A 115,343-nucleotide genomic window follows, 5' to 3' on the forward strand; every position below is an offset into this window, starting at 1 on the left:
ACCTCAGAAACCGAACGCCAAGCCTGTTACCAGGACTTCATCGAGCACTACAATCGCAGCAGGCCACACACGGCACTCAAAGGCGCCTCCCCAGCCAGCCGCGTCACCAACCTACCGGGTTAGTACACCTAGATTGCCTCGGCCAGCTGTCCGCGGAACGCCCGGCGATAGCTCTGTGGGCTGGTCGAGAGGACCTTGGTGAAGTGGTGCCGGAGGAGCACTGAATGCCCAAAACCTGCCTCGCGGGCAATTTCGTCGATGTTCAGTTCCGTACTCTCCAAGAGTTCCTGGGCCCTTATTACCCGCTGCGAGTTCAGCCATGCGGCGGGTGTTGTTCCGGTTTCAGCACGGAATCGGCGCGCGAACGTCCGGGGGGACATGTGCAGCCGGGCCGCCAGCTCGTTGACGCTGTGCTCCTGGTCAAGGTGCTGCACCATCCAGCGGAGGAGTTCCTCCATGGGCGCTGATCCGCATTGCGGCATGGGGCGGTCGATGAACTGGGCCTGTCCGCCGTCACGGTGCGGCGGCACCACCATGTCGCGGGCTATGGCCGTTGCGACGTTGGCTCCCAGTTCGACGCGGACCAAATGCAGGCACGCGTCGATTCCTGCGGCCGTGCCTGCACTGGTGATGATGGTTCCGTCCTGGACGTAAAGGACGTTCTCGTCCACGATGATCTCCGGGTAGCGCGCTGCAAGGTCATGCGAGTAGTGCCAGTGGGTGGTGCAGCGGCGCCCGTCCAACAATCCGGCGCGGGCCAGCGCGTAGGCCCCTGAACAGATGGACATGACCCATGCTCCCCGCTCGTGTGCCGCGCGCAGGGCCTCCAGGACGGACTCGGGCAGCTCCTGGTCCCTGCCGAAGGGGGTCATGATCACAAGGTCCGCGTCCGCGGTTGCCTCAAGTCCGTTCTCCACGTGCAGGGAGAGCCCCGACTTCATCCGGATATCACCCGGTTCCGGGGCGCAGACCCGGAAGTCGAAACCCGGAACTCCGCCGTCCCTGTCAGTCCTGTCAATGCCGAAGACTTCGAAAGCCGTGCCGAATTCGAAGATCGAGAAGTTGGGAACAACGATCACCGCCACTGATTTCAACATACATCCAGTGTGGCAGAAAATTATCTAAATGGGGCATTTCTGCCACTGTTTCTTGACCTGCCACAGGAGCAGGCTGGAGGCATGGAAATCTTCGGAATCATCCTCTTCATCGTCCTCATCACCGCCGTTGCCGCTACCGTTTCAGCCCTCTTGAAGGATGGCCGCGGCCACAACCCGCCCATCAACTCCAAGGAACCGTGGAGCGCTTTCGATGCTCCGAGCAGCCCCTACTGGAATCCGCGCATCTACTGAGGAATCGCCCGGCCATGGACTAGATTCGCTTGCATGATCCAAACCTCGGCCCGGCTCCTTCAACTCTTGTCGCTGTTGCAGGTTCGCCGGGAATGGACCGGACCAGACCTGGCTGACCGCATGGGCGTCACCGAACGGACGGTGCGCCGCGACATCGACAAGCTTCGCAACCTTGGCTACCCCATTCACGCCACCCCCGGGATCGCCGGCGGCTACCAACTTGGCGCCGGCGCGCAGCTTCCGCCCCTCCTCCTTGACGATAACGAAGCTTTGGCCGTCGCCCTGGGCCTGAATTCCGTCGCGGCGGGCCCGGTGGCGGGAATCGGGGAGGCCTCCGTGCGGGCGTTGGCAAAGCTGGAACAGGTCCTGCCTTCCCGGCTTCGCCCTAAGTTCGCCATGTTGAAAGCTGCCGTGACCACCCTTCCCAGCAACGCGGCGAGCGTTGATCCGCAACAGTTAACGGTGGTTTCGGCGGCGATATCCGACAGGCGGCAGATCTCCTTCGAGTACGTCAGGTCCGACGGCGACTCCGCTCGCCGGCTGGTGGAACCCTACAGGCTGGTGGACACCGGCCGGCGCTGGTACTTGGTGGCGTGGGACCTGGAGCGGGAAGGCTGGCGGACGTTCCGGGCCGACCGCTTTGCTTCCCTGCCTTCGGAACGCAGGAAGTACACTCCACGGCCGTTGCCGGCAGAGGACCTTGCGGCGTACGTACAGCAATCAATTACGCGTTCGCCCTACAGGTTCGACGTCGTCGTGCGGCTCCGCGCGCCCCTCGCCGAGGTAGCCGCCGTCGTAAGTTCCCAGTACGCCACCCTAACGGCCGACGGCGACCAGGCCACGATCCTGCGGTCCGGATGGGACAGCCTGGCCTCAGCGGGGGCCTATCTGGCCTCGCTGGACATGAATTTCGAGATCATCGAGCCGGAGGAATTCAGGACCTTCGCCTTGGACCTTTCCCATCGCCTCCGTGCAGCGGCCGGGACTGTGTCGGAGGTCGCGGACGCCGGAACCAAGCCACAGTAGACTGGCAGCAGCCATGACACTTCATATTTCCTACCCCGCAGAGCTGCCCGTATCCGAGCGCCGCGAGGATCTGATGGCGGCCATCGCGGCCAACCAGGTAACCATCATTGCCGGCGAAACCGGCTCTGGTAAGACCACCCAGATCCCCAAGATGTGCCTCGAGTTAGGCCTTGGAGACAAGGGCCTGATCGGCCACACCCAGCCGCGCCGCCTTGCGGCGCGCACTGTTGCCGAACGCATAGCCTCCGAACTTGGCGTCGAAATCGGCCAGGAAGTGGGTTTCCAGGTCCGTTTCACCGGCGAGGTGGGCGCGTCCACCAAAATCAAGCTGATGACCGACGGCATCCTGCTTGCGGAGATCCAGCGGGACAAACTCCTGCGGAAATACAGCACGATCATCATCGATGAGGCGCACGAACGAAGCCTCAACATCGACTTCATCCTGGGCTATCTCAAGCGGATCCTTCCCCAGCGCCCGGACCTCAAGGTCATCATCACCTCCGCCACCATCGACCCCCAGCGCTTCGCCAAGCACTTCGGTACCGATGAAGATCCGGCACCGATCATTGAAGTCTCCGGGCGGACCTACCCGGTGGAAATCCGGTACCGCCCACTGTCTCAGCCGGCGGGCGGGGACGAGGACGATTCGGACGACGAGCTCGAAGAGGACCGCGATCCCCTCGATGCCGTGTGCGACGCCGTTGACGAGCTCGCCAAGGAAGCCCCGGGCGACATCCTCATCTTCTTCTCCGGCGAGCGCGAAATCCGTGACGCTGCAGAGGCCATCAATGGCCGTATCCAAACGAACCGCCGCCTTGCCGGGGCGGAAGTGCTTCCCCTCTTCGCCCGCCTCAGCCTCCAGGAACAACACAAGGTCTTCAACCCGGGCGGCAAACGGCGCATCATCCTGGCTACCAACGTGGCCGAAACATCGTTGACCGTACCGGGAATCAAGTATGTGATCGACACCGGCACGGCACGGATCTCCCGGTACTCGCACCGGACCAAGGTCCAGCGCCTTCCCATCGAACGCGTCTCCCAGGCCTCGGCCAACCAGCGCTCAGGACGTTGTGGGCGTGTGTCCGAAGGCATAGCGATCCGTCTTTACTCGGAAGAGGACTTCGAGTCGCGTCCGCAGTTCACGGACCCTGAGATCCTGCGTACGAACCTCGCGGCCGTCATCCTCCAGATGACAGCAATGGGGGTTGCGCGCGGTCCAAAGGACGTCGAGAACTTCCCCTTCGTGGAGCCTCCGGAGTCACGGGCCATCAACGACGGCGTCACTCTCCTCCGCGAACTCGGCGCCTTGCGTGCCTCCAAGCCTGCCGGCGCCGGCGGCAACGGCCGAAACGGTGGTGGCCTGACCGCCGTCGGCCATCAACTTGCCCAATTGCCGGTTGATCCCAGGCTGGGCCGCATGATTGTGGAGGCCGGCAAGCGCGGCTGCGTCCGGGAAGTCATGATCCTCGCCGCGGCTTTGACCATCCAGGACCCTCGGGAGAGGCCTACGGACAAGCAGCAGCTCGCCGCGGAGAAACACGCACGTTTCCGCGATGAGATCTCGGACTTCACAGGCTTCCTCAATCTGTGGAATTACATCCAGGAAAAGCAGCGGGAGCTCTCATCCACCCAATTCCGCAGGCTGTGCCGCAATGAGTTCATCAACTACCTGCGCGTCCGCGAGTGGCAGGATCTCTTCACACAGCTCCGGCAAATGGCCAAGCCTTTGGGCATCACCCTGAACAACAAGCGCGAAGCGGACCCTGTGGGCAACTATGAGGGCATCCACATCAGCCTGCTGTCAGGGTTGCTGAGCCACATCGGCCTCCTGGATGAGCGCAAGCGCGAATACGCCGGCGCGCGGGGCACCCGGTTCGCGATCTTCCCCGGGTCAGCGCTGTTCAAGAAGTCGCCGGCGTTTGTCATGGCCGCTGAGCTGGTGGAAACCAGCCGGCTCTGGGCCCGCGTTGCCGCGAAGTTCGACCCCCTGTGGGCCGAACAGGTGGCACCGGACCTGGTGAAGCGCTCCTATAGCGAACCGCACTGGTCCTCGCGCCAGGGCGCCGTGCTGGCCCACGAAAAAGTCACCTTGTATGGTGTGCCGATCATTCCCAACCGCAGGGTCAATTACGGGCGCATCGATCCCGAACTGTCCCGGGAACTGTTCATTCGTCACGCTTTGGTGGAAGGAGAGTGGAAGACCCACCACAAATTCTTCCACCGTAACCGTGCCCTGTTGCAGGAAATCGAAGAACTCGAAACGCGCATGCGTCGGCGCGACATCCTGGTGGATGACCAGACGCTCTTTGAGTTCTACGACGCCCGCGTAGGCAAGGACGTGGTTTCCGAACGGCACTTTGATAAGTGGTGGAAAGACGCCCGCCAATCGGACCCCGCCCTTCTGGACTTCGACCAGTCCCTGCTGATGAGTGAAGAAGCCGAGTCCTTGGATGACTCAGCGTACCCAAAGACGTGGATGCACAAGGGCTTTGAACTCCCCCTGAGCTACGAGTTCCACCCCGTGGCGCCGGGATCGGCTCCCAACCCGTCCGACGGCGTGACCGCTGAGGTTCCGGTGTTGTTCCTTAACCAGTTGGACGACGCCCCGTTCCGTTGGCAAATACCCGGCCAACGTGCAGAGCTCGTCACAGCCCTCATCAAATCCCTGCCCAAGCAGGTACGCAAGAACTTCGTTCCGGCACCGGACGTCGCCAGGCAGGCAACCGCAGCCCTTGAAGCTGACTTCGATCCCGCAACCGACGAGCTCGAGCCTTCCCTGGAGCTCGTACTGCGCCGGCTGCGAGGACATGTGATACCTCCGGGCTCATGGAACTGGGATGCCGTGCCGGCACACCTGCGCGTGAGCTTCAAGGTAGTGGACAGCAAAGGCAAGGTACTGGACGAGGGCAAGGACCTCGCTGAGCTCCAGGAGAAGCTGGCACCGGCCACCCGTCGCGCCATTGCCGAGTCGCTCGGAGCTACCCCGGCCACGACGTCCCGCGCCAAGAACGGAGCGGGAGCCGGCACACCTGGTACGACTACCGGCCAGCACACAGCGCCCGGTACTTCAGCGGCGGGTGATGGTGCGGTGGCAGAGAAGAGCGGCATCACGGAATGGGACTTTGGCACCGTGGAACGCCAGGTCACGCGGACCGTCAAGGGCCATGCCGTCACCGGTTTCCCGGCCCTGGTGGATGAGGGCAAGTCCGTGGCGCTCCGGGTCTTCCAGACCCGGGAGGAACAGGAGGCCGCCATGCGCGGTGGAGTCATCCGGCTCCTGGCATTGCGTATTCCACCCCCCGACCGTTACGTGCTGGAGCACCTGAGCAACATGGAGAAGCTCACGTTCAGCCAGAACCCGCACGGATCCGTCAGCGCCCTGATTGCGGACTGCGCCCTTGCTGCGATCGATAAGTTGACGCCGCAGGAACTTCCGTGGGACCGACAGTCCTTTGATGCACTGTATGAAGTAGTCCGGGCAGAACTGATCGACACCGTGTTCACGGTGACCGCCGTCGTCGAGCGTATCTTGTCGAGCACCCGCCGCATCCAGAAGGAACTGAAGTCCAACGCGAGCCTGCCCTTGATCAGTGCGCTCAATGACATGAAGAGCCAGCTGGAACAGTTGGTCTTCCCGGGTTTTGTGGCACGGACGGGCTACGCGCAACTGAGCCAGATGCCGCGGTACCTGCAGGCCATTGAGAAGCGCCTGGAGAAGTTGCCCGGCAACGTCCAACGCGACAGCCTCAACATGGCAGTCGTGCAAGGCCTCGAGGACGACTACGACGACGCCGTTTCCGCCCTGCTGCCCGGACGCCGGGCAGGCACCGAGTTAACCCGGGTGCGCTGGATGATCGAAGAGCTGCGGGTCAGCCTGTTCGCCGTGGAGCTCGGAACCGCCTACTCCGTGTCGGAGAAGCGCATCCGTACCGTCCTCAACCAGGCTCTTGCCCCGGCATAAACGCCAACAAGAAACCCGGCGGCGCTGATTCAGCACCGCCGGGTTAACTCTTGGAAGGGTCTCAGTCAGCCGGAACGACGTCCCCGTGCCCCGCAGACCGCAGGGCTGCACGGAGCTTCACCGCAGTAGCGTCCATGACCGCCGGATCCGGGTTGTGGTCTACGTTGTGCACTTCGAAGTCCGCGGTGGAGTAGGCCGGCCACACGTGCACGTGCAGGTGCTCCACTTCGAAGCCTTCCATCAGGACGCCCACGCGCTTGGCGTCAAAGAGCTCCTCCTGTACTTTCCCGATGCTTTGGGCAACGTCCATGACCTTGGCCAGCAGCTCCGGGCTTGCATGCGTCCACGAGTCAACCTCCTCACGCGGCACCACCAATGTGTGGCCCTGTGTAAGCGGTGCGATGGTCAGGAAGGCGACCACTTCATCGTCCTTCCAGACGAAGCGGCCGGGAATCTCCCCGTCAATGATCCTGGTGAACAGCGTGCTCATGCGTCTGCCCTTTCCGATGGTTCCTGGAGTGTTGCGGTATCCAGAACGAAACGGTACTTCACGTCGCCGGCCACCATGCGGTCGTACGCTTCGTTCAGTTGTTCGGCTCCCACGATCTCGATGTCGCTGGCGACACCGTGTTCGGCACAGAAGTCCAGCATTTCCTGTGTTTCCGCGATGCCTCCGATCAGCGAACCCGCGTAGGCGAGCCGTCGCCGGATCAACAGGGCGGGGCTGACCGGCGGCATGTCGTCGGCAGGAAGGCCCAACTGGAAGAGGGCACCGTCCAGGCGGAGCGTCCGGAAATAGGGGTTGAGGTCGTGGGGTGCAGCGACCGTGTCGATGATGACGTCGATGCTGCGGTTGGCTGCTTCCATGGCCTCGGAGTCCTTGGAAAGAACCACGTGGTCGGCTCCGAGTTCACGGGCTGCGTCGAACTTGGACTCGGAGGTAGTGAACACCGTGACTTCCGCGCCCATGGCCTTGGCGATCTTGACGGCCATGTGACCCAGTCCGCCCAAGCCCACAACACCTACGGTGTCGCCCTCTTCGACGTCGAAGTACCGCAGCGGGGAATACGTAGTGATACCGGCACACAACAGCGGTGCTGCCGCTGCGGGATCCAGGGCGTCGGGGATCCTCAGCACGAACCGGCGGTCAACCACCACCGACGTCGAGTATCCGCCTTGGGTGACAGCGTCACCGTGCCGGGGGTCCGGGGCACCATAGGTGCCGATGTTGCCCCGCTCGCAGTATTGTTCCAGGCCGTCGAGGCAGCTTTCGCATTCGCGGCACGAATCCACCATGCAACCAACGCCAACGTGGTCGCCCGGCGCGAAATCCTGCACGGCGGAGCCCACACGGGTCACCCGTCCCACGATTTCGTGCCCGGGTACCAGCGGATACGGCGGAACGCGCCATTCCCCACGCGTGGCATGGACGTCCGAATGGCAGAGCCCACAGAATTCGATCGCGATCTCCACGTCGTCTTCCGTGGGGATCCGGCGTGCCACCGTCAGGGGCACCAGCCCGCTGTCAGGCGCCGTTGCGCCGTAGGCTGCGGCCAGCGTACTGGAGCCGGCTCCGGTCCAGTCCGGATCAGGGGTGATGGTCTTGGCAAGTGGCGGGGGCACAGGGCGTCCGGGTGTCATCCTTCGACGCTACTCCCGGCAGTGGCGCTGGTGCTACTCCGACCAGCGTGACGGCCTTCACTCCCAGCCCCGGCCTCGAACGGTTCAGCTCCTACCGCCACGGGATTACCGGAGTTGTTGGACCACTGCGAGAAAGATCCCGGAAAAAGCGATGCCGTGAATCCAGCGACATGAAGAGCGGCAATCTCGTGCGACGCCGTCACGCCGGAACCGCAATAGACGGCAACGTCGCTGGAATCTTCCAGGCCCAGGGATTCAAACCGCCGGCGCAGTTGGTCTGCAGGCAGGAACGTACCGTCGGCTGCCACGTTTTCGGTGGTCGGAGCACTCACGGCCCCCGGGATATGTCCCGCCCTGGGATCGACGGGCTCCACTTCACCCCTGTAACGCTCCCCTGCCCGGGCGTCGAGCAACGTCCCGTGCTGCGGCCACCCTGCGGCTTCCGATTCGGTAATGGCCGGCATGGCACCGTCGCCCAAAGTGACGTTTCCGACGGCGGGCTGCACCGCTCCTTCTTCCACCGGGTAACCTTCCGAACGCCAAGCGGAAAGGCCGCCGTCGAGAAGGTAGACCGAGCCGAAACCGGCGTTCCGCAGCATCCACCACACGCGGGCCGCCGCCATGCTGCCGCTGTTGTCGTACGCCACCACTGTGTCACCGTCGTTAATCCCCCAGTTGCGCGCGGCCGCCTGGAAGCGTTCCGGGGAAGGCAACGGGTGGCGGCCCCGCTCGGGCAGCGCGTGGTCTGCGAGCTCTGATGGGAGGTCCACAAAAACAGCACCCGGCAGATGGGCGGCCAGGTACTCGCTGTGCCCATCGCTGCGCCCCAGAACCCAACGTACGTCCAGGAGCACAGTCCGCTCGCCCGATTCCTGGCGCTTGCGAAGCCCTGCAGCGCTGATCAGAGTGTCCATGGGTTCTCCTTCGGTCCGACGGCACGGGCACCGTTGCTGTCGGCGCCCGGATTCCAGCCTAGGCTTATCCAGTGAGCAATTCGTGTATTCAGGACAGGGCTTGGGCCAGCGAGGCCATCCGCAAAATCGAGGCGGAGAACAACCGTTCGGCTGACACCCACCTTTACGCAGTGCCGTTACCGGAGCACTGGGGTGTGCAGTTGTATTTGAAGGACGAGTCGACGCACCGGTCAGGCAGCCTCAAGCACCGTCTGGCACGCTCACTGTTCCTCTACGGCCTGGTCAACGGGTGGATCACCGAAGGCACCACCATCGTCGAAGCTTCCAGCGGCAGCACGGCGGTTTCCGAGGCGTACTTTGCGCGGCTGATCGGCCTGCCGTTCATCGCGGTCATGACCAGGACAACCAGCCCCGAAAAGATCGCGTTGATCGAAGACTTCGGCGGCACGTGCCTGTTCGTGGACCACGCGTCCGAGGTTTACGCGGTGGCCGAAGAGACCGCGAAGACGTGCGGCGGCTACTACATGGACCAGTTCACCCACGCAGAACGCGCCACCGACTGGAGGGGCAACAACAACATTGCCGAATCCATCTTTGAGCAGCTCGCCTTGGAGGAGCACCCGGTGCCCGAATGGATCGTGGTCGGAGCCGGCACCGGCGGCACCAGTGCCACGATCGGCCGCTACCTCCGCTACAACCGGTACAGCACCCGCCTTGCGGTCGTTGATCCCGAAAACTCGGCCTTCTACCCGGCCTGGCGGGACGGCGACGCATCCACAGCCACAGGATTGCCCTCCCGCATTGAAGGCATCGGCCGTCCGCGCGCCGAGCCGAGTTTCATTCCGGCGGTGATAGACCACATGATCCAGGTCCCCGATGCCGCGTCCGTAGCCGCCATGCGGCATCTCCGCAAACTCACCGGCCTGCACGCGGGACCCTCCACCGGCACCAATCTCTGGGGCGTTTGGCAACTGGTGGCAGCCATGATCGCCGAAGGACGGCAAGGCAGCATCGTTTCGCTCATGTGCGACGGCGGCGACCGCTACGCGGGCAGCTACAACGACGCCGGGTGGCTTGCCTCGCACGGCCTGGATCCCGCGCCGCATGAAGCGGTGTTGAAGCACTTCCACGACACGGGAACCTGGACCGGCTAGACCTCTACGGAGTCCCGCGGCGCCAGCGACTGGTACGTGGTCCCGTAACGGGAACCAATCCGGGTGACGTGGCCTTCAACGAGGCCCCGTCCCATATCGTTGAGCAGCGCATCATGGACCGGAAACGCTTTGGGAGCACGCACGGAGATCACGAAGTCCAGGACCTCGCCTACTTTGGACCACGGCGCATGGATGGGTACCAGGAGTGTCTTGACGTCCAGTCCGTCCGGGACCACGAAGGAATCTCCCGGGTGGAACACGTTCCCGTCCACCAGGTAACCGATGTTCGCCACGACCGGAATCTGGTGATGGATCACGGCGTGTTGGCCGCCGAAGGTCTTAATGCCAAAGCCGGCGGCCTGGAAGTCAGAGCCGGGCTCGGCGACGTGCACACGGGCAGCGATGTCGCTGTTTTCCTTGAGTGCGGTGGCGACACCGGCCGGGGCGTGGACTACCAGCGACTCGTTGCTCCGCAGGGCTGCCAGAACGGCGGGTGAGTCGATATGGTCGTTATGCTCATGCGTGATGAGTACTGCGTGCGCCCCCTTCAACGCTTCTTCGGCCTCAGAGAAGGCCCCGGGGTCGATGACAAGGACGTTTCCGTCCTTCTCCAAGCGGACACATGCGTGGGTGTACTTGGTGAGCTTCATGGGGACAGCCTAGGGGCGGCCCCTGAGAGTTTCCAAGGTTCCCTGCTGGTAAAATTGGGGTTCGCCAGGATCCCCACGGAAGTGAGTCAGTCAATGCCACACGGCACCGGTTCCACCACGACAGGCCCGGCCACGCCGGCCTCCGGCGGTGTGAAGGAGCAACGTGTCACCAAGCAACGCTTGGCTGTCAGCGCCGCTCTGGATGAATTGGACGACTTTGTCAGCACCCAGGAGCTGTACCGGCTGATGCAAAACAAGGGCATCTCGGTGTCCCTTGCCACCGCGTACCGCATCCTGCAGTCCCTGGCGGATGACGGACTGATTGATGTCCTGCGCAACGGCGAAGGAGAGGCCGTCTACCGTCGATGCGCAGTCACCGGCCACCACCACCATCTGCTGTGCCGCAACTGCGGAAAAGCGGTCGAGGTGGAGGCCCCCGCCGTCGAGACCTGGGCTGCCCGCACGGCTGCGGAACATGGCTTCACCGAGGTCGCGCACACGGTTGAGATCTTCGGGCTCTGCCCTGAGTGCACTGCGAAGAAAGCCGCGGGAAAGCTCTAGAGCGCTCCCGCAGGCTGTTCCCGCGACACCCGCCCGTTGAGGCCCCTCTTGGCGCGGACGCGTCCTATCACCCGGCACACCACGTAGATCAGGAACGACAACGTGGTGACGTAGGGGCTGATGGGGATACGGCTTCCCAGGGCCAGGAGGATGCCACCCACGGTGGCAGTCATGGCAAAGGCAACGCTGAGCACCACCACCAATTTGGGTGAGGTTGTCACTTTCAAAGCAGCCGCAGCGGGGGTAATGAGCAAGGCAAGCACCAACAGTGCGCCAACAATCTGGATGGACAGCGCCACGCTGACACCCAACAGAACCATGAAGCCAATCGCGAGACCCCGCACCGGGACACCGCGTGCCTCAGCCATTTCAGGGTCCACGCTGGCGAAGCTCAGTGGCCGCCAGATGGCCACCAACGCAAGCATCACCACGACGGCGGTCCCGGCAAGAACCTGTAGCTGAACGGTATCCACGGACACAATCTGCCCAGTCAACAGCCCGAACTTGTTGGCTGCCCGGCCCTCATACAGCGCCAGGAACAGGATCCCCAGGCCCAGGCCAAAGGGCATAATGACGCCGATAATCGAATTCTTATCCCGGGCCCGGACGCCCATGAAGCCCAGCAGAACGGCTGCGGCCACCGAACCGATCAAGGACCCGAAGATGATGTCCGCGCCAATCAGCAACGCAAAAGCCGCGCCGGCAAAGGACAGTTCCGAGATTCCGTGAACAGCGAATGCGAGATCGCGTTTCATCACGAACGTGCCAACCAAGCCGCCCAGCAGCCCCAGAACCGCCCCGGCCCAGATGGAGTTCTGGACCAGGACCAGAAGCTCGGAGTAGTTCTCAAAATTGAAGATGGTCTGAAAAACAGTAGCGAGATCCACTTAGAGCTCCTCCCCGACGCTGGCGTGCGCATCGTCATGGAAGTGCGTGGTTGCGTCGGGAAGACCGACGACGACGATCCTTCCGTTGGTATGGATGACTTCCACGTGGCTGTTGTACAGCTCCGAAAGAACTTCCGTGGTCATCACTTCCTGTGGCGTCCCCACACGGAATTGCCCACCTGCCAGGTAGAGCACGCGATCCACATAATCGATCACCGGGTTGATTTCGTGGGTCACGAAAACCACCGCACTGTCCCTCTCGTGGCATTGTTTATTGATCAGAGCACTGACGCCCTGCTGGTGATGCAGGTCCAACGAGAGCAACGGCTCGTCGCACAGGAGGACCTGCGGCTCGGAGGCCAGCGCCTGGGCCACCCTAAGCCGCTGTTGCTCACCGCCGGACAGCTGGCCCACGGGAACCTTGGCGTAATCGGAGGCCCCTACCTGCTCCAGCAAGTCATCGATCCGTTGGTTTACCGTGCGCGAGGACAACCTGATTCCCCAGCGGTGCCCGTCGATCCCCAGCCCCACCAGGTCGCGGGCACGCAGCGGGGTATCTGGCGCGAACGCCTTCTGCTGTGGAATGTAGCCGATCCGTTTACTGCCACGTTCCACGGGGTGGCCGCCCAGGGAAACGGTACCGGACTGGAGTTCCTGCAACCCGAGGAGCACCTTAAGGAAGCTCGTCTTACCGCTGCCGTTGGGCCCCAGGACGGCAAAGAACTCTCCCGGGTTGATGTCGAGGTCCAGGTCCCGCCATAGCGTCCTCTTGCCGAACTGCAGGCTGGCGCCGCGGAGGCTCACTACCGGTGTCAAAAGTTGTCCTCGATCCAAGCGCTGCTGGGAACGCAATAGTTCTGGTGCTGTTGTGCAGGGGGCAGGAAAGGCCCCGTAGCCATCCTGAACATCTTAGGACGCCAACGGGACCCTTCACCCCAGCCAGGTCCTTGGGTAAGGCTACTTCTTCAAGGCCGAGGCGATGGACTCCACGTTGTCGGCCATCCACTGGACGTAGTCTTTGCCCTCCGGCAGCGTCTCGGTGAAGTTCAGTACCGGCACGCCGGAGGCTTCTGCCGCGCGCTTGACCGCTTCGGTCTGCGGGCCCTCCGTCTGCTCGTTGTAGGCAAGGAGCCGCACCGACTTGGAACCGAGGAGGTCGGTGGTCTCTTTCAGTACCGATGCCGGCACGTCGGTCCCCTCTTCGACGGCAGCGCTGTAAGCCTCGGGTGTCTTGTTCTCCAGGCCGGCCGCTTCAAGGAGGTATAGGGGAACCGGTTCAGTGATGGCGACGGGTTGGTGCTCGTTCGCCGCCTTGAGAGTATTCAACGTGCCGGTCAGCCCAGCGAGTTTTGCTTTGAAAGCATCCGCGTTGCCAGTGAAAGTCGCAGCGGAACCGGCATCCAGGCTGACAAGCTTGGCCGCAACGGCATCAGCGAGCTTGCCCATGGCATCCAGGTTGTACCAGACGTGCTCATTGAAGCTGCCGTGATCGTGGGCGTGGGGCTCGTCGCTGTGGGCGTCCGCGCTGGGGGATTCCCCATCGGGAGCGAGGCCTGAGATATCGACAGCGCTGATCATGTTCTCGTGACCGATCTTGGTCTCATCAGCGATTTTGTGCAGGAAATCGTCGTACCCGCCGCCGTTCTCCACCACCAGCTTGGCTTTGGAAATGACCAGCTTGTCCTGGGCGCTGGCCTCGTAGGAGTGCGGGTCCTGGCTGGTCTTGGTAATGATTGCCTTGACGTCCACCTTGTCCCCGCCGATGGCCTTGACAATGTCGCCGTAGACGTTCGTCGAGGTGACGACCTCTATAGCACCCGACGGTGACTGGCTGTCAGTCGCTGCGGGGCCGGCACAGGAGGACAGCAGGAGCGCGGCAAGGCCTGCAGAGGCGGCCAGGGACAGGCGGGCGGCGGTAAGACGCACGAAGACCTCGGATCTACTCAAAATGAGAATCAAACACAATTGCGGACGGACTTCAGTGTAGCCTTAAATGGGAATGATTCCTATTTAGACAGATCTGGCGCCGACCGAAATGATCGACGCCAGACCCGGCTCACTGTCCTTTATTTGACCTACTGGCCACCATAGCGGCGGATACCCGTTGCTTGGGTAGCGTCCCGGATCTCTCCAACCAGCTGCTCGATGACGTCCTCGAGGAACAACACGCCTTGGGTGTCGCCACCGGCGCCCACCACCCGCGCCAGGTGTGATCCCGTGCGTTGCATGACAGACATGGCCTGCTCGATTTCGTCATCCGGTGCCAGGTTTGCCAACGAGCGGATGCGGCCCTCGGCAATAGGGTGCTTCCGACCTTCCTCCGGGATGGACAGGATGTCCTTCACGTGCAGGTAGCCGGCGAGTTCGCCGTCGTCGTCCACCATCGGGAACCGTGAGAAACCCGTGCGGCTGACGGCCTTCTCCAGGTCCACGGGCGTGGAAGCCGTCTTGAGCACCATGAGCTTGTCCAGCGGGACCATGATGTGGGCCGCCGTGTGCTCGGAGAACTCCAGGGCTCCACTCAACAGGCCCGCGTCATCGTCCACCAATCCGTGGCGCGTGGACTCCTGGACAATCGATTGGACCTCTTCCAGGGTGAAGGAGGAAGAGACCTCGTCCTTGGGCTCGATTTTCATCAACCGCAGGATGTGATTGGCCAGCCAGTTGAGGGTCCAAATGACTGGGTTGACCATGCGGGCAATGAACATCAGCGGCGGAGCCAACAGCAGCGCCGCCTTGTCGGCCACGGACACCGAGATGTTCTTCGGAACCATTTCGCCAAAGGTGACGTGCAGGAATGTTACGAACAGCAAGGCGATCGCGAAGGCGATGATGTCCGCCAACTCAACCGGAACACCTACAAGCTCGAGGGGTTCAGCGAGCAAATGGTGGATAGCGGGCTCGGCCACCTGGAGAATCAGGAGCGAGCAAACGGTGATGCCCAATTGGGCGCAAGCCAGCATGAGCGAGACGTTTTCCATGGCACGCAATGTTGTCTGCGCACGTTTGGAGCCCGCCTCAGCCAGTGGTTCTATCTGGCTGCGCCGTGCCGACATGACCGCGAATTCCGCACCCACGAAGAACGCGTTTCCGATCAGGAGCACGACCAGCCAGACAATTCCTACCCAGTCGCTCATAGGGCACCTGCTTCGTGATGGGCGCCTTCAGCGTCTTCGGGTGACGATTCATCCGTCTCCACGTGGTGGAAGCAGATCCTGTCAATCCTGCGGCCGTCCATCCTGGTCACCGTCAACGTGCCGCCGACCGCGTCCACGACGTCGCCTGTCTTGGCGATACGTCCCAGCTGGCTCATGACATACCCGCCCACGGTTTCATAGGCAGATTCGTCGGGGACAACCAAGTTGGGGATTTGCTCGGTTACTTCGTCGGGCCGGAGAAGGCCCGGGAAATACCAGTCCCCTGATGCGCTCTGCAGAACGCCGGGGCGGACCTTGTCGTGCTCGTCCGCCACTTCGCCTACGATCTCTTCCACGAGGTCCTCGAGGGTGGCGATGCCGGCCGTGCCACCGTATTCGTCCAGGACAACTGCCAGCTGCAGATTCCCTTCACGCAGTTCGGACAGGAGCGCATCCAAGTGGATGGTCTCCGGAACCTGGAGGACGTCGGTCATGATCGCACCGGCCTGGAGCTTCGAACGACGCTCAGCCGGTACGGCCACAGCTTTCTTGACATGGACCACCCCGCGGATATCATCCGTCGAATCGCCGATGACGGGGAACCGCGAGTAGCCGGTTCGACGGGCGGCGTCGAGGATATCGGCCACCGACTGGTCGGCGTCGATTGTTTCCATCCGGATTCGCGGCGTCATGACGTCCGCCGCCGTGCGTCCGGAGAAGTTCAGGGTTCTCGCCACGAAGTTGGCCGTGCCGGCATCCAGCGTCCCGAGTTCAGCGGAGCGCCGGACCAACGAAGCGAGTTCCGCGGGAGTCCGTGCCCCCGAGATCTCTTCCTTGGCCTCGAGGCCGAAAAGGTTCAGCACCTTGTTCGAGAAACCATTGAGAACCACAATCGCCGGTTTGAACACTGCAGTGAACATCAGCTGCGGACGGGCGAGCCGCTTGCCCAACGGAAAAGCGAGGGCGATGGCCATGTTCTTGGGAACCAACTCACCGATCAGCATGGACAGGAGCGTCGCGAAGACCATCGCAACGATCAACGCCACCGAATGCACCACCTCGGAGGGAAGGCCCAACAAGCCCAAAGGACCCAACAGCAACTGCCCAACGGAGGGCTCCATTACGAAACCGGTCAGCAGCGTGGTCAGCGTGATGCCGAGTTGGCAGCTGGAGAGCTGCGTTGAGAGCGACTTGAGGCATTTCAACAGGGGGGCCGCTGCTTGGTCTCCGTTGTCGACCGCACGCTGGACACTGGATTGGTCCAGAGCCACCAAGGAAAACTCAACTGCTACGAAAAAGCCGGTGCCAAGAATCAGGGCAAAGCCGGCAAGGAGAAGAATCCATTCCACTTAGCGCATCACCCCAAGGGTGGGCGCGTGCAATGGGGATAACGCCATCGGCCAGGGAATTCGGCCCGGCGGAGGCTGGTCGGGCGCCGCGGACGCATGGTCTGCGGCACCACCGGCAGAAAACGCCGGCGCGTGATGGGCATGTGAACGGGTGTTGCCGGCTCGACGGGCACGCTGTGCGGAGTTGCCAGTTTGGCTCCCCCGACAGTTCCCAGGCCGGCACCTAGATTTACTGTCCATAAGACTTTCAGTCTACAGTCCGCCGGCAGCGCACCCACACTCGGGTTACCGCACATTAATGGACGCCTTGGTCCACTAAGTCAGCTCCAACATGATTTAGGTCACCACTATTGGCAGTTAACCAACGATCCTAACTAGACTGTCAGGGGTCTGAGTTCGCGGGACCCGGACCCTGTCCCATCGTTGCGGAAAAGCAACCTTGGCCAGCGGGAAAACAACACTCATGGAAGAGGCGTATTTCAAGTGCCAGAGCAGCCCAGCCACCGTCTACCAGAGGAATTTGGCGGAAACGAGTGGCTCGTTGACGAACTGTACGAGCGGTACCAACAGGACAAGAATTCGGTCGACGCCAAGTGGTGGCCGCTCTTCGAATCCTTTGCCTCCGCTGACGGCACTTCTTCCAACGGAACCTCCGCAGCTCCAGCAGCTGCCAATCCCCCAACCCAAGTACTTCCCGTAGTGGCTCCGGCCGCAGCGGCCCCGGCACCGGCGCCGGCCGCTCCCGCAGCTGCCACGGAGACTGCCCCTGCAGCACCGGCTCCGGCCAAGAAAGAACCGGCCACGATTGCCCGGGACGGAGCAAAGAAGCCCGCCGGCGGCAACGCAACGCAGCCCATTCCGGCCCAGCTGCCCAAGAACACCAAGGCACCCACCGCGCCGGAAGAAGACGTCGTCTCCGTCCTGCGTGGCCCGGCCAAGGCCATCGCCACCAACATGGTCACCAGCCTGGAAGTACCCACAGCCACCAGCGTCCGGGCAGTTCCCGCCAAGCTGCTGATCGACAACCGCGTGGTGATCAACTCCAACCTTGCCCGCGCACGTGGCGGCAAGGTGTCCTTCACGCACCTCATCGGGTACGCCGTTGTCCGTGCGCTTTCCCAGTTCCCCTCGATGAACGTCTACTACGACGAGATCGACGGCAAGCCGAGCGCCGTGCAGCCCGCGCACGTCAACTTCGGCATTGCCATTGACATGCCCAAGCCCGATGGCACGCGCCTCCTGATGGTTCCGAACATCAAGAAGGCCGAGACCATGGACTTCGCTGAGTTCTGGCACACCTACGAGGACCTGATCAAGCGCGCCCGCAATGGCAAGCTCACGGCCGATGACCACGCAGGCACCACGGTTTCGCTGACCAACCCCGGCGGCATCGGCACTGTCCACTCCGTGCCGCGCCTTTCCAAGGGCCAGGCCGCCATCATCGGCGTCGGTGCCCTCGACTACCCGGCGGAGTTCCAGGGTGCCAGCGAGAAGATCATCGCCCAGAACGCCATCAGCAAGATCCTGACGCTGACCTCCACCTACGATCACCGCGTGATCCAGGGCGCAGGCAGTGGCGAGTTCCTCAAGCTGGTCCACCAGCTCCTCCTCGGCGCGCAGAACTTCTACGACGAGATCTTCGAAGCCCTGCGCATCCCGTACGAGCCCGTGCGCTGGAGCCCGGACCTGCAGGTTGATCCGGCCGACGAGATCAACAAGGTCGCCCGCATCCAGCAGCTGATCCACTCCTACCGCGTGCGCGGCCACCTCATGGCCGACACCGACCCCCTGGAGTACGTCCAGCGCAAGCACCCGGACCTCGATGTCCTGACCTACGGCCTGACGCTGTGGGACCTTGACCGTGAATGGCCCACGGGTGGTTTTGGCGGCAAGCCGATGCTGAAGTTCCGTGACATCCTTGGCGTGCTGCGCGATGCGTACTGCCGCACCACCGGTATCGAGTACATGCACATCCAGGAACCTGCAGAACGCAAGTGGTTCCAGGACCAGCTCGAGCACCCGTACTCCAAGCCGAGCCGTGAAGAGCAGCTCCGCATTGTCTCCAAGCTCAACGCGGCAGAGGCTTTCGAGACGTTCCTGCAGACCAAGTTCGTCGGCCAGAAGCGCTTCTCCCTGGAGGGTGGCGAGTCGCTGATTCCGCTGCTCGACGCCGTCATCTCAGATGCAGCCGACGACGGCCTGGATGAGGTTGCCATCGGCATGGCCCACCGTGGCCGCCTCAACGTGCTTACCAACATCGCAGGCAAGACCTACGCCCAGGTCTTCCGCGAATTCGAAGGGACCCAGGACCCGCGCTCGGTTCAGGGCTCCGGTGACGTCAAGTACCACCTCGGCACCGAAGGCACCTTCACCTCGGACAACGGCAAGCAGACCAAGGTCTACCTCGCCGCGAACCCGTCGCACCTCGAGGCAGTGGACTCCGTCCTCGAAGGCATCGTCCGCGCCAAGCAGGACCGCCTGGACCAGGGTGAGTCCTTCCCTGTCCTGCCCATCATGGTCCACGGTGACGCAGCTTTCGCGGGTCAGGGGGTTGTGGCTGAAACCCTCAACCTCTCGCAGCTGCGCGGCTACCGCACCGGTGGCACCATCCACGTGATCGTCAACAACCAGGTTGGCTTCACCACGGCCCCGTCCTCGTCGCGTTCGTCCACGTACTCCACGGATGTCGCCAAGATGATCCAGGCTCCGGTCTTCCACGTGAACGGCGACGATCCCGAGGCCGTGGTCCGCGTGGCGCAGCTCGCCTACGAGTTCCGTCAGCGTTTCCACAAGGATGTCGTTATCGACATGGTGTGCTACCGCCGTCGCGGCCACAACGAGGGCGACGACCCCTCGATGACCCAGCCGCTCATGTACAACCTGATCGAAGCCAAGCGCTCCGTCCGCAAGCTGTACACCGAGTCGCTGATCGGCCGTGGCGACATCACCGAGGAAGAAGCAGAGCAACTGCTCCGCGACTACCAGGAACGCCTTGAGCGCGTCTTCGCTGAAACCCACGCTGCCCAGACGTCGCCGATTCCGATCATCACTGCGGACTCCGCAGCTGTCTCGGACATCGAGCGCCCGATCGCACAGCAGGCCGATTTCGGGACCAACTCCCCTGCATCCACGGCAATTTCCGCTGAGACCCTTGCCCGCATCGGCAAGGCCCACCTGGAAATTCCGGAAGGCTTCACCGTCCACTCCAAGCTCAAGCAGCTGCTGGAGAAGCGTGAGCAGATGTCCCGTGAAGGCGGCATCGACTGGGGCTTCGGCGAGATCGCAGCTTTCGGCTCATTGATCATGGAGGGCGTGCCCGTTCGTTTGGCAGGCCAGGACTCCCGCCGCGGTACGTTCGTCCAGCGCCACGCCGTCTTCCATGACCGCGCCAATGGCAACGAGTGGCTCCCGCTGGGTAACCTTTCGGACGACCAGGCCAAGCTGTGGATCTACGATTCCCTGTTGTCCGAATACGCCGCAATGGGCTTTGAATACGGCTACTCGGTAGAGCGTCCCGACGCCCTGGTCCTGTGGGAAGCCCAGTTCGGTGACTTCGTCAACGGTGCGCAGACCATCATTGACGAATTCATCTCCTCGGCTGAGCAGAAGTGGGGCCAGCGTTCCTCATTGGTACTCATGCTGCCGCACGGCTACGAAGGCCAGGGTCCGGACCACTCCTCGGCACGTATTGAGCGCTTCCTGCAGATGTGCGCCGAGGACAACATGATCGTGGCGAACCCCACCACGGCCGCTTCGCACTTCCACCTGCTCCGCCGCCAGGCTTACAGCCGTCCGCGCAAGCCGTTGATCATCTTCACGCCCAAGCAGCTCCTGCGCCTCAAGGGCGCCGCTTCCGCCGTCGAGGACTTCACGAACGGCGGCTTCAGGCCGGTCATCAGCGATCCCGAGATGCAGCCATCGAACGTTGACCGCGTCATCCTGGTCTCGGGCCGTTTGTACTACGACCTCCTGTCCAACCGGCAGAAGTCCGGCGATACCTCAACAGCGATCATTCGCGTTGAGCAGCTGTACCCGCTGCCCAAGGCGGAGATTGAAGCGGAGCTCGCCAAGTACCCGAACGCTGACGTCGTCTGGGCGCAGGACGAACCTGCCAACCAGGGTCCTTGGCCGTTCATGGGCTTGAACCTGGCACCGGAGCTCGATCGTAAGCTCCGCCTGGTGTCGCGTCCGGCCTCTGCGTCCACGGCTGCAGGTTCCATGAAGCGCCACGCTGCTGAGCAGGATGCCCTGATCAAGCAGGCGTTCGAACGCAAGTAAAACCGAAACTGCCCGGCCCGAGGAGCGATAAGCGCGCCTCAGGCCGGGCAGTTCTGTTTAATGGGACAGGTACCGGTTCCCGAACCGGCTGTTGAGCCTGGACCGTGCAAGGACCGTAACGAGTGTGAAGAGGTAACCGTGGAAGACAGGAAGCTGCGCATCGCAGCTGTAGGAGATGAACTGCTGGCGGGCCTGGGGGATCCCCGCGCATTGGGTTGGCTCGGACGAGTGCTGGCCCGTACACCCCAGGACTCCGTCGTAGTGGAGAGTTTCCCGCTGCCCTGTCCCATGGAGGGTACTGAGGGGCTGGCCGCCCGTTGGCAGGATGAAGCGGGCAGGCGTTTCAGCGACACGCACGAGAACCGCCTGGTCATCGGCCTGTCGGGGCGCGACCTGGAGTTCGGCTTGTCCACGGCACGGAGCAGGTTGAACCTTGCCAACATCCTGGACGGCGCCTCGCACAGCAGCGTTGAGGTATTTGTGGTCGGCCCGCCGCCTACACTTGACCCAGCACGGAACAAGCGGCTCGCCGAACTCAACACAGCGTTTGCCGATGTCACCACCCGGCGGAACCACCACTACGTGGACACGTTTTCGCCCTTGCTCAACCACGAGCAGTGGAGGACTGACCTGGCCGCCAATGGAGGAACCCCCGGGCAGGCCGGCTACGGCTTGATCGCGTGGCTCGTCCTGCACCGCGGCTGGTTCCAGTGGTTGAACATCGCACAGCCCGAGTAGTTGCGAGGCAGCCTTGCCGGCCCTCTGATCAGGCTAACCATTGCGCCCCTCCAAATCGCGATATATCGTGAAATTATTCAACGCGATATATCGCAATCTGGAGGGGACATGTCAGAGGAGCTATGGACCGTCACCGGTCCGCAAACCATCGAAGTGGACCACGTCCGCTCGCTGAAGCTGGGAATCGTCAAGGGCCGCTTCGACGTGGTGTCCCACGACGAGGACTTTGTCCGGATCGAAATCAGCGAAATCACGGGCGACCCGCTGACCGTCACCTTGGTGGATGGCCGCTTGGAAGTCCGGCATCAGCTACAGGGTCCGCAAGGCTGGTTCCGGAACCTGATGGGCACGGTCAACAACACCAGCACCAACTCCGTGGTAGTGGGAATCGCCCTCCCCCACGGCGTCGATGTCGAAGCCGGAACGGTGAGCGGGGACGGCATGGTGTCCGGCACCGACGCCCGCACCCGGCTGAACACCGTCTCCGGCTCAGTCATGGCGGACGGAACCAGCGGCGAACTTCATGTCAACACGGTCAGCGGCGAGGTCATCGCCAGAAACCACGACGGCGTCCTGACCGCCAAAAGCGTCTCCGGCGAAGTTACTGCGTCCGGCACGTTCAAGAACGTCCGGGCGAACACTGTCAGCGGCGACCTCAGCTTCGACCTCCTGGACTACACGAACGACCTCGGGGCCAACTCCGTGTCCGGCGACCTGACCATCCGGCTGCCCCATGACGTCGGCTTGGACATCGTTGCAAAGTCCGCCAGCGGATCGGTGGTGATCGACGATCAGATCTACGCCCAGCCCGGAAACAACGTGCACACCATCGTAGGACCAGACGAGCGGCTGATGCTGGTCCGCACCAACACGGTGTCCGGCAAGACGTACATCATGCATGCCTCAGCGCCCACAACGGACCACGAGCACCCCGCCGGCGGGGAAGCAGGCCTCTGATGCCCCCGGTCTTCGCCCACGGGGCACTGCGCCTCTACCTGCTTGCCTTACTCGAGGCAGGCCCGAAACACGGCTATGAGCTGATCAAGGCCCTGGGTGACCGTTTTGGCGGTACCTACTCCCCCAGCGGCGGCACCATCTACCCCCGCCTGGGCAAGCTGGAAGAAGAAGGACTTGTTGCCACCGAAACCGAGGGCAGGCGCACCAAGTACTTCATCACCGACGCGGGCCGCGCCGAGCTGGACGGCCGGCGAGCGGAACTGGCCGATGTAGAAGACACCATCTCTGCCTCGGTCAGGCGGCTGGCCGACAACCTGCGGGAGGACATCAGGACCAACATGCGCGGCCTGCGGGCGGACCTCGCGGCAACCGCGGAGGCCGCACGCAGCAGCGCTTCGTCGGCCCCGTCCAGAAGCCACACCGGCGGCCACACACCGGAGAGCCAGCGGATCCTGAAGGAAGCTGAGCTGATGGTCCAGTCGTTCAGGGATGACATCCGGGTTGAATTGCGCCAGCACGGCGCTTCGCATCCCTTGACGCCTGTGGCCCTGGAAACTGTCCGTGCCGTGCTGGACCAAGCACGTATTTCGATCCGTAATTCGCTGCGAAACTGAGCGCCTTTTCCCTTCCCGGTCCCGCCGGTTCGCGGCCCGGCACCCGGGTGTGCGAAACTGGAGGGCAGCTTTATTGAGTATCAATCCTTGAAGGAGGCCAGCTATGAGCAAGCGTGCACGTAAGCGTCGTGACCGTAAGCGTGGCGGCGCGAACCACGGCAAGCGTCCCAACACCTAAGCCAGCGGCTTAGTGTCACATGCCTAAAAGCGAGGGCCCCGGAAACCATTCGGTTTCCGGGGCCCTCGACGCTTAATACCTTTTGCCGGGACGGATCAGGCGTCCACGGGCTTGATGGAGTGGATCCTGTCAAGAATGGAATTCTTGAGGTTCTCCGGTGCTGACTCAGTACACGAACGCTTGACCATGGTGCGGATGAGGCACTCGAGGTCATACTGCTCAGCGCATTCCCCGCACGTATCCAGGTGCTGCTTGATTTCACTGAGGTCATCACGGGTCAACGCACCGTCGAGATACTCATAAATCCGTTGCATACGTGTATCGTCGCAATCGCCCAATCCCTGGCAGTCGCTCATTTCTCTTTCTCCTGATTGTTGCTTCCGGCCGCGGCCTGATCTTCGGTATGGGCCCTGAAGCCCCGTTCGGCGGCATAGTCCGCCAGCATGTCCCGCAGCATTTTCCTGCCGCGGTGCAACCGCGACATCACCGTGCCGATGGGAGTGTTCATAATTTCTGAGATCTGCTTGTACGCATATCCCTCGACGTCCGCGAAGTAGACCGCCAACCGGAACTCCTCCGGGATGGCTTGCAACGCGTTCTTGACGTCGGAGTCCGGCAGATGGTCCAACGCCTCGGCTTCCGCGGACCGCAGCCCTGCGGAGGTGTGGGACTCTGCCTTGGCCAACTGCCAATCCTCAATCGTGTCCGAATTGGACTGCAGGGGTTCCCGCTGCCGCTTTCGGTAGAGATTGATGTAGGTGTTGGTCAGGATGCGGTACAACCATGCCTTGAGGTTGGTTCCGGGCTTGTATTGGTGGAAGGCGGAAAAGGCCTTGGTGTAGGCCTCCTGGACCAGGTCTTCCGCGTCCGAAGGGTTCCGCGCCATCCTCATCGCTGCCGAGTACAGCTGGTCCACATACTGCATGGCGTCGCGCTCGAATCGGGCACGCCGCTGCTCGGACGTCTCAGAGGAGACGTCGACGGCGGCCGTCGCCTCCGCAGTGCCCTCTGCGGACGATTCGGCTGCTTCATACATGGCCGCTGCGGCCGGTTCAATGGTGCTCATCGTTGCCAAGTCTACTGTCAGCTTGGGTGAAACCAGCTGTGAACCGTACCCCGGCTCTGACAGGACCGCCCGGTCCTTAACCAAAGTCAAAAAACCAACTCCGTTCAGCGAAGCGGCAACACCATGCCGCGGTCCGGTCTCCACCGCACCTGTTGTTCACAACGGCCGCCGCTGGGTAAATATTCCGCAAAGGTGCAAGACTAGAGCAGACTGCACCCCGTGAACACAACACTCATCCAATAGTGTGGCAAGCCATCCAGGAGGCAAGACATGTCTGTTATCCGTTTTCTCGCGCGTCCCATGCTCGCGTCCAGCTTCGTCGTCGCAGGTCTGGAAAAGCTACGGAACGCGGACGACACCGCGAAGCAACTCTCGCCTGTACTGCGCCGCGCATCGGAGTCCCTGCCCTTCAAGGCAGACGAGAAAACCCTTGCCCGTGTTATCGGCGGTGCCCAGCTGGGCGCCGGGACATTGCTCGGCCTGGGCAAGCTTTCCCGTTTCGCCGCAACCGTGCTGGTTGTGACCTCGGCCCTTAACTCCTACGTCGAGTGGCGCTCAGCAGACATCAGCACCAAGGAAGGCCGGATTGCCCGCAAGGCCCGGCTCCTCAAGAACATTTCCCTCACAGGAGGCGTCCTGCTTGCTTCCGTTGACACCGCGGGCCGGCCAAGCATCGCATGGCGGGCCGAGCACCTCGCGGCCGACGCCAGGAAGGTCACCGGCAAGCAGATCAAGCGCGCCGACAAAGCAGTTCGCAAGGCCGTAGACAACGCAGTTGGAGCATAAGGAAGCATGACAGGCACCACCCCCGCCAACACCGACCCAGCAGCTACCGAAACCGCGCTTCCGCTATGGTCCGCCCCATACGCCCGAGGCCCTGTGGATGCGACGGTGACGGTCCCGGGTTCGAAGTCGCTGACCAACCGGTACCTGGTGCTTGCAGCTTTGGCGGATGGGCCGTCACGCCTGCGGGCCCCCCTGCATTCCCGCGACTCCGCCCTCATGATCCAGGCCCTTCGGCAGCTTGGTGCCACAGTCACTGAAGAACCCGGCGACGGCGACTACGGACCCGACCTCCTGATCACGCCGCTGGATCCCCGGGCTACAAGCGCAGAAACCGCCATCGATTGCGGGCTGGCTGGAACTGTGATGCGTTTTGTTCCGCCGCTCGCGGCGTTGCGCCGCGGGGCTACCGTGTTCGACGGCGATCCGCATGCTCGCAACCGACCCATGGGCACCATCATCGAGGCCTTGGTTGCCCTGGGGGTTCCTGTCGCCGCTGAAGGCGGCAGGACGCCGTCGGCCCTTCCGTTCACGGTGGAAGGCACCGGGGAGGTGCGCGGGGGGCACCTGGTGATCGATGCCAGCGCTTCGTCGCAGTTCGTATCTGCCTTGCTGCTGGTGGGTGCGCGTTTCACCGAGGGCCTGCACCTGGAGCACGTGGGCAAGCCCGTTCCGAGCCTTGACCACATCTCGATGACGGTGGCGACCCTTCGCAGCGTCGGGGTCTCGGTGGACGATTCGGTGCCGAACCACTGGCGGGTATCCCCCGGTCCCATCAGCGCCTTTGACCAACGGATTGAGCAGGACCTCTCCAACGCCGGCCCCTTCCTGGCAGCTGCGCTGGCTACCAAGGGAACCGTCCGCATTCCCAATTGGCCCTCCGGCACCACCCAGGTGGGCGACATGTGGCGGAGTATCCTCGCCACGATGGGAGCGGAAGTCACTCTTCAGGACGGGACACTGACCGTCACCGGCGGGCAGCAGATCAAGGGCGCGGACTTCGACGAAACCAGCGAACTCGCACCCACCGTTGCCGCTCTCTGCGCACTGGCAGCCGGGCCTTCGCGCCTCACGGGCATTGCCCACCTGCGTGGCCACGAGACTGACCGTCTCGCGGCCCTGGTGGCCGAGATCAACAGGCTGGGTGGTGACGCTGAGGAAACGGCTGACGGCCTGGTCATCCGGCCGGCAGCCCTGCACGCCGGCGTGGTGCACAGCTACGCGGACCACCGCATGGCCACAGCGGGTGCCATCCTTGGGCTCGCCGTCGAAGGCGTCAGGGTCGAAGACATCGCCACGACGTCGAAGACCATGCCGGAGTTCCCGGACATGTGGGTTCGAATGCTCGGGACTGCCGGCGCGGAAGAGGCCGGCAACTGACCATGGCCCGTGACGCACGCTCCTGGGACGAGTCCGATGTCCGTATCCGTCCCAACAAAAAAGGGTCACGCCCCAGGACCAAGGACCGCCCAAGCCACGATGACGCCGTCATTGGGCGCATCATCACAGTAGACCGGGGACGGTACCGGGCAATTGTCGGGGAAGACACCGACAACGAGCGCCTGGTCATCGCAGCGCGGGCCCGTGAACTGCGGCGTAACCCCGTGGTCCCGGGTGACTTCGTCGCCCTGGTCGGAGATGTCTCCGGAGACCCGGATACCCTCGCCCGCCTGGTCCGGGTGGAGGAGCGCAGGACGCTCCTGCGCCGCAGTGCCGACGACACCGATCCGATCGAACGTGTGGTCGTGGCCAATGCCGATCAACTCGTGGTGGTGGTGGCGGCCGCGAACCCCGAGCCCCGGACCGGATTCATCGACCGTGCCCTGGTGGCCGCGTATGACGCCGGCATCGAGCCGCTGCTGCTCATCACCAAGGCGGACGTCAAGGACCCGGCGGAACTGCTGGCGAACTACCTCAGCCTGGACTTCCCCGTAATCATCAGCCGGACCGCCGATTCAGGGGCCGGCGGCATTGACGCGCGTTCCGACGACGGCCTGTCTGCCCGCCTGGACCGGGATGCCGTCGCGCAGCTCCGCTCCCACCTCGGCGGAAAAGTAACTGTCATGCTCGGCCATTCCGGTGTGGGCAAGTCCACCATGGTCAACGCCCTGACGGGTGCCGAACGCGCCACTGGCGGCGTGAACGCCGTGACGGGCCGCGGCAGGCACACCTCCTCGTCGGCCCTGGCCCTTAAACTCGATGACGCCCCCACGGGAAGCTGGATCATCGATACTCCCGGCATCCGCTCCTTCGGTTTGGCCCATGTGGACCCGGACCGGATTCTGCGCTCCTTCCCCGACTTGGAGCCCGGCACGGATGGCTGCGAACGCGGCTGCAAACACGACGCAACCGCCATCAATTGCGGACTGGATGCGTGGGTCAACGAAGGCCATGCCGGACCCTCAGGCGTCGCCCGCCTTGCCTCGCTGCGTCGCTTGCTTGGGGCCGATCCCCGGCTCGAAGCGAAAGAGGCCAAGGAATTGGGCACGGTCAACTGATCGTGGCGGCTTCACGTCCCCACTGCGGCCATTGATTCAGGATAGTTTGGTGGCATGACCCATCCCGTTTCCACCTACAACGATGACTTGCGTCTCGCCCACGTCCTCGCAGACTCAGTAGATGCCCAGACCATGGATCGCTTCAAGGCACTGGACCTGCAGATCGAAACCAAGCCGGACCTCACACCCGTCACAGATGCGGACAAGGCCGCGGAGGAAGCGATTCGCGGCCAGCTGTCCCGTTCCCGCCCCCGCGACGCCGTTCTTGGCGAGGAATTCGGCAGCAGCGGACACGGCTCGCGTCGTTGGATCATCGATCCCATCGATGGCACCAAGAACTTCGTTCGCGGTGTTCCGGTATGGGCAACGTTGATTGCGCTGGTCGATGAAGGCGAACCGGTTGTTGGCGTAGTGAGCGCCCCGGCTCTGGGCAAGCGGTGGTGGGCAGCCAAGGACATGGGTGCTTACATGGGCCGTTCGCTCGCCTCCGCCACACGCCTGAAGGTTTCCAACGTCTCCCGGTTGGCGGACGCGTCGATGTCGTACTCGAGCCTTTCCGGCTGGAAAGAACGCGGCAACCTCGACGAATTCATGGGACTCACAGAGGACATCTGGCGTACTCGCGCCTACGGGGATTTCTGGTCCTATTGCCTGGTCGCCGAAGGCGCCGTGGATATCGCCTGCGAACCTGAGCTGAATCTCTACGACATGGCCGCCCTGGTACCCATCGTCACCGAAGCCGGCGGACGCTTCACGTCCCTGGAAGGCGAAGACGGACCGTTCGGCGGTAACGCGTTGGCCACCAACTCGATACTGCATTCGGAGGTCCTCAAGCGCCTCAACCCCGGGCTGGACGACCTCCTCTAGCTCCGGTTGCGGCAAGGCCCATATCGAACCACCACGAAATTTTCGACGGCGGATGGCCCCTTTTGAGGCCGTCCGCCGTTTTATCTTCGCCCAATGACCACTTTTTCGTTCCACGTAACAATGCGCTTAACAATGTTCACCGGCTTTGGAGGGGCTGGAGGGTATGCCCTAACCTTTTTTACAGGTCACGAGTGCCAGCGCTAAACCCCGGTTTGCTGGCCGGCAACCCTCCATTCGCGGTGGGGTGCCCCGGGTGACGACCCGGCCGGTCCGGAACGGATACGGCAAGCGCGGATCCCCCATGCGGGGGTCCCTCTTAAGTGAGGTCCCATGAGCACCGTTACGTTCAACGCCAACACCATTCCGTCGTTTGCTGAGGCAAGCGCGGTGCCGGTTGCTGCAGCACGTCCACTGGCCGCTGTCACAGGCGCGGAGTTGCAGGCACCCCTGATCCAGGGCGGCCATGTCCGTTATGCCAACCTCGACTACGGCGCATCGGCACCTGCCCTGACCATCGTCTCGGCGCACCTCAACGAGGTTTTGCCTTACTACGCCAGCGTTCACCGCGGTGCAGGTTTTGCTTCGCAGATCAGCACCTCCGTCTACGAAAATTCGCGGAACATTGTGCGTGAATTCGTGGGCGGCCGGGCTGACGACTCGGTGATTTTCACCCGCAACACCACGGACTCCCTGAACCTGCTGGCCGGATGCCTCCCCGTGGTTGATGGCCAGGTCGTTGGCGAGGTTCTTTACCTGGACATCGAACACCACGCCAACCTGCTGCCTTGGCAGGGTGTGCCCCACCGAAGCGTCGTTGCAGCACCAACCCTGGCCGCCACGTTGGACAAACTCCGCGATGAGCTCGCCCAAGGCGGCGTGAGCCTGCTGGCTGTCACCGGCGCTTCCAACGTCACCGGTGAAATCCTCCCCATCGCCGAACTGGCTGCCCTTGCCCACGGGTTCGGCGCACGGATCGTGGTGGACGCCGCCCAACTTGCACCCCACCGCCGCATCAACATCGCAGAAGCGGACATCGACTACCTGGTCTTCTCCGGCCACAAGCTCTACGCTCCGTTCGGCGCTGGAGTGGTGGTGGGGCGCCCTGACTGGCTCGACGCCGGCGTCCCCCACCTGGCTGGCGGCGGAGCCGTCCGTGAAGCCCGGTTGGATTCGGTCAGCTGGGCTACCGGCCCGGCCCGCCATGAGGGCGGTTCTCCCAACGTCCTGGGAGCGGCAACCCTGGCCCGCGCCACCCAGGTACTGGCCAGCCTGGATGAGCAGGAATGGCATGCCCATGAAGCGGCCATCCGTTCCTACCTTGTTGAAGGCCTGGAAGCGATTGAGGGCGTCTCTGTCCACAAGATCTTCAGCGATTCCGTAGACACCATCGGTGTGGTCAACTTCTCCGTGGAAGGCTTCGACGCCGGTTTGGTCGCCGCCTACCTCGCGGCGGAACACGGTGTCGGCCTTCGGGATGGCCGGTTCTGCGCCCACCCGCTGCTCAAGCGCCTGGGACTCCCGTCAGGTTCGCTGCGGGCAAGCTTCGGCGTCGGCTCCCGGTTGGAGGACGCTACCAGGTTGCTGGCAGGCATCGAGGAACTCAAGCGCAACGGACTCGGCTGGGACTACGTCGTGGACGAAGGCCGCTGGGTACCTGCGAACGACCACCGCAGCTACCCCGAATGGGCACCCAATACTCCGGGCACGGCAGGCGCAGCGCCCTGCACTGTGGACTAGGAATCCGCGCACCAAAGGGTTTCACGGCTGCGGTAAATTCGTAGGGTACCTTTTGGCAACCCTGTGAAGGAGCTCCGCGTGTCCACGCCGTCCCCCGGAGCCGCGAGTCGTCCGGCGGTCATTCCCGGACCAGCAGGACCACGCGGTCCCAAGCTCCACGCCGCCCGCAGGCACGAACTGGGCCAAAGCTTCCAGGACGGCGGGGAGCACTATGACCGCGTGCGCCCCGGATACCCCATGGACTCCCTGGAATGGATCCTGCCCCAAGGGGCCCGGACAGCGGCAGACATCGGGGCTGGCACCGGCAAGTTCACGTCGCTTCTCCTCCAGCGGAACCTGGAGGTTGCCGCCGTCGATCCTTCACCGGACATGCTGGAACAACTGCGCAAAAGCTATCCGCAGGTCAACGCACTGGTGGGAACAGCCGAGGCAACAGGGCTGACGGACTCAGCATTCGACGTCGTCAGCGTTGCGCAGGCATGGCACTGGTGCGACCCCATCCCCGCCAGCACGGAGATCGCCAGGATCCTCAGGCCCGGAGGAACGATGGGCCTGGTGTGGAACCAGTTGGACACGTCCATTCCCTGGGTCCACAGGCTGTCCCGGATCATGCACGCAGGAGATGTCCACAAGCCGGGATTCCGGCCAGTTATCGGCCCGGAATTCCAAGGCCTGGAACGCCACCTGACCACATGGGAGGATCCCCTGACTCCGGAGGACATCATGGAGTTGGCGAAGTCCCGCAGTTACTACCTCCGCGCCGGCGAGGCCACCCGTGCGAAAGTCATGGATAACCTCAAGTGGTACCTCCACGAACACCTTGGACATGCTGCGGGCGAAACAGTGCCCGTGCCCTACGTGACGCAAACGTGGCGTGCACTCAAAGTCCAAGGTGCGCCGCCACGGTAGGCTTGGTGTGTGAAGACCAGTACGCCCTCCTCCTCGATCGAGGACTACGTCAAGGTCATCTACTCCTACACGGAGTGGCAGGACAAGCCGATCACGTCCTCCCAGCTCGCCCAAAGGCTGGGCGTGGCCAACTCCTCCGTCTCGGAAATGGTCCGCAAGCTCAAAGACCAAGGCTTGGTTGACCACCAGCCCTACAGCGCCATTCGACTGACCTCTGAAGGCATGCGGCTGGCCTTGGCCATGGTGCGTCGGCACCGGCTCATCGAAACCTACCTCGTGGAGGAACTGGGCTACAGCTGGGACGAGGTCCACGACGAAGCCGAGATGCTTGAGCATGCGGTGTCCGACACCTTCATCGAACGCATGTCAGCCAAGCTTGGGCACCCCGTCCGGGATCCGCACGGCGACCCCATTCCGTCGGCAGACGGAATGGTGGACTTGCCGCACGCGTACCAAATGATCGAACTTGACCAAGGCCATGCCGGGAAGATCACCCGCATCAGCGACGAAAACCCCGATCTCCTCCGTTACCTGGCCGCCCAGGACATCGCGCTGGACGCGCCTGTTGAAGTCATGGGGCGCAAGCCGTTCGGCGGGGCACTCGTTGTGAGGATCGGCAGCGGACCGGATCGCCGTGAGTTTGACCTGGCCGACGAAGTCGCATCGGCCCTGTGGGTCCAAAGCGCAGGAGTCCACCCCGGGTGCGTGCTCCCGGGGCGCTGAAGCAGCCGCACGTCCGGCTAGCTGCGCTGGCTGGCGGGACCGCCGTCGTCGGACGCCGTATCAGTAACGCTTCCAGCAGAAGCAGCCGCTTCACGCGGCGGGTTCCGGATCCCGACGGCGGACGCCAGGCCCCCGATGACGAAAAGGGCCGCTGTGACCAGCAAGGCATTATCGAGGCCCTGCCGCGTGAACACCGGTCCAACGATCACCCCGGCAAAGGCAATGGTAATCAAGCCGGCAATGCGAGCCACTGCGTTATTGACCGCCGAGCCTATACCGGCCTCCTCCGTGGGCACTGCACCCAGTATCGCCGCTGTCAGGGGAGCCACCAGAGTAGCCAAACCCACGCCGAAGACAATCTGGCCGGGAAGCACCTGCGTCCAATAGTTGAGGGGCTCCTGGACCGTCAATGACATCAGGAAGCCCACGCCGCACAACAACGGACCCGCCGTCATGAACCAACGAGGACCATACTTGCCGGCAAGGCCGCCAAAATACGACGCACACAGCATCAGGATGACGGTACCCGGAAGCAGGGCAATGCCGGCCAATGTCGCACCCATACCGCCCACCTGCTGAAGGTAGATGCCCAGGACGAAGAACCCCAGCGAAATCCCGCCGTAAATAGCCAAGGTAGCCACGTTGCCCCACGCAAAATTGCGGATGCCGAAGAGCCTTAGCGGCAGCATCGGTTGGGCAGTCCGCGCCTCGTGGGCCAGGAAAAGGACCAAAGCTACGGCTCCAACCACCAGCGGCGCCCACACCAGCGGGCTCTCCCAGCCCATCCTGCCCTGCTCGATGAAGGCATATACGGGACCACCCAGACCGACCATCGCCAGGAACGCACCGAGATAGTCGATCTTCTTGCTCTTGTCCCGTGCGGCGTCACTTGCTCGCAAGCCCGACAGCATAGGCCAGATCAGGGCTGCAGGGACAACGTTGATGAAGAAAATGACCCGCCAGGAAAGCAAATCCACAGAGACACCGCCGATAAGCGGCGCCACAATGGCAGCCGCGCTGGTCCACCCGGACCACTGGCCGATGGCCTTGGACTGGGCAGGGCCGGAGAACGAGGTAACGATCATGGCCAACGAACTCGGGACCAGGAGCGCACCGGCAATTCCCTGCAGGGCACGTGAGACTACAAGGACTTCGCCGGTCCAGGCAAGCCCGCACATCACCGAGGTCACCGCGAACCCGGCCAGACCCCATTCCAGGATCCTGGCCCTGCCAAAATGGTCGGACAATGAGCCGGCCACCAGGATGAGGGCACCCAACGTCAGCAAGTACGCATCCACCACCCACTGCTGGATGACCAGGCCACCGCCCAGTTCCCGCCCAATGGCCGGAAGTGCGAGATTCACCACAAAACCGTCAAGGATCGCAATGAACGAAGCCACGATTGCCACCACCAGCACGCGTTTTTGGAGCGGGGTGCTCGGTTCCACAGCGGCTGCGTCAGTCATGAGCACAGCCTACGCCGAAGGAGTCCCGTATCGTTGAATGGTGATTAGCAGACGTGACGCCGCCCTGGCCCTGGATATTTCGATGGAAATGGCCCAACGCCACGGCATTCCGTCCCGCCTTAGCGAGGCCGAGCTTCGCGACATGCAGGACAATCCCCCGGCCTGGCTCGTGCAGTCCCGTGCCAACCGCACCGGAAAGCGCCCAGTCTGGGTCCACCTCACATGCGCTGTGTGCGGCTACTCTGAGGCTGTCCGGCCCAAGAAGTGGTGGCCGGACTTCTCGTTCGTCTATTGCGGCACGCACCGGAACTCCGAGCTGCCCAAGCTGTTCCTCGGCGAAGTCCGCAGCGAATACGAAGGCGTTGGCAGCCGCTTCGTCGGCGTCGTGGACGTTCCGGAGAACCAGGCCTAGCCGGCTAACCCGCCTGCTGGCTCATCTCCGAAGGTACCGCGACAAGCTGGAAGGTCCGGCCCTCCCGTAGCACGGTCAGCGGGAACGGTTCGCCGATCGCCTCCTCAAAGAGCAGCTTCTGGAGGCTTTCCGCGCTGGACACCGCCCTCCCCTGGGCACGCAGCACCAGATCACCTGGCTGGAGTCCGGACCGCTCAGCAGGTGAGCCCGCGATCACCTCGACGACGCGTAAGCCTTCCTTCTGGCCTGTCCGCACCACGGCACTGGCGTCAAGGGGTATCGGGGTGCTGACCAGGCCCAGGTAGGCTCGACGCACCCGGCCATCGCGCAGCAACGAGGCAATGATCCTCTGCGTCGTCCTGTTGATGGGAACAGCCAACCCCAGCCCAAGTCCGGCGACAGCAGTGTTGATACCGACGATGCGTCCCCTCGTATCAGCCAAAGCCCCACCGGAATTTCCTGGATTCAGCGCAGCATCCGTCTGGATGACATCCTCTATCACCCGCCGGTGCTCTCCTGCCCGGACAGGGATGGAGCGGCCCAGGCCACTGACCACGCCGGCAGTCACGGACCCGGCCAAGCCGAGGGGGTTCCCCACGGCAATGACCAACTGCCCGACACGCAAAGAGTCCGCGTTGCCCAGCAGCGCCGGAGGCGGCGTGGATCTCAGCCCACGGACCACCGCAAGATCGGACAGAGGATCCGCACCCACCAACTCCACGTCGGTGTGCTTACCGTCCGCGAAGACAGCCCGGCCGGACTGAATGCCCGCCACGACGTGGGCGTTCGTCAGCAGGTACCCGTCGCCCGTAAACACGACGGCGGATCCGCTTCCCACACGCACCTGGCCACGGCGCCCTGTGCTAGTCATTTCGATGGCAGCAACATGGGGTGTTACGGACTCCGCCACCCTGACGACGAGCTGCGAATACGCGTCCAGGGCCTCGTCTTCGTCCGGTTGTTGTTCAAACTCAGGCTCGGTACTCATCACTTGCCTCCTGCCAAACGTCGGAGCGCGATCCGCACGCCCCGTCCGGCTTCGCGCTTACCCAGTACAACGACCGGGGTCAGTGGGCTAGTCCGTTTTGCGGTACGCCGTGGGTGAACGCGGCTTACGGGCAGGTAGTTTTCGGCACGAAGAAAGCCCCCGGATCGCGAGGATCCGAGGGCTTTCCGGGGTGGAGATGGGGGGAATTGAACCCCCGTCCGATGTCGTGTTGTCAGGGCTTCTCCGGGCGCAGTTTGCGTCGGATTTTCTCGGCCCCAGCCGTCCTGCAAACAGGCGGCTGATCCGGGCCCAGTCATCTAGGAGTCCCGTTTACCTCAATGACGAAGGCAAACAGCAGTGGCTATCTAAATGACGCCAGGAACCGGGGCGATAGCAACCCCGGGCTGACGGACTGTCTTACTGCTTAGGCAGCGAGAGCGAAGTCAGTGCGCTTAGATTCGGCACTTATTGGTTTGCAGACAGCGTTTACGAGATAATTCTGCATCCTCGGCCCGCTTCACCTGTCGCGACTAACATCGTCGAAACCGATCATCCCCGTATTTTGTTACCAAACCGTCGGACTGTGGAAGCTCCGCCGGACTACTTATCATAGCGCATTAATCGGAAGTTTCATTCCCGGACACGCGCCTTGGCCGGCTAGCGTCGGTTGCGTTCACGCAGTTCACGCAGGGACTCACGCTTATCCTGCTGCTCGCGGAGGGTCTGCCGCTTGTCGTAATCCTTCTTGCCGCGGGCAAGGGCGATTTCCACCTTGGCACGTCCGTCGAGGAAATACAGCTGGAGCGGGACCACGGTGAAGCCGGACTCGCGGATCTTCTGCGAAATCTTGTCCAGTTCCTCGCGATGCAACAAGAGCTTACGACGCCGGCGCGCGGCATGGTTGGTCCAGCTCCCCTGGTTGTACTCAGGGATGTGGATACCCTCCATCCACAGCTCGTCGTTGTAGAAGGTGCAGAAGCCATCCACCATGGACGCATGGCCCTCGCGGAGGGACTTCACCTCGGTTCCCATGAGGGCAATGCCTGCCTCATAGGTATCAAGAATGAGGTAGTTGTGCCGGGCCTTCCGATTGGTGGCCACTACCTTACGGCCACTTTCCTTGGGCACGGTAGAACTCCTTGTTAGATGCGGATTTCAACTAGTGTACGCCAGCCCCGGCGGGCCCCCGCACCTTAGAGAAGGGTCATGGGGTCCACTGCCGAGCCGTTGAGCCAGGTTTCGAAGTGCGCATGGCAACCAGTGGAGTTACCTGTGCTGCCCGAGTAGGCAATGAGCTGCCCTGCCGAAACCTGCTGACCATTGGCAACCACAATGCTGCTGTTGTGATAGTAGATGGTGGTCAGCGAGTTGCCCTGGACAACGCCGTGGGAAATCTTGACCCGCCAGCCACCCCCGTCTGCTGAGTTCCAGCCGGAGTTGAACACCTGGCCCGCGGCGGCCGCATAGACGGGGGTACCGCAGGCCGCACCGAAGTCGATGCCGGTGTGCATGTAACCACCCGTGCCGTAGAAGTCGATGGTGCCCGGCGGCGTTGCACGCCAACCGAACCCCGATGTGATGGGCACAGCGCTGGCGAACGGGTGCCGCAAACCGAATGCCGAAGGCGATCCCGCAGCGGGCGGAACATAAGGCTGCTCCGGGGGTGCCGGCCTACCCTGTGCTGCCGCAGCCGCGGCTGCAGCAGCAGCGGCCTCCGCAGCGATACGCCGTTGCTCCGCTTCCCACGCTTCCCGCAATTTGCGGTCCCGCTCCACAATCTCAGCTGCAACGCTGTCCTGTTCGGACTTCACCCGAGCGAGGTTTGCTTCGATTCCGGGTTTGGCCGCTTGCAATTGTCCGTTCAAGCGGGTGGTGTCTTCGATCAGCTTGTCGACTTCGGCTTTCTTGCTCGCAGCCTCATCCCGGGCCGCTTTCTCCCGCTCCAGCGCGGCATCAGCCTTGGCCTTGAGGTCCTGAATTTCTTCCTCGACCGCAACCAGCCGCGCTTGTGAGTTCACGTTCGTGGCGTTTTGCTGCGTCAATTTGGTCATCGCTGCGTTTTGGCTGCGCATCGCCTGGTCGGCCAAATCCATGGACTCGGTCAGGCTTCCTGTTTCACTGGAGCCGAACAAGAGGGCGATGTTGGTAGGCACGCCACCCGATTTGTACGCCTGGGAAGCAATCTGCCCGATCAGCTTTTTGGTGTCAGTGATTTTTTGCTTATCACTTTCCAGCTGCTCGGTAATCTTCGCTTTGTTCTGCTGGGCAAGCTCCACCCGGGCAGCCAACGCTTCGACTTCCTTGACTGCGCCGGCAACCCGGCCCTGAGCTTCAAGCAGCGCCTGCTGGGCTCCCGGAAGGCGGCCTTGGTAGATCACCAGGTCACCGGCAGCCTTCGCGATATTCGCGTCCACGAATTCCAGGGAGGCCTGCACCCTGGCCGACTCTGCTTCCAGGGCGGCCTGCTGGTCATCCAGGTTGTCTGCCTGCGCGGTTGGGGCACCTGACAGGAGGCTGACAGCCAGACCCACGGCAAGGGCAGCACCCAGAATCCGAACGTGGCCGGACGCAAGGCGCCGACGCAGGGAGGTCGGGTCCAACGTGGTCATCAGGAGTCCTTTTCGCTTGTCAGCACGGTTGTTCGGTGAAACGGGAGGGTCACGGCTAAACCTTCAGGTAACGCCGCAAGGTCAATAGCGACGATATACCAGCGAGCCCGGCACCCAGCGCAATGAGGACCGGGGCGATCACCAGGACCTGCGCTGATGAGATGAACGGCGTGTTAAGGAACTGTCTGGAGAGGTCGCCATTGAGCCAGAAATGAGCCATCAGCCACAGGGTGACCGAGGCCAACAAGGCTCCAACGACGGCGGCTATGACGCCTTCGAGGATGAAGGGCAGTTGGATGACCATCTTGGAGGCGCCCACGAGCCGCATAATGCCTGTTTCGCGACGCCTGCTGAAGGCGGAAAGGCGGATGGTTGTCGTGATCAGCAGCACCGCACAGAAAATCATCACCGCAGCAACGCCAATAGCAGCCACGGAGGCCCCGTTCATCCACGAGAAGATGCGTTCAAGGACCTGTCTTTGGTCACTCACGGTCTCGACGCCGGGCTGGGAGGAGAACGTCTCGCTGATGATCTGGTATTTCTCGGGGTTCTTCATGTTGATGCGGAACGAGGCCGGCAGCTGGTCCTCGGACACCGAGTCCACGATCGGTGAGTTGGAGAACTGTTCCTTGAAGTGCGTGTAGGCCTCGGCCTGGGATTCGAACTGGAAGTCGTTGATGTATTGCTTGACGGCGGGTGACTCCAGCATTGCCTTCAGGTTGTCCTGCTGCTCCTGCGTGGCCGGACCGGATGCGCAGCCAACCGCCGTCGAACCGTCGTTGCAGAGGAAGACCGCCACCTGGACTTTGTCGTACCAGTAGCCCTTCATCTGATTGATCTGCATCTGCAGCATCCCCGCAGCGCCGACGAACGTCAGGGAAACAAAAGTCACCAATACTACGGAAATCACCATCGACAGGTTGCGGCGCAAGCCACTGCCGATTTCCCCGAGGATAAACAGGAGCCTCACAGCTGTGCCCCCTGAGCCCGGTCGAGTTCCTCGCCACTGGCATCGCGCAGACGGCGCGACTCCCCCACCACAGGAATCATCGATGTGTACAGGGCCTTGGCTTCGTCGCGGATGACCTTACCGTTCTTAAGTTCCACCACGCGCCGGCGCATCTCGTTGACGATGTCGTCGTCGTGGGTGGCCATGACCACCGTGGTGCCGTTCTGGTTGATTTTGTCCAGGACTCCCATGATTCCCATCGAAGTGATGGGGTCCAGGTTTCCGGTCGGCTCGTCTGCCAGCAGGATGCCGGGGCGATTGACGACGGCGCGGGCGATCGCCACGCGCTGCTGCTCACCACCGGAGAGTTCATGCGGCATTCGCCGCTCCTTGCCTTCCAGACCCACTGTTTTCAGGACCTCGGGCACTGTCTCGCGGATGATCGAGCGGCTCTTGCCGATGACCTGCATCGCGAAGGCCACATTGGCAAAGACGTTTTTCTGGGGCAGAAGGCGGAAATCCTGGAAGACAACGCCAATTCCGCGCCTGAGCTTGGGGACCCGCCAGCTTGAAATGTTGGCGACGTTCTGGCCCGCGACGTAAACGGACCCGGAGGACGCTTTGTCTTCCTTCAGGATCAGCCGCAGGAACGTGGACTTGCCTGAGCCCGAGGCGCCGACGAGGAACGTAAATTCGCCGCGGTTGATCTCAAGGCTGACAGAGTCGAGCGCCGGTCGGGCATTCTGCTCGTAGACCTTGGTGACATTCTCAAATCTGATCATGGCCCTTTAGAACCCCGCCGGACATGACGTAGTCGCCCAGTCCAACAGCCGGAGCGCGGGCTTTCGATGGGGGAAGTGAGAGCACCGGCCACTTGACTATACGCACGGGCGGGGAGCTAAACCGGACCTTTAAGGGGCGTGTCGCCGAATCCGGACCGACTCTCACAGCCTTCGACAGCCTGCGGGATCTGCTGACTGCTGCGCGCCCTAGCTGGCAGCGGCGTTGCGGTTGCCAGTGCGCCAGCGGATGCCAGCGTCAATGAAGTCGTCAATATCGCCGTCCAGCACTGCCGACGTGTTGCCCACTTCATGTTCCGTGCGCAGGTCCTTGACCATCTGGTAAGGATTCAGCACATAAGAACGCATCTGGTCGCCCCACGACGCTTTGACGTCACCGGCCAGTGCTTTCTTCTCCGCGTCTTCTTGTTCTTTCTTGACCAACAAGAGGCGGGACTGAAGGACCCGCATGGCCGCCGCGCGGTTTTGGAGCTGTGATTTTTCGTTCTGCATGGAGACGACAATTCCAGTGGGAATGTGCGTCAACCGTACTGCGGAGTCGGTGGTGTTGACCGACTGGCCACCCGGTCCCGAGGACCTGAAGACGTCCACCCTGATTTCGTTGTCCGGAATCTCGATCGAGTCCGTCTGTTCAATCAGGGGGATGACCTCCACGGCCGCAAAGGATGTCTGCCGCCGGCCCTGGTTATCGAAGGGGCTGATGCGGACCAGGCGGTGGGTGCCCGCCTCCACGCTCAGCGTGCCGAACGCATATGGCGCCTTGACCTCGAAAGTGGCGGACTTCAAACCCGCTTCTTCCGCATAGGAGGTGTCCATGACCGTGGTCGGATAACCATGGCGTTCGGCCCAGCGCAAGTACATCCTCATCAGCATTTCGGCGAAATCGGCGGCATCAACGCCACCTGCCCCCGCCCTGATGGTGACAACTGCTTCCCGCTCGTCGTATTCACCCGAGAGCAGGGTAACGACTTCGAGTTCCTCCAATGCCTTGCGGATGGAGGCCAATTCCTTCGCGGCTTCGGCCATGGAAGCTTCGTCGCCTTCGTCCTGGCCCAACTCCACCAGCACCTCGAGGTCATCGATGCGGGAAGCAAGCTTCGACAGTCGCTCAACTTCCGACTGCCGATGCGATAGCCGGGACGTGATCACCTGGGCTGCTGCGGGGTCGTCCCAAAGGTCCGGCGCACCGGCTTGCTCGCTCAGTTCAGCGATCTCAGCTTTGAGGGCATCAACATCCGTGACGTTCTCGATGGAGCTGTAAGTTGCGCGAAGGGCGCGGATTTCTGCGGGAAAATCAATGTCAGCCATGGTTATCCCAGCGTACGCTATTCATCGGACTCCCCCGTCGGGGCCGGATACTTTGGCCCGGATCATTACTGCGTTAGCCTCGACCGTGCAGTGGATTTGGCCTCAACGGCTATACCGTCGGGAAGCAGGAAACTGATCACTGGCGGATGGGCAATGGACGCCAGGACCACAACAGCGGTATCCCCCGGGCCCCGACCTGTTTCAGCCTCCACGGTCAAATGGTCATGGCTAACGAAAGCATGGCTTTTGTCCAGGTAGGAGCCTGCCGCGGCAAGCACCCTGCTGTCCGCCAACGTGGTCGATGGCGAGCTTCCCCCGCCTATCTCCCCCGCAACGTACGCGTCCGCGGCAGCGAGCGCTGCTCCGTCAGCCAGGGAGAGCAGCTTCTTGTGTTCCAGGTACACAGCGGATGCGGCCATCACCGCTGTTGCCAGCAAGAGGGACAACGCCACAAACCCGATGATAAGAACTGTCATTTGGCCGTCCTCCGAGGCTGTCCTGCTGCATCTGCAACCCGTCATCTGTATCGCCCCACAACCTGTGTTGCTGTCGCACTCACCCTGCTTGCCATCAGTTGGCCGGCGTCCGCAAACGGCATCATGGGCAAGGGAACATCCAAGCGCACAACGACGGAAACCGTGGCACCCGCCGATGAGCAGTCTGATCTGTCGCACGAGACCTCAAAGCTGGCCTGCTCCGGAGAGTAGCCATAGTCCTTCAGTGCAACGAGGACAGTTTGCTCCGCCGCCCTTTGGGCGCCCGCCGGGTTTGATTGGGCAACGAAGACCTTCGCGGCTTGGTCCGCCGCCCCCACCACGGCGAAGGAACCGCCCTGCAGTTGGCCGACAGTCACGACGAAATAGACCACCGGGACCATCAAAAGCAGGGCCAGGAAGATGAACTCGACCACCGCGCTTCCCTCCTGCGCCCCGCTGGGGATCGCATGACGTATGCGGCCCGCCCCGACTTCTGTCCGCACGCCCAGGGCATCAGCTGGCCTTCGCCGCATAGCCGTCCACAGCCGACCCCCAAGGTCAGCCCGAAAGAACCGCATGTCCTTTCACCTCCATCAGTCCGACGGGCCCGATCAACCCCACCATCGGAAAAGGCGCCCTGACAGTCACCTCCAAGGTGCGAAGGCCGTCGATCGTAGCCTCGGCTGCCGTAACCTCACGTGGGAAGTCGGCACTCAGGGCAGAGCCGATCAGCTCAGAAGCACGCTCTTTGGCGTCGGTCGGTGTCCTGTCCGCCAACGATCCGTAGCGTGCACCGGAGGCCGCAGCATCGATGAGCGTATTCCGGACATGCAAGACCAAGGTGAACTGGATGATCGACAGGAACAGCAGGGTCAGCAACGTCCCGACCAGAACGAAATCGACGACGGCTGACCCCTGCTCGTCAGGAGCTGCCGAGCCCGCCGATCCACCCCAATGACCCAAGGTACGGACCCTTCCGCGCCGGGGCCTATTTGGCAACCTGATGGATCGCCTGGTTAAAGAGGTCCTTTAAGGCCGGTGCAGCGAGGGCCAACAGCCCCGCCACCAGGACAGCTGACATCAGTGTGATCATGACCCAACCCGGTACGTCCCCCCGTTCATGGTCGTCAGCGGCAGGCATTGTCCGCCCCAGTCCGGCCGTGAACAAGGAGCCGGCACCAAGGACCACGACCCAGGCTGCAGTTGTGCTTTGCGCTATTTTCTTCATGATTTCCCCACTATGTGTCGAGCTGGTGTTGAAGCAGCTTGTTGGTGAACAGGATGATGAGATGGACCTGGCCAGCCTCCTAGAGGCTGATTTCCAAGGCTGCAATGGCTGGGAAGGCCGCAAAAACCACCGTGAGTGGAAGTACACCGAAAACGAGCGGCACCATCATGGCGATCTCTTTCCGGCCGGCTGATTCCATCAACTCCCGTTTGGCGGCGTCACGGACGTCGGCGGCCTGCGCCCTGAGTACGCCGGCCAGTGGAGTGCCACGTTCCACGGCAACCACCAGCCCGTCAAAGAACCTGACCAGGGGTGGCAGCTCCGCCCTTGAGGAAAAGCCTCGAAGGGCCTCTGGCAGCGGTTTTCCGGAGCGGGCATCCGCGATGACCATGGCGAATTCGGCAGCAAGCTCGCCGCTGGAGCTGCGGGTCACCCTGTCCATGGCGACCATCGCGCTCTCCCCTGCAGCAACGGCCAAGGCCATGAGCTCGGCAAGACCTGGAAATTCGGACAGCATTTTGGACTCACGCCGCTTGATGTGTTGGCCAAGAACGTAGTCACGCAACAGATAACCCGCCAATGCACTTCCGATGACCGCGACCACCAGTAGTGCCGGGCTGAACTGTCCGGTCGCTGCCCTGACCGCAACCACCAAAACGGCAAGCACGAAGCCAGCACCGGCCCACAGCAATTGTTCGGCCCTGTAATCAAGAGTCGACTTCCGCAAACCCGCCCGCGCCAACCGCTTGGCCAGGGCGGTCGAACCGACATTGAACCGGGAAAGGTGCCTCATTGCGTCACGAATCACTGGACGGAGTATCCGTTCCAGTGGTCCGAATGGCGTCAGGTTCTGCGTAGGAGGGCGCAGAAGGCGCGATTCGAGGTTCCTGGACTTCAGCTGCGGTTCGATTCGTTCGGCCAGAGTAATGCCGCGCAGGAAAGGCAGGCGAACAATCGTCATCCACACCCCTGCCCCAAGCAGGAGCCCACACAGGACCGCGAGCGCTGTTGTTGAACTCATGCAAGGATCCGTTCGTCCTCAGGCAACGCGCCTATCCGAAGCATGACCGCGTAGCAGATCACGGAGACCACGAGGCCTCCCAGCAGCACCATGGCGCCAAGGGTTGAGCTGTAGGCCCGCATCGCCTCCGGCCGGCTGGCCATCACCACCAGGATGATCCACGGGGCCGCGACGGCGAGGCGGGCGGCGTTGATCGTCCAGGATTGCCGGGCCTCAAGCTCGCTGCGTGTCCGGGCACTGTCCCGCAGGAACTCAGCGAGGGTGCCAAGCATCCGGCCAAGGTCGGATCCGCCCACCTCCCGGGTCATCCGAAGTGCTTCGATAATCCGGTCTGCCACTGGATCAGCCAGTCGCTCCTTCAGCCTGTTCAAGGCAGCATCGAATTGTCCACCGGACCTGTAATCGGCCCCGAAGTCGAGGAAGAGTGCACGCAGTTCATCCGGCCCGTTGTGACCCAGCTGAATCAGTGCCTCCGGCAAAGCAAGGCCTGCCCGGATGGCGGAGCGCAGGTGATCCACCACATCCGGCCACAGGACGCGGAGCGCCGCGCGGCGCTTCTTCGCCTTCCAACGAACCATGCCGAAGGGCACCCATGAACCGAACATCCCGAAGCACACAGCAATGGGTAGCGAAGCCGTCAGCACAAAGAAGACGAGAAGTGCCAGTAGGCCACATCCCGCGCAGGTCGCAAGGAGCCCGCCAGCCGTTACCTTTTCTATCCCCGCCGATACCAGCAAGAGGTCCAGTCGCCGCGGTTTGGCCTTCTTCTTTTCGGCGGGCTGCTCCCATGCTGACCACCACACCAGAAATACGCCAAGGCCACAGAGAATCCCGAGAAGCGGTGCCATCAGTTCAACTCCAGGAGGGCTGCTACATCAAAACCTGCCCGGGCAAACTTCTCGACCGCGGGCATGGAGTTGGCTCTGGGCTGCAACTGGCCGGCAACCATGCCAAAGACTTGAGACGACTCGATGATCCCGTTCTCCACGCGGCGCCCCAGGGAGAGCACCTCGGTCACCTGCCTGCGCCCGGTGGAGTGGCGACCGCAGTGCACCACGAGGTCTATGCATGAAGCGACCGTGGGTAGGACGAAGGCACTGGAGATGTTGGCCCCTGCCAGCAGTGGCAGGGTACAGATCTTCGTTACGGCGTCGTGAGCGGAGTTGGCGTGCACGGTACACATACCGGGAAGGCCCGAATTGAGTGCGATCAGCATGTCCAGGCTTTCGGCTTCACGGACTTCTCCCACGATCAGCCGGTCGGGCCGCATACGCAGTGCTTCCTTCACCAGGCGACGCAGCGGGATTTCGCCCTCACCCTCCAGGTTGGGCTGCCTGCACTGCAGGCCCACGACATCGCGTAGCGGCAGTTGAAGCTCGAAGATTTCTTCTACCGTTATTACCCTTTCGCGGGAACCGACGTTCGCCGCCAGGCAGTTCAGCATGGTGGTCTTTCCCGCTTGGGTGGCCCCGGACACCAGAATGTTGAGGCCACTGGCCACGGCAGCGCCCAGGAATCTGGCTGCTTGGGGTGTGATGCTTCCCAGCTCGACGAGGTGCTCCAGGCGGCTCGCCCTGGCAATGAATTTCCGGATATTCACTGCCCAGTGCTTCCGTGTGATGTCGGGGATGGCTACGTGCAGCCGTGAGCCGTCCGGTAACGCAGCATCCACGAACGGTGATGACAGGTCCAGCCGCCGGCCCGAGCTTTTGAGCATCCTTTCGACAAGGTTCCGGACCTGCTGCTCCGTGAGGCTCAGGGCAGTCAGTTCAGATTCCCCATTACGGGCTACATAGATTTCATGGGGAGCATTGATCCAGATCTCCTCGATGGAGGGGTCATCCAGAAGTGGCTGCAAGGGGCCGAAGCCGGCGACGGCATCAAAGACGTGACGTCGCGCCGCCTCAAGATGTCCCAATGGTGGAAGGGGCGCGAGGAGCGCCCGCTCGTCATAATCGCTGACCGCGGCCTCCACGAGTCGCCGCACGTCCGCGGTTTGCTCCAAGGGATCCAAACCCCTCCGGCGGATGAGTTCGCGGACCTCGCCCTCGACTATTTTTACAGCGTCCACATCTCCCCCAATGGTCACGGATAGGTCAACCGAGAGGCGCATCTCGAGTGACTCACGCTAGGCGAGCGCCAAGACCCCCTCAAGTCACTTGGAGGGACATGTGGATAAGTAAGAATCAGGAGTCACTGCAGTAACCTCAATCCCACTAGTCACTCCAGTTCCAGAATGTTAGGGTAAGGCCGTTAGGAGCTGGCCTTTGGTCCCATGCGCAGGCGCCCGCCCCGGAGCTTGTCCGCAAGCCACCCCATGCGCCGCTGAGCCGCGGCACAGGGCCGGAATGCAAATGAAGAAACCTTCCCTCAACGTGCCCCGACGGTTGACGTGGACCCACGCAGGCCTTGCCCTTGCCACCGCCCTCGTGGCGGGCAGTTGCCTCGGAGCTCCGGCGCAAGCTGTCACAATGGCACCCCAACCGGCTCCGTCTGCCACGTCACAACCGTCACCACCTCAGGGTCCGCAGCCTGCTCCGACAGGCACTGGCACTGTCGGGCCCCAGAAGGATGCCCAACCGTATGTGCCCCCGACCGCACCCGCGGAACCCAAGCCGGGAACCGCCGTCGGACCTTCCAGCCTGCCGACGCAGCCGCCCACCGAACCATTGAACGAGGCGGCGCAGGCACCGGATCCAAAGTCGCTGCCAGGCAGCGGGCAAGACGCGGCGGCAAAGAACGCGGCGATGAGATCAGCTATCCCGGCCGGCGGAGCCGAAATGGGACAGCGGTCTCCGCGGGTCACTGCCGCGGCCCAAGGAAAGGGTTCCCCGGCACCTGCCGACGCCCAGACTCTGGAGCAAGCCCCGGTTCAGCCGACGGAGACCGACACAGGACACTGGCGTCCCACCATCGGCATCGCGGGCCAGGACGTCAGCGCCCACCAGCCCAACATCAACTGGCAAAGCCAGTGGAACCTCGGCTCCCGCTGGGCATACGTCAAGGCGACCGAGGGCAACTACTACCTCAACGAGCAGTACGCGCAGCAATACAATGGGTCCCGAAGTGTCGGGATGGTGCGTGGGGCCTACCACTTCGCGATACCCAACTGGTCCTCCGGCGCTGACCAGGCCCGGTATTTCGTAGCCAATGGCGGAGGCTGGACCGCGGACGGATACACCCTTCCGCCCGTCCTCGACATTGAATACAACCCCTATGCCGGACGTACCATCAACGGCTTCCCCTTCGGGGACACGTGCTACAGCATGTCCAAAGCCCAACTTGGCCAATGGGCGGCAGATTTCGGTAACACCGTCAAGGCGCTGACGGGTCGGTTCCCCGTCATCTACAGCACCACGGACTGGTGGAATACGTGCGTGGGAAACTCCACCTTCGGCAGCTATCCCTTGTGGCTCGCTTCCTACTGGTACAACCCCACCAACACGCCCGGAACCTTGCCCGTGAGCTGGGGCAACTACTCCATGTGGCAATACAGCAGCACCGGACCGTTCGAGGGTGACTCCAACATCTTCAACGGCACGTATGACCAGCTGCGGACCTTCGCCCGCGGCGCCGACACCCCTTCATCCCCCTCCATCAGGTCCGGGGCCGACGTCCTGGCCACCAGTTCATCCGGTCGGCTGGACAATTTCCCGGCAGATGGCCAGGGCCGCATCACAGGTCCAGTCGCGATTGGCTCCGGATGGGGCAACGCCAAAGCCATCTACGTTGTCGACTGGAACCAGGACGGGGTCCAGGACATCCTGTCCCAATGGCCCGACGGCAGCCTTCAGGTATACCCGGGAGCCCCCCGCGGCGGCTTCCTGGCCCCAATTCAGGTTGGGTCAGGCTGGCAGGAAATGTCCCTCACAGTGGGTTGGTGGAACTCCAAAGACGCCTACCCCGGGGTCATCGGGCTGGATGGGGACGGCAATCTCTTCCGCTACCAAAACGCCTCCGGTCGGGGCTTGGGCGGAGGCGTCCTCATTGGGACGGGCTTCGGCGGTCACCAGATCAACCAACTCGACTTCGACGACGACGGCAGCCAGGACATCGTTTCCAGGACGTCCGACGGAACCATGCGGCTCTACCGGTCGAACGGGCTCGGATCGTTCGTTCCCGAAGCAAGCAGTGTGATCGGTAACGGCTGGTCAGCCATGACCTCGGTCAGCTCCTCATCCGGGTTCAACGGGTCCGGTTCGCAGGGCCTGCAGGCACGCGCCGCAAACGGTGACTTGTTCTACTACCCCGCGGAATCGGGATCGTGGGGCAACCGTTTCCTGACCGGCATCGGTTGGAATGACGCCGCCCTGATCAGCGGAGCCCCGGTAGACGTGGCTTCGACACTCGGCGTCGACGACTCAGACGTCCTGGCCGTACGGACGGACGGCAACCTCTACCGCTACGCTGCAACAGGATCCACGTCGCTTCTCGGCGCGGAACGCATCGGCACGCAGTGGACTGGGCTGAAGGCCGGTTTCCTCACCGATTGGAATGGGGATGGTGCCCTGGACATCCTCGCGCAGTGGTCCGACGGCCGCCTGAATGTCTATCCAGGCCTGAAGGGCAGTGGCTTTGGGTCCCCGATCAGCCTCGGGACGGGTTGGAAGGACTGGACGTTGACAGTCGGTTCATGGAAGAAGTCCGATGCCCTGCCAGGCATCACAGGCTACGACCCTTCGGGCCGCATGTTCTACATCAGCAACCCCAACGGCAACGGACTGGGCCCCCGCGTGCAGATTGGCACGGGTTGGGGTGGCCTTGAGATCCTGCAAATGGACTTCGATAAGGATTCGAACGCCGATCTTCTGGCCAAGGGCAGCAACGGCGACCTGAGGCTATACCGGTCCAACGGCAGTGGTTTCTTTATCCAGGAATCGCCAAGTGTCGTCGGGGTCGGCTGGGACGCCATCTCCAGTTTCGGAGCCATCAAGGGATTCGCGGGAACCGGCACCTCGGGAATCATCGCCCGGACCACCACTGGCGATCTCCGCTACTACCCCGTGGGCCAGAACCGGGCATGGGGCCAGCCCAGTGCCGTGGGCACCGGGTGGAATGGTTTGACCATTTTCAGGCCCGCTTCCAGATAGAACCATGCATGACGGGCCGGCACGCTCCTGAATGGAGTGTGCCGGCCCATTTTGTTTAACCAAATACCCGAAGAGAAAACGATAAATATTCGGTGCATCTGACACGCCGGATTCCGCGCACCGCGTGATCTAATGAAGGTGGTCTCACGTATTGGCTGTTAAGCGCTACCGGGAAACGGGCTTTGTTTGGGGGCAAACGAAGGTCACCATTGCGCACAATCAAGGAGTGATCTTTCATGGCGTTTACCGTTTCGACGGCCCAAGTCAGCATTTCGCCATCGCTTGACGTCAATCCGTATATGGCCGGGTACGGAACGCTCGACGGCGGCCGTGAGGCCACCAGCAGCGACCCCTACGAATCATTGTGGGCCCGGGCCATCGTCCTGTGGGAGAACGGCTCCCCCAACCTGATCATGAGCGTCGACATCCTGGCGCTGCCCAGGTCCATCCATCAAAGGGCCCGCCAACGCATCCTGGCCCTGGCAGACTGGTCCAACAGCGACATCCTGATCCAGTCCACGCACACCCACAACGGCCCAGTGGTGATCGATACGCTCCACCCATTCATGTGTTACGGCTTATCGGACCTTTCGATGGTCGAGACCTACAGCCAGCAACTCGAAGATGATCTGGTGGAGGCAGCCCAGACTGCCCTGAATGCCGCGCAGACGTCAGTGACGCTCGACTACAAGGTCACTACGGCGAGCATCGCGTACAACCGAGCAGGTCTTTCCTATCTTGAGAACACTGTGCCCGTCATTGTGATGCGCAAGGGAAACGGCGCGCCCCGTGCGGTCATCTTCAACTACGCCTGCCATCCTGTCGCAGCGGGCATGCGGACGCTGTTCGACGGCGATTTTCCTGCGGGGGCGTGCAACTACATCGAAAACAACAACCCGGGGTGTTTCGCGTTGTTCCTCCAAGGTGCGGCCGGAGATCAAAACCCCATGGGCGTGCCCAGCTGGGAACTGCGGGATGAATACGCCACAACACTCGGCTCAGCGGTTTCGACGGCGATGCAGAGCGCCGGTCGCACAATCGGCAGCCCCCTGCAAACCAGTTACAAGGAAATCCAAATTCCCTTGGACATCACTCCGACCGCAGGAAACATGGCAGCCGTTCGGGCGGCGTACGCCTCGCGGCTGCCGAACCTCGACGGAAACCCTGCATGGTACGGACGTCATGCCCAAGTCATGATCGGCCGGATCGACAGTGGCAGCTACGCGACATCCGTGGCCTGCCCGTTCCAGGTGTGGAAGTTTGGCGGCAGCCCCCAATTGAGGATCGGGATCGTCGGGGGTGAGCTCGTCAGCGGTTACGCTGCGTACTTCCGTGGAAGGTACGGCGGAGCGAACGGCGTGATCGTCGGTGGCTACGGAAATGAGTCGTGCTACTACCTGCCCAGTGCGCAGTTCCTCCCGCCCTACTCGGCCGGGGGCAGCTACGAGGGGGGCTGGGATCCCGATTACCCGGGCATCGCAGGTGGGGCGATGACGGTGTATGGGCACATTGCACATTTCAAGGGCGGCACCACCGGCGTTGAGGCCACCATCATCAACACCCTGGACGGCATGTTGGCCTAAAGCCTCGCCCGGGCCCTGCTCCCTTGATCAGGGACCCGGGTTGATTCGTAGTGGTATCGATACTCAGATCGCCCACATATCCGTTGACCAGCGTCTTTTGCCGGGCAACCATGGAGTTGGAGGTCACCATGAGAGCGTTGTACCCACTGGCGGCAGCTTTGCTGCTCCTCGTTTCCGGTTGCTCCACGGCCGCTCCTCCACAGCCCACGGCCAGTTCGACGCCATCAGCAACATCCTCGCCAACACCAACGCCCTCCGGCACGGCAGCGGGCCCCACCACGGACCCGGGCAGCGGCCAAGGAGCGGGCAGCGGCCAAGGAGCGGGCGCACCCGATGACTCCGGCCGATTCTCCTACCTCTGTTCAAGCCTCGACGGCGTACCCGACGTGACGCTGTCCAGCCTCGCCGAAGTCTGGTCTTCCACGGGATATCTTCGGCTGGCTTCCTGCCAGGCACGGTACGAAGGACCGGACCCGTATGAACCTACGGAAGACGAAGCAAGAATCATCTCCATAGCCCAGCCCGGAGTGAACCCCTCCGATGGCCTGGACGCCTACCTTGCCGCTTTGGGGCTGTGCACCCGTGTCAGCGATGATGCCGCGTCCGAACTCTTTGGCCAGAGCCCGCGACCCCTGCTGCGGGCGGCCAGCGAACTGTGCCCTCGCGGTCCGCAGGGAAAGATCATTGCACTCTGGGCGTCAGGGGCAAGGGCAGCCGACGGCACCTACCCGGTGTCGGCTGATGGATTGACGCCGGGCAGGTTCCATCTGCGCAAAGCCCCTCCCGAGGGATGTGCATGGTCCGTTGCCGGGGTGGACGGCAAAGTGAAGTCGACGGGCGGCGCAGCGGAAGGACAGTCCGGAATCACGCTGGCAGAAAAAGACGTCCTGACTAGTGACAAATGCGGAATTTGGGAGAAGATAGAGTAATGCAGCCGGCAACGGCTGGGGCGAAAATCCAACTGCATGCGGAGCTGGGGAGCATCCGAATGAAGTGGGGATCCCTCGGTGGACATGCCAAGACGCGCTATCGTCCAGCTTGGCCTAGTCGGTCTCGTTCTTACGGGCTGCTCGGTCAAGGTCGTTGAAAATGTTGAGCCATTCAAGCTCGGCGTAACTAATGTCGGCGATGCCGTCAAACCACGCGTTGAAAGACCCGAACCCGTAAAGCGCTATCAATTCGAGTGCCGTGGGCCAAACGGACTTCCGCTGATCATTCTGTCCAGCCTCGAAGAAGTATGGGCAAACACCCAATACAAGAAATTCTCGGATGTCGTGGTGACATTCGTCGGCCCTCAGCCGTGGGTCCTGACCGCAGAAGAAAATGCAGCGGTCAATGTTGCCGTCGCGGCCGGCGCCACGGGGTCGCGCAACGACATCCTCCTGGCAATCATCAAGGCATGCACCCGAAGCAACCCGCCAACCATCAGTACAGCACTTTTTGGCTTGGGCGGCGTACCGATCGTCAAGGGCGCCCTGACCCTGGCACCCATGGCGCCGCAATCGGCAGTCCTGACAAAGTGGCTGAAGGAAGTGGCGTGATGATCAGGCAGATGAAGAACGACGGCGGACTGGGGCGTCGGGCGCACAGGGTCACCACTTTCTGGGCTGCTTCGATCCTGGCCGTAGCCGGAATGACCGCAGTGGTTTCCAGCACTCCCGCCCACGCGGACCAGCAACGGCAGGTCATTGGGACCGGGCTGACCAAGTCCGCGGGGTCCGTACTGGACCCCCTCGGCCACGTTTGGGTGTCGGACAGCGTTGCCGGCTTCTGCCGGATGTCTGAGCCCTCCAACGGCCAGCCGGGCACGATTGATAAGAGCACATGCTTGGGCGGGAGCTCGCAAGGCGGCAGCAAAGGCCCAGTGTTGCCCGGAGTCGCAGTCGTCCTGGATCCGACCCCTTCCTCAGTCGGAAGCGGCGACGAGACCGCGTTCATCCCGGACGCCGCGGCCGGGAGTTCGCGCCTGGTCAGGGCGGTTTGGGATCCGCCGTCGGACCTTTTCGAGTACAGCAGTACCCTGTCCATCCTTGATGGCGATGTTCGCCCAAACGCTGTCAGCGATGGCCCCGACGGCAACATCTACCTGTCATTTGCGAACGCACGATCGATCATCAAGATCGTCGATCCCACCATCATGCACCCCAGCATCGAGACCATCGCATCGGTGACCACAAAGTCCCTGGGCCTGGTAGCCGCGGGACGGGACAGCAACGGCCACGTCAGCGTCTATGTCCTGGAAACCACCGGGATGAAGGCCTTCTCAGCCCCCGATGATGGGGATATGACGAACTATGTGCCCGCGGCTTCCTACAACGTGGGAATTGCGTCGTCCATCCATTATGACTACGACGCCAACGTTATCTATGCCGGTACCGGAACGGCGGCCACGGCTGCTGACGCCGGAAAGGACAAGGTATCGAAACTTGACCTGACAACCGGCGTCGTCGACAACTCGTGGGCCTTGGGCTTCAGCAAAATCGGCGGACTCGGCATGCGGGGCGGCCAGCTCCTGGTCATGGATGACCCCGGTCAGTTGAACGCGGCACCGGCCACCGGCCAAGGACGCCTCAGTATTCTTGGCGGCGTAACAGCAAAGATCACGTCCGGGCCTACCCAGGCGAATGGAACACAAGCGCCCAACCCTGACTTCACGAATGACACCACACCAACATTCGGAGTGAGTTCCGATCCCGCCGGCAGCGCCTTGGAATGCTCCATGGGCGGCGCGTGGACGGACTGCACCAGCGGTACGTACACGGCGGCAACCCTGACCAACGGATCCCAGACCTTCTCTGTCCGGCCCGCCCCCGGAGGAGTTCCGGTGTCACGGACCTTCAAGGTGGACACAGTCGCCCCGGCGCCTCCGGTCTTCACGGCGCCAAACAGCGGGCAAGTGGTCAACGGCAAGCCTGTGCTGGGCGCAACCTTCGAAACTGGCACAACCCTGGCCTGCTCGGTCGATTCAACTGCGGATAGTGCTTTCAAGACCTGCGTACCCGGAGACACCTTCAGCCTGACAACCGAGGGTGCTCACACCTTGCGGATCCGCAGCACAGACCCGGCAGGTAACGTCAGCCCTGCTACATCGATAAATGTCACAGCGGACCTGACGGCACCACAAGTGGCCATCACCGCTCCGGCAAGTGGAGCCACCGTAGGAGCCGGGTACCAATTCATGTTCTCGTCGAACTCCACGGACGTCGCAGGATTCCGCTGCCGTTTGGGCACCAACGCCTTCACGGAGTGCACTTCACCCAAGGTCTACGCTGATATCGCCAACGGTGCCAACCGGTTCGAGGTAGAAGCCAGGGATGCTGCAGGCAATACGACAGTCGCCGGCGTCAACTTCACTGTCTTCATTGCTGATACCACTCCACCCACGGTTTCAGCCGATCCCGCGGCCGGAACATATGGTCCGGGCACCAAGATAACGTTGACGGCCAACGAAGCGGGCGCCAAGATCTACTACACGGAAAACGGCACCACGCCGACAACAGCCAGCACCCTATATGCAGGTCCGATTGCGATGGGTACCAAGACGGTCAGTTTCATCGCCGTTGACGCATCCAACAATGCCTCGGCACCTCAGTCCCGAGCCTACGTACTGGACAGCACTGCTCCTGTTGTCACTCCCAGTCCGCTGGGTGGAAACATTTCGCTCGGACAGAAGATCACGTTGACCACGGAAACCGGGGCCAAGATCTACTACTCGACGGACAATTCCACCCCGACCCTGACAAGCCCGAGCGGTATCACGACTGTGACCCTGACTCCAACCGCAACCACAACAGTGAAGTACTTCGCAGTTGACGCGGCAGGCAACCAATCTGCCGTAGCGTCGCAGACCTACACAGTGCCCGCAGCACCGGCGAACACGTGGAAGGACTTCAACGCGGACAGCAAGAATGACGTCCTTGCCCGGGACAGCGCCGGCACGCTGTGGCTGTACCCCGGAAACGGAACTGGCGGCTGGCTGACCAGGGTCAACACCGGCACAGGCTGGAACAACTACAACCTGCTGGTTCCAACCCGGGACTTCAGCGGAGACGGCCGCAGCGATGTCCTGGCCCGTGACTCCGCAGGCCAGCTCTGGCTCTTCAAAGGCAATGGCCTGGGTGGCTGGCAGCCTGCAGTTGCGGTTGGCTCCGGGTGGACCGGCATGACGTCGATCGTGGCCCCTGGCGACTTCAGCGGCGACGGAAAAGCCGATGTCCTCGCCAGGGATGCATCAGGCATTCTGTGGCTCTACAAGGGCGATGGCCTGGGTCAGTTCAGCTCCGGCCGGACCCAAGTGGGTTCAGGGTGGAACACCATGAACGCGATCTTCAGCACTGGAGATTTCAACGGAGACGGGAAGACAGACATACTGGCCCGCGACACCGGGGGCGCCCTGTGGCTATACCCGGGCAACGGCTCCGCTGGCTGGGGTACCCGCTCGCAAATCGGCAGCGGCTGGGGTGGCATGACTGCACTCCTTGGCCCCGGCGACTTCAACGGCAACGGCAAGGCTGATGTCATGGCCCGCGATGCCAGCGGCAACCTTTGGCTCTATCCCGGCAACGGCAGTGGAGGCTGGCTGGCTTGGAGCCAGATAGGCACAGGATGGCAGGGTTTCACTTCCCTCCCATAAAGCCGAAACAGGGGTAGCTTGCCCTTTGGAAGGGTGCACCGGAGAATATCCGGTGCACCCTTTTGGTTTGCGCAGTGGCTGTCCCGGTGTCCTCAATGCGCCAAAAGTGGCCTCCGGTCCACAGAAGGCATACTGCGATGAACTAGACTGAGGGTTTGCAAGGACCTCGTGACGCCAGCGTTGCGGGCTGTGGCTGGCGTATAAGAATCTCGTCGGCACGAACTACCGAGGAGAGTCTTGACTTTCGACCAGGCAGGCCAACCGGACCTCTCCGTTGTGATCCCGGTCTACAACGGAGAACGGATATTGGCGGCAACAATGGCCCGTCTCACCGGCTATTTGACCAGTGGCACCTCCGAGATCATCATCGTGGAAAACGGATCCACGGACAAAACACTTGAGGTTGCACGTCAGCACGCTGTTGACACTCCCCACGTCACCTTCCACGTACTCCAAAGCCAGAAGGGGATGGGCAACGCCCTCAGGACAGGCATCGAAGCCAGTTCGGGCCGCCGGGTGCTTCTCACTGCGGACGACCTCCCTTTCGGAACCGACGACCTCGACGAAGACAAGAAGCTGGACCCAAAGCCCCATATCGTCATCGGTTCCAAGGCGCACAAAGACTCCAACATCCAGCGCAGTCCTCTGCGGGGACTCACCACTTTCGGTTTCAAGACCCTGCGCCAGGTCATCCTTGCGTCCAGAGTTGGCGATTCACAGGGAACGTTGATTGTCGACGGCGACTGGTTGCGGAGCATGGTCGTCCGCTTCGACGATCCGGGCTTCCTTTTCAGCACGCAGGTTGTCTACGCAGCGGAGAAACAGGGTTTCACAATCGTCGAGGTGCCCGTCACCCTGGCGCCCGACGACGATCCCAGCGAAACCACCATCCGCATTGCCGACGTCGTCAAGATGTTCAAGGGATTGCTGGCCATGCGCCGCCGTCGTCGTGAATTTGCAGCCGCGCCCAACACAGGAACCCACGCGTCATGACAGGATCAATTGCCGAGACGCCCTCGAACGATAACGACCTGAACCAGGAACAGCCACCGGCGAAGAGCGCCAAGTCCAAGCTGGTCGACTTCGCCCGGCGGGCCTTGGTCGTCCTCGTATTCGCGGCAGCTGTCTACTTCATCGCCACCCAGTGGCCGCAGGTGCAGGCCACAGTATTCGCCCTGCAGTGGTGGCAGATCCTTCTGTCCCTCCTCGCTCTCATCCCGGGAGTCCTGCTCGGCATGTACATGTGGCGGGTCGTGATGAGCAGTCTCCTGAAGTCCGTGGACATCGAACCCCCGGGACTGGTCCTCAACCAGATCTACCTGGTGGGACAGATCGGCAAGTACCTTCCTGGATCTGTCTGGGCCTTCGTCCTGCAGATGGAATTGGGCCGTAAGAACGGGATTGCACGAGCCCAGGTCTTTGTGGCCTCACTGGTCAGCACCGGAATCACCATTGGTGCGGCCCTGGTAGTCGGCGCGTCGTCGCTTCCCATCCTTGTCCAGCGGGAACCCAACCTGCAGTGGCTGTACGTGATCCTTCCGGTGGTCATCCTGGCCATGAACCCCAATGTCGTAACCTTCCTCGTCAACACTGTCCTTAGGGTCTTCCGGCGCCCGCCTCTCCCCGAGCGGATTCAAGCCAACACCATGGTGAAGGCTTTCATTCTCGGTGTCCTCATGTACCTCTGCTTCGGGCTCCATCTGTGGATCCTGGTGGGCCATGAGGCCACGCTGGACCTTGCCACGTTCCTTGTACTCACCGGTGCCCTGGCCTTGGGCATGACCCTTGGGGTGCTCGCCTTCCTGCTTCCGGCTGGTGTGGGGGCCAGGGAAGCGATCCTCATCCTGGCACTGGCCGGAATGATGAGCGCAGGCGCGGCTACGGCCATCGCAGCCCTCTCCCGGATCATGTTCACGGTGGCCGACCTGCTGTGTGTGGGCATCGCCTACATCCATTTCCGCTGGCGGCACCCATCTCTTGCCAAGGCCCCTGCCGAGCAAACGGACAACAACGCCAACTAGCGGCCGGTTCCGCAATGGCAACCAGCCCTCAAGGACGCAAGCCCCGCAGACCGCCCAAGGCAGTCAGCCAACTTTCATACACATGCCGTGCTAAGGAGCAAGGTACCACCATGACCGCAGGAACCTCGGGGGCAACTGCCCAGCGCCGACCGCGAACCAGCCGGCGCTACTTTATGCAGCACGATTGGCATTGGGGCATCGTCACCGCCGCGATAGCGGCCGTTGCCTCCATCATTCCCAGGCTCTTCAATCCCACGTTCTACTACTGGGATGACATGATGCAGTCCTTCCTCCCCCTGTGGCGCCACATGGGCGAGGAGATCCGCTCCGGCCGTTTCCCCTTGATGGAACCCGGTGGATGGGTAGGCGGCAACATCGTGGCCGAAGTCGGCTACGGCATCTTCAACCCGGTGAACATCGTCAACTCGGTCATCGTTTCGAACTTCGAAAACCTGTCCCTGGCGAGCTACTTCATCATCATCCAGTTCATCGCACTGCTGGCCTTTGGCACCTACATGCTCGCCCGTGACTACGGCTCGAACCGGCCCTTGGCACTGGCCGCCGGCGTTGCAATCCCCTTCAGTGGATTCACGCTCTTCTATGAGGCTGCCCGCTGGCCCGGAGGCCTGATGGCGTTCGCATGGATCACCGTGTTCTGGTGGTCGGTTCGCCGCTACGCACGCCGCAACACCTCCCCCTTCCTGCCCTTCCTTCTGGGCTTCCTCACCATGACTGCCGGCAACCCCTACGGCGCGATCGGCGTCATCCTGGTCCTCGGTGCCGTGGCCGTCGAGCTGATGCTGATGCGCCACTGGCGCAGGCTCATCCCTATCGTTATCGTGGGCGCCCTGGTAGGACTGACAGCGGTCCTCGTGTACTTCCCGCTGCCTTTGAGCTCCGCTGTTACCGTGCGGCAGCAGAACGAAATCCTGAACGACCTCTTCCTGTCACCGGATATGTCGTCGCTGCTGACCATGAGCACGTCCTCAATGACTCCCCGTATCAACAATTTCTGGGCGCCTATCGACAACGTACCGTCCAGCTACCTGGCCTGGTTTGTCCTTCCGCTGCTTCCATGGCTCGATTTCCGGAGCTTCCGCGGCCGGTCCCGCCAGATCTTCAGCATCTACGTCATCACCGGTATCTACTTCCTGCTGACCTTTGCACCTTCACAGGTGCTGGTCTTCCGCTGGCCGATCCGCCTGATCGAATACGTCTACCTCGGTGTCATCGTCCTTGTTGCAGTGGTCGCCTCTGCCGGACTGAAGACCACTGCCTGGAAAAAGCGGCTTTTCATCACCGTGGCGATCCTCGCTTTCGGCACGTATCGGGCGTGGTCCATGGTTCCCGGTGGCGGCAAGTGGCAGATCTTCACGCTGGCTGTCACGCTGGGCCTGGTCTGCGTGGCCATCTTTGGCTGGCGGCGCTTTGGATACAAGGGCCTGGCGGCCGTATTGGTTATTGGAACCATTGCAACGCTTGGAATGCAGTCCAGGCAGTTTGTCCCCAATAACGCTGTGGCAGGAATTGGATCGCCGGTCGATGCAGAGACGCTTCGGGATGCCACCAGCGACTACAAGGGCAATACCATCCAGATCTTCAACACCATGAAGATCACTGGAAAGGAATTTACCGGGGGCCAGTTGCTTTATGGCAACCAGATCCTCAACGCTGACGTCAACAACAGCATGGGCCGCTACAGCGGAATCAGCTTCACCACGTACGTCAACGCCCTGTGCATGAACTACCGTGGCGAGACGTGCCCGCTCGCCTATACGGAGCTGTTCAAACCGGCCTCCGACAAAATCGACGCCACACTTGCAGACGTCCTGCAAGTTGAAACGGTCGCGGTGCAGAAGACCCTCATAGCACCTGATCAACTTAAGGTTGCACCGGGATGGTCGATCGTTTCCTCTGACGACTCCCGGACCATCCTGCGACGGGACAAGCCCCTCCCCTACCCTGGAACGGTTTCCTGGGCATCTGAGGGCGTATCCGTGCAGGACTCCGTCCGGAATGGGACTGATGAGAAGGTCACCCTGTCCGGCTCTGGCAGCGCCGGTCAACTCACGCTCGCCCGACTCGCGTGGCCCGGCTACTCAGTCAAGGTTGACGGCCAGCCGCAGACGCTGACCCAGGGACCCGCAGGCGTCATACTGGTCGACGTTCCAGCCGGAGCCAAGTCAGTCGACATCACATTCACGACGCCGGGACTCACCATAGGACTCGCCGCGCAGGCTCTCGCCTGGTTCGGGATTCTGCTCTTTACCGTCATCCATTATGTTCGCCGACGCCGGAACACCACAGCAGCTGAGACCACAGCACCGAAGACCGCACAGAAGGTGACTGTCTAGGACCCAAAGTACGACGATTCCAGTCAGCCCAGGAGCGTCCGTCCCGTCACGGGATGGACGCTCCTTTTCTCGCTGGTGACGGCTCACTTGGGTATCCCGCATGTCCCGGAACACGGAGAAGGCCACCCTTCCACGTGGAGATGGGTGGCCTTCCTGTCCAGTACCCGGTAACGGGCTACATCACATTCGATACGTCAGCGGTCACGCAGCCAGGCTACGGCTTCCTGGGCTGGACCCTCGAACTGCACGGTTCCGTCCGAAAGGACCACCCCGCGATCGCAGATGCGGGCAATCATGTCCAGGTCGTGGCTAACCACAACCAGGGTACGGCCTTCATCAGAGAGTTGCTTGATTTTGGCCAGACACTTCTTCTGGAAGGGTTCGTCGCCGACTGCCAGAATTTCGTCCACCAGGAAGATGTCAGGCTGGGTATGGACAGCCACTGCGAAGGCCAGCCGAAGGAACATACCCGATGAATAGAACTTCACTTCGGTGTCAATGAACTGCTCAATCTCGGAGAAAGCCACGATGTCATCGAACTTATCGTTGATCTCCTGCTCCGTCATACCCAGGATTGCAGCATTGAGATATACATTTTCACGCCCGGACAAGTCCGGGTGGAATCCCGCGCCAACCTCGATGAGACCGGCAACCCGGCCCTTGGTCCGGACCGTTCCCTTATCGGGAAGAATAACGCCCGAGATGAGCTTCAACAGCGTGGACTTGCCTGAACCGTTGAAGCCCAGCAAAGCGACGGTCTCCCCCGGCTGGATTTCGAAGCTGACATCGTGCAGGGCATCGAACTTCCTGGTCAGGTCCCCCTTGCGGCCCTTCACGAGCCAAACAAGGGTCTCTTTCAGCGAGTGCGAGTGCCGAAGATTGAAGGTTTTCTTCAACCCTTTGACGATTACTGCGGCGCCCAACTAAACCTCCTGCGCAAAATGGCCCTCGAGCCGACGGAACACGAGCTGGCCGATGACCAGGAACAGTGCTGCCATGCCCAAACCAACGAACCCCGTGATCAGAAGATGCGGTGGCAATTCCACCGGCCGGTCCACAGTGGGGTACCAGAACGCCCAGTGGAACAGTTCCACAGCCACCGTAATCGGGTTCAACTGATAGACGAACAGGACCCACGGTGCTGCCAATCGGCGGATCATGGTCCAGTCATAAAGCACCGGCGAAGTCCAGGTAATGACCATCATCAGCATGTCAACGATGTTCTCCGCATCGCGGAAGAAGACGTTGATGGCTCCAGCCAGCAGACCCAGTCCAGTGGCCGTGACCGCAACAATGACGAATCCCAGGAGGGCACCGAAAAGCTGCATAACGTCAGGATGCCATCCGTTCAGCAATGCAGCAGCAAGCAGCACCACCAATTGCGGCAGGAAGTGGACTGCGGCCACCCACACGGACGCCACGGGGAAGAGCTCGCGTGGAAGGTATATCTTCTTGACCAGTGCTGCATTCGACACAATCGAACGCGTTGCGTTGGAGAAGGCTTCGGTGAAGAAGTTGATGACAATAACGCCCGAGAACATGTAGAGCGCATAGTTGGGGATCTGGTCCCCGACCCTCAACACAATTCCCAAAGCGAAGAACAGCACGACGTACTGGACCAATGGCTTGACGTAGGACCAAGCCAAGCCAAGGACGGACCCGCGGTACCGGACCCGAAGTTCCTTGCGGACGATCAGCTTCAGAAGGAAACGCCGGCGGTAGACATCCAGAAGCCCGGCGCCTACCCCCGGAACAGCATATGTATCAGTGGAATTGGCCATCGCTACTTGCTGGGCTCCGACGCTTCAAAGGTTTCCCGCCATGATTCCATGGAAGTGATCTCCGGAAGGGCTTCGCGGTATTGAGCCCGGAGCGTTTCCCAGTTCGAGAAAAGCTGTGCGTGCAACTTGGCGGATTCGACCACAAGTTGGCGGGCCAATTTCGGATCGCGAAGGTGCCATGATGCACCGGTACCGTCGGCGTTGGAGACGACTGCACTGTCCAAGTGCGCCAAGCTCCACCATTTGCCATCCTGGTGGGCAACCTGGGCTTCGGGGTTTTCCTTCGCGGACTCTCGGACGGGAGCCAGGGTCTGCTTCAGGACCGTCTTCACGGCCCAAGGAAGCAAGCCAAGGGCACCGGGCTGCTTGTAGGACTGCGGCTTCTTCGGCGGACGCTTGCGGAACACCTCGGGGAACGCACCCGGGTCAGTCTTGACCTGTGAGTCCGGGAACTCCTCGCGCATGGCACGCAGCTTAGGCATTGTGGTCGGCAACTGCTGATGCAGGTTGCCGGGCCCCGCCAGGACATCCTTGAGCGCCATGATGCGAGCCTGCTCAGGGTAGTACTGCATCGAGACCAAGTGCTTAACGTCGGCATTCAGGCTTTCGCGAAGAATGCGACCACCCTTCGGGAACGGCGAATGCAGCAACGTGGCAATGAGGCGGTTGCGCTCGTGATAGTAGGCCTGCCAGTCTACGGAGTCGTCCTTGTCGGCCCAAGAGACATGCCAAACGGCAGCACCCGGCAAGGTCACGGTCGGGAACCCGGCAGCGCGACCACGAAGGGAGTATTCGGCGTCGTCCCACTTGATGAAGACCGGCAGCGACAGGCCGATTGTCTCCACAACGGTCTTGGGGATCAAGCACATCCACCAACCGTTGTAGTCCGCGTCCCAACGCCGGTGGAGCTGGGGTGTGGACCGCAACCCGGCGGCGGAGAAGTCGTGGTTGCCCAGTCCTTCCACGGGACCCCAGAGGAAACGGTAGAAGTTCACGACTTCGGAGTAGGCGTGCAGCACGGACTTGTTGTACATGTCGAACATGTGGCCACCCACGATCGTGGGCTTCCGGCAAAGGTCGGCGAAGGCCACCGCGCGCATAACGCCTTCGGTTTCCAGCTCAATGTCGTCATCGAGCAGCATGACGTAATCGCTCTTGTCTGAGACGACCATCTCGTACATGTTGCGGGCGAAGCCACCTGAACCACCGAGGTTTCCCTGGTTGATGATCCGCAGCTGTTCGCCCATGGACTCTGCAACGGCGTCGAATCCGGCTTCGTCGGCAACCTTCTTGTTGCCTTGGTCCACAATGATCAGTTCAGCGAGGATTTCACGCAGGCCCGCATCGGCGTCGATCGACTTGATGGTTTCAAGGCAGTAGTCGGCGCGGTTGAAGGTGGTCACGCCGAGCGTGACCCGGCCCTGCGGGCGGCCTTCATCCGGCACGGCCCAGTGCGCGGTCTTCAGCGTCATGCCGTCCCCACCGGCAATCAGGTCGAACCAGTACCAGCCGCCGTCTCCGAAGGGTGCCAGCGTCAATTCGAAATCGTTGCTGGCCGAACCCTCAACAAGCACCGAGTCCACGCGCTGAGAGGCTCCGCGGGCGTTGGAGCGGTAAACGATGACCGTTCCTTCGCCCTCGGTCTCGAGGTGAAGGACGGTCTTCGTGGCAATGGTCCATTTCCTCCAGTAGCTGGCAGGAAAGGCGTTGAAGTAGGAACCGAAGGACAGACGCTCGCCACGGCGCACCTGCACCGAGCCACGATCAAGGATGTCTTCCGGGTGCAGCTTTCGGGCCATTCCGACCGCCTGCACGACGGCGCTGCTGCCGCCGTCGTCCTTCTGCACCTTGCTGGTGTCGGGGTCGACATAAAGGGGCAGCGTGTCGAGGTCGCGGTTGGCGGGGAAAATCACCCGCTGAACGATGCGCAGGCTCTCCTGGGTTGAGGCTTCCGAGGCATTTTCAGCCGTCATGGCAGTCTCCTGGCTTTCGTTGGTAGTAGCGGTCATGCGTCCACTCCTCCGCTTTCAAGCTTGGCGCCACCCGTGAAGTGCGGCTTGATCTTGTTATCGAACATGGACAGTGCCGAGCCGATGGCCATATGCATGTCGAGGTACTTGTAGGTTCCGAGCCGGCCACCAAACAGGACCGACTTCTCGCCCCGGGCCAGGTCGCGGTAGGCCAGGAGCTTCTGGCGGTCATCGGAGGTGTTCACCGGGTAGTACGGCTCGTCGCCCTTTTCTGCAAAGCGGGAGAATTCGCGCATGATGACAGTGGCATCCTTGGTGTAGTCCCGCTCCGGGTGGAAATGCCGGAACTCATGGATGCGGGTGAAGGCGGCATCGGCGTCGGGGTAGTTCATGACAGCGCAACCCTGGAAGTCCTCGATCGGGAGCACTTCTTCTTCAAGGTCGATGGTGCGCCACGACAGGTCGCCTTCTGCGTAGTCAAAGTAGCGGTCAACCGGGCCGGTGTAGATAACCGGAACCTGGCCCAGCACCGCAGACCGGCCGTACTCGCCGTCGTCGAAGAAGTCCGCGTTCAGGATGACTTCAATATTGGGGTGGTCCGCCATGCGTTCGATCCAAGCGGTGTAGCCGTCAACCGGGAGGCCCTCATACGTGTCGTTGAAGTACCGGTTGTCGTAGTTGTAGCGCACGGGAAGCCGCGAGATGATCTCTGCCGGCAGGTCCTTGGGATCCGTCTGCCACTGCTTGCCGGTGTAGTGCTTGATGAAAGCTTCATACAGGGGACGGCCGATCAGCTGGATGCCCTTGTCGTTCAGGTTCTGGGGATCCGTGCCCGCGAGTTCGCCGGCCTGCTCTGCGATCAGCGCCTTCGCCTCCGAGGGGCTCAACGCAGAACGGAAGAACTGGTTGATGGTGCCCAGGTTGATGGGCATCGGGTACACCTCACCCTTGTGGTTGGTGTAAACCTTGTGCTGGTAGCTGGTGAACTTCGTAAAGCGGTTCACATACTCCCAGACGCGTTCGTTCGAAGTGTGGAAGAGGTGCGCGCCGTAGCGGTGAACCTCGATTCCAGTCTTCTCTTCGTTTTCGCTGTAGGCGTTTCCTCCAATATGGTGGCGGCGATCAAGAACCGCGACCTTCAGCCCCAACTCGGTAGCGGCGCGTTCTGCAATGGTCAGGCCAAAGAAACCCGAGCCGACGACGACGAGATCAGCGTTCACAAACTCTCCTGTGTATTGGCGTGCGGGCACAGAAATGCCCACGTCTACTGGTCAAGGCTACCCGACGTTCCGATTGTTCCCCGATTCGGGGGCCGGCCGCGCAAGCCCTTCCCATGGGTCGAAAAAGCAAACGGGAGGCCTGGCACTGGGCCAGCCTCCCGTCCATCCTTGCGTGAAACTTGGTACTAAAGCGCGATCACGGAGCCTGAATCGGCCGATTCAAGTACGGCCTCTGCAACCCGGAGCGTCTCAAGGCCTTCGGCCATTGTGACAATGTTCATCGACTTTCCGAGGACAGCGTCCCGGAAAGCCTCGTGCTCCATCTTCAACGGCTCACGCTTGGCCAATGCGAAACGCGTGGATGAACCTTCCGAGACCCCACGGAATGCCGCGACAGAGTCCCAGTCCGTCTGGAACGTTCCGTTCTCGATGAATGTCAGGTCAGCAGAAATCGTGTCGGCGATATAAGCACCACGCTCACCCAGGACAACCGTGGTCCGTTCCTTCATGGGAGACAGCCAGTTCACGATGTGGTTGGTGACAACCCCGCTCTTCAGGTGGCCAATGGCCGTGACCATGTCCTCGTGCTGCCGACCGCTCCTGGACGTGGTGTGCGCCATGACGTTGACGAAGTTGCTTTGCGCAAGCCATGCCGTGAGGTCGATGTCATGCGTGGCCAGGTCCTTAACCACCCCCACATCTGCAATGCGCGAGGGGAACGGCCCCTGGCGCCGAGTGGAAATCTGGTAAACCTCGCCGAGGTCTCCGTTGCCCAACCTGTCGCGAAGGCTTTGCAGTGACGGGTTGAACCGCTCGATGTGACCAACCGCGCCAATCAAGCCACGGGAGTCGAAGGCTTCGGCGATCCTGCGGCCGGAAACGGAGTCATTCGCGATGGGCTTTTCGACGAGGCAGTGCACGCCGGCCTCGGCGAGCTTCAGTGCCACTTCCTCGTGAAGAACCGTTGGCACAGCAGCAACAGCCATGTCAATGCCCTGCTCAATCAGTTCATCCACGGAGCCGCAGACGGTCAATCCATTGGCAACGTTGTGCGGGTCCCCGAAGGAATCCGCTACGGCCACCAGGTCCACGCCTTCGAGTTCACGGATGACGCGGGCGTGGTGGCGCCCCATCATTCCCAATCCGATGAGGCCTGCGCGGAGATTCGCCACTAGCTGCCTGCCTTTGCAACGGCGTTGACCGCGGCAACGATCCGGTCAAGGTCGTCCTGGCTCAACGACGGGTGAACCGGGAGCGAAAGCACGCTTGCCGCCGCTTCCTCGGTAACCGGCAGGTCATCGGAGGTCTGGAACGGAGCGAGCCGGTGGTTGGGGATGGGGTAATAGACGCCACAGCCCACGTTGTACTCCTCGCGGAGTGCCTTCGCGAAGCCGTCGCGGTCCTCTGCGATGCGGATGGTGTACTGGTGGTAGACGTGCTCGTAGCCGTCCGCAACCTTGGGAGTGACGACGCCCTCAATGTTGGCGTCGAAGAAGGCTGCGTTTTCCTGGCGTGTCTTCGTCCAGGCTTCGACCTTGGTCAACTGCACGCGACCAATTGCAGCATGGATATTGGTCATCCGGCAGTTGAAGCCGACCAGTTCGTTCTCGTACTGCCGTTCCATGCCCTGGTTACGCAGCAGCCGAAGCCGGCGCTCGACGTCGGCCAGGCCCGTGCTCACCATGCCGCCTTCGCCGGACGTCATGTTCTTGGTGGGGTAAAGGCTGAACATTGCGAAGTCGCCGAACGTACCGACCTTGCGTCCGTTGACGGCCGCGCCGTGGGCCTGTGCAGCGTCCTCGAAGACCTTGACGCCGTGCTTTGCCGCGAGTGCGCCAATGCCGTCAACATCGAAAGGGTGTCCGTAGAGGTGGACAGGCATGATGGCAGCCGTACGATCCGTGATCTTCGACTCGACCGAAGCGGGGTCCAGCGTGTAGTAGTCCGGGTCGACGTCGGCGAAGACGGGCGTCGCGCCGGTCAATGCCACGGAGTTCGCGGTGGCAGCAAAGGTAAAGGACGGAACGATGACTTCGTCCCCGGCACCGATACCGGCAGCCAGGAGGCCCAGGTGCAAACCGGAGGTGCCGGAGTTAACCGCCACCGCTGCCCTGCCGTCGAGGAGGACCTGCGAGAACTCCTGCTCGAAGGTTGCCACCTCCGACCCCTGGGCGAGCTGGCCGGAAGCCAGCACGGCGTCTACGGCCTTCCGCTCGTCTTCGCCAATGATGGGCTTTGCGGGGGGAATGAATTCGGGGCTCATGCCTCTACCTCTCGAAGAATCTCGTTCTGTTCAACATACGTTGCGCCGGTTTCGGGGCACACCCAGTTCTCTCCGCTGCGCTTCAGCGGGAATCCGGCCTTGCCAACCCAACCATGGCGCTTGGCCGGAACTCCGACCATCAACGCAAAGTCCGGGACGTCTTTGGCTACTACCGCTCCGGCAGCCACGGTGGCCCATCGTCCAATGGTCACCGGGGCGACGCACACGGCGCGGGCGCCAATGGACGCACCTTCGCGAATCGTGACGCCCACAGGTTCCCAATCATGGGCACTCTTCTGGCTCCCATCCGGGCCAACGGCACGGGGGTAGGTGTCGTTCGTCAACACCACGGCCGGGCCGATGAAAACGCCGGCTTCCAGTTCCGCGGGCTCATAGACAAGTGCATAGTTCTGAACTTTGCAGTTGTCCCCCATCTTGACCCCGGTGCCAATGTAGGCACCCCGTCCTACGATGCAATTGACGCCAAGTTCGGCCTGCTCGCGGACTTGGGCCAGATGCCAAATCTTTGATCCATCACCAATTACAGCCTTGTCTGAAACATCGGCGCTCTCCGCAACCACTATCACCGGTGAAGGTCCTTCCTCATTGAGCACACGCGACAACGAAACTCATCTTAGCTGAGACACCATGCCACGGCGTCAAGTCACCGGCATGGAGAACAGGCTTGGCCCTGTTGTCCACATAGGCCATGAGGGGTCCTGACCTCCCATCGCCGAGTGCCTATCGTCGGTGGTGAAGCAGTCCATTGCGAAAGGAAACACAATGCCCCTGGAGTGCACACTGGTCCGCAGCCCCGGTGCGGAGCGGAATGCCGAGCCCACGGAATTATCCATCGCAGTGCCTGCTGGAACGTCCGGTGTCGACGTTCAATCCCTCATTGCTGAAGCCCATGGCACTGCTCTTCTTACTGTTCAGGGACAGGAATTAACTGCTCTCACCGTGGGAATTCCCCCGTTGGTTTCCGGCGCCATCCTGGTGGACGGCCCTCCGCTGCAGCCCCGGAGTCGGGAGGGCGGATCGGTCCCGTTGGTGCTTCTGGCCCACTCCGGCCCGGCCGCCGGCTCGGTTTTCCGGCTCCGCCGCGGGCGGTTCATGATCGGACGCGGCCAGGTCGATATCCAGATCCCGGATTCGGCGATGTCACGGGAGCACGCCGTATTGGAGGTTAGCGGCACGGCAGTAGTGGTGAGCCAGATGGAAGGAGCTGCACCCCTGTATGTCTGCGGGAAGGCAACGCGGCGAAGCCCCATCAACTCGGAATCCTCGATCCGCTGCGGCAACTCGACTTTCAGCATCTCCTCTGACATAGGTGCCGTATCGCAGTTATCTACTTTCGCTGGATGCTCGGTTGAAGAGCCCCTGGACGTGGTGCACGCATCACCCACAACCCGCCGCCTGCCCTTGGCGTTGGCAGCAGGACTGCCGCTGATAGCCGGCGTAGCCCTGGTCGCTGTCACTGGCACATGGATGTATCTCGGATTTACTGCACTTTCCGCAGTCAGCCTGCTGGTCCCGCTTCTCACTGGCCGAAAAGAGCGGAAGGACCGGCTTCAGGCCCTTTCCCGCGCCGTGCAGGAAGATATTGCCCGACGCCGGCGGTGCTCTCCCTCGGCCGCCGATATCGTCATGGCAAAGTACCGTCCACCCCTGGCCATGGGAGCGGACAGCCAGGAACTTCAGTATCCGGCTGGGCCTTGCCAGCCAGAAAAGAGTCCGACGGCGGACGGGGAGCCGACGTCGGGCGACGGCACCTGGGTGCGGATCGGCACCATGATGAAGTCCACGGCGAATGTTCGCATGGTGCCTCACGATCCCCGTTTCCGTCCGCCTGCCATCGGGACGGCCGCTGTGACATTGGATCCGAAGATCCCGCTGGTGAGGCTTCGTGGACACCAGGACCATGTGGACGCCTTGCTCCGATTTGTGCTGATGCAGTTAGGCAGTTTCCAAGGCTCGTCCCAGACACCCATCATCCTGCTGGGACCGATCAGAAGACTGCCCTGGCCCGCCCGTTTCCTCAGCACCGTCACCCTGGCAGCCAGTAACCTGACAGCCATCACTGCCCTTAACCGCCATGGCATTCCGCCTGGCAGGCTTTTTGTCATCGATGATCCCGGCGGAAGCGGTACTGAATCCATAGCATCGGTGCTGACAGCCGCACGCCGGGTTGGCTGGCAGGTCATTGACTGCTCCGGCTCGGCGCCGCAACTGCTGCCAACTGTTGAATTGGGGTCATCCGGTACCGCTGGCGTCCTTCGGGTGGAAGGCTCCCACCAGGACTTCATCCCCGACCTCATCCCCGTGGACGTCTTTGACGCTTATTGCCGGTTCTTGGCGTTGGAGACATGGAACAAGGGGACCGGTGACGGCGACGCCATTCCCGACAGCTGCTCGTTTACTGATTTGCATCAGGGCGGACCGCGCAGGCTGCTGCGACGCTGGGCCGACCCCATAAGCCGAACCGGTCTTACTGCCGTGCTGGGCCAGGGCGGCGCTGGCCCCATGACCTTCGATTTCAAGATCGACGGCCCACACCTTTTGGTTGCCGGGACCACGGGCTCCGGGAAGTCGGAACTGCTGCGAACCTTGGTAGCATCCATAGCCGTAAACCACTCCCCGGACTACGCAACGTTCTTGTTCATCGATTTCAAGGGTGGTTCGGGTTTGGGTCCGCTCGCGAGCCTCCCGCATTGCGTAGGGATGCTGACCGACCTCGCCAAGCATCATCTCGACCGCGCACTCGTCTCACTCCGTGCCGAAATCAGCCGCAGGGAACAAGCGCTTGCAGAGGCGGGAGTGTCAGACCTGAGTCAGTACCACCGTTCGGATCGGCAGTCCTCCCCCATACCGCACCTGCTTCTGGTCATTGATGAGTTCCGCATGCTCGTGGACCAAGCGCCCGGCGCTCTTCAAGAACTCATGCGCATTGCAGCCATCGGGCGTTCCTTGGGAATTCATTTGGTGATGGCAACGCAAAGACCCCACGGAGCCCTCACGGCCGACATCCGGGCCAACGTCACCTCCAGCATTGCGCTGAGGGTGCAATCCGACGCAGAGTCTTTGGACATCATTAACAACAAGGCTGCGGCTTCCATCCACGTCGGGAGTCCGGGACGCGCGTTTCTGGCCAGGGCCTCAGGTGACGCCGAAGAATTCCAGACAGCATCACTGGACGTGCCTTCCGCAACGGCGTCTTCCGGATCCGGGTCCGCCTACGGGCAGGTCCTCGTCAAGCCCGCTGCCCAGGCCATATTGCAACGCGCTGCCGCCGACGCCGGGCCCGATGAGCGCAGCGACCAGGCGAGCGCCGGGACGGCCACCATAGCGTCCACTCTCCCTGAACTCTGGCAGGCCATGGGCGGACTGCATCCGCGCTCTCCTATAGCCGACCCGCTGCCCGATTCCATAGCCTGGAACCACAGTCTCCCCGCCCCCGGACAGGCCCAAGGCGAAGACTCCACAACAGTCTCATCATGGCGCGTTGGACCCTTCGCGCTGGTGGATGTGCCGGCCCAGCAAGTCGTCGAACCCTTGATATGGATTCCTGCCCAACATGGACATCTGGCTATGATCGGCAGCACATCCAGTGGCGTGATGACCTCCTTCAGGGCAGTGGCCGCCATGCTGGCCACAGCCCATCCACAACCTCACCTCTACGTCCTTGACGCCATCGGTCTGTTGGAAGACGTGGCCCAACAGCAACTCCTCGGGGGCCGGGCGGGGCTGCATCAATTGTCCCTCGCGGCGCGAATCGTCAAGCGCCTTGCAGCGGAGTTGGATGTTCGACGCGACCCCCGGAATGCCTCACGATCCGGCACTCCACTTGTACTGATCGTGACGGGGTGGTGCTCGTGGTCCAACGCCATGCGGAACGGGATTTTTGGATGGGTAGAGGCGGCATTGCACGACATCGTCCGCGACGGCACGCCCCTCGGCATCTCTGTGCTGATCTCAGGTGAGAGAGAGCTCGTCAGTTCGCGCTTCTTCGCCGCAGTCCCCAATCGGGCGTACTTTCCCAGCGGGTCCACGGAGGAAGCGCGTTTCCATTGGCCGCGGCTTCCCGAGATCGAAGACGTCGCTGGTCGGGCTGTGGTCACCGGTAATTTCATTGACGGCCACTCCAACGTTGCACAGTTCCGGGAAGCTCCAGGGTCCGGCGCATGGCCCTTCAAGGACCTGGAGAATTCCGAACCGCCTTTTCGGATCAGGCCACTTCCTGACACGCTGAGCGCCGAGGAGTTCTTTCGGTGCCTGGAAGAAGTGCGGCAAAGAGCTGTTGTGCCCGCAGCCTGCACCACGGCTCCGCTCCCCCGGGGCTCGGATCAGTTCTCCCCAGATGGAGATGCACGAGCCCCCCTGTGGTTGGGCGTTGGGGGCGATGAGGCCATTCCCGTTGCCCTCCCTCTTCCGGAACGGGGCGTCAGCGCCATTTTGGGTGGGCGCTGCTCCGGCAAGAGCTCCGCGCTGGCGGGCCTCCGGCAACTTAACCCACTGGCGCCGTGGGTATACCCTGACGGAGCCGGCGATACAGGTTCGTTTTGGGCTTCCATCGCCGACCAGGCAGAAGCCGGCGCCTTGGATCCCAACAGCATCCTGCTGGTGGACGACGCGGACGCCATGAATGCCGAGGGCCGCCATGCGCTCACCGCACTGACAGGTAGAGTCCGGGGAATCGTGCTTACAGCCACGACGGGACCGGCACTCGTGCATCACTTGCCTCTGGCCGGCGACGTGCGGTCCTTTGGCACCGGAGTGGTCTTGGCCCCGTCAACACCGCATGACGGTGAACTCTTTGGAGTAAGGCTCGACGATGTTGGCGCCGCACGCCCAGGCAGGGGTTTCGTTATCAAGGGAAAAGAGGTGACTCCATATCAAGGAGCCCTGGCAGCCCATTGACGTCTGATGACGAGGACGGAGCGGCCTAAAGTGCCGCTGAAGTGCCGCCGGTCCGTGATGCGTAGGCGATGACGTCCTTCTGGAACAAGAACACTATCGCCGCGAGTGCGGGGATGATCATCGCCAAACCTGGCAGCACCAAACCGCCGGTCATGGTGGGGAATCCGATGGTGAGGACGAACAACTGTGCCACCAACGCGGCCGCACGGGTCCACCGGTAACCCCGGAACAGGAAGTGGCCTACGGCAAACAGCCACGCAGAAAAAGCCAAGAGCAACCCCAGGGTAAAAATCGCGCCCCAGAACGTCAGCACAGGCGCTCCGGTGAGCAGCTCGAACGCGTACCAGGCAGCGGCGCCCAGGAGAGCAAGTGCTTCCAGTACGACAACCAAGGAAATGACTGCGACGCCGAGCGGCCGCGGAGTGCGTCCGGGTGCCCCGGCTGTGCCGGGCGTTGATGCGCCGGGCCCGTCTTTTCCGTCGGGTTCGGGCGTGGATTGGCTGGGGTTAACTGGAGGTCTTGACACACTGGCACACTACCGGACATAGTCATCTAGCAGTGAGGGCACCGGCCGCTGATGTGATGCATCGCTCACGGATTCCGGGCATTTCGTCCGCTAACACCCCTTGTTTACAAGGCGTTAACATGAAACGCTTGACTCAGACGACCAAGGGGGCCCATGCGGGCCCCTTTCCTTTGGAGCCTCTCGTGAATGTTTTCACAAAAGGGGCCCTACTAGTTCTCACGAATGGAGTGACTGATCAGCATGGATTGGCGTAATCGCGCAGCCTGCCTCGACAAGGACCCGGAGCTCTTCTTCCCAGTCGGCAATACCGGACCAGCACTTCTCCAGATAGAAGAAGCCAAAAGCGTTTGCCGTCGTTGCCCGGTGGTTGATACCTGCCTGCAGTGGGCCTTGGAATCCGGACAGGACGCCGGCGTCTGGGGCGGCATGAGCGAAGACGAGCGCCGCGCACTCAAGCGCCGGGCAGCTCGCGCACGTCGCGCTTCCTAGGCATAGAACCCAGCAAGAAGGCCGCAGACCCCAAGGGTCCGCGGCCTTCTGTTTTAACGCGCTGCGACTTTAACGCGCTGCGACGCTTTCAGCCCAGCTGGGCCGCTACGTCTCCCCCGGGTCCGGGTTACTCAAGCCCGGGTTTACTCGGGTTGGTGCCCTCCGGACCCTAGGACCGGGCAAGGTTCAGGACGATTTCGACGGCGGTCCCGCCGCCGTCACGCGGTCTCCACTGGATCGATCCCCCGAGCTCACTGGTCACCAGCGTGCGGACAATCTGAAGGCCCAGGCCTTCTGTGTACTGCCCGTCCGGCAATCCAACGCCATCATCTGCGATGGTGACCGTCAGGAATTCGTCGTTCCCGTCCCCGTCGGCCCTGTCCGCCAACAACCATACGGTTCCAGTCCGCCCCTCGAGCCCGTGCTCCACGGCATTGGTGACGAGTTCGTTGATGACCAAAGCCAACGGAGTGGCGAAGTCGCTGGGCAATTCACCGAACAGCCCGGAACGCTCTGTGCGTACCTGCTGGGAGGGGGAGGCAACCTCGGCCGACAACCGGAACTGCCGTCCAATGAGCTCATCGAAGTCGACGCTCTGCGTCAAACCCTGCGAAAGTGTCTCGTGGACCAGTGCAATGGTGGCTACGCGCCGCATGGCCTGTTCCAGGCCCTGCTTGGCTTCGTCACTGACCATACGGCGGGACTGCATGCGCAGCAGCGCAGCCACAGTCTGCAGGTTGTTCTTCACCCGGTGGTGTATCTCCCGGATGGTGGCATCCTTGGTAACGAGTTCCATCTCCCGCCGGCGAAGTTCGGAAACGTCACGGCAGAGAACGAGGGCACCGAATCGATGCTGCTCGTCGCGCAAGGGAATGGCCCGAAGAGACAGGCTCACGCCCCGGGACTCGATTTCACTGCGCCAGGGCATCCTGCCCGTAACCACCAATGGCAGGGTTTCGTCCACCATGCGGCGATCTTTCAGCAGACCGGCAGTCACTTCGGCGAGCGAGCGTCCCTCCAGCGATTCGACTTCGCCGAGACGGCGGAAGGCGGACACTCCGTTGGGACTGGCATACTGCACGACTCCGTCGGCATCGAGACGGATAAGCCCGTCACCAACACGGGGCGCCCCTCGGCGGGATCCCGTCGGTGAGGCAAAGTCGGGCCATAACCCGAGCGTTCCCATCCGTAGGAGGTCGTACGCGCACTGGCGATAAGTCAGTTCCAGCCGGGACGGCATCCGCGAACTGGACAGGTCCATGTGCGAAGTGACAACGGCCAGTGTGCGGCCGTTGCGCACCATGGGAACGGCTTCCACGCGCAAAGCCATCTCGCTGCTCCAGCTGGTTTCACTGGACCGTTCGATCGATCGGCTGTTCCACGCCTTGTCCACCAATGGGCGGAGGTCGGAGCGGATGCCCTCACCCACGAAGTCCGCATGGAACACCGTATGCGATGTCGACGGACGCACGTGGGCGAGGGCGATATAGCCGAGCTCCGGGTGCGGGAACCACAACGCAAGGTCCGCGAAAGCCAGGTCGGCGACCATCTGCCAGTCACCGACGAGGAGGTGCAGCCATTCGGCATCTCCAGGCCCGAAATCAGCGTGTTCCCTGATGGGGTCTGTAAAGATTGCCACTGCACCTCCATTTGCGACGCCGGGACTTGCTCCTAGCGTCGAACGATTGACCTCAAGAGCCTTAATGCTACCGACAGTGACGCCATGTCGTCGGCTTCGAGTGCGTTGACCTCATCGAACATGGTCTTGGCCCGGCCGAGCTGCTCGGCATTCTGCCCCTCCCATGCCCTCAGGCGATCCTCCGCCGAGGTGCCGGACTCAGTCGACTCAAGTACCGACGTCGTCATGTCTGCCACCGTCGAATAAAGGTCATCCCTCAGTGCAGCACGGGCCAACGCCTGCCAGCGGTCGTCACGTGGAAGCGAACTGATTCGCTCCAGCAATGAATCGACGTGGAAGCGGTTGAACACCGTGTAGTAGACGTGGGCGACGTCCTCGACCGTGTCGTTTCCGGTCCGGGCGATCCGGGCAATATCCAGAAGGGCATAGCTTTCAAACAGCTCCGCCCACCTGTGTGCCAGATGATCCGGCAGTTCCCAACTGCGTGCCTTCTCCAACCAGCCGGTGATGCGGACCTTATCCTCGCCCCGCAGGTAGTCCAGCAGCTTTGCACGCAGCGGAGCCAGCATCGGCTTGAACGATTCCACGACCTCGGAAATCGGCTGGGACGCCATGCCCTGACCCAACACCCACCGCACTGCGCGGTCGAGCAACCTGCGGATGTCCAGGTGTACTTCGCTCCAGTGTTCTGTAGGGAAGGACGCCGGAAGCGCATTCAGTTCATCGACCATGGGGTCGAGGTCGTAGATTTCGCGCAGGGCGACGAAAGCCTTGGCGACTGCGACTTCATTGGCCGACGTCTCTTCCATGGCCCGGAACGCGAAGGTGATGCCGCCGAGGTTGATGATGTCATTGGCGACCACAGTGGCGATAATCTCGCGCCGCAGCGGATGGGTGTCCAATTCGGCGTCGAACTTCTCGCGCAATTGCTTGGGGAAGTAGTTGCGGATGGTGTCCGCAAACCACGGATCATCGGCAAGGTTGCTGTCGCGGAGCGCTGCGCCGAGCTCGATCTTCGCGTAGGCCGCCAGGACAGCCAGTTCCGGAGACGTCAGGCCCTGGCCCTGTTCCAACCTCGCACGCAGGGTGTCAGTAGTCGGCAGAGCTTCAAGGTCGCGCTTGAGGTCTGCGGACTTCTCCAGCCAATCCATCAGGCGCTCGTAGCTCGGGCTCCAATCGGCAACCCGGGTCCTGTCGTTGAGGAGCAGGATGTTCTGGTCGATGTTGTCCTGCAGGACCAGCCGTCCCACTTCGTCAGTCATATCGGCCAGGAACGACGCCCGGTCCGCGGCTTCCAGCTTGCCTGCCGCAACCATCCTGTCAACGAAGATCTTGATGTTGACCTCGTGGTCGGAGCAGTCCACGCCGGCCGAGTTGTCGATCGCATCCGTATTAAGGATGACCCCCTGCAGGGCAGCCTCGATGCGTCCACGCTGGGTCAGGCCCAGGTTTCCACCCTCGCCCACCACCTTGACCCGCAGGTCGCGGCCATCGACGCGAATGGCATCGTTTGCCTTGTCCCCCACCGCGGCATGCGTCTCGGTACTGGCCTTGACGTAGGTACCAATGACGCCGTTGTAGAGAAGGTCGGCCGGCGCCAGCAGGATCGCGCGGAGGAGTTCCGGCGGGCTGAGCTGGGTTGTGCCGTCGGGCAGTCCCAGCGCCTTGCGGACCTGGTCCGAGACCGGAATGGTCTTTGCCTGGCGCGCGTACACGCCACCGCCTTCGCTGATGACGGAGCGGTCATAGTCATCCCAGGAAGACCTGGGCAGTTCGAACAACCGCTGCCTTTCGGCGAAGGACGCCGCCGCATCGGGAGTCGGATCCAGGAAGATGTGGCGGTGGTCAAAGGCTGCCAGCAGCCTGATGTGCCGGGAAAGCAGCATGCCATTGCCAAAGACATCGCCTGACATGTCGCCCACGCCGACAACCGTGAATTCTTCGGATTGGGTGTCGAGATCCAACTCGCTGAAGTGCCTCTTGACGGATTCCCAGGCTCCGCGTGCCGTGATGCCCATGGCCTTGTGGTCGTAACCGACCGAACCGCCTGAGGCAAAGGCGTCGCCGAGCCAGAACCCGTATTCGGCAGCCAGCCCGTTGGCGGTATCCGAGAACGTTGCGGTGCCCTTGTCAGCTGCCACTACCAAGTAGGAGTCGTCGCCGTCGTGCCGGACAACGTCCGACGGCGGCACCAGCCTCTCGCCGTCCGCTGAGGTGACGAGGTTGTCGGTGATGTCCAGCAATCCCCGGATAAAGGTCTTGTAGCTCTCAATTCCTTCGGCCATCCAGGCGGCCCGGTCGACGGCAGGGTTAGGCAGCTTTTTGGCAAAGAAGCCGCCCTTGGCTCCCGTGGGAACGATCACCGCGTTCTTTACCGTCTGGGCCTTAACAAGGCCCAGGATCTCAGTGCGGAAATCCTCCCGCCGATCCGACCAGCGAAGACCCCCTCTGGCCACCTTTCCAAAGCGGAGGTGTACACCTTCCACCCTCGGGGAGTAAACCCAGATCTCGAACATGGGGCGCGGGAAAGGAAGCCCATCAATCGAGGTCGGATCCAGCTTGAAGCTGACGTAGTCCTTGTTTTGGAAGTAGTTGGTCCGCAGCGTCGACTCGATGAGGTTCACGAAAGTCCGCAGCACCCGGTCGGCATCCAACGTGGCTACTTGCTCAATGGATTCCGCGAGTGCATCCCTGGCAGCAGCCTGTCGGTCAGCCCGAAGGTCCTCGGGCACCGCGGGATCGAAGCGCGCCGAGAAGAGTTCGTTGAGACCTCGGGCAACGTCGGGGTTCCCGAGGAGTGTGTCAGCTATGAAACCGAAGGAGTTGGTGTTGCCCATTTGCCGCATGTACTTGGCGTACGCGCGCAGCACCACAACCTGCCGCCAGTGCATGCCTTCACGGAGGACCAATTTGTCGAAGTTGTCCGACTCCACAGCCCCGGTCACCGCTGCCCCAAACGAATCGCCCAGCAGGTCACCCGTGGTCAGGGGATCAACCCCGGCAGGGTACTTAAGCCCGAGGTCGTAGAGGAAGAAGTCCCGGTTGTCTGCGGTTTCAATCTCAAAGGGGCGCTCGTCCAGGACTTCGAGGCCGAGGTTATGGAAGTAGGGAAGGATCTGGCTGAGGCTCTTGGGTTCCATCAGGTAGAGCTTGACGCGTGCGTCCTCTTCCAACGCCTCACCCGCGCCCTCCGGAAGGTATACATGCACCCCCGGCTTGACCTGCTGGGTGGATGCCCCCGCCCTTTCCGCTTGGGCACCGTACTTCTCGAAGCGCTCGATATCTTCCAGGGCATCTTCGACTTCGTAATCCACGCGGTAACCGGCCGGGAATGCCTCAGCCCACAGAGCCGACAGGACATCGGCTTCGGCTGTTGGACGGTTCTCCCGCAGGACTTCGGCGATACCTTCGCTCCACGACCTCGATGCCCGCATCAGGCGGTGTTCGAGCTCTTCTACATTAACCTCGGCAAGTTCCGCGGCCCGGGGCAACCGGATCCGGAAGAAGACACGGGCCAAAGCCGACTCGGTAATCCGGGCCTCGTAGTCAATACTCTCGGCCTGGAAGGTCTCACGGAGTTCCTGCTCGATCCGGAGCCGGACGCTGGTGGTGTAGCGATCGCGGGGCAAGTAGACCACAGCTGACATGAATCGGCCGTAAATGTCGGGCCTCAGGAACAGCTTGGTGCGCCGGCGTTCCTGCAGGCGCTGAATACCCGTGGCCGTGGCAGCCAGGTCAGCTACCTCGATCTGGAACAGCTCATCGCGGGGATACGTCTCGAGGATGCCGAGCAGGTCCTTGCCGGAGTGGGAGTCGATCGGGAATCCGGCATTACGCAGGACTGCATCCACTTTATCCCGCACAATCGGTATGCTGCGCACGGATCCGGTGTAGGCACTGGTGGCGAAAAGCCCGATGAAGCGCCGTTCACCGTTGACATTGCCCATGGCATCAAAGCTTTTGACACCGATGTAGTCGAGGTAGGCAGGCCGGTGCACGGTAGAGCGCGAGTTGGCCTTGGTAATGACCAGGGCACGCTTCTCCCTGGCACGCTTTCGACCGGCATCCGTCAGGTGCTGGACCTGGCGGGTGGAGTCTCCGGCACGGAGCAAGCCGAGGCCGCTGTCTTCCCGCAGTTGCAGGACGTCTTCGCCCTCTTCATTGACGAGGTCGTACTCCCGGTACCCCAGGAAAGTGAAGTTTCCGTTATCCAACCATCGCAGGAGGTCTTGGGCCTGCCGAAGTTCGGCAACCTGTTCCGGGTGGGAGACGCCTCCCAGCGCTTCAGCCAGTTCGAGTGCCTTGCTGCGCATTTTCGGCCAGTCTTCAACGGCTGCCCTGACGTCGCCCAGCACGCGTTGCAGGCCGGCGACGAGCTCTTCGCGGACTTCATCGCTCACGCGGTCGATCTCGACAGCAATCCACGATTCCATGTGTGACGCGTTGTCACCGTCACCGAGGAGATGAGCCACGCTTGGCAGTGCTGCTGTATCACCGCTGGAGATACCCACATTGGACGGCACCCTGGAGATCTTGGCCAGTTCCCCGGACGTCCGATCGCGCGACACCACGAACAGAGGGTGCATTACGAGTCGGATGGCGCAGTTTTGGCGAACGAGCTCAGCATTGACCGAGTCAACGAGGAAGGGCATGTCGTCGGTGACGATGTAGACGACGCTTCGGTCGGATTCGGCGGAGACTTCGACTACGGCATTGCCCGGTCGGCGGGACTGGGCAACAGTCCTGTGATGGGAAGCCCGCGACATCAACAGCTCAGGCGAGTATGCGCGGGAATCCTCCTCTGCGAGATGCTCATAGTAGTCACCGAAGAACCCTTCACGGACAACTGCTGCATCGGACCGATCCTCCACGCTGGATCCTGACGACATCGACAAACGCCTCCATCACAAGTTGATTGCTGCGACTCTGCAGCCCACATGGTGAGCCTATCGTTTATAAAAGCGAAGGGCTCTGGTTGATCGACCCAAAGAATTGCGGTTTTGCTGGCCAGGCGCACAAACGAGTTGGGCTATGGCATGTCGGAGTGGTGAGTCCGGGGCAGCTTCGAGCAAGACCGCACCAGTCAGCAGGGCCAACTCGCAGGCAGCAGGATCTGACGGAAGGTACGCGTCGATGCCCCGGCCGGGTCCGAACCGTTCCCACGCCTCCTCCAGTTGCCGCCTGGGCGAATGACCCACGGTGGATCGCATGACCTTGTTCAGCACCACACGGGGCGATGCCTGCGGAACGACTGATGCAAGATCAGCCAAGCCGCGAATCAGGCGCGGTATCCCTATGGGATCCGCCGCTCCCACAGCAAGCACCAGGTCAGCCATTTCCAGGCTGCGGAGGGTTGCCGCGTTGCGCCTCGGAGTCATGGTGTCAAAGCTGAGTTCCTCATCCGACTCAAGACAGAATCCCGTGTCCACCACCACAAATTCCGCCGCGTGACGGGCGAGCTCAAGAACCGTGGACAGCGCCGCTGCCCGGAGCTCAGTCCAACGGTCCGCACGCGTGGTTCCGGTGAGAACGCGGAAAGCGCCTCCTTTGGTAAATACGAAGGAAGCCGCTGACTCCAAAGCCCTGTCATCGAGCGAGCCCTGATCGGCCAGCCTGCACGCCTGCGCCAGACCTGCCGACTCTTCCAGCAGGCCAAGAACTGCTGAAACGCTGGCACCATAGCTGTCAGCGTCGACCAGGATCACTGATTTGCCGTCTGCCGCGAGTTCCGCCGCGATGTTGACCGCTACCAGGGTCCTGCCGGGTGCACCTGTCGGACCCCAGACGGCGATAATCTCACCTTGTCCGCGCGGCCCTTCCTCCACATCTGCCGGCGCCGGAACCCTTGTCAATTCTGCGGCCGGATCTGAGAATGCGCTGCCGTATCCGGAATGGTCTCCAGCAATTGACGCAACACGTCCTACTGCTTCAGAGATATGGTCGGCGAGGGCGGACGGATTGATTCCGTGTGCGGCGGCGACAACGCCGATGGACTGGAGTCGTCGGGATTCCTCGGGATCGTCAGTGAGGGCTACTACCGAGACCCCCACCGCACCAAGGCGGTCGACGAGGGTTGCGGTCAGCTCCCGGCAGCCTTCGGCAACGACGGCGGCCATAGCCAGCCCGCTTTGGCACGCGGCAATCAGTTCTGCAAGCTCGGAGCAGCGCCGGACAACCGTTACCGGTCCGTGCAGGCGCTCAAGCCCACCCACGACGTCTTCTTCAGCTGTGCCGACGGTTACGACGGGAATACTCACCGGGCCAAGCCCGCCGGGTTCCACACAACGGACACCTTGGCATCATTGGCCTGCGCACCCAACAGCTTGGGCGTTTGTTCATCGGTCACCAGCACCAGTACAACTTTTGTCCTCGAAGCCCCCAAGGTAGTGGCACCTTCGGACACCTGTGCGATTTCCGCGCCCGGCAACAGCAATTCAGGTTCTTCGAATGACCTGTCGGTTCCGGGCATGGCAACCCACACATCCACCCGCGCCCCAGGTACGGCCTGCTCGGGCAGTTCTTCATCCACCGATATGGCAACCGGTTTACGATTCAGGAGGTCGGCCGTACCCAGGCTGTCCTGCGGAATCAATTGATTCTTCGCTACCCTCTGTACCGCGACCTTATCCGAAGGTAAACCGCTTTCGACGGTAACGTAGCTCGATTCGACGGCATCCAAACGCACGTTGACGATGGAAAAGTCGGCTTCGGTAATCCGCTGGCCAACTGCGATATCCTCCCGGGCGGCATATACCTGAGTCGTCTTGTCAGCCGCGCCCACGAGCGCGACAACGCCGGCAATAGAGAGGAGTACCAGAAGAATCCCGACAAGCAGTCGAGGGTCCTTCCACGAGGGCTTCCTCAAGCGCGCGGACGCCGCAGCTGCATTTGGACCCATTTTCCAGCTCCCCCTACGAGTTTGGGCATGTCCTATGGACTTGCCTCCCATTCTTGCCCGGGGCGGGCGGCGGCCCCAAAGCGAACGACCCCAAATGGTCCAAAACTGTGGATAACTACCCCAAACAGCACCACCGATGGCAAAATGGAGCCATGCCCCGATTTCTGACTCTGGCGGATGTCGCCGAACAACTCCAAATAAACTCCCCCCAGGCTTACGCGTTAGTGCGCAGCGGGGAACTGAAGGCCATACAGGTGGGAGGGCGCGGACAATGGCGCATTGAGGAAGCGATGCTGGAGCAGTACATCCAGGACCGATATGCAGAAGCCAGCCGAATGATCGAAGAGTCCAGGTCCAAAACCGCCCAGCGTTAGAGCCCTTGGGCACCGGGAGAGCTAATGGCCGTGAACGCGACAAAGGGAACGGTCACAACCGCCGCAACGCTTCCGGCGCGCCTTTCCTCACCCTGCAGCACGACTGCCAAGTCAAAGTGGTCGCTCCCCACCCTGTCGATAACCCCATCGAGCTTATGGCCGCCGCTATTCCGGACAGCCAGGTGGACCACGAGGGGGATGCGGCCCCTGGACAGGGCCCGCAACGCCGAAGCAATTCCCAATGAACGTTGAACCCGGGATGCTTCTTTGACTGCCAGCCTCCCAAGCCCTTGGTAGGACAGCACGGATCCATGAGGGATCAACCATTGCCGCGCCCCCTCAGTCAGCACAATCCACTCACTGCCGACGTGGCTTAGCCCACCTTGGAGCACGCTGCCATCCATCAGCATGACCTTGATGCCTGAGCCAACCACGCCGCGGAGCCGGTCACTGAGTTCGATGCCACCGAGTTCAACCCTGGCCCGTTCCGTTATCTCCGATTCATCACGGAGCGCGCGTTCGGCCGAAAATTGTGCTTCCAAATCGCTGAAAAGAGAGTCCCATCTCATGTGGCCAGACTAGGCTGCACTAGGAAGGCAGGACAATTCACGGCTTTCTGATGGCCAGGATTGGACAATCGTCGACAAAACCCATCAGAATGGGTCAAAGACGATCAAACGACATCAAACTAGGCTTTGGGGGCTTGGAATGGCGCGAACACTACGCAGGGACCTGGTCCTTGCCGCTTCGTTACTCGGGCTTGGTTTGCTTTTGGCGTTCACCGGCACCGTCCTGATGGGCCAATGGTTGGCGGCCGAACACCATCATCAGCAGTCCTCCCTTGACCACGTTTTGGAAGCCTCCGCCAGCATCGTTGGCAGCTCCATTGCGACGTGGTGGACCGCGTCATGTTTCCTTGCCTTCCTGGCCACCGCAATGCAGCGCAAAGGCCGGACAAAAGCCGCCCGCTCCATTTCCAAGTTCAGCCCCGGTTTTATGCTGCGCCTTGCTGCAGCCGTACTCGGCCTGAACCTGCTGGGCTCCGGCGCCGCGCAAGCAGCAACACAACCCGAACCTGGGTGGCACGCCACGGACACGGTGACCACCGATTCCACCGGTGCATCGTGGACCCCGACATCGCACAGCACGCCGAAGGTCGGCGCTCCAGCGCCTGTCGAAACAGGTTCTTCAAGGGTCGAGGCCTTTAGCCCCGGGTGGAAACCCCAACACCCCGTTGTTGATCCCGGGCTCCTCAGCCGACCCGCGTCCCGGCAGGCCACGTACCCCGGGAAAGCAGATGTCATCGTGCAACCCGGAGACTCGCTGTGGTCCATCGCGGCTTCACGGCTGGGGCCTTTCGCCACCGACGTAGACATCGCCCTGTCCTGGCCCAAATGGTACGACGCGAATCGCTCCACGATTGGTGCCGATCCGACCCTGCTGCAGCCAGGCCAGGTCCTCCAGCCTCCACCCCCCGGCTAGCCCGAAAATCCGCGGTCCCGAAGGTCCGCCTGCGAGCCCGCTCAGGGGCTCCAGTAGCATCCCGACTCCCATCCATCGTCATCCCAGCAGAAGCCACCCAGGCAACGGCGACCCCACGCCCGAGCCCATGTTGTGAATGCATGAGGTATGACCATGGCCGTTACGACTCCGAGCAGGCCGGCAAGCCGTCAAGGCGGAAGAGGGACCGGCGTCGTCCGCAGCTCCAACAGCGCGGACGTCGACGTTCGACTCGTTGCGAGGAGCATTGCGCAGGCAGCTTTGGAGGTTCTCGCAGGGACGCGGCCCCTCCAGCAACTCTCACGTTCCCTTGATGCCGAGTGTTACCTCTCCTTGCAGCACCGGGCTGCCCTCACCAGAAAACATGCCGCCAGGGTCCGCGGCAGCCAGCAGCCCCACAGCAGTCCGATGGTCCGATCCGTTCGGACATGCTCCATCTCCGAGTCCATCTGTGAGGCCAGCATCGTGGTGGCGGAAGAGCAACGCTGCCGCGCGGTAGCCATGAGGCTGGAACGCCTGGATGGGGTATGGCAGGTTACTGCGCTCGAAATTGGCTGACAGCGAACCCATCGCAAGGCGGGACCAATGAATAAAGGCGAACCCCGGACCTTAGGTCCGGGGTTCGCCCTTTAGACTCGCAGCTACCGAGGGTCAGCGGCGCTTCTTCTTCGCAGATTTGCGTGGCTCCTGGCCAGCCGCCTTGGCGGGATTGCCGGAACGGCCTGACGCGCGGCCCTCCACCCGGGTCTGGGTTGCTCCGTCCTCGCCGGGTGCGGTGTACTGCAACTGCGCCGGCTTCTCCGGTGCCTGCAGGCCTGCTGCCCGGATTTGCGGATCGTGGTGCTCTGTATGCGTGCCAGTGGCAGTATCGTCGGCGACCACTACGTCCTCGGCGGGCGTTACTTCGACTTCAAGGTTGTACAGGAACCCGATGCTCTCTTCGCGAATGGCTTCCATCATGCTTTGGAACATGACGAAGCCTTCCCGTTGGTACTCGACCAGGGGATCGCGCTGGGCCATGGCCCGGAGCCCGATTCCTTCCTTGAGGTAATCCATCTCGTAGAGGTGTTCCTGCCACTTTCGTCCCAGGACCGAAAGGACCACACGGCGTTCAAGCTCGCGCATGCTCTCCGATCCGATGGCTTCTTCGCGGGCCTGGTACACGAGCCGGGCGTCCGAAAGGATCTCATTTTTCAGGAACTCTGCCGTGACGCGTGACTTGCCGCCGGCCTCCTCGATGATGTCTTCAGGAGTAACCGTGGCCGGGTAGAGCGTCTTCAGGTTCGTCCACAACTGGTTGAAGTCCCAATCGTCGCCGGTTCCTTCGGCGGTTGCTGCCTCGATCAGTGCATTGATGGTGTCCTCGAGGAAGTACTGGACCTTTTCGTGAAGGTCGTCGCCTTCGAGGATCCGGCGACGGTCACCATAGATGGCTTCGCGCTGGCGGTTGAGGACATCATCGTATTTGAGGACGTTCTTGCGCTGTTCCGCGTTGCGAGCCTCAACCTGGCCCTGGGCCGAGGCAATTGCGCGGGACACCAGCTTGGACTCGAGCGCTACGTCATCAGGTACTGAACTGTTCATCAGCCGTTCGGCGGCGCCGGAGTTGAACAACCTCATGAGGTCATCAGTCAGCGAAAGGTAGAAACGGGATTCGCCGGGGTCGCCCTGACGGCCTGAACGTCCGCGCAACTGGTTATCGATACGGCGTGATTCGTGGCGTTCGGTACCCAGGACGTACAAGCCACCGAGGTTCAGGACTTCTTCGTGCTCGTCCTTGACGGCCTGCTTGGCTGCGGCCAGCGCTTCGGGCCACGCGGCTTCGTATTCTTCGGAGTTCTCTTCGGGATCGAGACCACGCTTGGCCAGTTCGGCGATGGCGGTAAACTCTGCATTGCCACCGAGCATGATGTCAGTACCACGGCCAGCCATGTTGGTGGCAACGGTTACCGCACCCTTACGGCCCGCTTGGGCCACGATGGAGGCTTCGCGTGCGTGGTTTTTCGCGTTGAGGACTTCGTGGCGGATGCCTTCCTTTGCCAGCAGCTTCGAGAGGTATTCGCTCTTTTCAACGCTGGTGGTACCAACGAGTACCGGCTGTCCGTTTTCGTGGCGTTCGGCAATGTCAGCTACCACTGCATCAAACTTGACGACCTCGTTCTTGTATACGAGGTCTGACTGGTCAATACGTTGCATATCCCGGTTGGTGGGAATGGGAACGACGCCAAGCTTGTAGGTGCTCATGAATTCCGCGGCCTCGGTTTCGGCCGTACCGGTCATGCCGGAAAGCTTGGAATACATGCGGAAGTAGTTCTGCAAGGTCACCGTGGCGAGAGTCTGGTTCTCGGCCTTGATCTCGACATTTTCCTTGGCTTCAATGGCCTGGTGCATGCCTTCGTTGTAACGGCGTCCAGCCAGGATGCGCCCGGTGTGCTCGTCGACAATCAGGACCTCACCGTCGAGGATGACGTAGTCCTTATCCCGCTTGAACAATTCCTTCGCCTTGATGGCGTTGTTGAGGAAACCAATGAGGGGCGTGTTGGCAGATTCGTACAGGTTTTGGATTCCGAGATAGTCCTCAACCTTTTCGATGCCGGCTTCCAGCACGCCGACGGTCCGCTTCTTCTCGTCCACTTCGTAGTCGACCTCAGGCTGAAGCCGCGTAACAACCTTCGCGAATTCGCTGTACCACCGGTTGGTGTCGCCCTGCGCCGGTCCCGAGATGATCAAGGGCGTCCTCGCCTCATCAATGAGGATGGAGTCAACCTCATCAACGATCGCGAAGTTGTGGCCGCGCTGCACGAGTTCACTGGCATCCCAGGCCATGTTGTCGCGCAGGTAGTCAAAGCCGAACTCGTTGTTGGTGCCGTAAGTAATGTCGGCAGCGTACTGTTCACGGCGCACGGCCGGGTCCTGGTTGGACAGGATGCAACCACTGGTGAGGCCAAGGAACCTGTAGACGCGGCCCATGAGTTCGGATTGGTATTCGGCAAGGTAATCGTTCACCGTGACCACGTGGACGCCTTTGCCGGTCAGGGCGTTGAGGTAGGCCGGTGCGGTGGCAACAAGGGTTTTACCTTCACCGGTTTTCATTTCGGCGATGTTGCCCAAATGCAAGGCGGCCCCGCCCATCAGCTGCACATCGAAGTGCCGCATTCCCAGGGTCCGTGATGACGCCTCGCGAACGGCGGCAAAGGCTTCGGGCAGCAGTGCCTCAAGGGTCTCGCCGTCTTGGTGGCGGGCGCGGAGGCGATCCGTTTCCTCACGGAGTTCAGCGTCCGTGAAGGACTTGAAAGAGTCTTCCAGGGCATTGATGGAATCGGCATAGTTCCGCAGTTGCTTGAGTGTCTTTTTGTCACCCGTGCGGAGAAGTTTTTCGATTAGTGATGCCACGTGAAATTGCTCCCAGTCTCATGCTGCCGAATTCTGGCTGTTTCAGTCTACGGGAGAGACCAACGCCACGTTGCCGGGTTCACCTGTGAGCGGACTGCTCGGCTGGGCCGGGCCGGCACTATCGACACTGAGGACTGCCACCTCACTGGCCAGGCTGGCTGCAAGGTCACCAACGGGCCAAACCACCACTTCGTCCAAGCCGAGCCATCGGGCCATCAGGCAGAGCTCTGCGGCAAGTTCGACGGCGGTATCCGCAGGGGCGTGGGTCTCACCGAACGCCGAGCGCACCAGCAACTGGCCGGAGGCCCTGTCCGCCTTCAGGTCCGCCCGCGCCACAATGCGTTCCCCCAGGAGGAACGGCAGAACGTAGTAGCCGAAACGTCGTTTGGCGGCCGGGGTGTAGATCTCAATCCGATAGTGGAAGCCGAAGAGCTCTTCCAGGCGTCGACGTTCAAAGACCAAAGAGTCAAAAGGACTGAGCAAAGCGCGCCCCTCCGCTTTTCGCGGCAACTTTGCCTCGACGTGCTTGAACGTTTCCCGGTCCCAGCCGCGGACGGAGACAGGTTCCAGCCGCCCTGATTTCACTAAACGCCGGACCGATTCCGCTCCCGCCTTCACCGGTGTACGGAAATAGTCCGAGAAGCACCGCACCGTGCCAATGCCATGGGCTTGGGCTGCCGCGTCCATCAATCGGTCCAGGGATGCTTCGGGATCAAGAACCGGCGGAGCCAGATCCGGAACGACCCGGGTGGTGAGGGTGTATTTCCGCTCGAATTGTTGTGTCCTCGTAGCCGTGGAAACCCTTCCTTCTTCAAAGAGGTGCTCAAGCACGCGTTTGACCATGTTCCAGTTCCAACCCCATTGATCCCGCGAAGCGTCGTGGACATGCCCGAGCTTCGCAGTCAGTTCTGACGCGGTCATTGGACGCCCTGAGGCGAGGGCCGAGAGAATGCGGTCTTCCATACCCTGACGTTCCAAGGGATCCAGGTTGTGCGCGCCCACCCAAGCGCGCTTTTGCCACAGCAGGAGGTCGTGGAAGTGCTCCGGCCGGATAAAGCTTGCCTCGTGCGCCCAATACTCCATCATCTTGCGCGGCTTCCGGCCAGCCATGACATGCAGGATGTCGGGGTCGTAGTTACCCAACCGGGAAAAGAACGGAAGGTAGTGGCTGCGTGACACTACGTTCACTGAATCGATCTGGACCAACTGGAGCCGGGCAAAGGTCCGGCCCACCGCCCGTGCTGTGACGGGGCCGGTGGGCCGGACCTTTGCCAAACCCTGAGCCGCCAACGCGATCCGCCGTGCCTGTGAGAGGCTCAGCGAAGCGGTCATTGAAGTCCCTTCATGCAGGAGTTGACGACTTACTTTGCCGTAGCGGCCTGGTCATCGGAGCGATAGGCGTGGATCTTCTCTTCCACTGCCTCTTCCCCCGGTTCGCAGGTGGAATCAAGGGTAATCACACCATAGGTCCAGCCACTGCGCCGGTAAACGACAGAGGGCGCGTTGGTTTCCTTGTCCAGGAACAGATAGAAGTTGTGTCCCACCAGTTCCATGCTGTCCACGGCGTCGTCGAGTGTCAGCGACGCTGCGGGGAACACCTTGCGGCGGATGAGGACGGGTGAATCGCCCGCCGGGATGTCGTTCTCAATCTCGTAGGGAGAACGCTCATCGGTTTGTGGCTCGGAGTCCTGGTGATTGCTTGCCTCGACGTAGAGCGGCTCGCTGGTGCTGGCCGGCTCCAACGTTGCCGTGGCCTCCCTGACGGCCTTGGGCGTGTGGCGGCCGTGGTGGACCTTCTTGCGGTCCTTGGCACGGCGGAGCCGTTCCAGCAGCTTGTTGTACGCAAGATCGAAGGCAGCGAATTTGTCAGCGGCTGTGGCCTCGGCACGGATAACGGGGCCTCGGCCCAGGACTGTCACTTCGACGGTGAGCTGGCCCGGCGTCTGCCGGGGATTGGTTTCCTTGGAAACCTTGGCGTCTACTCGCTGGACCTTGTCCCCCAGCGATTCAATCTTCGAGATTTTTTCGCCGGCGTATTCGCGAAAGCGGTCAGAAACTGTCAGATTTCGTCCGCTGATCATGAACTCCATGGTGCCCTCCAAATAACTCGGTGACACGACAACGACTCTGTTGGGGGCTGGTCTGACGGACAGTCGAGCCCCTTTCCGAGCCGCTATCGACAGGTACATCTGTTCTTGGTACCCACAACCGACGTTAGTTCATCGTCACGTGTTATTCATCCTTTGGCCGTTTATTTTTTGATTTTGTCTTATCAACTGGCATTGGGTCGTCTGCGACCACTACGGAGGCGTAGGCTGGTGGCCTCGTGGCCGCGAGAACAACAGCGCCGCAAACCACGCCCCCGGCAGCGGTGACGGCCCGCGCAGCCTCGGCCAAGGTGGCGCCCGTTGTGAGCACGTCGTCGATCAGTATGCATCGGGCTCCATTGAGCTCCTTGCGCCAGCGGCTCCGCACACGCATGGAGCCGCGGACCCTGCTGGCCCTCCCGCCCCGCCCCAGCCCTTTCTGCCCGCCCCGATCCTCGCCGGCGTCGCCACCCAGCACGGACTTGGCAAGCCAAATGGCAAGATCGCGGGGTGCGAATTGGCCCAGCCCGTGGCGGAACGGACGGGCTGTCTTCACCAGCGCATCCAATGCACGGCCTTGCGGGTGCGTCCTCCGAAGCCGCATCCAGAAGAGCAGGAGGTGCACAGGGCTGAATCCGCGCTTCGCGAACGCCGTTGTACTGGTCGGTACCGGGACGAGGCGATAGCCCTCCAGGCCACCGGTGGCAGAGTCCACGGCCTTGCCCAGGCAGCTCGCCAGCACTCCGGCCAACTTCCATTGGCCATGGTGTTTGAACGAGAGCAGGCATTGCGCCAGTTCATCGCGGTAGGGCCCCGCAGCCACCACACCGATCTTCGCCGTACCGTCGAACTCGACCAGGGCGGGCGCCTCCTGCTCCGCCCGAAAGGGCTGCCTGCAGAGTTGTCGGACCCGCTTCGCGCAAGTTCGACACAGGACGGTGTCTTCCGCATTGCAGCAGACACATTCAACAGGGATCAGCAAGGCCAGCAATTCAGCCGCGGTTCTTTGGAGCGCGGAAAGGATCCTGCCCATGGGTTGCCTGTCCGGACCGCGACGCCGTGCGAAACCGCTGGCTGGTGCTTCCAGATCAGGGTCCTCGCGGCGACGGCGGCGGGCTGCTTTTGGGGCGGGAGGAAAAGAAGTCATTCCATCAGCCTGTGCCAGCGCCCTACTGCAGGGAAGGACTTGGTCGGCCTATGTGGACAGAGGCCCTATGTGAACAAAGGGCCGTGATACCGGCCCGGCGAAGACGTCAGCCGGGAAACGCGGGCTCCGTAGGTCCTTTGAGCTGGAGTTCCCAGCCGTTGCCGACCCGCTGGAAAATCCCCGCCTCTGACTGACCATAGATCTGCTCGGATCCGTTGCCGGCACTGAGGCTGGTCAGTCCGTCCCAGGGTGCGAGCTGCTGGGGTTCACCTGAGGCCAAACTTAGCAACTCCGGAACAACCGTGGACGTCGCTGAACCGGACATCACGGCTACCGTTGACCCGTTAATCCACACACCCTGGTTTGCATTGCCGGTGCTAAGGAGTGTGACCGGAGTTGTGAGGTCCTTGGGCACCCCGTCAGGAGTACGGACTATTCCCGTGATCTGGACCGCGGATTTGCCGTTGGCCTCCGAAATGACCAGGGCCCGGGTCCCTTCCCTGGACACCCGGAAGTCCTTCACGGTCCGGCCCGAGAGCCAGGACGGGGTGATCGTGACAGCAGGCACGGTGGTGCCCGGTGGAACTCCGGTGGGTTTGTACGCCACCACTTCGGCAGCGCCGTTGGCACCGGGCCCCGCGGTCCAAACCCAATCCTGTGGGCTGAACGATGGCCCGGCCAGTGTGCTCCTGGTGGTGAGTTGTCGCGCAGGCTGTCCTGGTTCGATGGAGTACAGGGTGGTCCTGTCACCGTTGAGGAAGGCGGCCGTCTGGGACACTGGCGACTCCGCGGGAGCGTGCGGCCCCAAGCCCGCAACGGATTGGATGTCCGGGAGCGGGGAAACCCTGTTGTTCTCGTACCGCACCAGGTCACCATTGTTCACGGCGATCTGGCGTGCAGGAACATTCTTGTCCAGCACGGGCGGCAGCACCGTTCCGTTGTCCTCGACCCGGACCAGGTCCTGGTCCGCCCGAAGTTGGACGTTGATGACATCAGGCTGGCTCCTGAAGGTCAGGGCCAGTTGGTTTTGCATCCTCTGGCGATCCTCCGCGGAGGCATCAAACAGTTCCTTCGCCGACAGGTCCACCTGCGCAGCACCTGAGACCACGGGCACGGATTCGCGGGCAAGTTTCATCCCCGATGGGAAAGCACTGACCACAGCGCCCCGAAGGTAGGGTGCCGGGCCGGCCAACACGGCGCTGGTCATCGATTTGACGGTGTTCTTCTTGATAAACCACCGATAGTCAGGGACCGCGTAGGTGAAGGTCGGGTCGTAGAAGTAGATGGGGTTTGCCCCGTAAATGACCTTGAACGTTTCTTCCGGAATGGCCGTGCCATCCGGGACCTTTGAAATGCGCCACTCCCCCTCTACCTGCTCCAGGGTCAGGGGGATGGTCTCCTTGGTTCCCGGTGGGAACTGGGTGGCAACGCCGTCAGCGTCCACGGAGTAGGCAAGATCAAGTTCGTACACGTATTCGTTTTCCGCGGCAGCCTTGACCACGTGCGCCGCACGGAAAACGAGGGCCTTCTTGTCAGGCTTCCAGGTCACCGACTGCGCCTGCGTCAGGTACTGGCGGGCAACAGGGTAATCGTCCTCATAGCCGCTGCCGGCCATGTAGAAGTCCTCAATGATGGTTTCCGGGCTTGAACCGGACCGCGGAGCGGCAGGAAAGAAGACCGGCGCATTCGGATTGCCTGCACCTTCATCCTTGCTCTTGCCAACTGGTCCTGATCGGGGGATTTGCGCGCAGGAGGTGAGCAGGAGCATCAGCACGGCCAGAATAACGGCTGCGGCCTTGGAGCGGGCAAAACGCGTTCTCGTCACGGGGCTTCTCCCGTTCCGCTGCCTGTTTGCGGATTCCGGTCAGCATCTGAAGCGGTCTGCCCGGGATTGCCCGTGGATCCCGTGCCAAGCACCAGCATGTGGCGTTCGTTTGCCGATCCGGGGAATTCGATGTCCGCAGGTTCCAGAAGCAACGGCGACTTTACGATGGTGCCGCCTTGGCGCAGCGGCAGCGTCAGGCGGAAATTGGATCCCGATCCCTTACGGCCCCAGGCCTGCAGCCATCCGTTGTGCAATTTGGTGTCCTCGGCAGCGATTGACAGGCCAAGGCCGCTCCCTCCCGTGGTTCGGGCACGGGCCGGATCTGCCCGCCAAAAACGGTCGAATACCCTCGCTGCCTCTGCCTGGCTCATGCCGATGCCGTGATCCCTGACGGACACGGCCACAGCATCATGGTTTGCTGCCACCGAAACATGGATGGGCCTGCCTTCACCATGTTCGAGTGCATTGAGCAGCAAGTTGCGCAGGATCCGATCGATTCTCCTGGAGTCCATTTCCACCACAATGCTCTTCTGGCGGGCGCTCAGCCGGACTTCCGAGCCATACTCCTCGGCCACGGGCGCCGCACCGTCAATGACGTGGGAGATCACCTGGAAGATGTCCTGGGGCTCGGCGTCGAGGACAGCGGCGCCGGCGTCGAACCGGGAAATCTCAAGCAGGTCCGACAGCAACGACTGGAAACGCTCAACCTGGTGATAGAGCAGCTCCGCAGACCTTTTGTTCATGGGATCGAACTCGTCACGGGCATCGAAAAGGACCTCCGCGGCCATGCGCACGGTGGTCAGCGGGGTGCGGAGCTCGTGGGAGACATCGGAGACGAAGCGCTGCTGCATCTGGGACAGCGTCGCCAGCTGGGTGATCTGTTCCTGGAGGCTTGCAGCCATGTGGTTGAACGAGGCACCCAATCGTGCCACCTCGTCTTCGCCCTTGACTACCATGCGTTCCTGGAGCTGCCCGGCGGCAAGCTTTTCCGAGACCACTGCAGCGTGGCTCACGGGACTGACGACATTTCGGGTGACATACCAGGCAATGGCCCCAATCATGAGAACCAGTGCTGCGCCACCGGCCCAAAGGACGTTCTGGATCTCATTGAGGGTCTGCTGGGCCGTGTTGAGGTCATAGATCAGGTACAGCTCATAGGCCGTGCCGTTGAACGTCACCAGGTTTCCGACCGCGATGCCGGGCCGGTCCTCGTTGCCCACAGGGAACTGCGTGGAGGCCCAGAACTGCTGCTTCCCGCCTTCCTGGACGGCCTTGCGCAACTCCGGCGGAATGACCCGGACTGTCAATTGGTCCGAGGCCCTCGACTCGACCCAGCGGTTTCGCGGCTTGGTCTGTTCGGGTTTGGCTTCGAAGACGTATCGCCGTTGAATGACCGATCCGCGGCCTTCCACCGCAGTGAGGGTGTCGTAAACCAAGGTGATGACGCTCGACTGGTCGGTGACCTGGGCGCCGTCGAACGTGTCCTGGACCTGTTTGACGTTGTAGCGGGACTCGGACTCCGCTTGGGCGAGTCGTTCCTGGAACAGGTTGTTGGCGATTTGGTTGGAAAGGTACGCACCCACGATGGCGAACGATGTCACGGCCAGGAGCAACGTGGTGAGGACTGTTCGGAATTCCAGTGAACGGCGCCAGCGGCGCAGTAGGGACTTCCACAGGAAGCGCAGGCCAGGCCGGATGTGCCTGATGCCGGTGACGACCAGCCGCGACACCCGCAGGACAAGGATCAGGGCCCGGCGCGTCCAGATCCGGGTTCGGGTCAGGAACCACGAGAGGTCCCGTGCCGGAGGCGGGGACGATTCTGCGGGCTTTGGGGTGGCCGAAGTATCCGGCGTCGGTTGTTCGACGCCGGCTGTTTCTGAAACCTCGGGGGCAGCATCCCCTTTTGCCGCGCCAGCATCGCCGGCTGCGGACTCAGGAACCTGCTTTATATCCGACACCACGCACCGTCAAGACAACCTCTGGCGCTTCCGGGTCGCGTTCAATCTTTGAGCGCAAACGCTGGACATGGACGTTGACCAACCGCGTGTCCGCGGCATGCCGATACCCCCACACCTGCTCAAGGAGGAGCTCGCGCGTAAAGACCTGCCACGGCTTCCGGGCCAGGGCCACAAGAAGGTCGAATTCGAGGGGCGTCAGCGAAATGCGCTCCCCGCCACGGGTCACCAGGTGCCCTGCGACGTCGATCGTGACGTCCGCAATTCGCAGCGTTTCGGGGGCCTTCTGGTCGCCCGGACGCAGGCGCGCACGAACACGCGCCACCAGTTCGGCAGGCTTGAAGGGCTTGGGCACGTAGTCGTCGGCACCGGACTCGAGGCCACGAACCACATCGGACGTATCGGACTTCGCCGTGAGCATCACGATGGGGACATCTGACTCGCCACGGATCTGGCGGCACACTTCAATGCCGTCCGAGCCCGGGAGCATGAGGTCCAGCAGCACGAGGTCGGGCTTCGAGGAACGGAAGATTTCCAAGGCCTGTCCACCATCCGCGCAGAAAACGGGCTCGAAGCCGTCATTGCGCAAGACGATGCCAATCATCTCGGCGAGTGCTTCGTCGTCGTCCACTACCAGAATGCGTGCCTTCATAGTTATATATTCCCTTATCGCCAAGTCTTTGTCCCGTTGGGCACGGCGCACGGCATGGCGCCCCCAGGGCAATTCCACCGTAACGCACCACGGCGCGGCCATGCTTGTCGACGGCGGCACCGCGGCAGGCTAGGAGCGACGACGGCGGGACTATAGGCTGGGTGCGAGGGTCCGTATGGGGGACGTCGGACGTCGACGGAGCGGGCCTTATGGGGAGGATATCGTGTCACAACCACAGCACGGCCAGGATGGGGTGCCAGGCAACCAACCCGCGTGGGGCAACCAGCCACAGTGGGGCGGCCCTCCAGCGTGGGCAGTTCCGCAGGCCGGTAGCCAAGGCGTCCCAGGACAGCCTGCGCCAGGGTGGCCACCCGGAGCTCCCTACGGCCAGCCCCTCTACGTTGCGCCCCCAAAACCCGGCGTCATTCCATTGCGTCCGTTGCAGTTCGGCGAGATTCTCGACGGCTCCTTCCAGACCATCCGCCGCAATGCCGCGGCGATGTTTGGCTCGGCCCTGATCGTGCAGGCCATCGGGGCGATCCTGATCGGGGCAGTCACGGTGGGGATGGTCCAGATGACCTCATCCCTTGAAACCGTCAACTCCGAGGAGGAGTTCCTCCAAGCGATGGGCCCGGTCTTTGCCGTCATGGCAGGGGCCATGGGTATTTCGGTCTTGATCGGTTTCCTGGGCTCGGTCCTCCAGGGAGTGCTGGTGGTCCCGGTGGCGCGGTCGGTCCTTAACCGACGGACCGGCTTCAAGCAGATGTGGACGCTCGCAGGACGCAGGATCTGGCCGCTGCTTGGCGTAGCCGCCTTGCTGACGGTGGGCGGGTTGCTCGCTGTTGCTGCCGTAGCGGGAATCGCTGTACTGCTGTTTACGGCAATGGGGCCCATGGCCTTGTTCATTGTCTTCCCGGTGGGGCTGGGCTCAGTCGTCCTTATTGTGTGGATCGGCCTGAAGCTCATGCTCGCCCCGGCGGCCATCGTCGTGGAACGCAAGGGCGTCTATGACGGCCTCCTTCGGTCCTGGCAGCTGACGAAGAACAACTGGTGGCGTATTTTCGGGATCACCCTCGTAGTGGCGATCATGGTGGGAATCATTGCCCAGATCGTCCAGATTCCGGCCTCTCTGGCTGCCACTGCCATCGGCGGAGTGGTCTCACCCCATCCCGACCAGGACACAGTCGCTTCCACCGTGGTGGTCAGTACGGTTATTTCCTCCGCCATCGGAGCTTTGGTGGGCTCGTTAACTTTCGCCTTCCAGGCGTCAGTACTGGCGTTGCTCTACATGGACCTGCGCATGCGCCGTGATGGCCTTGATGTGGAGTTGATGCGGTTGATGGAAACAGGAGCGGACCCTGACGGCATCCCGGGCACCCCTTCGGCCCTACCCGGCAACGGGCAGCCACCCGCCGGTGGACAGTTTCCATACGTCCCGCCTGGTCAGCGTCCTCCCGCATGAGGTTTCCCGGCTGGAACGTACCGGTGGCCTCAGAGCCCCCAGTGACACCTGGTCGCGACGAGGCGCGCCAATGGGCCGCCGAAGAACTCGCAAAAGCCCAGTACCCGGACGCACGTCCAGGCTGGGTTGACCAGCTGTGGCGGGATTTCCTGGACTGGCTCTCGTCCTTCGACGGGGAGCTGTCCGGTCCCGGCCCCGACCTCGCCGTGCCCATCATCCTTGCTGTGGCCGTAGCGGTCATTATTGTGGCCATCTTTGTTGTCCGGCCACGGTTGAACGCACGGCGAAAAGCAGCGGACACGGACATTTATGGTGACGAACGCATTATGGATGCGGACGGGTACCGTTCGCGTGCCGCAGCTGCGGCCGACGACGGCGACTGGCCGGCCGCCGTCGTCGACTTGTTCCGCGCCCTGGTCAGGTCCGCCGAAGAGCGGGACGTCATTGATGTCCGGGCCGGCAGGACCGCAGACGAAGCTGCAGCCCAACTGGGAAGTGTTTTTGGCGCCGCACAAAGCAGGCTCATTGCCGCTGCCCGCGTGTTCGACGCAATACGCTACGGCGAGGCGGGGGCTACGAAAGCCGATTACGGTTCCCTGCGCCAGTTGGATACCGATGTCCTTGCCATGAAGCCCGACTATGCAGGGCAGGCAGCTGCCGGCTTCGCGGTGCCGCGATGACGACAACTTTGCAGGAACGCTCCCACGGCTCGGATGAGGCGGCACCCACCAACGGCTCCACCCGGCGCGGCTTCCCTGACTGGTTCCGAAAAAACCTGGCGTGGATCGCGATCGGTGCGTTGCTCGCCGGCCTGGTGGCCTTTCTCGCTGTTTCCACTCTCACTGGCAACAGCGACAAGCGCCCCCTGTCCGCCCGGAATCCCGCCCCGGATGGCGCCATGGCCGCGGCAGAAATCCTGGGGCAGCACGGCGTTTCCGTCACTCCGACCGGCACGTTGGAGGAGACCCGGGCCGCGTTGACGGAAAAGCCCCACGCCACAGTGCTTGTCTATGATCCCCGTGGCTTCCTCAATCAGGACCAAGTACAGGACGTTGCGGCGATGGCCGACCGGTTGGTGCTGGTCAAGCCAAAGTTGCGGAGCCTCGGTGGACTGGGGCCGGACTTCCATCCCGGTGGCGTCGTTCCTGAAGCAACCACCGCGATAGAGCCGGGTTGCGAGCAGGAGGACGCTACGTCGGCCGGCAAAATCTCCGCGCAGGGACCTGTTTTCCGGGGTCCCGTAGTCTGCTACCCCATCCGGGACGGTGGACCGGGCGTGTACGCCGCATCAGCCGACCGGAGATTGGTGGTCATCGGCAGCTCCGAGGTGCTGGACAACGAACACCTCGCATCTGAGGGAAACGCCGCCCTGGCGCTGCGAACCCTTGGGAACAACCCGGACCTTGTCTGGTACCTGCCCGGCATCGAAGATGTTGCGGCATCGGATTCGACACCTACCCTGAACGAGCTGGCACCCCGATGGCTGGCATTCGCAGGCCCCTGGCTTGGCTTGGTGGCCGTCCTTGCCATTGCCTGGCGGGGCAGGCGCATGGGGCCGCTGGTCTTCGAACCGCTTCCCGTGGTTGTCAAGGCAGCAGAGACAGCGGAGGGAAGGGCCCGGCTGTACCAGGACTCCCGGGCCATAGACCGCGCAGCGGACAATCTTCGGGCAGGAACCCTCACCCGCTTGGCCCGTCATTTCAACCTCGGGGCCGACGCCACCGCCGAAGCCATCGTGGACGCCTGTTCCAACCGCTTGGGGAGGCCGGCACCGGAAGTACGGTCAGTCCTGATCGACGCCATACCCGCAACCGAAGGCCAACTGGTGCAGTGGGCCCAACAGATCGAACGAATCGAAGAGGAGGCAACCGCCCGATGAGCAGCCAGCCGAACAGCTACACGGACAGCAACAGCCAACACGCAGGCGGCGCCGCCCCACAGCAGGCACCGGAGCGGCCGGCCGGAGAAGACCCTGCACGACGGTCGCTGCTCAACGTCCGGGCGGAAGTGGGCAAGGCTGTCGTTGGCCAGGATGCCACCGTGACTGGAATGCTGATCGCCCTGCTGTGTGGCGGCCATGTGCTCCTGGAGGGTGTGCCCGGGGTGGCGAAGACACTCCTGGTGCGGGCGTTGTCCACCGCTCTCAGCCTGGACACCAAGCGGGTGCAATTCACCCCCGACCTGATGCCAGGCGATGTGACGGGCTCCCTGGTGTACGACTCCCACTCGTCCGAATTCACTTTCCGCGAAGGCCCGGTCTTCACGAACATCATGCTCGCGGATGAAATCAACCGGACACCGCCGAAGACCCAGGCTTCGCTGTTGGAAGCCATGGAGGAGCGCCAGGTCTCGGTCGATGGGCTGTCCCGTCCGTTGCCGGTTCCTTTTATCGTGGCGGCCACGCAGAATCCTGTGGAGTATGAAGGCACCTATCCGTTGCCTGAGGCCCAGCTCGACCGTTTCCTCCTCCAGCTGACCATGCCGTTGCCGGGAAGGACCGAGGAAATTGAGGTCATCCGGCGCCATGCCGTCGGCTTTGATCCACGCAACCTCGCAGCCGCCGGCGTGCGGCCGGTCGCTGGCGCCGTCGAGCTGTCCGCCGCCCAGGTGGCAGTAGCGGATGTAACCGTTGCACCCGAAATTCTTGCGTACATCGTGGACGTGGTGCGGGCCACCAGGTCCGCACCTTCTTTCCAGCTCGGGGTCTCCCCCAGGGGTGCCACCGCATTGCTCAATACGTCCAAAGCGTGGGCGTGGTTGTCGGGCAGGTCCTTCGTGACACCGGACGATGTCAAAGCGTTGTCCTTGCCCTGCCTGAGGCACCGTGTGGGCCTCCGGCCGGAAGCCCAAATGGACGGCATCCAGGTGGACGATGTCCTGGGCAGTATCCTGGCATCCGTCCCGGTGCCACGATGACTCCGGGATTTCCCAAGGACCGGGCGGCCTAAATGGCAATTACCGGGCGTTTCGTGCTCCTGGCCGTGCTGGGCCTGGTTCCCTTGGTGCTGTTCCCCGCGTGGAGCACCGTTCTCTTTGTCGGCATCGGACTCCTGCTCCTGTTGGTCCTTGACCTCGTGGTGGCGGTGTCTCCGGCCAAACTGGGCTTGGAACGACGACAACCCGGCAACGTCACGCTTGAAGGCCAAGCGGATTCGGTGGTGATGGTATCCAATCCCACCGGCCGTCAACTGCGGGCCCGTATCCGTGATGCATGGCAGCCTTCGGCGGGAGCCATCAGCCCTGTCCAACCCCTCACGATCCCGGCCGGTGAGCGGCGCCGCCTGAGCGTGGCCCTGCTCCCCCGGCGTCGCGGGGACCTGGAAAGCCCCCACGTGACCATCCGCTCAATGGGTCCCCTGGGTCTGGCCGCCCGGCAGCGCACGCGCGTGCTCCCCGGCCGGCTGCGGGTGCTGCCACCTTTCCACTCCAGGCGGCATCTGCCCTCCAAGCTAAGGAAGCTCAGGGAACTGGACGGAAAGGCGGCCGTGCAGATCCGCGGCGCCGGAACGGAGTTCGATTCCCTGCGGGACTACGTCCGCGGAGACGATGTCCGGTCCATCGATTGGCGCGCCACGGCACGCCGGACCTCTGTGGTGGTGCGGACGTGGCGTCCGGAGCGGGACCGCCGCGTCGTCATCGTCCTCGATACATCCCGCACAGCCGCGGCCAGGATCAACGATGAACCCCGCCTCGATACAGGCATCGAAGCCGCCTTGTTGCTGGCTGTGCTCGCCGAGAGGGGTGGAGACCGGGTGGACTTCCTCGCCTACGACAGGAGGCTGCGCGCCCGGGTCGAATCGGCGTCGAAGGGCAATCTGCTCGGGCAGTTGGTCCAGGCCATGGCCCCCTTGGAAGCGGAACTAATCGAACTTGACTGGCAACAGATACCGGGCCAAGTGCGGGCCGTCTCGGCGCACCGCTCGCTGGTGGTTTTGTTGACGGCGCTCGACGGCGGCGCCCCCGAAGAAGGGTTACTCCCCGCCGTCGCGCAGTTGTCGCGTCAACACGCGGTAGTAGTTGCCTCGGTCCGCGATCCCCTGCTCACCGGGATGAAGGAACAACGGACCACGGCCAGCCAGGTGTTCCGTGCAGCCGCCGCTGAACGCGCACTGTTGGAGCGGGCCGCTGTTACAGCCCAGCTGCGACAACTCGGAGCCGAGGTGGTGGACGCTGATCCCCTCGACGTTCCGCCTCTGCTCGCAGACACCTATATACGGCTCAAAGCCGCCGGACGGCTCTAGGAAGGACGCCCATGAACAGCCCCATCTATGAACTCGCCCTCGGAGAGGACTTCAAGAGACTGACCCCGGAACTCCAGGAGTATTTTTCGCTTTCCGCGGGTTCAGGCACCTATGGCATAGGCGAGGGGATCTTTGATGTTGTGGGTTGCCGGCAGAAGTGGCTGCGGCCCCTCCTCGCATTGACCGGAAGTGAGGAGGCCTTCTTCCCCGAATATGGTGAAGGCATACCGTTCCGCATAGAAAACCACGCCCATGTCGACCCCTTCGGGCGACCAGCGCTCACAGCCCGCCGCGAGATCTACTTCCCGTCCGGAACACGGCTTTTCCATGACACGACCAGTGCGATTCCGACGTCCGGCGGGCAACCGGCACCTGGGGTGGAAGCCCGACTGGTGGACCATGTGGGCCGGTACCGCCGGTTGGTCACGGACCTGGATGTCAGCGTCACCCCAGAGGGCCGGCTGCGTGGAGTGTCGAAAGCAAGCCGGCTCCTGCTGGGGCCGTTGCGGATTCCGTTGCCTGAAGCCCTGGACGCCCGCGCCTACGCCGAGCAGTGGTGGGACGGCGTCGAGGGCAAGCACCGGATCCAGGTCAAGGTCATCCAACCGCAGATCGGCCTGGTCCTGGTGTATGCCGGGCGGTTCGATTACCGCCTGGCACCCCACCTGCCGGGCACGGCACCCGGCACAACACTCCCACGGTACGCGGAACCGGACCGCTGGGAGGAACGGATTTAGCCCTGGATGAGTTGGTCCAGACCGTCAGCGACCTTCGTCAGCTTCGAAAGGACGGCTTTGGCGGACGACGGTGTGAAGTGTTCCAAACCAGTGGACGGGGTGACCCGAACCCCGGCAAGCTGCGATGCCGGCAAGCCGAGTTGGCGCCACGGTTTCCAGATGCACTCCACCACGTCGGCAGTCCGGGGCAGCAGGGACTGGGGATCTCCCGTCGGCAGGGCACCTGCCCACAAGCGTTTGCCGTTTTCCACGGCCTCTGCAAGCTGTTCCCATTGCCGGGTCGTCAGGGCCTTGAGGGGCACGGCGACACCGTCAGCCCCGGCAGCGATCACACGGTCAATGGGTGCTTCTATTTCGGGAACCGAAACAACGGTTTCCACCACACCCGCAGCCTTGAGCGCCTTGATGACCAACTGCCAAGCGCCTGTCACTTCCTCCCCCGGGATGGACCTCAGCGTTCGGTAACCACTCGCCGTCGGGATGGTCCCTGCCATGATCGACGCGATGTCCGGTTCGTCCACCTGGACCACGATCCCGGCGCCCGGCACCGCGGCTGAGATCCTGCGGACATAGTCGCCAACGCCCGCAGCAAGGGACTCCGCAACATCCCGCCTGGCGCCATAGTCCAGGAGGGCCCGCTCCCCGTTGTGCAGGTAAAGGCTGGCAGCGAGGCTCATCGGGCCCAGCAACTGGACTTTCAGGGCCGTGGCCGAAATATCCTCGGCGCCGGCGATGTCGGCCAGGATGTTGATGTCGGTAGACAGGGCTGAACGAGCGCGTTGGGCGTCCTTGCCGGGCCTGTCCACCAGACGCCAACCATGGGGCTGGACATCGATGGCCAGGTCCACCAGCAGGGAACCCGTTCGGCCAACGGGGTCCGATCCCACACCCCTGTCCGGCAACGACGGCAGGAACGGAAGATGCGGGTCGCCCAACTCGCCGCGGATAATCCGGTTTGCTTCTGCCGGGTCGCTGCCTGGCCACGGCCCCAGCGCCGTGGCACCGGCACGCAGGTCATTCACTGAGGACATGGATCAGGCCTGCTGGCTGGAGATTTGGTGATCCTCGGCAATAGCCTCATGGTGTCGGATCACTTCGCTGATGATGAAGTTCAGGAACTTCTCCGCGAAGGCGGGATCAAGGTGCGCGTCCTCAGCGAGCCTCCGCAGCCGCGCGATCTGGGCAGCTTCACGCCCCGGGTCACCAGCAGGAAGCTTGTGCGTGGCCTTGAGCACCCCTACTTTCTGGGTGGCCTTGAAGCGTTCCGCGAGGAGGAAAACCAGGGTCGCGTCAATGTTGTCGATACTGGACCGAATGGACAGCAGCTCATCCATGACGGCGCGGTCCACCTGGCCGGCCAGGGAACTCGCAGCCGGGTTGAAGGAATCGGCGTCATCGGGAAGGGCATTGTTGTACTCGGTCATGCACCCCAGTCTAGGGTGTGGGGACGTGACGGCGCCGTTGTTACCTGCCCTCCGCAAGCAGGGCATGCACCACGCCTGGCGAGCCGGTGTGGGCAGTGTTCCTGCCACCGGAAACGGAGCAGAATGGCACCATCACCGCAGCCTAAGCAAAGGAGCTCCCATGAAAATCGCTGTGCTGGGTACGGGAATGGTAGGGCACGCGCTCGCCGGAAAACTCGTCACCCTGGGTCATGAAGTAACCATGGGTTCCCGCGAGGCAGGTAATCCCAAAGGCATGGAATGGGCCCGAAGCGCCGGCGCAGGGGCAAGCGCCAGCTCCTTCGCGGAGGCCTGTGCACGGTCCAGCCTGATCATCAACGCAACCCCCGGCACCGTGAGCCTGTCAGTCCTGGCCGAGGCAGGTGACAGCACGCTGGACGGCAAGATCCTGTTGGACGTCTCCAACCCCTTGGATTCATCGAAGGGATTCCCTCCCCCGCTCACGGTCTGCAATACGGACAGCATCGCCGAAACCATCCAAAGAGCCCATCCGGGAGCCAGGGTGGTGAAGTCGCTGAACACCGTCACCGCACCGGTCATGGTGGATCCCGGCCGGCTCCCGGCGCCGCATGACATCTTCATGGCCGGCAACGACGCTGACGCCAAGGCCGTAGTGTCGGGCCTGCTCCAGAAATTTGGGTGGACGCCCGCGCACATCCGGGATCTGGGCGGGCTGGACGCTGCGCGCGCAATGGAGATGTGGCTCCCCCTCTGGTTGCGGATTTTCATGCAACAGCCCCAAGGAAAGATGTTCAATATCGGCATCGTTTCCGAATAGAACCAACTACGGCAAAGGCACGCCCCCATGCAGGGGGCGTGCCTTTGCTGTGGCTCACGCGCCGGGATAAATGCCGGGCTAGCCGCCCAGCAGTGCCCGGTGCGCTTCCCGCCGTCGTGCTTGTTCGTCCGGGTCCGGCACCGGCAGCGAGGCAATAAGCCGCTTGGTGTAGTCATGCTGGGGCGAACCCATCACATGGTTGCCGATCCCCTGCTCCACCAGCTGGCCTTTGTAAAGCACGCCCACCCAATGCGACAACATGTCCACCACTGCGAGATCGTGGCTGATGAAGAGCGCCGCGAAGCCGAACTGCTCCTGGATGTCTTTGAAGAGGTCCAGCACCTTGGCCTGCACCGACACATCCAGGGCCGACGTGGGTTCGTCGGCGATCAGAAGCCGCGGGTTCAGCGCCAGCGCCCTCGCCAGCGAGGCCCGTTGCCGCTGCCCACCCGATAGCTCGTGGGGGTAGCGCTGAGCATACGACGCCGGTAACTGGACTGATTCGAGCAGCTCACCGACCTTTTTCCTCGCTTCGGCGGCGCTCGGTTTCGTGTGGATGACCAGCGGCTCCGCCACGCACTCACCAATGGTCAGGTGCGGGTTGAAGGACGCCGCCGGGTCCTGGAAGACGAACCCGATCTCTTTCCGCAGTGGACGGAACGATCGTTCCTTGAAGTCCAGCATCTCGTAGCCGAGCACCTTCAAGCTGCCCCCGGTTGTCCGGTTCAGGCCTGCGATGGCGCGACCAATCGTGGACTTTCCGGAGCCGGATTCACCCACCAGGCCAAAGACCTCGTTCTCTGACACCGTGAAGCTGACGTTGTCCACTGCCTTGAACCCGTGCCGTCCGAACCGGCCCGGGTACTCAATTGTCAGGTTCTTGGCCTCAACCAGTACCTTGCCGTCCTGGTGGAGGCGGCTCCGGGCACCTTCAGAGGCCGAGTGCCGGCCAAGATGGGGAACCGCGGCGAGGAGGTTGCGGGTGTACTCCTGGCGGGGTTCGGCGAAGAGGACGCGGGACGGCGCCTCCTCCACCACGTCGCCCTGATACATGACAACCACGCGGTCAGCGAGGTCAGCCACAACGCCCATGTTGTGCGTGATGAGCACAATGGAGGTGCCGTAGTTGTCCCTGAGGTCGCGCAGCAGCTGCAGGATTTCGGCCTGGACGGTGACGTCCAACGCCGTGGTGGGTTCGTCGGCCACGATCAGCCCGGGGTTCAACGCGAGCGCCGCGGCGATGACGACACGTTGTTTTTGGCCCCCGGAGAACTGGTGCGGATAGTAGTCGACCCTGGTTTCAGGGTCCGGGATGCCTACTTTCCGCAGCGCCTCCGTGGCCCTTTTCTTGGCTTCCTTGGCGGAAACACGCTTGCCGTCCGTTGCGTGCGCCCGGATACCCTCGGCGATCTGCCAGCCGACGGTAAAGACAGGATTCAGCGCCGTGGAGGGTTCCTGGAAGACCATGGCAACATCCCTGCCACGGATTTTCCTGAGTGTGGATTTGCTGACACTGATCACGTTGTTGCCATTGATCACCACGGCACCGGAGCTGATGGCCGTTTCGGGAAGCAAGCCCAGGATCGTTTTCGCGGTGACGGTCTTTCCCGATCCCGACTCGCCCACGATGGCCACTACTTCACCGGCCTTCACCTCCAGGCTGACGTCCTTGACGGCGTGAACGTCTCCGCCATCGGTGGCGAAAGTGACTTGGAGACGGTCAATGGTGAGCACGGGCTCACCAGCAACGGACTGGTCTGAGACATTTCCAAGGTTGGTGGTCATGGCTTTCCTGCCTCTGCCGGGGTTTCCGACGTTCCTGTTTCCGGGGTTGCGGACAGCACCGGGGTCCTACCGGCGCGCTTGCGTCCGCGGATGCGGGGGTCGTTGAGGTCGTTGATGCTCTCGCCGACCAACGTCAGGCCCAGCACAGTCAGGACGATCGCAATGCCCGGGAAGACACCCGTCCACCAAATTCCCGACGAGGTGTCAGCCAGAGCCTTGTTGAGGTCGAAACCCCACTCGGCTGCTGACGTTGGTTCGATGCCGAAGCCCAGGAAGCCCAGGCCGGCCAGGGTGAGAATGGCCTCCGATGCGTTGAGGGTAAACATCAGCGGCAGGGTCCTGGTGGCGTTCTTGAAGATGTGCCGTCCGATGATGCGCAGGCTCGAGGCGCCCAGGACCTTGGCCGATTCGACGAATGGTTCGGCTTTGAGGCGGATGGTTTCGGCGCGTATCACGCGGAAATACTGTGGGACGAACACCACGGTGATCGAGAACGCGCAGGAGAAGATCCCGCCCCAGAAACTGGACTGACCCCGGCTGATGACAATGGAGATGACGATTGCCAGGAGCAGCGTCGGGAAGGCGTAGATGGCGTCCGCGACCACCACGAGGATCCGGTCAAGCCAGCCCCCGAAGTACCCGCTGAGCAATCCCAGGGCGACGCCGAGGAACAGGGACATTGCAACGGACACGATGATGACCGTCACGGCCGTCTGCGATCCCCAGATAACCCGCGACAGGACGTCGTAGCCGCCCACGGTGGTTCCCAACAGGTGATTTCCACCGGGAGCCTGCTGGGTGGGGAAGGAACCGGAGGCATCGCTGAGCTGGGAATATCCATAGGGTGCCAGCAGCGGTGCGAAAATGCTCGTCAGGATGAACAGCCCGCTCAGGACTACCCCCACGATGAGCATGCCGCGTTGGAGCCCTACGCTCTTCTTGAGGTGGGACACTACCGGAAGCCTCGAGAACAGGGGCTGCCGGGGCGGTGTGAGCGTTGGTGTGCTCATGGTCAGTACCTCACTCGGGGGTCGATGAGCGCGGCGATGATGTCCACGATGAAGTTGGTGACGGCCACGATGATGGCCAGCAGCACCACGATGCCTTGTACTGCCACGAAGTCGCGGGCATTGAGGTACTGCACCAGTTGGTACCCAAGGCCCTTCCACTCGAACGTGGTTTCCGTCAGGATGGCACCGCCCAGCATCAACGCGATCTGCAGGCCCATGACGGTGATGACCGGGATCAATGCCGGTTTGTAGGCGTGCTTGGTCACCAGCCTGTACTCGCTGACGCCCCGGGACCGGCCGGCCTCGACGTAGTCCTTGCCGAGGGTACCGATCACGTTGGTGCGCACCAAGCGCAAGAACACCCCGGCGGTCAACAAGCCCAACGCGATGGCAGGGAGAACCGCATGGGCTGCGACATCGCCCAGTGCCGTGAAGTTGCCGCTGCGAATCGCGTCCAGCCAATAGATGCCCGACGGCGCCGCGAGTCCGCCCATGGTCAGTTCCGTCCGGGTTGAAGCACGGCCCGCGACGGGAAACCAACCCAGCCAGACGGAGAAGGTGAGCTTCAGCAGCAGTCCCGAGAAGAAGACGGGTGTCGCGTAGCAAAGGATCGCAAAGAACCGCAGCACGGCGTCGGACGTCTTGTCCCGGTGTTGCGCGGCGATAAGTCCGAACGGAATTCCCACTGCGAGCGCAACGATCAGTGCGTTGATGGACAACTCCAGGGTTGCCGCACCAAAGGTAGTGAGCACCTCGACGACGGGACGCCGGTCCGTGATCGTGGTACCGAAGTTCCCGGTCAGGAGTTGGCCGAGGTATTCGAAGTACTGGACGAGAACGGGCCGGTCGTAGCCGGCGTCATGGATGCGCTGGGCCAAGACGTCCGGAGGAAGCCGGCCTCCTTGTGCCGCGGTGATGGGGTCGCCAATGACCCGCATCAGGAAGAAGACGAGTGTCACGAGGATAAAAACTGTGGGGATGATCAGGAAGAACCTAACCACGATGTATCTGCCAAGCCCTCCTCCGGACCTGGACTTGCTCTTTGGAGCAACGATCCCTGGCTCTGCCTCGGGGACCTCAATAAGTGTTGTCATTGTTACCTGTATTTCCTGCCCGTGGATTGCGCGGGATTTGGCTCATGCGTGCTGCCCACCTTGGTGTTCAGCAAGGAGGCGGGACGTCTGGTGGACGTCCCGCCTTCCTTCCATGGAGAGGCTCGGTTACTTGGAGACAGTTCCGAGGCGGAACTTGAAGGACGGATCCAATGTCTTGTCGACACCGTTCACGCCACTGCCGACAACTGCCACCTGGGCGCCCTGGAGCAGGGGCAGGGTGGAGATGTCCTTAGCCAGTGCGTTCTGGACATCCTTGATGTCGGATTCGCGCTTGGTCTTGTCCGCTTCGGTGAGCTGCTTGGCGATGAGGTCGTTGACCGTGGCGTTGTTGTAGTGGTTCTTGAGGAAGCCGCCCTCCGGGAAGAACGGGGTGAGGTAGTTGTCCGCGTCGCTGAAGTCCGGGAACCAACCGAACTGGAACAGCGGGTACTCGTCGGCGCGGCTGGCCTTGCTGTAGGTCACCCACTCGGTGGATTGCAGGTTGACCTTGAACAGGCCGGACTTCTCCAGCTGTTCCTTCACCATGGCGTATTCGTCGCCGGAGGATCCACCGTAGTGGTCCGGGTTGTACTGGAGGTTCAGTGAGACGGGTTCAGTGATCCCGGCATCTGTCAGGACCTTCTTGGCCTTGTCCAGGCTCGGCTTGCCGGCGTCGCCATAGGCGTCCTTAAAGGACTCGTTGGCTCCCATGAATCCGTTGGGGACGTTCGAGTACAGGGGCAGGTAGGTGCCCTTGTAAACCTGGTCGGCGATGGCCTGGCGGTCAACAAGGTTGGCGATTGCCTGCCGCACGGCAAGTGCTTTGGCGGGATCAGCATCGGTGGCCTTGGTTCCGAACGGCATGGTGTCGAAGTTGAAAGTGATGTAGCGGATTTCGCCACCGGGGCCTGTGAGGACCTTGACTTTGGAATCCTTGCGGAGATCGTCGATGTCCGTCGCGCTGAGGCTGCGGAAGGCAACGTCAATGGCACCTTGCTGGATTTCCAGTTTCAGGTTGGTGGGGCTGGCGTAGTACTTGATAGTGGCGGCGTCGTTCGCCGGCTTGCCAAGGACACCCTTGTAATCGGCAAATGCCTTGAAACTGACCAGCTCGTTCTTTTTGTAGCTGTCGATGGTGTACTGGCCATAGAAGGCGTTGGCCTTGATGATTTCGTCGTCCGAGAGGATCTTGTCTGCCGGGAAGACTTCATCGTCCACGATCGGCGCGGCAGGGCTGCTGAGAATCTGGCTGAACGTTTGGTCATTGGCATTCTTGAGCTTGAACACCACGGTGGTGGCATCCGGTGCGCTCACGCTTTGGATGTTGGTAAGCAAGGACGCCGGACCGGCGGGGTCGTTGATGGCTACCTGGCGATCGAACGAGAATTTGACGTCCTTGGAGTCCAAGGTGTGACCGTTGGCCCACTTGAGCCCCGACTTGAGCTTGACCGTGTACTCGGAAGGGGACGTGAACGACGCCGATTCGGCGAGGTCGGGTACGGGCTCTGCGCTGCCCGGCTTGGAATTGAGGAGGAAGGAGTAGACCTGGTTCATCACCATGAATGAACCGTTGTCGTAGGAGCCTGCCGGGTCAAGGGAGGTGACCTTGTCCGTGGTGCCGTAGGCGATGGGGCCGCCGGCAGCCGGAGCGGATGATGAACCGCCTCCGGAGGGCCCGGTGCATGCCGTCAAGGCGAATGCGGAGATGCCCGCCAGCGCGATAACGCCGTGCAGGGCCTTCTTGTTCAGTGCCATCTGGTGAACCTTCTGTTCGATGGATTGGGCGCGCCGCCGTGGAAAATTTGTGACGGCGGACACTCTTGATCCCACGATTCAACCAGACTTCCTGAGCGGAGAACCCCGGATTTTGTGATTCGAGACATAAAATTTACCTTCCAGTAGCTTTCTTCTTCGTCCGGCAGCCATTGCCCGGCCGCGGAGGCGGGAATATGGTGGTCCCGGGGATCAGTCAAGGGGCGACGGCTTGGACAAGCACATGGATAAGGCAGCACTCTGCGTAGGTATCAATCAGTTCGCCTCCCTGCCGCAGTCGAGCTGGCTACAGGGCTGCGTGAACGATGCCAAGGACCTGGCCGCCGTCCTGGCAGACTCCTACGGCTTCGATGCTTCGGCCATCACTGTTCTCTGCGACGCCCAGGCCACGAAGAAGGCAGTCATGGCGGAGCTGAACAAACTGGTGGACGCGGCGGTCGCCGGCAAAGCCACACACCTCGTTTTCACCTTTTCCAGCCACGGCACCCAAATCCCTGATACTAACGGGGACGAGGACGACAGCCTGGATGAGGCTTTCGCCTGCCATGACATCAACAGCAGCGGGGACGCGTGGGACCCGGACACCGTGATCTCGGATGATGAACTCTCAGCCGTTTTTGCCCGCCTGCCCGAAGGTGTCCTCATGGACGTCGTCCTGGACACCTGCCACAGCGGCACGGGGCTTAAGTCCCTGGACTTGCTACCTGGCAGGCGGCCACGTTTCCTCCCCGCACCGACGCCGGAAGCTGCCATAGCGAACGAAGACAAGGAGCTCCGAAGCCTGCGCGACCTGGTCAAAGCCGCCAAGCTATCAACTCCCGTCCTGATGGCGGCCTGTCGATCCGACCAAACGGCCGCCGACGCGTTGATCGAGGGCCGCTATAACGGCGCCTTCACCTACAACTTCCTGAAGACACTCCGATCCGACGGGGGGTTGGGGCGGGCCGAAATCCTCAAGCTGGTCAGCAAAGGCCTGAAGGCCGGCGGCTTTGACCAAGTGGCGCAACTGGAAGCCCCCAAAGCAGCCCGCAAGGCCGCATGGGGAAAGTGAGAGTTCGGGCATGAATCGCCTAGTCACCGGTGCCGTGAAACCTGTTTCGCACGCCCGCTGAGGCGGCCAGCTCGGCGTCGTGCTGTTGGTCGGAACCGAACAACTTGCCTTGGCGCTCCCGGTCCATAACGGGCTTCAGCGCGGCATACACAAGCCGCCCACCGGCGTCGAACCGCAAAAGTCCTCCACCCCGAATGTCTACGTAGTCCCTTGTGGTCCTCAACCCGAGGCGGACGTTCGCTTCCCGCCGGCTCATCCGCACCGTCTGGATGAACGAAGCCCCAATTTCGGAAATGACGAACCCGTCCGGGGACACGCGCTCCGATGTCCGGACGCGCGTGGAGCTCAGTGGAGTCCGTCGTTCCAGCCGTGCCGCGTCAAGGAGCCTCGGGTTTTCCCAGACGAAGCGCTGCACTTCCTGGGGGTCCGAGCCCAGGGCCGATAGGCGGATGGGATAGCGGAGCCCCTGGTAGTTCTCAACGCCGCTGATGTTGTCCCTGGACACCCTCCGGATGCCGATTGCGGAGAATTCCGCTTGAAGAGCGTCGCGGTACCCGTGGATGTCCTCCGGGACCATGTCCAGGTCGGCTGCGATGATGCCCCGCAGGAGATCACGCCAGGACACATCAACCGGCGGCATGTAGGACAGTCCCCGGATAACCATCCGCAGGACCCGGGTTGCCACGATGGAGCCGGATTCGGCTTTTTGCCGGAGGCTTTGCCCGTCTCCCAGTCTGGCATTCCTTTCGACCCAGAGCCGCTGGACGGCGCGGAGCACGGCGCCCACCACCACGGCACCGCGTGCATGAGGTTCGCACAGCTCCTGCCAGTGGTCGGGGACGACGCCCACGAACGGCTCACGCAGCGGCCCCCGGGCGAACAGGTCGCGGGCGAAATCGAAAAGCGATCGCATCATGACCACGTCGTCGACCACCTGCCCGGCTCCGAAACCGGCTCGAGCTGCTTCAAGCTGGCGGTAGACGACGTCCCGCGAAGAAAAGACCGAAAGGATAGCCACGAGGTCAGCCAGGGCCTCGTGCATCGCCAGCTGCTCCATGGTGGCCAGCTCATCGGCCCAGGCGGGACGGAACCCGTCCAGGATCGCGTGCGTCACCTCGTGGGCCACGATGTCCCTGTAGAGGGCCGTCGGAACCTTGTATCCCATCCGGTCCACCGAGCCGAAGCGGATGATGTTGCTTCCACGCTGATATCCGGTATCCGTGGCTGTGACCAGGTCGCGGGCTTTGAGGACCACGCGCCCCTCCGGGTTCCAAGGCATACGCCGTCCCAGGGTGCTTTCAAAGATGTCCAGGGTGCTCATCGCCACCCCGTACACATGTTGGGCCAGGAAGCGGGTGTCATCCAGCAGCTCCCGCAGACCGTGCGGCGGCGGCTCGTCGACCAACTGCCAGGGGTCTCCCTGCCTGGTAAGCGTCACCGGGGATACGTTGGTACCGCGCCACTTCCGGATGTGGATCGCGTAGCGGTGCCCGGTGGGTCCGCGCCTCAGCCGTTCCACAGGGATCCGTACCTGCGCCGTCTCCGGGGCAGTACCGTCCGCTCCAATTGGCCCCTCAGCCAGGACGGTCACCGTGACCATTTGCCCGGCTTTGATATCTCCCGGGCCCTTCTTTGGAAATGCCACAGTCATCGCCATCCCGGATGCGGACCCCACATACCGCAGCGGAAACGCTGCTTAGCCCAGTATGGAGGCCGGCCAATCCGGTGGCAATGGCCCTTTAGAGTGCCGCGCGCTGGAGGGAGCGGGCGGCGTCGATGGTTGCCTGGCCCAGTACCCTGCTCCCCTGGTAGAGCACGACTGTCTGGCCCGGCGCAACCCCACGCAAGGGATCCGTCAGGGTAACCACGAGCTCAGCCCGCTCAATGCCGGAGTCGTCGGTCACTGCTTCCACGCGTGCAACTGCCGGCACGGGATCACCGTGGGCGCGGACCTGGGCGTAGCAATCGAACTCCGCACCGGTAGCAACCTCGGAAATGGGCAGGCCCGCCCACGAAACCTTGATGCCGCGAATCTCATCGATGGCCAGGAGCGCTTCGGGACCAACCACCACTTTGTTTTCCTTGGGACGGATCTCCAGGACAAACCGGGGCTTGCCATCGGCAGCGGGAGTCCCGAGCTTCAGGCCACGACGCTGGCCCACCGTGAAGGCATTGGCACCGGGATGCTCCCCGACTTTGGCGCCGGTTTCATCGACGATATCGCCGGTGGTCATCTCGATCTTTTCGGCCAACCAGCCACGCGTGTCGCCGTCGGAAATGAAGCAGATGTCGTGGCTGTCCGGCTTGTTTGCCACGGACAGGCCCCGGCGTTCAGCTTCGGCGCGGACCTCCGCCTTGGACGGCGTATCAGCGAGCGGGAACATGGAGTGCTTGAGCTGCTCGTGGGTCAGGACACCCAGAACGTAGCTCTGGTCCTTTGCCCAGTCAGCGGCACGATGGAGTTCGCGGTTACCGTCGGCGTCTTCGATGACCTTGGCATAGTGGCCGGTGCACACAGCATCAAAACCCAGAGCAATGGCCTTCTCCAGCAATGCGGCGAACTTGATGCGCTCGTTGCAGCGCATGCACGGATTGGGCGTGCGCCCGGCGGCGTACTCATCGATGAAGTCCTGGACCACATCTTCCTTGAAACGCTCCGAGAAGTCCCACACGTAGTACGGGATGCCCAGGACGTCGCAAGCACGCCAAGCGTCACGGGAATCCTCGATGGTGCAGCAACCGCGGCTTCCGGTGCGGAGGGTCCCCGGCATGCGCGACAACGCGAGGTGGACCCCGACGACGTCGTGACCCGCTTCGACGGCGCGGGCGGCTGCCACGGCGGAGTCGACTCCGCCGCTCATTGCTGCAAGTACTCGCATGCTGGCTTTCTGTGTGTTTGGGGCTGCCCTGTGTCCGGCCCGGAACGGCCAGTGTGCCCGTCCATTCTAGCTCGCGGTAGCCGGAGTGTGCTAAATGCCTTGACCACTCCTACTCGTAATTCTAAAATGAGAACAACTGATTTTAGAATCGAGCTGACATGGCTACAGGACGAATGGTCATATCCGGCGGCGGCCTTGCCGGTGCCACTGCCGCAAGGACCCTGCGGGACGAAGGTTTCGATGGTCCCATCACACTGCTCGGCGCCGAGAACCGTATCCCCTACCTCCGCCCTCCCCTCTCCAAGGAGTTCCTCCTCGGAAAGGCGGGCGAAGATTCCGTGCCGGTGGTTCCCGCCGGCTGGTACCAGGAGAACGGCGTCGAACTCCTGCTTGGCAGCGCCGCGGTGGAGCTCGATCCGTCCAACCGTCGGATAGAGCTGCAAGGTGGCCGCAATCTGGAATACGCCAAACTGCTCATCGCCACCGGCGCCCGCCCCAGGACCCTCCCCCTGCCCGGCTCGGACCTGGCGGGCGTCATGACCTTCCGGACCTTCGAGGACAGCCTGCGGCTGCAAAGCCTTCTCAGAGACGGCGGCAGGAAAGTGGTCATGATCGGATCCGGCTGGATCGGCATGGAATTGGCGGCGGCAGCCCGCACGTACGGCAATGACGTCACGCTCCTCGGGCTGGAGGATATTCCGCTGAGTGCCGCCATTGGACCGGAATTGGGTCGCTACTTCCATCGCCTTCACCAGGATCACGGTGTGACCTTCAGGCTTCCGGCGAGCGCGGCGGGAATCGAGGGACGCGACGGAACAGTGGAAGCAGTGGTCACGGACAGCGGCGAAAGGCTCCCGGCCGACGTCGTCATCGTTGCCGTCGGCGTCGTCCCGGATACCGCGCTCGCCGAGACAGCCGGCCTGGCCGTCCGCAACGGGGTCCTGGTGGACAGCGCCCTCCGCACCAGTGCCCCGGACGTCCTCGCCGCAGGAGATGTGGCCAACGCCCTCCATCCGTTCACCGGCGAACACCACCGCAGCGAACACTGGTCCAACGCACTCAACGGCGGCAAGACCGCGGCGAGGTCGATGCTTGGCCAGGACGCCACGTTTGATGCTGTGCCCTACTTCTATACCGACCAGTTCGAGGCGAGCATGGAATACTCAGGCTTCCCTTCACTGGCATCCGGCCTTTCTCCCGTCATTCGCGGCACCGTGGCTGACGGCAGCTTCATCGCTTTCTGGGTCAACGACGGATGCGTGGTTGCAGGCATGAGCCTCAACCAACGCCGTGTCCAGAAGGCGATCAAGGCCCTCATTACGGGCAGGGTACGCGTTGGCCTGGATCGGCTGACCGATCCGGCAGTCCCCCTCGAGGAACTTCTGCCCACCCCGTAACGGGGCGGAACTGCCCACGCCTTGGCGGCGCGCAACAGCTCAGGCCTGGTGTTGCCTGGCTACCGTCGCCGCCGTTTGAATGCTGGACTCGTGACCGGCCATCCCGGCCTGACGTGCCCGTGCACAGGCCTCCGGCAGGGCCTTGAGGAGTGCGTCGACGTCGGCATCCGTAGAGCTGTGGCCCAGGGTAAACCGCTGTGCCCCGCGGGCCGTGTCCTCATCCAAACCCATGGCAAGGAGGACATGCGAAGGACGCGGCACTCCCGCGGTGCATGCCGATCCCGTGGACGACTCCACGCCGGCCAGGTCAAGGAGGAAGAGCAGCGAATCCCCTTCACATCCCGGGAACGTGAAGTGGGCGTTGCCGGGCAAGCGGCCAGCGCCCGGCGCTCCCCGCAGTACGGCATCGGGAACCGCCGCCAGGACGCCGTCGATCAGGCGGTCGCGCAGGCCAGCCAGCCGCTCCTGCTCTTGGGCCAAATGGGCGGTGACTGCTTCGGCGGCCGCAGCGAACGCAGCGATGGCCGGCGTGTCCAGGGTTCCCGAACGTACGTCCCGCTCCTGGCCGCCACCATGCTGAACCGGAGTCAAGGTCACGGCCCTGCCCAGGAACAACGCGCCCACGCCCACTGGTCCGCCGAGCTTGTGACCTGAGACGGACATTGCAGACAGGCCCGATCCCCGGAAGTCGACGGGAACAGAACCGAATGCCTGGACGGCGTCCGAATGCACCGGGATTCCGTGGGGCTTTGCCAGCCCCACCACCTCAGCTACCGGCTGGATGGTCCCGACCTCATTGTTGGCCCACATCACGGTAATCAAGGCGATCGAATCAGGGTCACGTTCGATCTCGCGCTGGAGAACATCCAACCGGACGGCGCCTTCACTGTCCACGGGAAGCCATACGACATCGGCCGCCTCGTGGCGCTCAAGCCACTCAACAGTGTCCATGACGGCGTGATGTTCGACGGCGGAGCAGAGGATGCGGGTCCGGCGCGGATTTTCGTCACGGCGGGCCCAGAACAGGCCTTTGACAGCCAGGTTGTCCGCTTCAGTTCCACCCGAAGTGAAGATCACTTCCGATGGATGGGCGCCGGCTGCGGCAGCCAACGTCTCGCGGGCATCCTCCACCGCGCGGCGTGCACGACGGCCCGCGCCGTGAAGCGAGGACGGATTGCCTGTTCGCGCCAGCTCACGCGTCATGACGGCGAGCGCTTCAGCCGAAAGGGGCGTGGTGGCAGCGTGATCGAGGTATACAGGCACCTTGCAATTCTACCGGGCCGCGTCGTGGCCGGAGTCGTCAATGTGGCGGGTGATCCTGGCGCAGCAATGTCCGGGCCCTGTGTCTCCCACCACCGTTGACGGGTCGGCACCGGACGTCACCGCCACACCCCGCAGGAAGGCCCCGTTCATGGGGCAAACCACCTCTGAGTGGTCCCGGGAGAGTCGATGGAAGGGGCAGTTGAGCAGCCGGTACCCGCCGGCGTCGTCGGGCGTTGGCTGGTAGCCGCAGTCGGCGAGTGCGCCAATGAAGTCACCCGATCGACCGGCCTCCCTGCCGGAGGCATCGGCCACATCGAGAAGGGCATGTGAGACCGGAACTCCCTCCGCCGCGGAGTGGGCAATCGCGGAAGCCATGAGGTGGCCGGCAAGGTCGTAGCTCCGCTGCGGAACCGAGGCGCCGACTTCATCGAGTGTGGGCCTGTAGAGCTTGGCGGGCCGCCCGGACCCGGGACCGGTTTTACCTCCCGGCCTTTTGAACTCTGCGCGAAGAAGCCCGTCGTCCACCAGCCGGTCCAGATGGAAGGACGCCGTGCTTCGCGATAGTCCAAGGGCCGTGGCAGCCTGGTCCCGGCCAACGGCTTCACCCGATGCCAGCACGTACTGGTACAGCGCCCGGCGGTTCTCCTCCCCCAAGGAGGCTACGGCGGCGATTTTTCGGATCCAGGGGAAGTCGGTTGCGCCCATGGGAACAGCTTATCTCTAAAAGTAGATTCATTGATTTAAGAATCCTGCGGTTCTAAAATCAAGGTATCTATTTTTAGAAAGGATGAGTCATGGAAACCTCAACAACAGCAATGCCGCGGGCCACATTTCGCCGCAATCCCGACCGGCAGGCGTT

98 protein-coding genes, 1 other RNA gene and 1 riboswitch (1 of these 100 running past the window's edge) are annotated in these 115,343 nt (G+C 62.4%); of the genes, 42 read left to right on the forward strand and 57 right to left on the reverse strand.

The genetic code is table 11. The features are described 5' to 3' along the window. The coding region (locus LRQ04_RS20760; RefSeq protein WP_374198948.1) for an integrase core domain-containing protein at positions 1 to 123 on the forward strand (123 nt) is incomplete at its 5' end. Between the two features lie 5 nt (positions 124 to 128). Here the strand turns inward: LRQ04_RS20760 and LRQ04_RS12900 are convergent. After that, complete coding sequence (locus LRQ04_RS12900) at positions 129 to 1,097, reverse strand: GlxA family transcriptional regulator (RefSeq protein ID WP_235520550.1); 969 nt, start codon at positions 1,095 to 1,097, stop codon at positions 129 to 131. 81 nt (positions 1,098 to 1,178) lie between these two features. On the opposite strand from LRQ04_RS12900, the gene LRQ04_RS12905 reads away from it, so the two are divergent. Genes LRQ04_RS12905 through hrpA form a run of 3 tightly spaced genes read left to right on the forward strand, consistent with a single transcriptional unit; the run spans position 1,179 to position 6,336 of the window. Continuing rightward, positions 1,179 to 1,349 carry a hypothetical protein gene (locus tag LRQ04_RS12905; protein WP_014922190.1) on the forward strand — a complete coding sequence of 57 codons (171 nt, stop codon included), beginning with the start codon at positions 1,179 to 1,181 and terminating at the stop codon, positions 1,347 to 1,349. A 33-nt stretch (positions 1,350 to 1,382) separates the two neighbouring features. Next, the gene (locus LRQ04_RS12910) at positions 1,383 to 2,375 is read left to right on the forward strand and encodes a YafY family protein (protein ID WP_235520551.1); all 993 of its coding nucleotides are present in this window, start codon (positions 1,383 to 1,385) and stop codon (positions 2,373 to 2,375) included. Between the two features lie 13 nt (positions 2,376 to 2,388). Further along, on the forward strand, positions 2,389 to 6,336 hold the full coding sequence (hrpA, locus tag LRQ04_RS12915) for an ATP-dependent RNA helicase HrpA (RefSeq protein WP_235520552.1): 3,948 nt from the start codon (positions 2,389 to 2,391) through the stop codon (positions 6,334 to 6,336). A gap of 61 nt (positions 6,337 to 6,397) precedes the next feature. Here the strand turns inward: hrpA and LRQ04_RS12920 are convergent, their stop codons facing one another. The 3 genes from LRQ04_RS12920 to LRQ04_RS12930 are packed head-to-tail and all read right to left on the reverse strand — an operon-like array spanning position 6,398 to position 8,891. Further along, positions 6,398 to 6,826 (reverse strand): HIT family protein, encoded by a 429-nt coding sequence (locus tag LRQ04_RS12920; protein WP_235520553.1) that lies wholly within the window; start codon positions 6,824 to 6,826, stop codon positions 6,398 to 6,400. Then, positions 6,823 to 7,977: an NAD(P)-dependent alcohol dehydrogenase gene (locus LRQ04_RS12925; protein WP_235520554.1), complete on the reverse strand. Its 1,155-nt coding sequence runs from the start codon at positions 7,975 to 7,977 to the stop codon at positions 6,823 to 6,825. The genes LRQ04_RS12920 and LRQ04_RS12925 overlap by 4 nt, the downstream gene beginning before the upstream one ends. Further along, entirely contained in the window at positions 7,974 to 8,891 is a 918-nt protein-coding gene (locus tag LRQ04_RS12930; protein WP_235520555.1) for a sulfurtransferase, read from the reverse strand. The genes LRQ04_RS12925 and LRQ04_RS12930 overlap by 4 nt, the downstream gene beginning before the upstream one ends. 71 nt (positions 8,892 to 8,962) lie before the next feature. Here LRQ04_RS12930 and LRQ04_RS12935 point away from each other — a divergent pair, with 71 nt between their 5' ends. Beyond that, positions 8,963 to 10,045 (forward strand): PLP-dependent cysteine synthase family protein, encoded by a 1,083-nt coding sequence (locus LRQ04_RS12935; RefSeq protein ID WP_235520556.1) that lies wholly within the window; start codon positions 8,963 to 8,965, stop codon positions 10,043 to 10,045. Here the strand turns inward: LRQ04_RS12935 and LRQ04_RS12940 are convergent. Continuing rightward, complete coding sequence (locus LRQ04_RS12940; protein WP_235520557.1) at positions 10,042 to 10,695, reverse strand: MBL fold metallo-hydrolase; 654 nt, start codon at positions 10,693 to 10,695, stop codon at positions 10,042 to 10,044. The genes LRQ04_RS12935 and LRQ04_RS12940 overlap by 4 nt on opposite strands. Before the next feature lie 93 nt (positions 10,696 to 10,788). Here LRQ04_RS12940 and LRQ04_RS12945 point away from each other — a divergent pair, with 93 nt between their 5' ends. Beyond that, a complete protein-coding gene (locus LRQ04_RS12945; RefSeq protein WP_235520689.1) occupies positions 10,789 to 11,256 on the forward strand; it encodes a Fur family transcriptional regulator in 468 nt (155 codons plus the stop codon). Here the strand turns inward: LRQ04_RS12945 and LRQ04_RS12950 are convergent. From LRQ04_RS12950 to LRQ04_RS12970, 5 genes are all read right to left on the reverse strand, one after another. Further along, a complete protein-coding gene (locus tag LRQ04_RS12950; protein ID WP_235520558.1) occupies positions 11,253 to 12,143 on the reverse strand; it encodes a metal ABC transporter permease in 891 nt (296 codons plus the stop codon). The genes LRQ04_RS12945 and LRQ04_RS12950 overlap by 4 nt on opposite strands. Continuing rightward, positions 12,144 to 12,959: a metal ABC transporter ATP-binding protein gene (locus tag LRQ04_RS12955; RefSeq protein WP_235520559.1), complete on the reverse strand. Its 816-nt coding sequence runs from the start codon at positions 12,957 to 12,959 to the stop codon at positions 12,144 to 12,146. A gap of 141 nt (positions 12,960 to 13,100) precedes the next feature. Next, complete coding sequence (locus LRQ04_RS12960; protein ID WP_235520560.1) at positions 13,101 to 14,102, reverse strand: metal ABC transporter solute-binding protein, Zn/Mn family; 1,002 nt, start codon at positions 14,100 to 14,102, stop codon at positions 13,101 to 13,103. 116 nt (positions 14,103 to 14,218) lie between these two features. Continuing rightward, positions 14,219 to 15,280, reverse strand: a complete 1,062-nt coding sequence (locus tag LRQ04_RS12965; RefSeq protein ID WP_235520561.1) for a hemolysin family protein — start codon at positions 15,278 to 15,280, stop codon at positions 14,219 to 14,221. After that, positions 15,277 to 16,629 carry a hemolysin family protein gene (locus tag LRQ04_RS12970; protein WP_235520562.1) on the reverse strand — a complete coding sequence of 451 codons (1,353 nt, stop codon included), beginning with the start codon at positions 16,627 to 16,629 and terminating at the stop codon, positions 15,277 to 15,279. The genes LRQ04_RS12965 and LRQ04_RS12970 overlap by 4 nt, the downstream gene beginning before the upstream one ends. A gap of 483 nt (positions 16,630 to 17,112) precedes the next feature. Between LRQ04_RS12970 and LRQ04_RS12975 the strand changes: the two genes are divergently transcribed. The 5 genes from LRQ04_RS12975 to LRQ04_RS20765 all read left to right on the forward strand — a co-directional run bounded on the left by LRQ04_RS12975 (position 17,113) and on the right by LRQ04_RS20765 (position 23,394). Beyond that, positions 17,113 to 20,907 (forward strand): multifunctional oxoglutarate decarboxylase/oxoglutarate dehydrogenase thiamine pyrophosphate-binding subunit/dihydrolipoyllysine-residue succinyltransferase subunit, encoded by a 3,795-nt coding sequence (locus LRQ04_RS12975; RefSeq protein WP_235520563.1) that lies wholly within the window; start codon positions 17,113 to 17,115, stop codon positions 20,905 to 20,907. 138 nt (positions 20,908 to 21,045) lie between these two features. Beyond that, positions 21,046 to 21,645 (forward strand): GDSL-type esterase/lipase family protein, encoded by a 600-nt coding sequence (locus LRQ04_RS12980; RefSeq protein WP_014922202.1) that lies wholly within the window; start codon positions 21,046 to 21,048, stop codon positions 21,643 to 21,645. 108 nt (positions 21,646 to 21,753) lie between these two features. Continuing rightward, positions 21,754 to 22,602, forward strand: a complete 849-nt coding sequence (locus tag LRQ04_RS12985; RefSeq protein ID WP_235520564.1) for a DUF4097 family beta strand repeat-containing protein — start codon at positions 21,754 to 21,756, stop codon at positions 22,600 to 22,602. Then, a complete protein-coding gene (locus LRQ04_RS12990) occupies positions 22,602 to 23,216 on the forward strand; it encodes a PadR family transcriptional regulator (RefSeq protein WP_235520565.1) in 615 nt (204 codons plus the stop codon). Before LRQ04_RS12985 ends, LRQ04_RS12990 begins: the two co-directional genes overlap by 1 nt. A 103-nt stretch (positions 23,217 to 23,319) precedes the next feature. After that, positions 23,320 to 23,394: a 50S ribosomal protein bL37 gene (locus tag LRQ04_RS20765; protein ID WP_369299106.1), complete on the forward strand. Its 75-nt coding sequence runs from the start codon at positions 23,320 to 23,322 to the stop codon at positions 23,392 to 23,394. A 95-nt stretch (positions 23,395 to 23,489) separates the two neighbouring features. Here LRQ04_RS20765 and rsrA read toward each other — a convergent pair whose 3' ends face one another. After that, positions 23,490 to 23,750, reverse strand: a complete 261-nt coding sequence (gene rsrA, locus LRQ04_RS12995) for a mycothiol system anti-sigma-R factor (RefSeq protein WP_235520566.1) — start codon at positions 23,748 to 23,750, stop codon at positions 23,490 to 23,492. Continuing rightward, complete coding sequence (locus tag LRQ04_RS13000; protein ID WP_235520567.1) at positions 23,747 to 24,550, reverse strand: sigma-70 family RNA polymerase sigma factor; 804 nt, start codon at positions 24,548 to 24,550, stop codon at positions 23,747 to 23,749. The genes rsrA and LRQ04_RS13000 overlap by 4 nt, the downstream gene beginning before the upstream one ends. 180 nt (positions 24,551 to 24,730) lie before the next feature. Between LRQ04_RS13000 and LRQ04_RS13005 the strand changes: the two genes are divergently transcribed. The 7 genes from LRQ04_RS13005 to LRQ04_RS13035 all read left to right on the forward strand — a co-directional run bounded on the left by LRQ04_RS13005 (position 24,731) and on the right by LRQ04_RS13035 (position 31,977). After that, positions 24,731 to 25,246 (forward strand): DoxX family membrane protein, encoded by a 516-nt coding sequence (locus LRQ04_RS13005; RefSeq protein WP_235520568.1) that lies wholly within the window; start codon positions 24,731 to 24,733, stop codon positions 25,244 to 25,246. Positions 25,247 to 25,252: 6 nt separating this feature from the next. Further along, positions 25,253 to 26,623: a 3-phosphoshikimate 1-carboxyvinyltransferase gene (aroA, locus tag LRQ04_RS13010; RefSeq protein ID WP_235520569.1), complete on the forward strand. Its 1,371-nt coding sequence runs from the start codon at positions 25,253 to 25,255 to the stop codon at positions 26,621 to 26,623. A 2-nt stretch (positions 26,624 to 26,625) separates the two neighbouring features. Beyond that, entirely contained in the window at positions 26,626 to 27,741 is a 1,116-nt protein-coding gene (locus LRQ04_RS13015; RefSeq protein WP_235520570.1) for a ribosome small subunit-dependent GTPase A, read from the forward strand. 54 nt (positions 27,742 to 27,795) lie between these two features. Beyond that, complete coding sequence (gene hisN / locus LRQ04_RS13020) at positions 27,796 to 28,608, forward strand: histidinol-phosphatase (RefSeq protein WP_211711505.1); 813 nt, start codon at positions 27,796 to 27,798, stop codon at positions 28,606 to 28,608. A gap of 183 nt (positions 28,609 to 28,791) precedes the next feature. Further along, positions 28,792 to 28,905, forward strand: a riboswitch (SAM riboswitch). Between the two features lie 33 nt (positions 28,906 to 28,938). Next, complete coding sequence (locus LRQ04_RS13025; RefSeq protein WP_235520571.1) at positions 28,939 to 30,345, forward strand: aminotransferase class V-fold PLP-dependent enzyme; 1,407 nt, start codon at positions 28,939 to 28,941, stop codon at positions 30,343 to 30,345. Between the two features lie 120 nt (positions 30,346 to 30,465). After that, positions 30,466 to 31,254: a class I SAM-dependent methyltransferase gene (locus LRQ04_RS13030; protein WP_235520690.1), complete on the forward strand. Its 789-nt coding sequence runs from the start codon at positions 30,466 to 30,468 to the stop codon at positions 31,252 to 31,254. A gap of 9 nt (positions 31,255 to 31,263) precedes the next feature. Further along, positions 31,264 to 31,977 carry a metal-dependent transcriptional regulator gene (locus tag LRQ04_RS13035; RefSeq protein WP_235520572.1) on the forward strand — a complete coding sequence of 238 codons (714 nt, stop codon included), beginning with the start codon at positions 31,264 to 31,266 and terminating at the stop codon, positions 31,975 to 31,977. Between the two features lie 17 nt (positions 31,978 to 31,994). On the opposite strand, the gene LRQ04_RS13040 is transcribed toward LRQ04_RS13035, so the two are convergent. Continuing rightward, positions 31,995 to 33,443, reverse strand: a complete 1,449-nt coding sequence (locus tag LRQ04_RS13040) for an MFS transporter (protein ID WP_235520573.1) — start codon at positions 33,441 to 33,443, stop codon at positions 31,995 to 31,997. Between the two features lie 37 nt (positions 33,444 to 33,480). Between LRQ04_RS13040 and LRQ04_RS13045 the strand changes: the two genes are divergently transcribed. Beyond that, positions 33,481 to 33,855, forward strand: a complete 375-nt coding sequence (locus LRQ04_RS13045; RefSeq protein WP_235520574.1) for a hypothetical protein — start codon at positions 33,481 to 33,483, stop codon at positions 33,853 to 33,855. 4 nt (positions 33,856 to 33,859) lie between these two features. On the opposite strand, the gene LRQ04_RS13050 is transcribed toward LRQ04_RS13045, so the two are convergent. The 14 genes from LRQ04_RS13050 to LRQ04_RS13115 all read right to left on the reverse strand — a co-directional run bounded on the left by LRQ04_RS13050 (position 33,860) and on the right by LRQ04_RS13115 (position 45,305). Beyond that, positions 33,860 to 34,843, reverse strand: a complete 984-nt coding sequence (locus LRQ04_RS13050; RefSeq protein WP_235520575.1) for a S1C family serine protease — start codon at positions 34,841 to 34,843, stop codon at positions 33,860 to 33,862. 188 nt (positions 34,844 to 35,031) lie between these two features. Next, positions 35,032 to 35,400: a transfer-messenger RNA gene (gene ssrA, locus LRQ04_RS13055) on the reverse strand. A 100-nt stretch (positions 35,401 to 35,500) separates the two neighbouring features. Beyond that, the gene (gene smpB / locus LRQ04_RS13060; RefSeq protein WP_235520576.1) at positions 35,501 to 35,971 is read right to left on the reverse strand and encodes an SsrA-binding protein SmpB; all 471 of its coding nucleotides are present in this window, start codon (positions 35,969 to 35,971) and stop codon (positions 35,501 to 35,503) included. Positions 35,972 to 36,036: 65 nt separating this feature from the next. Further along, positions 36,037 to 37,452, reverse strand: coding sequence for a M23 family metallopeptidase (locus LRQ04_RS13065; RefSeq protein WP_235520577.1), 1,416 nt, complete (start codon positions 37,450 to 37,452; stop codon positions 36,037 to 36,039). Positions 37,453 to 37,507: 55 nt separating this feature from the next. Then, positions 37,508 to 38,422: a permease-like cell division protein FtsX gene (ftsX, locus tag LRQ04_RS13070; protein ID WP_211711497.1), complete on the reverse strand. Its 915-nt coding sequence runs from the start codon at positions 38,420 to 38,422 to the stop codon at positions 37,508 to 37,510. After that, on the reverse strand, positions 38,419 to 39,183 hold the full coding sequence (ftsE, locus tag LRQ04_RS13075) for a cell division ATP-binding protein FtsE (RefSeq protein ID WP_026540084.1): 765 nt from the start codon (positions 39,181 to 39,183) through the stop codon (positions 38,419 to 38,421). The genes ftsX and ftsE overlap by 4 nt, the downstream gene beginning before the upstream one ends. A gap of 207 nt (positions 39,184 to 39,390) precedes the next feature. After that, positions 39,391 to 40,509, reverse strand: a complete 1,119-nt coding sequence (prfB, locus tag LRQ04_RS13080; protein ID WP_235520578.1) for a peptide chain release factor 2 — start codon at positions 40,507 to 40,509, stop codon at positions 39,391 to 39,393. Between the two features lie 65 nt (positions 40,510 to 40,574). Further along, positions 40,575 to 40,985: a pilus assembly protein TadG-related protein gene (locus LRQ04_RS13085; protein ID WP_235520579.1), complete on the reverse strand. Its 411-nt coding sequence runs from the start codon at positions 40,983 to 40,985 to the stop codon at positions 40,575 to 40,577. A 41-nt stretch (positions 40,986 to 41,026) separates the two neighbouring features. Beyond that, positions 41,027 to 41,419, reverse strand: a complete 393-nt coding sequence (locus LRQ04_RS13090) for a hypothetical protein (RefSeq protein WP_308194934.1) — start codon at positions 41,417 to 41,419, stop codon at positions 41,027 to 41,029. 124 nt (positions 41,420 to 41,543) lie between these two features. After that, positions 41,544 to 41,948: a TadE/TadG family type IV pilus assembly protein gene (locus LRQ04_RS13095; RefSeq protein ID WP_235520580.1), complete on the reverse strand. Its 405-nt coding sequence runs from the start codon at positions 41,946 to 41,948 to the stop codon at positions 41,544 to 41,546. 25 nt (positions 41,949 to 41,973) lie between these two features. Then, positions 41,974 to 42,213: a hypothetical protein gene (locus LRQ04_RS13100; protein WP_235520581.1), complete on the reverse strand. Its 240-nt coding sequence runs from the start codon at positions 42,211 to 42,213 to the stop codon at positions 41,974 to 41,976. Between the two features lie 79 nt (positions 42,214 to 42,292). Next, positions 42,293 to 43,234, reverse strand: a complete 942-nt coding sequence (locus LRQ04_RS13105; protein WP_235520582.1) for a type II secretion system F family protein — start codon at positions 43,232 to 43,234, stop codon at positions 42,293 to 42,295. Next, positions 43,231 to 44,082 carry a type II secretion system F family protein gene (locus LRQ04_RS13110; protein WP_235520583.1) on the reverse strand — a complete coding sequence of 284 codons (852 nt, stop codon included), beginning with the start codon at positions 44,080 to 44,082 and terminating at the stop codon, positions 43,231 to 43,233. The genes LRQ04_RS13105 and LRQ04_RS13110 overlap by 4 nt, the downstream gene beginning before the upstream one ends. Continuing rightward, on the reverse strand, positions 44,082 to 45,305 hold the full coding sequence (locus LRQ04_RS13115) for a CpaF family protein (RefSeq protein WP_235520692.1): 1,224 nt from the start codon (positions 45,303 to 45,305) through the stop codon (positions 44,082 to 44,084). Before LRQ04_RS13115 ends, LRQ04_RS13110 begins: the two co-directional genes overlap by 1 nt. Positions 45,306 to 45,819: 514 nt before the next feature. Between LRQ04_RS13115 and LRQ04_RS13120 the strand changes: the two genes are divergently transcribed. From LRQ04_RS13120 to LRQ04_RS13155, 8 genes are all read left to right on the forward strand, one after another. Next, positions 45,820 to 48,324: a GH25 family lysozyme gene (locus LRQ04_RS13120; RefSeq protein WP_308194935.1), complete on the forward strand. Its 2,505-nt coding sequence runs from the start codon at positions 45,820 to 45,822 to the stop codon at positions 48,322 to 48,324. A 236-nt stretch (positions 48,325 to 48,560) separates the two neighbouring features. Beyond that, the gene (locus tag LRQ04_RS13125; protein ID WP_235520585.1) at positions 48,561 to 49,907 is read left to right on the forward strand and encodes a hypothetical protein; all 1,347 of its coding nucleotides are present in this window, start codon (positions 48,561 to 48,563) and stop codon (positions 49,905 to 49,907) included. Between the two features lie 128 nt (positions 49,908 to 50,035). Next, positions 50,036 to 50,836, forward strand: coding sequence for a hypothetical protein (locus tag LRQ04_RS13130; RefSeq protein WP_235520586.1), 801 nt, complete (start codon positions 50,036 to 50,038; stop codon positions 50,834 to 50,836). Positions 50,837 to 50,920: 84 nt separating this feature from the next. Beyond that, positions 50,921 to 51,448 (forward strand): hypothetical protein, encoded by a 528-nt coding sequence (locus LRQ04_RS13135; protein ID WP_235520587.1) that lies wholly within the window; start codon positions 50,921 to 50,923, stop codon positions 51,446 to 51,448. Then, on the forward strand, positions 51,448 to 54,540 hold the full coding sequence (locus tag LRQ04_RS13140; protein WP_235520693.1) for a chitobiase/beta-hexosaminidase C-terminal domain-containing protein: 3,093 nt from the start codon (positions 51,448 to 51,450) through the stop codon (positions 54,538 to 54,540). Before LRQ04_RS13135 ends, LRQ04_RS13140 begins: the two co-directional genes overlap by 1 nt. A 237-nt stretch (positions 54,541 to 54,777) precedes the next feature. Further along, entirely contained in the window at positions 54,778 to 55,533 is a 756-nt protein-coding gene (locus LRQ04_RS13145; protein WP_235520588.1) for a glycosyltransferase, read from the forward strand. After that, the gene (locus LRQ04_RS13150) at positions 55,530 to 56,561 is read left to right on the forward strand and encodes a lysylphosphatidylglycerol synthase domain-containing protein (RefSeq protein WP_235520589.1); all 1,032 of its coding nucleotides are present in this window, start codon (positions 55,530 to 55,532) and stop codon (positions 56,559 to 56,561) included. Before LRQ04_RS13145 ends, LRQ04_RS13150 begins: the two co-directional genes overlap by 4 nt. Positions 56,562 to 56,671: 110 nt before the next feature. Continuing rightward, positions 56,672 to 58,915: a hypothetical protein gene (locus tag LRQ04_RS13155; protein ID WP_235520590.1), complete on the forward strand. Its 2,244-nt coding sequence runs from the start codon at positions 56,672 to 56,674 to the stop codon at positions 58,913 to 58,915. A gap of 194 nt (positions 58,916 to 59,109) precedes the next feature. Here LRQ04_RS13155 and LRQ04_RS13160 read toward each other — a convergent pair whose 3' ends face one another. From LRQ04_RS13160 to LRQ04_RS13190, 7 genes are all read right to left on the reverse strand, one after another. Continuing rightward, on the reverse strand, positions 59,110 to 59,838 hold the full coding sequence (locus tag LRQ04_RS13160) for an ABC transporter ATP-binding protein (protein ID WP_235520591.1): 729 nt from the start codon (positions 59,836 to 59,838) through the stop codon (positions 59,110 to 59,112). Further along, positions 59,839 to 60,696 (reverse strand): ABC transporter permease, encoded by an 858-nt coding sequence (locus tag LRQ04_RS13165; RefSeq protein WP_235520592.1) that lies wholly within the window; start codon positions 60,694 to 60,696, stop codon positions 59,839 to 59,841. A 2-nt stretch (positions 60,697 to 60,698) separates the two neighbouring features. Continuing rightward, positions 60,699 to 62,705, reverse strand: a complete 2,007-nt coding sequence (locus LRQ04_RS13170) for a glycosyltransferase (RefSeq protein ID WP_235520593.1) — start codon at positions 62,703 to 62,705, stop codon at positions 60,699 to 60,701. Further along, complete coding sequence (glf, locus tag LRQ04_RS13175) at positions 62,702 to 63,886, reverse strand: UDP-galactopyranose mutase (RefSeq protein ID WP_235520594.1); 1,185 nt, start codon at positions 63,884 to 63,886, stop codon at positions 62,702 to 62,704. Before glf ends, LRQ04_RS13170 begins: the two co-directional genes overlap by 4 nt. 185 nt (positions 63,887 to 64,071) lie before the next feature. Further along, a complete protein-coding gene (locus LRQ04_RS13180; RefSeq protein WP_235520595.1) occupies positions 64,072 to 65,058 on the reverse strand; it encodes a Gfo/Idh/MocA family protein in 987 nt (328 codons plus the stop codon). After that, positions 65,058 to 66,149: a DegT/DnrJ/EryC1/StrS aminotransferase family protein gene (locus tag LRQ04_RS13185; protein ID WP_235520596.1), complete on the reverse strand. Its 1,092-nt coding sequence runs from the start codon at positions 66,147 to 66,149 to the stop codon at positions 65,058 to 65,060. Before LRQ04_RS13185 ends, LRQ04_RS13180 begins: the two co-directional genes overlap by 1 nt. Beyond that, the gene (locus LRQ04_RS13190; protein ID WP_211714185.1) at positions 66,146 to 66,763 is read right to left on the reverse strand and encodes an acyltransferase; all 618 of its coding nucleotides are present in this window, start codon (positions 66,761 to 66,763) and stop codon (positions 66,146 to 66,148) included. Before LRQ04_RS13190 ends, LRQ04_RS13185 begins: the two co-directional genes overlap by 4 nt. Before the next feature lie 169 nt (positions 66,764 to 66,932). On the opposite strand from LRQ04_RS13190, the gene LRQ04_RS13195 reads away from it, so the two are divergent. Beyond that, a complete protein-coding gene (locus LRQ04_RS13195; protein WP_235520598.1) occupies positions 66,933 to 71,066 on the forward strand; it encodes an FtsK/SpoIIIE domain-containing protein in 4,134 nt (1,377 codons plus the stop codon). 25 nt (positions 71,067 to 71,091) lie between these two features. On the opposite strand, the gene LRQ04_RS13200 is transcribed toward LRQ04_RS13195, so the two are convergent. After that, positions 71,092 to 71,592 carry a hypothetical protein gene (locus LRQ04_RS13200; protein WP_235520599.1) on the reverse strand — a complete coding sequence of 167 codons (501 nt, stop codon included), beginning with the start codon at positions 71,590 to 71,592 and terminating at the stop codon, positions 71,092 to 71,094. 240 nt (positions 71,593 to 71,832) lie between these two features. On the opposite strand from LRQ04_RS13200, the gene LRQ04_RS13205 reads away from it, so the two are divergent. Continuing rightward, entirely contained in the window at positions 71,833 to 72,081 is a 249-nt protein-coding gene (locus LRQ04_RS13205) for a WhiB family transcriptional regulator (protein ID WP_003804966.1), read from the forward strand. A 169-nt stretch (positions 72,082 to 72,250) separates the two neighbouring features. Here the strand turns inward: LRQ04_RS13205 and LRQ04_RS13210 are convergent, their stop codons facing one another. From LRQ04_RS13210 to LRQ04_RS13225, 4 genes are read right to left on the reverse strand one after another with little or no spacing between them, the layout of a single operon-like run. Then, complete coding sequence (locus tag LRQ04_RS13210; RefSeq protein ID WP_235520600.1) at positions 72,251 to 73,720, reverse strand: sensor histidine kinase; 1,470 nt, start codon at positions 73,718 to 73,720, stop codon at positions 72,251 to 72,253. Between the two features lie 32 nt (positions 73,721 to 73,752). Beyond that, the gene (locus LRQ04_RS13215) at positions 73,753 to 78,609 is read right to left on the reverse strand and encodes an NAD-glutamate dehydrogenase (protein WP_235520601.1); all 4,857 of its coding nucleotides are present in this window, start codon (positions 78,607 to 78,609) and stop codon (positions 73,753 to 73,755) included. Between the two features lie 57 nt (positions 78,610 to 78,666). Beyond that, complete coding sequence (locus LRQ04_RS13220; protein ID WP_235520602.1) at positions 78,667 to 79,977, reverse strand: P-loop NTPase; 1,311 nt, start codon at positions 79,975 to 79,977, stop codon at positions 78,667 to 78,669. Further along, positions 79,974 to 80,618, reverse strand: a complete 645-nt coding sequence (locus tag LRQ04_RS13225; protein WP_235520603.1) for an SAF domain-containing protein — start codon at positions 80,616 to 80,618, stop codon at positions 79,974 to 79,976. The genes LRQ04_RS13220 and LRQ04_RS13225 overlap by 4 nt, the downstream gene beginning before the upstream one ends. A 152-nt stretch (positions 80,619 to 80,770) precedes the next feature. Between LRQ04_RS13225 and LRQ04_RS13230 the strand changes: the two genes are divergently transcribed. Then, on the forward strand, positions 80,771 to 80,992 hold the full coding sequence (locus LRQ04_RS13230; RefSeq protein WP_235520604.1) for a helix-turn-helix domain-containing protein: 222 nt from the start codon (positions 80,771 to 80,773) through the stop codon (positions 80,990 to 80,992). Here the strand turns inward: LRQ04_RS13230 and LRQ04_RS13235 are convergent. Next, complete coding sequence (locus LRQ04_RS13235; protein ID WP_235520605.1) at positions 80,989 to 81,561, reverse strand: hypothetical protein; 573 nt, start codon at positions 81,559 to 81,561, stop codon at positions 80,989 to 80,991. The two genes, LRQ04_RS13230 and LRQ04_RS13235, sit on opposite strands and share 4 nt — an antisense overlap. Positions 81,562 to 81,700: 139 nt before the next feature. Between LRQ04_RS13235 and LRQ04_RS13240 the strand changes: the two genes are divergently transcribed. Next, entirely contained in the window at positions 81,701 to 82,474 is a 774-nt protein-coding gene (locus LRQ04_RS13240; RefSeq protein ID WP_235520606.1) for a LysM peptidoglycan-binding domain-containing protein, read from the forward strand. Positions 82,475 to 82,627: 153 nt separating this feature from the next. Then, on the forward strand, positions 82,628 to 83,050 hold the full coding sequence (locus LRQ04_RS13245) for an Rv3235 family protein (RefSeq protein ID WP_235520607.1): 423 nt from the start codon (positions 82,628 to 82,630) through the stop codon (positions 83,048 to 83,050). Between the two features lie 93 nt (positions 83,051 to 83,143). Here LRQ04_RS13245 and secA read toward each other — a convergent pair whose 3' ends face one another. The 7 genes from secA to mtrA form a co-directional block, all read right to left on the reverse strand. Continuing rightward, positions 83,144 to 85,885 carry a preprotein translocase subunit SecA gene (secA, locus tag LRQ04_RS13250; RefSeq protein WP_235520608.1) on the reverse strand — a complete coding sequence of 914 codons (2,742 nt, stop codon included), beginning with the start codon at positions 85,883 to 85,885 and terminating at the stop codon, positions 83,144 to 83,146. A gap of 42 nt (positions 85,886 to 85,927) precedes the next feature. After that, positions 85,928 to 87,217 carry a winged helix-turn-helix domain-containing protein gene (locus LRQ04_RS13255; RefSeq protein WP_235520609.1) on the reverse strand — a complete coding sequence of 430 codons (1,290 nt, stop codon included), beginning with the start codon at positions 87,215 to 87,217 and terminating at the stop codon, positions 85,928 to 85,930. Between the two features lie 29 nt (positions 87,218 to 87,246). Then, positions 87,247 to 87,975, reverse strand: a complete 729-nt coding sequence (gene hpf, locus LRQ04_RS13260) for a ribosome hibernation-promoting factor, HPF/YfiA family (RefSeq protein WP_235520694.1) — start codon at positions 87,973 to 87,975, stop codon at positions 87,247 to 87,249. A gap of 142 nt (positions 87,976 to 88,117) precedes the next feature. Further along, positions 88,118 to 89,119 carry a ComF family protein gene (locus tag LRQ04_RS13265; protein WP_235520610.1) on the reverse strand — a complete coding sequence of 334 codons (1,002 nt, stop codon included), beginning with the start codon at positions 89,117 to 89,119 and terminating at the stop codon, positions 88,118 to 88,120. Between the two features lie 106 nt (positions 89,120 to 89,225). Then, positions 89,226 to 90,944: an LpqB family beta-propeller domain-containing protein gene (locus tag LRQ04_RS13270; RefSeq protein WP_308194937.1), complete on the reverse strand. Its 1,719-nt coding sequence runs from the start codon at positions 90,942 to 90,944 to the stop codon at positions 89,226 to 89,228. Next, entirely contained in the window at positions 90,941 to 92,725 is a 1,785-nt protein-coding gene (gene mtrB, locus LRQ04_RS13275) for an MtrAB system histidine kinase MtrB (protein ID WP_255774221.1), read from the reverse strand. Before mtrB ends, LRQ04_RS13270 begins: the two co-directional genes overlap by 4 nt. A gap of 151 nt (positions 92,726 to 92,876) precedes the next feature. Continuing rightward, positions 92,877 to 93,551, reverse strand: a complete 675-nt coding sequence (gene mtrA / locus LRQ04_RS13280) for an MtrAB system response regulator MtrA (protein WP_090818324.1) — start codon at positions 93,549 to 93,551, stop codon at positions 92,877 to 92,879. Between the two features lie 223 nt (positions 93,552 to 93,774). Here mtrA and LRQ04_RS13285 point away from each other — a divergent pair, with 223 nt between their 5' ends. From LRQ04_RS13285 to LRQ04_RS13310, 6 genes are read left to right on the forward strand one after another with little or no spacing between them, the layout of a single operon-like run. Then, positions 93,775 to 95,013, forward strand: coding sequence for a hypothetical protein (locus tag LRQ04_RS13285; RefSeq protein ID WP_235520612.1), 1,239 nt, complete (start codon positions 93,775 to 93,777; stop codon positions 95,011 to 95,013). A 41-nt stretch (positions 95,014 to 95,054) separates the two neighbouring features. Next, the gene (locus tag LRQ04_RS13290) at positions 95,055 to 95,693 is read left to right on the forward strand and encodes a DUF4129 domain-containing protein (protein WP_235520613.1); all 639 of its coding nucleotides are present in this window, start codon (positions 95,055 to 95,057) and stop codon (positions 95,691 to 95,693) included. Next, the gene (locus tag LRQ04_RS13295; RefSeq protein ID WP_235520614.1) at positions 95,690 to 96,892 is read left to right on the forward strand and encodes a DUF4350 domain-containing protein; all 1,203 of its coding nucleotides are present in this window, start codon (positions 95,690 to 95,692) and stop codon (positions 96,890 to 96,892) included. Before LRQ04_RS13290 ends, LRQ04_RS13295 begins: the two co-directional genes overlap by 4 nt. Beyond that, on the forward strand, positions 96,889 to 97,929 hold the full coding sequence (locus LRQ04_RS13300) for a MoxR family ATPase (protein WP_235520615.1): 1,041 nt from the start codon (positions 96,889 to 96,891) through the stop codon (positions 97,927 to 97,929). The genes LRQ04_RS13295 and LRQ04_RS13300 overlap by 4 nt, the downstream gene beginning before the upstream one ends. A gap of 32 nt (positions 97,930 to 97,961) precedes the next feature. Then, positions 97,962 to 99,254, forward strand: a complete 1,293-nt coding sequence (locus tag LRQ04_RS13305; RefSeq protein WP_235520616.1) for a DUF58 domain-containing protein — start codon at positions 97,962 to 97,964, stop codon at positions 99,252 to 99,254. An 11-nt stretch (positions 99,255 to 99,265) separates the two neighbouring features. Continuing rightward, positions 99,266 to 99,991, forward strand: a complete 726-nt coding sequence (locus LRQ04_RS13310; protein ID WP_235520617.1) for a DUF4166 domain-containing protein — start codon at positions 99,266 to 99,268, stop codon at positions 99,989 to 99,991. Here the strand turns inward: LRQ04_RS13310 and LRQ04_RS13315 are convergent. Continuing rightward, positions 99,988 to 101,022, reverse strand: a complete 1,035-nt coding sequence (locus LRQ04_RS13315; protein WP_235520618.1) for a hypothetical protein — start codon at positions 101,020 to 101,022, stop codon at positions 99,988 to 99,990. The genes LRQ04_RS13310 and LRQ04_RS13315 overlap by 4 nt on opposite strands. A gap of 3 nt (positions 101,023 to 101,025) precedes the next feature. Further along, positions 101,026 to 101,415, reverse strand: a complete 390-nt coding sequence (locus tag LRQ04_RS13320) for a chorismate mutase (RefSeq protein WP_235520619.1) — start codon at positions 101,413 to 101,415, stop codon at positions 101,026 to 101,028. Between the two features lie 160 nt (positions 101,416 to 101,575). Here LRQ04_RS13320 and LRQ04_RS13325 point away from each other — a divergent pair, with 160 nt between their 5' ends. Further along, entirely contained in the window at positions 101,576 to 102,232 is a 657-nt protein-coding gene (locus tag LRQ04_RS13325) for an NADPH-dependent F420 reductase (protein WP_235520620.1), read from the forward strand. A gap of 78 nt (positions 102,233 to 102,310) precedes the next feature. Here the strand turns inward: LRQ04_RS13325 and LRQ04_RS13330 are convergent, their stop codons facing one another. The 4 genes from LRQ04_RS13330 to LRQ04_RS13345 form a co-directional block, all read right to left on the reverse strand. After that, complete coding sequence (locus tag LRQ04_RS13330) at positions 102,311 to 104,017, reverse strand: ABC transporter ATP-binding protein (RefSeq protein WP_235520621.1); 1,707 nt, start codon at positions 104,015 to 104,017, stop codon at positions 102,311 to 102,313. Next, complete coding sequence (locus LRQ04_RS13335; RefSeq protein ID WP_235520622.1) at positions 104,014 to 105,027, reverse strand: ABC transporter permease; 1,014 nt, start codon at positions 105,025 to 105,027, stop codon at positions 104,014 to 104,016. Before LRQ04_RS13335 ends, LRQ04_RS13330 begins: the two co-directional genes overlap by 4 nt. Positions 105,028 to 105,029: 2 nt before the next feature. After that, on the reverse strand, positions 105,030 to 106,121 hold the full coding sequence (locus tag LRQ04_RS13340; protein ID WP_235520623.1) for an ABC transporter permease: 1,092 nt from the start codon (positions 106,119 to 106,121) through the stop codon (positions 105,030 to 105,032). 126 nt (positions 106,122 to 106,247) lie between these two features. Beyond that, complete coding sequence (locus LRQ04_RS13345; protein ID WP_235520624.1) at positions 106,248 to 107,876, reverse strand: ABC transporter substrate-binding protein; 1,629 nt, start codon at positions 107,874 to 107,876, stop codon at positions 106,248 to 106,250. 241 nt (positions 107,877 to 108,117) lie between these two features. Between LRQ04_RS13345 and LRQ04_RS13350 the strand changes: the two genes are divergently transcribed. Continuing rightward, a complete protein-coding gene (locus LRQ04_RS13350; RefSeq protein ID WP_235520625.1) occupies positions 108,118 to 108,945 on the forward strand; it encodes a caspase family protein in 828 nt (275 codons plus the stop codon). A gap of 19 nt (positions 108,946 to 108,964) precedes the next feature. Here the strand turns inward: LRQ04_RS13350 and LRQ04_RS13355 are convergent, their stop codons facing one another. Then, complete coding sequence (locus tag LRQ04_RS13355; RefSeq protein ID WP_235520626.1) at positions 108,965 to 110,590, reverse strand: hypothetical protein; 1,626 nt, start codon at positions 110,588 to 110,590, stop codon at positions 108,965 to 108,967. A 94-nt stretch (positions 110,591 to 110,684) separates the two neighbouring features. Then, positions 110,685 to 111,806 (reverse strand): tRNA 2-thiouridine(34) synthase MnmA, encoded by a 1,122-nt coding sequence (gene mnmA / locus LRQ04_RS13360; RefSeq protein WP_235520696.1) that lies wholly within the window; start codon positions 111,804 to 111,806, stop codon positions 110,685 to 110,687. A 176-nt stretch (positions 111,807 to 111,982) separates the two neighbouring features. Between mnmA and LRQ04_RS13365 the strand changes: the two genes are divergently transcribed. Next, positions 111,983 to 113,221, forward strand: a complete 1,239-nt coding sequence (locus LRQ04_RS13365) for an NAD(P)/FAD-dependent oxidoreductase (protein WP_235520627.1) — start codon at positions 111,983 to 111,985, stop codon at positions 113,219 to 113,221. A gap of 39 nt (positions 113,222 to 113,260) precedes the next feature. On the opposite strand, the gene LRQ04_RS13370 is transcribed toward LRQ04_RS13365, so the two are convergent. Together LRQ04_RS13370 and LRQ04_RS13375 are read right to left on the reverse strand one after the other, a co-directional pair. Next, complete coding sequence (locus LRQ04_RS13370) at positions 113,261 to 114,484, reverse strand: cysteine desulfurase family protein (RefSeq protein WP_235520628.1); 1,224 nt, start codon at positions 114,482 to 114,484, stop codon at positions 113,261 to 113,263. Positions 114,485 to 114,493: 9 nt separating this feature from the next. Beyond that, positions 114,494 to 115,189: a metalloregulator ArsR/SmtB family transcription factor gene (locus LRQ04_RS13375; RefSeq protein ID WP_235520629.1), complete on the reverse strand. Its 696-nt coding sequence runs from the start codon at positions 115,187 to 115,189 to the stop codon at positions 114,494 to 114,496. An 89-nt stretch (positions 115,190 to 115,278) separates the two neighbouring features. Here LRQ04_RS13375 and LRQ04_RS13380 point away from each other — a divergent pair, with 89 nt between their 5' ends. Then, a protein-coding gene (locus LRQ04_RS13380; RefSeq protein WP_235520630.1) for a hypothetical protein crosses the window boundary here: on the forward strand, positions 115,279 to 115,343 show its 5' portion. 352 nt of this gene lie beyond the right edge of the window; the window shows 65 of its 417 coding nt (coding positions 1–65); its start codon is at positions 115,279 to 115,281; its stop codon lies off the right edge, out of view.

The sequence above is a fragment of the Paenarthrobacter sp. AR 02 genome (assembly GCF_021538675.1).
Taxonomy (GTDB): Bacteria; Actinomycetota; Actinomycetes; order Actinomycetales; family Micrococcaceae; genus Arthrobacter.

What these genes read in the sequence shown, in the direction of transcription:
- LRQ04_RS13365 (WP_235520627.1), top strand. Translation starts at nt 111,983, where the DNA reads ATGGCTACAGGACGAATGGTCATATCCGGCGGCGGCCTTGCCGGTGCC.
- LRQ04_RS13350 (WP_235520625.1), top strand. Translation starts at nt 108,118, where the DNA reads ATGGATAAGGCAGCACTCTGCGTAGGTATCAATCAGTTCGCCTCCCTG.
- mnmA (WP_235520696.1), bottom strand. Translation starts at nt 111,806, where the DNA reads ATGAGCGGCGGAGTCGACTCCGCCGTGGCAGCCGCCCGCGCCGTCGAA.
- LRQ04_RS13205 (WP_003804966.1), top strand. Translation starts at nt 71,833, where the DNA reads ATGGATTGGCGTAATCGCGCAGCCTGCCTCGACAAGGACCCGGAGCTC.
- LRQ04_RS13310 (WP_235520617.1), top strand. Translation starts at nt 99,266, where the DNA reads ATGAACAGCCCCATCTATGAACTCGCCCTCGGAGAGGACTTCAAGAGA.
- LRQ04_RS12965 (WP_235520561.1), bottom strand. Translation starts at nt 15,280, where the DNA reads ATGAGCGACTGGGTAGGAATTGTCTGGCTGGTCGTGCTCCTGATCGGA.
- LRQ04_RS13315 (WP_235520618.1), bottom strand. Translation starts at nt 101,022, where the DNA reads ATGTCCTCAGTGAATGACCTGCGTGCCGGTGCCACGGCGCTGGGGCCG.
- LRQ04_RS12940 (WP_235520557.1), bottom strand. Translation starts at nt 10,695, where the DNA reads ATGAAGCTCACCAAGTACACCCACGCATGTGTCCGCTTGGAGAAGGAC.
- LRQ04_RS13320 (WP_235520619.1), bottom strand. Translation starts at nt 101,415, where the DNA reads ATGACCGAGTACAACAATGCCCTTCCCGATGACGCCGATTCCTTCAAC.
- hpf (WP_235520694.1), bottom strand. Translation starts at nt 87,975, where the DNA reads ATGGAGTTCATGATCAGCGGACGAAATCTGACAGTTTCTGACCGCTTT.
- LRQ04_RS13335 (WP_235520622.1), bottom strand. Translation starts at nt 105,027, where the DNA reads ATGAGCACACCAACGCTCACACCGCCCCGGCAGCCCCTGTTCTCGAGG.
- LRQ04_RS13150 (WP_235520589.1), top strand. Translation starts at nt 55,530, where the DNA reads ATGACAGGATCAATTGCCGAGACGCCCTCGAACGATAACGACCTGAAC.
- LRQ04_RS13295 (WP_235520614.1), top strand. Translation starts at nt 95,690, where the DNA reads ATGACGACAACTTTGCAGGAACGCTCCCACGGCTCGGATGAGGCGGCA.
- LRQ04_RS12920 (WP_235520553.1), bottom strand. Translation starts at nt 6,826, where the DNA reads ATGAGCACGCTGTTCACCAGGATCATTGACGGGGAGATTCCCGGCCGC.
- prfB (WP_235520578.1), bottom strand. Translation starts at nt 40,509, where the DNA reads ATGGCTGACATTGATTTTCCCGCAGAAATCCGCGCCCTTCGCGCAACT.
- LRQ04_RS13235 (WP_235520605.1), bottom strand. Translation starts at nt 81,561, where the DNA reads ATGAGATGGGACTCTCTTTTCAGCGATTTGGAAGCACAATTTTCGGCC.
- LRQ04_RS12900 (WP_235520550.1), bottom strand. Translation starts at nt 1,097, where the DNA reads ATGTTGAAATCAGTGGCGGTGATCGTTGTTCCCAACTTCTCGATCTTC.
- LRQ04_RS13375 (WP_235520629.1), bottom strand. Translation starts at nt 115,189, where the DNA reads ATGGGCGCAACCGACTTCCCCTGGATCCGAAAAATCGCCGCCGTAGCC.
- LRQ04_RS12945 (WP_235520689.1), top strand. Translation starts at nt 10,789, where the DNA reads ATGCCACACGGCACCGGTTCCACCACGACAGGCCCGGCCACGCCGGCC.
- LRQ04_RS13230 (WP_235520604.1), top strand. Translation starts at nt 80,771, where the DNA reads ATGCCCCGATTTCTGACTCTGGCGGATGTCGCCGAACAACTCCAAATA.
- LRQ04_RS12925 (WP_235520554.1), bottom strand. Translation starts at nt 7,977, where the DNA reads ATGACACCCGGACGCCCTGTGCCCCCGCCACTTGCCAAGACCATCACC.
- LRQ04_RS13025 (WP_235520571.1), top strand. Translation starts at nt 28,939, where the DNA reads ATGAGCACCGTTACGTTCAACGCCAACACCATTCCGTCGTTTGCTGAG.
- LRQ04_RS13110 (WP_235520583.1), bottom strand. Translation starts at nt 44,082, where the DNA reads ATGGCACCGCTTCTCGGGATTCTCTGTGGCCTTGGCGTATTTCTGGTG.
- rsrA (WP_235520566.1), bottom strand. Translation starts at nt 23,750, where the DNA reads ATGAGCGACTGCCAGGGATTGGGCGATTGCGACGATACACGTATGCAA.
- LRQ04_RS13305 (WP_235520616.1), top strand. Translation starts at nt 97,962, where the DNA reads ATGGCAATTACCGGGCGTTTCGTGCTCCTGGCCGTGCTGGGCCTGGTT.
- ftsE (WP_026540084.1), bottom strand. Translation starts at nt 39,183, where the DNA reads ATGATCAGATTTGAGAATGTCACCAAGGTCTACGAGCAGAATGCCCGA.
- aroA (WP_235520569.1), top strand. Translation starts at nt 25,253, where the DNA reads ATGACAGGCACCACCCCCGCCAACACCGACCCAGCAGCTACCGAAACC.
- LRQ04_RS13225 (WP_235520603.1), bottom strand. Translation starts at nt 80,618, where the DNA reads ATGGGTCCAAATGCAGCTGCGGCGTCCGCGCGCTTGAGGAAGCCCTCG.
- mtrA (WP_090818324.1), bottom strand. Translation starts at nt 93,551, where the DNA reads ATGAAGGCACGCATTCTGGTAGTGGACGACGACGAAGCACTCGCCGAG.
- LRQ04_RS13170 (WP_235520593.1), bottom strand. Translation starts at nt 62,705, where the DNA reads ATGACCGCTACTACCAACGAAAGCCAGGAGACTGCCATGACGGCTGAA.
- LRQ04_RS13340 (WP_235520623.1), bottom strand. Translation starts at nt 106,121, where the DNA reads ATGACAACACTTATTGAGGTCCCCGAGGCAGAGCCAGGGATCGTTGCT.
- LRQ04_RS13240 (WP_235520606.1), top strand. Translation starts at nt 81,701, where the DNA reads ATGGCGCGAACACTACGCAGGGACCTGGTCCTTGCCGCTTCGTTACTC.
- LRQ04_RS13065 (WP_235520577.1), bottom strand. Translation starts at nt 37,452, where the DNA reads ATGACCACGTTGGACCCGACCTCCCTGCGTCGGCGCCTTGCGTCCGGC.
- LRQ04_RS13100 (WP_235520581.1), bottom strand. Translation starts at nt 42,213, where the DNA reads ATGAAGAAAATAGCGCAAAGCACAACTGCAGCCTGGGTCGTGGTCCTT.
- LRQ04_RS13125 (WP_235520585.1), top strand. Translation starts at nt 48,561, where the DNA reads ATGGCGTTTACCGTTTCGACGGCCCAAGTCAGCATTTCGCCATCGCTT.
- LRQ04_RS13345 (WP_235520624.1), bottom strand. Translation starts at nt 107,876, where the DNA reads ATGGCACTGAACAAGAAGGCCCTGCACGGCGTTATCGCGCTGGCGGGC.
- LRQ04_RS13215 (WP_235520601.1), bottom strand. Translation starts at nt 78,609, where the DNA reads ATGTCGTCAGGATCCAGCGTGGAGGATCGGTCCGATGCAGCAGTTGTC.
- LRQ04_RS13325 (WP_235520620.1), top strand. Translation starts at nt 101,576, where the DNA reads ATGAAAATCGCTGTGCTGGGTACGGGAATGGTAGGGCACGCGCTCGCC.
- hrpA (WP_235520552.1), top strand. Translation starts at nt 2,389, where the DNA reads ATGACACTTCATATTTCCTACCCCGCAGAGCTGCCCGTATCCGAGCGC.
- LRQ04_RS12985 (WP_235520564.1), top strand. Translation starts at nt 21,754, where the DNA reads ATGTCAGAGGAGCTATGGACCGTCACCGGTCCGCAAACCATCGAAGTG.
- LRQ04_RS13300 (WP_235520615.1), top strand. Translation starts at nt 96,889, where the DNA reads ATGAGCAGCCAGCCGAACAGCTACACGGACAGCAACAGCCAACACGCA.
- LRQ04_RS13015 (WP_235520570.1), top strand. Translation starts at nt 26,626, where the DNA reads ATGGCCCGTGACGCACGCTCCTGGGACGAGTCCGATGTCCGTATCCGT.
- LRQ04_RS13130 (WP_235520586.1), top strand. Translation starts at nt 50,036, where the DNA reads ATGAGAGCGTTGTACCCACTGGCGGCAGCTTTGCTGCTCCTCGTTTCC.
- LRQ04_RS12930 (WP_235520555.1), bottom strand. Translation starts at nt 8,891, where the DNA reads ATGGACACTCTGATCAGCGCTGCAGGGCTTCGCAAGCGCCAGGAATCG.
- LRQ04_RS13105 (WP_235520582.1), bottom strand. Translation starts at nt 43,234, where the DNA reads ATGAGTTCAACAACAGCGCTCGCGGTCCTGTGTGGGCTCCTGCTTGGG.
- LRQ04_RS13040 (WP_235520573.1), bottom strand. Translation starts at nt 33,443, where the DNA reads ATGACTGACGCAGCCGCTGTGGAACCGAGCACCCCGCTCCAAAAACGC.
- LRQ04_RS13195 (WP_235520598.1), top strand. Translation starts at nt 66,933, where the DNA reads ATGCCCCTGGAGTGCACACTGGTCCGCAGCCCCGGTGCGGAGCGGAAT.
- LRQ04_RS13045 (WP_235520574.1), top strand. Translation starts at nt 33,481, where the DNA reads ATGGTGATTAGCAGACGTGACGCCGCCCTGGCCCTGGATATTTCGATG.
- LRQ04_RS13155 (WP_235520590.1), top strand. Translation starts at nt 56,672, where the DNA reads ATGACCGCAGGAACCTCGGGGGCAACTGCCCAGCGCCGACCGCGAACC.
- hisN (WP_211711505.1), top strand. Translation starts at nt 27,796, where the DNA reads ATGACCCATCCCGTTTCCACCTACAACGATGACTTGCGTCTCGCCCAC.
- LRQ04_RS13005 (WP_235520568.1), top strand. Translation starts at nt 24,731, where the DNA reads ATGTCTGTTATCCGTTTTCTCGCGCGTCCCATGCTCGCGTCCAGCTTC.
- LRQ04_RS13265 (WP_235520610.1), bottom strand. Translation starts at nt 89,119, where the DNA reads ATGACTTCTTTTCCTCCCGCCCCAAAAGCAGCCCGCCGCCGTCGCCGC.
- LRQ04_RS13245 (WP_235520607.1), top strand. Translation starts at nt 82,628, where the DNA reads ATGGCCGTTACGACTCCGAGCAGGCCGGCAAGCCGTCAAGGCGGAAGA.
- LRQ04_RS12990 (WP_235520565.1), top strand. Translation starts at nt 22,602, where the DNA reads ATGCCCCCGGTCTTCGCCCACGGGGCACTGCGCCTCTACCTGCTTGCC.
- LRQ04_RS13135 (WP_235520587.1), top strand. Translation starts at nt 50,921, where the DNA reads ATGCCAAGACGCGCTATCGTCCAGCTTGGCCTAGTCGGTCTCGTTCTT.
- LRQ04_RS13140 (WP_235520693.1), top strand. Translation starts at nt 51,448, where the DNA reads ATGATCAGGCAGATGAAGAACGACGGCGGACTGGGGCGTCGGGCGCAC.
- LRQ04_RS12905 (WP_014922190.1), top strand. Translation starts at nt 1,179, where the DNA reads ATGGAAATCTTCGGAATCATCCTCTTCATCGTCCTCATCACCGCCGTT.
- LRQ04_RS13085 (WP_235520579.1), bottom strand. Translation starts at nt 40,985, where the DNA reads ATGACAGTTCTTATCATCGGGTTTGTGGCGTTGTCCCTCTTGCTGGCA.
- LRQ04_RS13165 (WP_235520592.1), bottom strand. Translation starts at nt 60,696, where the DNA reads ATGGCCAATTCCACTGATACATATGCTGTTCCGGGGGTAGGCGCCGGG.
- LRQ04_RS13050 (WP_235520575.1), bottom strand. Translation starts at nt 34,843, where the DNA reads ATGAGTACCGAGCCTGAGTTTGAACAACAACCGGACGAAGACGAGGCC.
- LRQ04_RS13185 (WP_235520596.1), bottom strand. Translation starts at nt 66,149, where the DNA reads ATGAGCCCCGAATTCATTCCCCCCGCAAAGCCCATCATTGGCGAAGAC.
- LRQ04_RS13255 (WP_235520609.1), bottom strand. Translation starts at nt 87,217, where the DNA reads ATGACCGCTTCGCTGAGCCTCTCACAGGCACGGCGGATCGCGTTGGCG.
- LRQ04_RS12910 (WP_235520551.1), top strand. Translation starts at nt 1,383, where the DNA reads ATGATCCAAACCTCGGCCCGGCTCCTTCAACTCTTGTCGCTGTTGCAG.
- LRQ04_RS13330 (WP_235520621.1), bottom strand. Translation starts at nt 104,017, where the DNA reads ATGACCACCAACCTTGGAAATGTCTCAGACCAGTCCGTTGCTGGTGAG.